The organism is Xanthomonas sp. D-36-1 (genome assembly GCF_017746155.1).
GTDB classification, from domain to species: domain Bacteria; phylum Pseudomonadota; class Gammaproteobacteria; order Xanthomonadales; family Xanthomonadaceae; genus Xanthomonas; species Xanthomonas cissicola.
Window position 1 is genome coordinate 58,178 of record NZ_JAGHWR010000030.1, and the last position, 115,343, is coordinate 173,520.

The window sequence follows — 115,343 nt, forward strand, 5'->3', positions numbered from 1 at the left end:
CCCCCGCCGGCGGGGGAAGGTGCCCGAAGGGCGGATGGGGGCAAGTTCGGACATCCACTGGTATCGGCCGAACAGAGCAACAGCTCGCGGTAGTCGCCGACAAGCCGCTGTTCAAGCGCGCAGGCGCGGGCTGCGGGCTGCGGGCTGCGGGCTGCGGGCTGCGGCGCAATCGTGCACTCCGCTCAGTCCGCACACATGCCGGCTACTGACAAAGAACTAGCCGCCGTCCACCCCGGTGGCGCGTGGCTGCGGCAATAATGCCCGGGCTCCCTGCCTTGTAGAGACTGTGGCCACTCCCTCCTTCGAGACCCGCCTCAGCCGTTTGTGGGCCCATGAAAAGGCCAGCTATGGCCTGCGTGTGTTCATCGCGCTGGCGGTGGCGATGGGCGTGTGCTGGCACTGGCAACAGCTCACTGCGGTGCCGGCGCTGTTTCTGGGCGCCATTGCCAGCGCCATTGCCGAAACCGACGACAACTGGCTGGGTCGCATCAAATCGGTGCTGCTCTCGCTGTTGTGTTTCGCCGCCGCAGCCGCCGCAGTGGTGGTGCTGTTTCCGTACCCGCTGCCGTTCGTGCTGGGCATGGCGTTGGTCACCTTCTCGCTGACCCTGCTCGGTGCGCTGGGCGAGCGCTATGCCTCCATCGCGCAGGCCACGGTGGCCTTGTCGATCTACGCCATGATCGGCATGGACCAGCATGGCAGCCGCGATCCGCTGATCGCCTGGCACGGCGCGGCGCTGCTGCTGATCGGCGCCACCTGGTACGGCGTGCTGTCGATCCTGTGGACCATCCTGTTCGCCAATCGCCCGGTGCGCGAGCGGCTGTCGCGGCTGTTTTTCGAATTGGGCCGCTACCTCAAGCTCAAGGCCGATCTGTTCGAACCGGTACGCCAGAGCGACCTGCATGCACGCCGGCTGGCCTTGGCCGAACAGAACGCCAAGGTGGTCGGCGCGCTCAATGCGGCCAAGACCGCCATCATGAGCCGCTTCGGCCGTTCGGGGCGGCCGGGCGTGCAATCGGGCCTGTATTTCCGCCTGTATTACATGGCGCAGGACTTCCATGAGCGCGCCAGCTCCTCGCACTATCCCTACGAGGCGCTCACCGAGGCGTTCTTCCACAGCGACGTGCTGTATCGCTGCCAGCGCCTGCTCGCCCTGCAAGGCAAGGCGTGCGCGGCGTTGGGCGAGGCGATTCGCCTGCGCCATCCGTTCGATTATGGCGACAGCAGCCGCCTGGCCACCGAAGACCTGCGCCAATCGCTGGATTATCTGCACGCGCGCGCCGACCCCGCACTGGCCCGCCTGCTCGGCGCGCTGGAACTGCTGGTGACCAACCTGCAAAGCATCGAACGCAGGTTGTCCGAAGCGGCGCAATCCGATTCCACCAGCGACAACCTCGACACCCGGCTGCGCGATTCCTCGCCGCACACCTTGCGCGAAATGGGCGCGCGGCTGGTGCAGCAACTCACGCCCGGCTCGGTGCTGTTCCGCCATGGTCTGCGCATGGCCATCGCGCTGCTGGTGGGCTACGCCATCATGCAATCCATCCATGCCGACAACGGGTACTGGATCCTGCTCACCACTGCATTCGTGTGCCGGCCCAATTACGGCGCCACGCGCTTGCGGCTGGTGCAGCGCATTGCCGGCACCTTGATCGGCCTGGTCGCCACCTGGGCGCTGATGCAGCTGTTCCCCGGCACCGAGGTGCAACTGCTGCTGGCGCTGGCCGCCGCGCTGGTGTTCTTCATCACCCGCACCGATCGCTACATGCTGGCCACCGCCGGCATCACGGTGATGGCGCTGTTCTGCTTCAACCTGCTGGGCGATGGCTTCGTGCTGATCTGGCCGCGCCTGATCGACACCCTGATCGGTTGCGCCATTGCTGCGGCCGCCTCGTTCCTGATCCTGCCGGACTGGCAGGGCCGCCGGCTGAACCAGGTGATGGCCACGGTGCTGGCCAGCTGCGCGCGTTATCTGGCCCAGGTGCTGGAACAGTACGCCAGCGGCAAGCGCGACGACCTGCCCTACCGCATTGCGCGCCGCGACATGCACAACGCCGATGCCGCGTTGTCGGTGGCGTTATCCAACATGCTGCGCGAACCCGGCCGCTATCGGCGCAATCTGGATGCGGGTTTTCGCTTCCTGGCGCTGTCCAACACCTTGCTCGGCTATCTGTCGGCACTGGGCGCGCACCGCGCCGCGCTGGAGGGCGAACACGATGCCACCATCGCGCAGGCCGGCGAGTATCTGCAGCGCGCACTGAGCGAGATCGCCAGCGCCCTTGGCCAGCGCCAACCGCTGCCGGCGCACGACGAAAGCGAAGAACTGGCCACCGCCGAAGCGCTGGAACACCATCCGGTGCAACTACCGCCCAAGCAACGCCTGGTGCGCGACCAGCTGGCATTGACGCTGCGCCTGCTGCCCAAGTTGCGCGCTGCAGCACTGGCGGTGACCACGGCGCCGGCAGAGAACGCGCCGCGTCTGGCGACGACCAAGGCCTAGAGCCTGTTATCGACAGGCCCGGGCGCCGCGCCGCCCATGCAGCCTCCATGCGGTAGGCGATGTCGAACACGGCGATGCCGCGCAATCGCCACTTCCATGCGCTCGCTGCGTCTCGCCCCACCGCCCGCGCTCACTTCCACTGCTTGCGCGCCACGCTCAGCCCCACCCAGCCCAGCGCCGCCGCAGCAAGCACCGCGCCACCGATCACCACACCCCTCCAGCCGGCCTGCGCATATGCCGCCGTGCCCAGGGTCGAGCCCACTGCACCGCCGATGAAATAGCAGGTGATGTAGGCCGAGGTGATGCGATTGCGCGCCGCCGGGTTGCGCTGATAGATCACGCTCTGGTTGGCGATATGCACGCCCTGCACCGCGATATCCAGCAGCAGCACGCCGACGATCAGCGGCACGATCGACTGCGGCGCAAACGCCAGCAACCCCCACGATAGCAGCAACATCGCCAACCCGCCCCAGCTCACGCGGTCGCCATGGCCGTGATCGGACCAATGCCCGGAGCGATTGGCGGCCAGTGCGCCGGCCGCACCGATCAGGCCGAACAAGCCGATCACCGCCGTGCCGTAGCCATAACTGGGCCCGGACAACAGAAACGCCAGCGTGGTCCAGAACATGCTGAAGCCGGCAAAGATCAGCCCGCCCAGCACCGCGCGCGAACGCAGCACCGCATCGTCGCGCAGCAGCGTCAGCACCGAGCCCACCAACTGCGGGTACGCCAGTTGCGCATTGCCGGGATGGCGCGGCAGCCCGCGCCACAACAGCCCGGCGGTGAGCAGCAACGCGACCGAGGCGATCCAGTACACCGTATGCCAGCCGCCGACACCGGCGAGCACGCCGGCCGCGGTGCGCGCCAGCAAGATCCCCAGCAGCAACCCGCTCATCACCGTGCCGATCACCCGGCCACGCTCGTGGGGCGCAGCCAGCGTGGCGGCGAACGGCACCAGGATCTGCGCCGCCACCGAGCTGGCGCCGGTCACGATGGTGCCGGCCAGCAACATCGCAAAACTGTGCGAACTGGCGCTCACCAGCAGCCCAAGCGCGCTCAGTACGAACAGGCCCACGATCAGGCCGCGCCGCTCCAGCCGGTCGCCCAGTGGCACCAGCAACAGCAACCCCGCCGCGTAGGCCAATTGCGCCGCGGTGACCACCGCACCGGCACTGCGCACCTGGATGCCGAATGCCTGCGCCAGCGTTTCCAGCAGCGGCTGGGCGTAGTAATTGCTCGCCACCGCCAACCCGGTGGCGGCGGCCATCAGCAGCACCAAGCGACGGGGCAAGGGCGGGTGGGAGCTGGGCTCGGTCTGCATGGCGGCTGCCTGGTCAAGGAATGCGCACAGTGTGGGCAGCCGTCAGGCATCTTTCCAATGTATTGTTTTCACTATCGTCATCTTGTTTCGAGATTGCATGCTGACCTTGCGCCAACTGGAATTTGCCGTGGCCGTGGCCGAAGAAGGCGGCTTCACCGCCGCTGCGCGCCGCTGCAACACCGTGCAATCGGCGCTCAGCCACCAGGTCGCCAAGATCGAAGAGACCTTCGGTGCACGCCTGTTCGAACGCGGCACCCGCCAGGTGCGGCCCACCGCCGCCGGCGAGGTGTTCCTGCACAACGCCCGCCAGACCCTGCGCGCTGCCGAGCGCCTGCACGAGGAAATGGCGCAGGCGCTGGGCACCGTGCGCGGGCGGCTGGCATTGGGGCAGATTTCCTCGCTCACCACCGTGCAACTGCCGGCCTTGCTGCATCAGTTCCGCAGCGCGCATGCGCGGGTGGACGTGCATCTGCGCACCGCCATGAGCGAGGCGTTGCTGGACGATCTGGGCGAAGGCCGGCTGGATGTCGCCCTGGTCGGCGTCGGCCCGCAGGTCGCGGTGCCGGCGCAGCGCCTGCTGCTGCATGAAGAGGCGCTGGCCTTGATCGTGGCGCCCGGCCATCGCTTTGCCGCGCGCAAGCGGGTGGCGCTGGCCGAGCTGGACGACGAACCGATGGCCGGGCTGGTTCCCGGTGCCGGCGTGCGCGGCATCATCGATGCTGCGTTTGCGCAGGGGGGCCTGCGGCAGCGCCAGCAGTACGAAGTCACCCATGCCGATCTGGTGCGCGAACTGGTCGCTGCCAACCTGGGCGTAGGCATCGTCCCGCAGACCATGGCCGGCGCCATGCGGGGCGTGGTCACGGTGGCCTTGAAGGAGCGCTACCGCTTTCTGACCTATGCGGTGTGGCGGCCCGACCCCAGCCCGGCCGCACGCGCCTTCGTGGCCTTGCTGCGCGCCCAGCTCGCGCAACGCAGGCCACCGGCACGTAGAAGCCGCTGAGCGCAACCGCCACCACACCATGGAAGCCTGCTAGGCTGCGCGCGTTCGCAAAGGAAACTGCATGTCCGGTCACAGTCAGTTCGCCCTGCTCAGGCAGCGCCGCTTCTTGCCGTTCTTCGCCGTCCAGGCGCTGGGCGCGTTCAACGACAACGTCTATCGGCAGGCCATCATCGGCCTGTTGTTCTATCTCGGCATCGATGCCGCCCAGCGCACGCTGTATACGAACCTGGCGCCGGCATTGTTCATCCTGCCGTACTTCCTGTTCTCCGCGCTGGCCGGGCAGATCGCCGAGAAGCTGGAAAAGCAGAAGCTCATCGTGATCACCACCACGATGGAGATTGCGATCATGTCGCTGGCCGCCATCGGCTTCATCACCGAGAACATGGTGATCCTGCTGATTGCGCTGTTCTGCACCGGCCTGCAGTCCACGCTGTTCGGCCCAGTGAAATATTCGATCCTGCCATCGGTGCTGAAGCCGGAAGAACTCACCGGCGGCAATGGCCTGGTCGAAATGGGTACCTCCATTTCGATCCTGTGCGGCATGATCTTCGGCGGGCTGATCTTCCAGATCGCCGGCAGTCATGGGCCGGAGGCTGCCGCCACCGCGGTGATTGCGATTGCGGTGACCGGCAACCTGGTGGCGCGGCTGGTACCGCGCGTGGATGCCGGCGCCCCAGAGCTGAAGATCAACTGGAACCCCATTCCCGAATCGCGCGCCATCATGCGCCTGACCCGACGCACGCTGGCTGTGCGCAACTCGGTGCTGGGCGTGTCGTGGTTCTGGTTCATCGGCACCGTGCTGACCGCGCAGCTGCCCACCTATGCCCAACTCAACCTGGGCGGACAGCAGGATCTGTACGTATTCGCGCTGGCGCTGTTTTCGATCGGCACCGGCGCAGGCTCGCTGCTGTGCGAACGGCTGTCCGGCCGCACCGTGGAAATCGGCCTGGTGCCGCTGGGTGCGTTCGGCATCAGCGCCTTCCTGCTGGACCTGTACTTCGCCCGGCCTGGTGCAGCGCCGGTCACCGGCCTGTCGATCGGCCAGTTCGTGCAGCAGCCCGGCAGCGTGCGGCTGATCATCGATCTGGTCGGCATCGGCCTGTTCACCGGCCTGTTCGTGGTGCCGTTGTTTGCGCTGATCCAGAGCCGCACGCCCAAGGCCGAACTGTCGCGCGTGATCGCCGGGCTCAACATCCAAAACTCGTTATTTATCGTGGCCGCGGCGGTGATCGGTATCGCGCTGCAGTTGCCGCACGTGGTGCTGATCGGGGTACGGATTCCGCTGCCGGGCTTGAGCATTCCGCAGGTGTTCCTGGCACTGGCAATCGCCAACACGCTGGTGGCGCTGTGGATCTTCACCCTGGTGCCCGAATTCCTGATGCGCTTTCTCAGCTGGGTGCTGGTGAGCGTGCTGTACCGCCTGCGCGCGCGCGCTATCGACACGCATGTGCCCGACGAGGGCGCCGCCCTGCTGGTGTGCAACCATGTCAGCTACATGGACGCGCTGATCCTGTCGGCGGTGATTCCGCGCCCGGTGCGCTTTGTCATGTACTACAAGATCTTCCGCATCCCGGTGATGCGCTGGATCTTCCGCACCGCCAAGGCCATCCCGATCGCCGGCGCGCGCGAAGACCCCGCATTGATGCAACAGGCCTTCGACCGCATCGATGCCGCATTGGCCGATGGCGAGCTGGTATGCATCTTCCCCGAGGGCGCATTGACCAAGGATGGCGACATCGCACCCTTCAAGTCCGGCGTGGAGAAGATTCTGCAGCGCCGCAACGTGCCGGTCATTCCGATGGCGCTGCGCGGCATGTGGTCGAGCATGTGGAGCCGGCGCGACACGCGCCTGGGCCGCATGCGGGTGCCGCGGCGGATGCGCGCGCAGATCGAAGTGATGGCAGGGGCGGCAGTCGCCGGCGATCAGGCCAGTGCCGCGCTGCTCGAACAACAGGTGCGCACGCTACGGCAGGATCAGCCCTGAGCCCTGCGGGTGCAGGCTTTGCGTCCATGGCGCGCCGCGAGTAGCCTGTGCGCCATTGCACGCTTTGCCGTCGCAGCCGCCAAGCGGACGCGGCCGGCCGTACCGGGGGACGTCGTTGTGCTCAACATCATCGCGCCTGAGGCGTCTGCCGTGATCGGCGGGTGTCGCGCATTGCAGCGGCTGGCTGTGCCGACAGCGATGGGCATGCCGCTGCGTTCGCTCGCTGCGCAGGCGTGGAGCGCAAGGTCGCTGGCGCGAGCAGATATCCGGCAGCGCGCAGCGCCACTCGCCGCTACCGCTACCGACACGCTGCTCGCCGCTCACGCCCGCGCCAAACCTCGCACGAGGACCATCCGGCCATCGTCAGCGCACACCGGGCGCATCACCGCCGCGCATGGCGCCCGATAATCCACCCCACTCACCCATCAGTTCGCTGTTGTTTACCACCCAAGGAGCTTCACCATGAGTGCCATGCCACCGCCGATCCATCCCTCGTCCAGCGCCGCGCCCGGCCCGGTGCCCAATCACCTGATCTGGGCGATCGTGTCCACCGTGCTGGGCTTTTGCCTGTGCTGCCCGGCCCTGATTTCCGGCATCGTGGCGATCGTGTTTTCCAGCAAGGTCAACGGCCTGCTCAACCAGGGCGACATCGACGGCGCACGTCGTGCCTCCAACACCGCCAAGACCTGGTGCATCGTGACCAGCGTGCTGGCCGCGATCGGCCTGCTGATCAACATCGGCATGGTGGCCACCGGCGGCATGCAGGGCTACATGGACTACATGCAGCAGTTGCAGCACATGCAGTAATGGAACTGCGTCCACGCCATTGGCTTGGACTGGGGGCGGCCACCAGCGTGGCCGCCCTTGGCGTGTCGTTGCTGTATCGCTTCGATCCGAATGCGAGCAACAGCCCGTTCCCGCCCTGCGTGTTCCGTGCCGTGACCGGCTGCTACTGCCCCGGCTGCGGCATGACCCGCGCGCTGTATGCGCTGGTGCACTTCGACCTGCCCGGCGCCTTCGCGATGAATCCGGCAGCGGTGCTCGGCCTGTTCGCGCTGCCCGGCCTGATCGCCTGGAAAGCCGGCTGGCGCGCACGCTGGTTTGCACCCGTCGTTGCGGCGATGTCCGAACCGAAGTTCTGGTTGTGGGCCTTGCCGGCGTATTGGGTTGCAAGAAATCTGCCGTGGTACCCGTTTACCTTGCTGGCGCCGGGTTAGACCGCGAACAATCGCGAGGGGCCGACGTTCCCATAGGGCCGGGCGCTACACATCTTCTCGCCCGACGTCACGCGCGGCGCTACCGCACCCAGCCCGCAATCACCAACAACGCCAGCACCACCAACCACAGCAGCAGCACGCGCCAGACCAGGCTCATCGCATCGCGTACTTCCGGCAGGCGGCGCCAGACCGGCACCAGGCCCGAATCGGTGTAGTCGTGCGCTTCCTCGCGCAGCTCGGCGCTGACGCTGACACGCGCAACGGCGCCGAGAAAATGCGGTTCCAGCGACCAGCGGTTGCCATGCGCTTCGCGCCAGGCGCGAAACACGGTGTCGAAGTTACCCACCAGCGCCATCGACATCGTCATCAACTGCGCCACCGGCCACTCCAGCACCGCCAGCAGCCAGCGCGCGCCAGCCAGATTGCGGGGCGGCAGCAACACGGCCAGCGGGCTTTCCACCGCCAGGGCGGTGAGCCGATACAGCACCGCGCCGAACGGCCCCAGCAGCAGAAACCACCACAGCACCGAAAACCAACGCCGCAACCCATTGACCACCACCGCTTCCACCAGCGACGGCGCGTCTTCGTGCACGCTGCCGCCGGCGGCCTGCAGGTGCGAAATCGCTTCGCGCCGCGTGTGCGGCTCGTCGGCGTCGATGACCGCTTCCACATCGCGATCCAGATCGCGCGGGCCCCAGGTCCAGGCCAGCACCGCCACGCCGAACAGCAAGTCCAGAAAACCGTGCCAGACATCGTCCAGCAGCCACTGCACCAGCAACACCAGCAGCGCCGGTAGCACGGCCAGCAGTACGCCATAGCGCCCTTGCCACGCACCGCGCCCGGCCGCGTAACCATCCAGCCGGCGCAGCCATTGGCCGAACCAGGCGAAATTGCGCAGCCTGGCCACCTGCGCCGGTACCAGATGGCCCAGCGTGAGCGCGACGACGACGGCAACCAGGGTGGTGAACATGGGCAGGCCTCCTCAGCCGAGTCTAGCCGAGCGGACGCGAGCGCCGCTGCAACACCGCAAGAGCCGGCCAGACTCAGCCATGCGCACGATGCCAATGCTCGATCAACGCACGCGCGATGGAAATGCGCGGCGGCAACCCGATATCGCCCTCGCCGGCCAGCGCGGCGCTGACCTGCACATGGCTGACCCAGCGCGCGTCTTCCAGCTCACCGGTGACCTGTGGCACCTCGGTCGCAGCGGCACGCGCGGTGAACCCCAACATCAGCGCCCCCGGAAACGGCCAAGGCTGCGCGCCGAGGTAGCGGCAGTCCTGCACATGCACGCGGGTTTCTTCGTACACCTCGCGCGCTACGGTCTGCTCCAGCGACTCACCCGGTTCGACGAACCCGGCAATCACCGAATAACGTCCTGGCGCCCAACTGGCCTGACGACCGAGCAGCAAACGCGCGCCATCGCTGACCGCAACGATGATGGCCGGGTCCACGCGTGGGTAATGCTCGGTCTGGCATTGCGTGCAGTGCGCGATGAAGCCGGCGCGCCGGAACGCGATCGCACCGCCGCACACGCCGCAAAAGCGCGTGCGCGATTGCCAGTGCAACATCGCCCGTGCATAGGCGAAGGCGGTAGCGCTCTCGGCAGGCCAGTCGGCAGCGGCCTGGCGCAGATCGATCCGCTGCGGCGCCTGCACCGCGACGATGTCGGCCGGCAGGCAGAACCAGCCCACCGCATCGCGCAGACCCAGGAAGATCGCTGCCTCCGGCCCGTCGCCCAGTTCGGCGCCATCCAGCAACAGCGGCTGGCCATCGGCATCGGCCAGCGCCGCGCCCTTGGCGTCGATCAACAGCACACGGCCTTGTGGCCACAGATGCGCCAGGGCGTCGGGATCGTCACGCAGCACATCGCCGCGATCGAGCGGCGCGTGGGTGAAGGCAAAACCGGAAGATGAAAAAAGAGACTCTGACATCGGCGCAAGCCTGCCGATAATCGGCAGCGCCTGCAACCATCGTACGCCCTCTATCGAGCGCGCCTGCGGGGCGTGTTCAGACGCGGACGGCGCTCGCGCTGGCCACTGGCTCGGGATGCGGTTCACGCCAAGTGGCACGCTGCCCCCGTCACTGGACAGCGCGCGGGTGCGGCCCTGTCAGGACACGCACGTGAGCCAGTGGTCATGGCAGTGCATTGCATCGGTTGCAGTGAAGCCATTGCAGGGGCGGGCTTCGAGACGCCCGCCCCTGCAAACCCTTCGGCAGCGTCAAGCAACGACCGCCGCGTCAGCGCTGCTTGTCCAACAGCTGATGCCGCACTGCCACGATGCACGGTTCGTTCGTCAACAGATGGACGAAGGCCGAGTTGTCGCTGGAGTTGCCGGTGCCGATATCCACCACCGCCACCTGGTTGCTGCCACGCCGGTTGAAGCTGGCGATGGCGGTCTGCGCGTTCTTGAGCGGAATGGTGGCATCGTTGGACGAACCACACAGCAATGTCGGGGTGTGCGGCGTCCACGCCAGCAGATCGTTGCGCGCCAGATCCTGGCGGAACGGGTTGGCGGGATTGCTGGCAAAGTCGCGGTAGAAGCCAGGCTGGAAATACGCCTTGAGTTGATCGATGCCTGGCAAGGTGTCGCCGAGAAACAGATCGGTCAGGCTTTGCTTGCCCGGGAACAAGGGCTCCACTTTGGCCGCCCACGGGTCTTGAAACACCTGCCCGGGCTCCAGATAGATATTCTTATACGTGTGCTGCATCGCGACGATGGCATAGCTGCCCAGAATGATGCCAAAGCTGCTTTCGCCCACCGCGTTGCTGCCGCTCCAGCTGTCCAAAAACGTCTGCTGCAGCGCGTAAGGCCCGGAGATCGGCGCGCTGGCCACCAGCTGGAATTCCTTGGACAGATGCGCTTCTATCTCACGCTGGGTGGCCATCGCCGTGTGGCCGCCCTGCGAATAACCCGACAGCATCACCTTGCCGGACAGCGGCGTGTTCAAGCGCTGCAACACGCTGCGCGCCGCGCGCATCGCATCGATGGTCGCACTTGCCTCGGTCGCGCTGTGCAAATACGGGTGATAACCGTAGTTGGACTTACCAAGGCCCAGATAATCGCTGCTGACCACGACATACCCCTGGCTGGCCAGGCGCGTGACCAGTGGGTCGTTGCCCTTGGCATCGCGGATGTCCTTGGCCTGCTCCTCGGCGCGAACCGTTCCGGTCGGACGCCCCCAGCCGAGCAACGGATACGGCCCGGCACACCGCTTGCCATCCGGAATCAGCAGCACGCCAGATGCGGTTGCATAGGTGAATTCGGCAACACGGACATTGCATTTGGGCTGCTCGGCCTGCGGCTCGGAGGCCAGCATCGCACCAATCGCATCACGGGTGTAGCTGGTCAGGAAATTGCTGGTGAGCAAGGTGCCGCGCGGGCGCGGCCTGCGCGCTGGGTGCAAGCACTGCGCTGGCGATGCCCAACATGGCCGCCAGGCCAAACGCCGAACGGGAGTTGATCTGCAACATGAAGTGATGCTCTCTTGGGGAAGGACGGAAGACGCGCAGCAATCACCCAACGCCGGTGCGATCGAGGTGCGGAAGGAGAGGGAGTGGTCACTGCGCAACGGCTTGGAATGGGCACAAGGCATGGCAGGCGTGTCAGCACCGTGTCGCACATGACCGCGGTGGATCAGCGTGAACGAGCGGCAATGCCTGGAGAAAACGCGCATATCGTGGCGTCAGCGGTAAGCACGCACGCAGTATGGCCATCTGGATCCATGCACCATCGCGCACGCACGAAGCTGGCGCGCGCGCCGCGAAACCTGCGGCGCAGAAAGCGTCGTAGCGCGTTACGCGCGCGTGCAGGTCGCCCGCCTTGCGGGCGCAACCCACGCAATCAGATGCGTGCCTGGCTATCGACAGCAACGCGCTGTATTCCTGTGGTCGTGCTGAAGATCGTTGCAACGTCGCGCGTGGCACAGGCACTTTCAACGCGGCGCGTGGATCGCTGTTTACATGTCACGAGGTGGCGCGCAGCGCTGTCATCGTACTGAAGGATTGCCGCAGAATCGCTCAGCGTGGACGCACTCACACGCCTGCCTGATCAGTCGCCGCCATGCGCGCACTGCGCGGTTCGCGTTGGCAGCCTCATCGTGATGGCGGTCGGCAATCGCCCGACGAACTGCAGCGGCGAAGCAAGCGATGCGCCTTCCTCATCACAGCGCGCACCGCAAGGTAAGCGAGGCATGCAGACCAGTCCCGTCACCTGCAATGCGCCCACCTCATCGCCAGCTGGTCAACATCGAGCGAGACCAGCATGCCACTCTGCCGCGACCGATCCCACGTTCGACAGTCACCTTATTCATCAATGCAGATGCACTGCAGAAGCACGCGCTCTGCGCCGCAATCCGCGCTTACCCAGATGCGTCACACAATCCGCATCTACCCAGATGCAATCAGACGCTGAAGCTGCTCCCGCAACCGCAGGTGGTTTTCGCGTTGGGATTGCGGATCACGAACTGCGCGCCGGTCAGGCTCTCGGTGTAATCCACCTCGGCGCCCATCAGGTATTGCAGGCTCAGCGGATCCACCAGCAGCGTGACGCCATCGGTGGCCACGGCCAGGTCGTCCTCGGCACGGTTCTCGTCGAACTCGAAGCCGTACTGGAAACCGGAACACCCTCCGCCCTGGATGTACACGCGCAATGCCAGGTCGGCATTACCTTCTTCCTGGATCAGCTCGCGCACCTTGGCGGCAGCGGCCACGGAAAAGTTCAGTGGCCGGTCGATGGACTGGTAGTCCGGCGCCGGGGCGGCAGTAGGAAGCGAAACGAGCGTACTCATGGCGCCAGCATGGGGGCCGGAGCGCGCCACTTCAAGCCATGCCGCCGCATCGGCTGCTGCGGCATTCACCGCGCATGCCGCGCTCAGGCGTCGGCGGTTTCGGCCTGCAACGCCGTGACCGGTTCGGCACGGCTGGGTTCCGGGGCCGGCAGCGCCGCGGTTGCGCCGGCCGTGGTGGCATGGATCAGCCGCCCGGTAAGCTGCGCGCCCGCGCTCATTTCCACCACCTGGTAGTGCACGTTGCCCTGCACGCGCGCATTGGCGGCCAGTTCGACCCGCTCGGCCGCATGCACATCGCCGGTCAGCTGGCCGTTGATGATCACCACCGGCGCACGCACTTCGCCTTCGATGCTGCCCTGCTCGGCCACCGTCAGGGTGGCGCTGGCGCCGTCTTCGGCAATCACCTTGCCCAGGATGCGGCCTTCCACATACAGCCCGCCGCTGAACGTCAGGTCGCCGCGGATGACCACCTGCGGCCCGATCAAGGTATCGACCACGGTCTGCGCACCACGGTTGGACTTGTTTCCGAACATGAGCTACTCCCCCGCGCCACTGCCGGCGACTTTCCAATCGAATGTCTGACTGACCGGCGCCCCGGCGCCCCATCGCCGCTCAGGGAGATTTTGACACGTTGCGGGGTGAAATCCTTCGGCAGGATCACGCTACCGTCCAGCTGCTGGAAATACCGGAACGAGTACGGTTGCCCGGCGGCATCGGGCTTCTGGTGCAATTCGTTCCAGCTCACCGTCACCAGCTTGCCGGCGCGCACGCCTTCCACCGCAAAGCGCAGCTGGCCCTGACTGATGGCCCCGCGGTTGAGGTTCTGGGTCAGCACCACGCTGTAGTTCCACGTGCCGCCGGCTTCGGCGGTGAACTGCACCGAGTGCGCGTTGAGCCCCTTGCGCTGTGCGGTGGAGCCCACCAACCGCTCGTAGAAGGCCACGTCGGCGCGCAGCGCGGCGATCTGCTCGTCGCGCTCGGCCAGCGAGGCCTGCACTTCGGTATTGGCCGCGCGGCTGATCTTGTCGGACATCGCCAGATTGACCTGGCGCTGCTGCAACTGCTCGATCTGCCGACGTTGCTGGACCTGGCTGCGTTGCGCCTGCTGCAGCGCTGCCTCGGCCTTCACCAGCCGCGGGGCGGCCGTGCGGGTGGCCATCCACCACGCCCCGCCCAGCGAAGCCAGCCATACGATGGCAACCAGCAGCCACAACCAGCGGCCACCGGAACGGCCACCGCCGGAGGCACGTTGGACGATCTGCACGCGTGCGGCTGGTCTCATGGGCATCGGGTCCGGACGGGCCGGCGCAATCATGGGCGGCGTAGTGTGCCAGAGCCCAGACAATCGTCGCGCTGGCGCTGGACCGGCGGTTATCCCAAAGTTCTGCGATAGTTCTGCAATTGTTTGCAGGGAACCACGCCATGAGCGAAGCGCATCTGTTCGTGATCGGCATCCTGCTGGCCTGGCTGGCCGGCATCCGGGTCTATCTCACCGTGTTCGGCGTCGGCCTGGCCGGCCTGCTGGGCTGGATCGACTTGCCGTCGGCGCTGCATCCGGCGCAGTCGTGGTGGGTCCTGGGCACCTCCGGCGCGCTGGCAGTGGCCGAATTCTTCGCCGACAAGATTCCGGGCGTGGATTCGGGCTGGGACCTGCTGCAGACGCTGGCCCGCGTGCCAGCCGGCGCCTTCCTCGCAGCGGCGACGCTCTCGCCCGATGGCGACCTGGGCGCAGGCGCCCTGGCGGCCGGTGCCGGCGTGGCGCTGACCAGCCACACGCTCAAGGCCGGCACCCGCGCACTGCTCAACACCTCGCCCGAACCGGCCAGCAACTGGATCGCCTCGCTGGCCGAAGACACCATCGCCACCACCGCCTTGGCACTGGCACTGGCGCACCCCTGGCTGGCACTGGGTCTTGCGGTGGGCTCCAGCCTGATGGCGGGGCTGGTGGTGTGGTGGGTCTGGCGATTGCTGTGGCGGGGCATGCGTCGGCTGGTTGCGCCGATGCGCCCTGCCGCCACGCCAACTGCACGCAGCTCCCCGCTACCGTGAAGTTCATCGCATAATCACAGCGACTGTAGGGAGTATCGATGGCCGCCCGAGATCCGGTTTCTTCCACCACACGTGACGACACCGCCACGCGTAATCGCCCACTTCGCGCCGAGACCCCACCGGCCGACCACTGGCGTCGCTGGGCCGATGAGGTTGCGTCGCCGGCCGACGCCGCTGTGCCGGTGAGCGCGGCGATCATTCCTGCGCCTGCCGCTGCAGCGGCGGCCAGCCCGGCCGTGGCCGTGGTGGTGCCGCGCGCGGTGGCGGCCAGCGGCAGCGCACGTGTTGCCGCAGCATCGGCGCCCACGGTGTCACCCACATCGGCAGCGCCCACCGCGCCGCACGATGGCGAGGACAATGTCGCCGCCGATGCGCCGTACCGCGTCCTCATCGTCGAAGACGACCGCTCGCAGGCCTTGTTTGCGCAGAGCGTGCTGCACGGCGCCGGGATGCATGCGCAGGTCGAGATGACCGCCGCCAGCGTGCCGCAGGCGATCCAGGACTATCACCCGGATCTGATCCTGATGGATCTGCACATGCCCGAGCTGGACGGCATCCGCCTGACCACGCTGATCCGCCAGCAGCCCGGTCAGCAGTTGCTGCCGATCGTGTTCCTGACCGGCGACCCCGACCCGGAGCGCCAGTTCGAAGTGCTCGACAGCGGCGCCGACGACTTCCTCACCAAGCCGATCCGCCCGCGCCATCTGATCGCTGCGGTGTCCAACCGCATCCGCCGCGCACGCCAACAGGCACTGCAGCAAGCCGGCGAACAGGTCAGCGTGCGCAGCAATCCGGAAACCGGCCTGCCCACCCGCGGCCACGTGATGGACCTGCTCGCCGACGCGCTGGAGCGCAAGCAGTCCGGCGGCCTGTTCTTCATCGAGATCGCCAGCGCGCTCGGCCTGCGCGAGCGTTACGGCTATGCCGCCTACGAGCGCCTGATGACCCAGGCCGGGCACCGCCTGGCCAGCGCCGCCCAGCCCTACCCGCTGGCGCGCTTGAACGACAACAGCTTCCTGCTGCTGGCCGTCGACATGCCCGAAGCCAGCCTGGAACAGCAGGCGCTGGAGATCCGCCATCGGCTGTCAGCCAACGCCTTTCCGGTGCGCGAAGAAGAATCCGTGCATGTGCGCTGCGCCATCGGCGTCGCACCGCTGGGCCTGGGCTTCGACGACACCGGCAGCGCGCTGGAAGCGGTCGAACGCACCGCGCTGCAGGCACGCCTGCGCAGCGACGGCGTGCAGACCTATCTGGCGCCCAGCCAGGCCGAACAGCAGGAACAACTGCGGCTGGTCGAAGGCCAACTGGAACTGGCCTATCAGCCGATCGTGGCGGTGGCCGGCGGCGACACCGCGCAGTACCAGGTGCTGCTGCGGCTGCGCCAGGCCGATGGCATCTTGCTCTCGGCAGGCCAGGTCATTCCTGCCGCAGAAGCCGCCGGGCGCATCGCCGATCTGGACCAGCAGGTCATGGACCACGCGCTGGGCCTGCTGCACCTGTACCAGCACGCCAGCCCGCCGCTGCGCCTGTTCGTCTCGCAATCGCCGCGCACGCTGGCCCGCGATGCCTTCGCCGACTGGCTGCTCAAGGCACTAGTCGAACGTGGCGTGGCCGGCCAGTCGCTGATCGTGGATCTGCGCCTGGACGATGCACTGATCCATGCCGTCACCGTGCAGCAGTTCTGCGCCAAGTTGATGCCGGCCGGCGTGCAGTTTTGCCTTAGCCAGTTCGAACCCGGCGACGAAGCCAACGCACTGCTGGGCCAGTTGCCGCTGAGCTTCGTACGCATGGCCAACCGCTTCGCCGATGCGCACGGCAACGCGGCGGTGCGCGACGAACTGCGCGGCGTGATCGACATCGCCCACCAGCGCGGCCTGCTGATCATCGGCCAACGCATCGAAGATCCGCAGGCAGCGGCTGCGATGTGGATGAGCGGTGTGGATTTCATCCAGGGCAACCTGGTGCAGACCGTCGGCAAGGAACTGGACTTCGACTTCACAAGCGCGGTGCTCTGAGTGAGAGAGCGGGCAGCAGGTCTTCGCGCCTGGAGCACCTTGGCAGTCCTGGCCGCGCTGGCAGCCGCACTCGGCGCAGGCCTGCAGTGGTCTTCGCTACAGGGCCCGTGGCGCGCCGTCAGCGCGGTGTCGGCAGTGCTGGCGGTGGTCTGCGGACTGTGTGCCGCGTTTGCCGCTCACCGTGCCGCCCATGCGCAGCACGCGTTGGCGCAGCGCCTTGAGGAAGCCGACCTGGCCCGCGAACGCTTGCAGCAGGAACTGCGGCGCCACGGCGAACTCGAACAGGAACTGCTGCGCGCCAAGCAGGCCGCCGAGGCCGCGACCCTGGCCAAGGGCGAATTCCTGGCCACCATGAGCCACGAGATCCGCACCCCGCTCAACGGCATCATTCCGATGCTGGAGCTGATCTCCAGCGGCCAGCTCAGCCTTGATCAGCGCGACATGCTGCAGACCGCCACCGGCAGCTCGCTGCAACTGCTGCGCATCGTCGACGACATCCTCGATTACTCCAAGCTCGAGGCCAACAAGCTCGAACTGGAAATCACCACCTTCAATCTGCGCGAACTGCTCGACGGCGTCATGCAGTTGCTGCAGCGCACCGCCGAAGGCCGCCAGCTGCGCCTGAGCCTGGATATCGAACCGTCGGTACGGCTGCTGGTGCGCGGCGATCCGATCCGCCTGCGCCAGGTGCTGGGCAATCTGATCGGCAACGCCATCAAGTTCACCGAACGCGGCAGCGTCGACATCCAGCTGCGCCGCCTGGGCGAAACGCGCGCCCAGCATCTGCTGCGTTTCCAGGTACGCGATACCGGGATCGGCATCGCCCCGGACCAGCAGGCACGCCTGTTCCGCTCCTTCGCACAAGCCGACGCCTCCACCACGCGGCTGTACGGCGGCACCGGCTTGGGGCTGGCGATCTGCAAACGCATCATCGACCTGATGGGCGGCCGCATCGGGGTGGAATCCGAACCCGGGCGCGGCTCCACGTTCTGGTTCGAAATCCCGCTGCTCAAGGTCATCGGCGACCTCCAGCAGGCCACCGGCGCCGACGCCGCACGCGTGATGGTGATCAGCTCCGATGCGCGCCTGTCGCAACGCCTCAAGCGCCTGCTCGACAGCTGGGGCGTGTCCCACGTGCTCATGGAAACCACCCAGGAAGCGCTCGAACGCGTGCGCCGGCACAGCGACAGCCAAGGCTTCCGCTGCGTCATCGCCGACCACGACACGCTGCGCTACAGCGCACGCGCAGTGCACCGCGCACTTGCGCGCCCGGAAAATGCCAACAGCGCGCGGCTGATCTGGCTGTACGGCGAAGAACCGGTACCGGGCGAACTGCAGGATCACGCCACCCTGGTGCCACGCCTGAGCCCGGACGAAACCCTGCGCGCCCTGGTGCTGCCGCCCGAACCCAAGCCCGCCCACGCCACCACGCTGGCCTCGGCGATGATCCCCGAGCCGTTGCCGCCGCCGATGGCCAATGCCCGCGAGGTGCGCATCCTGCTGGTCGAAGACAACCCGGTGAACCTGCTGGTCGCGCAGAAGCTGCTGGCGGTGCTTGGCTTCGAGGCCGACACCGCCACCGACGGGGAAGCCGCACTGGCCCGCATGGAATCCACCCGCTACGACATGGTCTTCATGGATTGCCAGATGCCGGTGCTGGATGGCTATGCCGCCACTCGCCGCTGGCGCGCCATGGAAACCGAAAGCGGCGGCCGCCCGGTGCCGATCGTGGCCATGACCGCCAACGCCATGGCCGGCGACCGCGAACGCTGCCTGGCCGCCGGCATGGACGACTATCTGTCCAAGCCGGTCGCACGCGAACAGCTGGACGCCTGCCTGCAACGCTGGCTACCGCGTCAGGCGCTGCTGCCCGGCCCAAGCAACGCCGGCCAGGCGCCCCACGATCCCGAAAGCGCCAGCGCCGCTGCGCAGGCACGCGCCCTGCCGATCCTGGACAACAGCGTGATCGACGAGCTGTACGACGTGGCCGGCGCGGATACCATCACCATTCTGCAGCTGTTCCTGGAAGACGCACCGCTGATCATCGAACAACTGGAAGCGGCCGCCGCCAACCGCGACAGCATGCAGCTGCGCGACCTCGCCCACACCCTCAAGTCCTCCAGCGCCAACGTCGGTGCGCAGGCGGTGTCCAACGCGGCACGGCGGATCGAACTGGCCGCCCGCACCGGCACCATCGAACGCCCCTCGGTCATGGTCGCCCTGGTCATCGCCGAATACGCCCGCGCCCGCCTCGCCCTGCTGGGCCAGGTCGCCCGCCTGCAAGCCGACGCCAGCACGACAAATCAGTAATCACATCAGTGCTGTCGAAGCAGCGGCAGACGCCTGGTGACCGTCACCTGCATCCGTTATCGCGAGGCTCAAATCGCTCTGATGCTCAACGCCTTCGCACACGAAAGGACGCTCAAGCCTCCCTGCTCCCGGAAGGACACCAGAGCCCCTCTCCTGCCGGAGAGGGATTGGGGTGAGGGTATGGCGAAGCCACGCACTCTCACCCGGCAACAGAATCTGTAGAAGCAGGTCATCAGCAAACAATCGCCGAAAACACCGACCAGCAGAAGTGCCGCGCACCCGTAAATTCAGCGCCAAATAAAGACAACCCCGACCAGACGCGCGTTAGTCGTCCAGCTTGGTCAGCAGGTAATTCGGCTCGCCGATGCGCGCCACCAGGTCCAGCTGGGTTTCCAGCCAGTCGATGTGCTCTTCTTCGGACTCCAGGATGTCCACCAGCAACTGGCGGCTCACGTAGTCCTTGACGGTCTCCGCATACGCCACCGCCTCGCGCAGCACGACAACCGCCTCGCGCTCCAGGGTCAGATCGCAGCGGAACATCTCGGTCGGGTTCTCGCCGATGCGCAGCTTGCCCAAGGCCTGGAAATTGGGCAGCCCTTCGAGAAACAGAATGCGGTCGGACAGCTTGTCCGCATGCTTCATCTCGTCGATGGATTCCTTGTACTCATGCTCGGCCAGTTCTTTCAGGCCCCAGTTCTTCAGCATCTTGGCGTGCAGGAAGTACTGGTTGATCGCAGTGAGTTCGTTGTAGAGCACCTTGTTGAGGTACTCGATGACCTTGGTATCGCCCTTCATGCGATGTCTCCGAGAGAGTGAGCCGGCCGCACTCTAGCGCGTTGGCGCGGCGCATGAAGGAACGCGAATCGTGATCAGTTGCGGGACACGCCGTGCGCCGCAGGAGCTGCCAGGCGCTGGCAGCTGCAATGGCGGATCAGGCTGGTAACCGGCTGACGTCCTGTGCCGGTCATTACCGAGCAACCACTTCGCTGCAGGTAGCCCCAGCGGCGCAGGGATGCCACGGGCATTCGCGGCGCGGGACGGCAGATACCTCTGGCATCAGGTACCGCGTGGAAATCTCCAAGGCCATCGTCGGAACCCTCGGCCCCTAAACGTGCTGCCTCAGGCAGCGCTCGCGAGCCCCAGGAGCGGCAACGGCAATGCGCGGGTGGCATGTGCCTGGCTCAACAGGTCGCCCGCCATCTCCAGGCACGAGCCGCAATTGGACCCACATCCGGTGCGCATGGTCAGTTCGGCAAGGCTGGCGCAGCCATTCTCGGCCGCTTCGCGGATCTGGTGGTCGGTGACCCCATTACAGATGCAGACGTACACAGTATCGGTCGGGTGTTGGCGATCCGGAAAGGACCGGCACTGATTGCACCGCAAACGAGAATAGGTGTCAATTCCATCCGTTAATCATTATTAATCCGCATCGCACGAGCCCCGTTGCGCTTGCGTGGCCGCTTGCGTGGGCTGTCGTGCCCTGCCGCGCTGCTGCCCGGCAACCACGCCTCCAGCGCATGCTCGGGCATCGCACCGACTGCCGCCGGACCGGCCAGGCTCTGCGCAAGCGGCGCCAGATGACGCAGCGCGCGGGCATAGACGCCGCGCTTGAACATCACCACGTGCTCGACCGGATACCAGAAGTCCACCCAGCGCCAGTGGTCGAACTCCGGGGTGTCGGTATGGTCGAGCTTGAGATGGGATTCGTCGCCGGTGAACTGCAGCAGGAACCAGACCTGCTTCTGCCCGATACACACCTGCCGCTCATTGCGGCGCACCGCCCGGCTGGGAAGCCGATAGCGTAGCCATCCAGGCGTGGCGCCGAGCAATTCCACATGCTCAGGCAACAACCCGGTTTCTTCGCGCAACTCGCGGTACATGGCTTCAACGGGCGTCTCATCGGTGTTCATGCCACCTTGCGGGAACTGCCAGCCGTCCCTGCGCACACGTCGCGCCCAGAACACCTGACCGTCCTGCCGCATCAGCACAATGCCGACGTTTGGCCGGAAACCGTCCGGATCGATCACGATGCGGACTCCTGAAAATCTACTGCCACCGACTCTGCCACGGCGACGCCCGGCTCACAAGCTGAAAACGAAATGCTTGACAACAGCACGGCGCATCGTGAGAATTGCCGGCTCCCTAGGCTATGTAGCTCAGCCGGTTAGAGCACAGCACTCATAATGCTGGGGTCGGTGGTTCGAGTCCACCCATAGCCACCAAGGTATTCACGCCCTCACGGGCATGCAATAATCTTGGACCAACACGTTTATTGCCCCGTCGCCAAGCGGTAAGGCACCTGACTCTGACTCAGGCATTCGGTGGTTCGAATCCATCCGGGGCAGCCAAACACAAAAGGTCCGATCGAAAGATCGGGCCTTTTTTGTTGCCCGGCGTCCGGCGGCGACGTCGCGCACCTGCGTTCAGGCTGATTGCGTTCAGTCTCCAAGACGATTTTCGCTACGCGCTCGCAGGGCCACACACCGGAATTCCAAAACGACAAAAGCCCGGCATGGCCGGGCTTTTGAAGCAGGCATCCCGGCGAACCAGGACGCGCCAAACGCGATGGATCAGCGCTTGGAGAACTGGGTGGCGCGACGGGCCTTGTGCAGACCGACCTTCTTACGCTCGACTTCGCGAGCGTCGCGGGTCATGAAGCCAGCCTTGCGCAGCTCGGACTTCAGGGTTTCGTCGTACTCGACCAACGCACGGGCGATGCCCAGACGGATCGCACCGGCCTGGCCGGTGGTGCCGCCGCCGGAGGCGGTGACCATGATGTCGAAGCTTTCGGTGTTCTTGGTCAGTTCCAGCGGCTGGCGCACGATCATGCGCGCAGTCTCACGACCAAAGAATTCGTCCAGCGGACGGTCGTTGACGGTGATGTTGCCGGTGCCCTTGCGCAGGAACACGCGAGCGGTGGAGGACTTGCGGCGGCCAGTGCCGTAGTTTTGCGTGATAGCCATGATTAGATATCCAGAACTTGCGGCTGCTGGGCGGCGTGCGGATGCTCGGCACCCGAATAGACCTTGAGCTTGCGGTACATGGTGCGGCCCAGTGGGCCCTTCGGCAGCATGCCCTTGACGGCGATTTCGATCACGCGCTCCGGGTGGCGCTGCAGCGCCTGCTCCAGGCTCTCGGTCTTCAGGTTACCGATGTAGCCGGTGAAGCGGTGATACTTCTTGTCCTTCAGCTTGTTGCCCGTGACGACGATCTTCTCGGCGTTGATCACCACGAGGTAATCGCCAGTATCGACGTGAGGGGTGTAAACCGGCTTGTGCTTGCCGCGCAGGCGGCGGGCCAGTTCGGTGGACAGACGGCCGAGCGTCTTGCCGGCGGCGTCAACGAGATACCAGTCGCGCTGAACGGTCTCGGACTTGGCGGTGAACGTAGTCATGAGAAAACTCTTGAGTGGTCGGGCGGATTGCAGCGGCCGATGACCACTGGAACTTTGCCACGCGTTGTGAAGGCGAAACAGAAGAGGCGGGATTGTACGGGACGCTCGGCGGCGACGCAAGTTGCAGCGACACCTGCGCCATGGCGGTTGGCAGCACGGCGGAGCGGGGCCAGAATCGCCGTATGACCCAGATCTCCCCCACCCGCCTGCACAGCCCGCTCGACCGGCTGCTGGTCGAAGCCCAGCGCGCGCTGGACACCGTCTTCGGTAATCCGCCGGCCGAACGCCCCAATCCCGCCGCCGACACACCCGACGTCGTCCTGGACCCGGAGCAGCGTCGCCATGCCGCCGGCCTGATGCGCATCAACCATGTTGGCGAGGTGTGCGCGCAAGGCCTGTATTTCGGCCAGGCCGCGGTCGCCCGCGACGCGCACACCCAGCACCACCTGCTGGAAGCTGCCCAGGAAGAGACAGACCACCTGGCCTGGTGCGCCGACCGCCTGCACGAGCTGGACAGCCGCCCCAGCCTGTTCAACCCCGTGTGGTACGCCGGCAGCTACGCGCTCGGCGCGCTGGCCGGGCTGCGCGGCGACGACTGGAGCCTGGGATTCGTGGTCGAGACCGAACGTCAGGTCGAAGCCCACCTGGATGAGCACCTGGAAACCCTGCCCCAGAGCGACCAACGCAGCCGCGCCATCCTGCGTGTGATGAAGATCGACGAGGCCCGCCACGCCGATCAGGCCGAGCAGGCCGGCGCCCGCCCGCTCCCGGCTCCGATCCCCAGCGCAATGGCCCTGGCCTCCAAGCTGATGAAGACGGTTGCCTACCGCCTCTAGCCGGGAATCGGAAATCGGAAATCGGAAATCGGGGACCGGCGACCGGCGACCGGCGACCAAAATCTAGCCTGCACCCGAGTACACCCGACACAGCGATCAACTGCTTCCCCGGTACGCCACTGAAGCGCCCCCCCCTTTGTTGAGGGGGCGTGCCAAAGGCGTGGCGATAGGCAGACTCCGAGTCGGAGTCCGGGGTTTGCGCCGCAAACGCTGGGGGACTGACTACCCGACCAGCTTCAGCCCGATCACGCCAGCCACGATCAGACCGATGCACGCCAAGCGCGACCAAGAGGCGCTATCGCCGAAGAGCGCGATACCGGCAATGGTCACGCCCAGGGCGCCGATGCCGGTCCAGATCGCATAGCCGGTGCCAACCGGAATGGTCTTCAGCGCCTGCGTCAGAAACCACAGGCTGGTGCCAGCAAGGCCGATGGTCAGCACGGTCGGCCACAGGCGAGTGAAGCCGTCGCTGTATTTCAGTCCCATGGCAAAGCCGATCTCGAACAGGCCGGCCAGCAACAGATGGATCCAGGGCATTGCAGTACTCCTCACAGAAAAAAACAGACAAAAAAAAAGCGGCCCAGTGTTTGCACACTGGGCCGCCGTCGGCTGTGGAACGCGAGGTCGTCGCGTGGCGGGCCGTCCCGCCTTGTGGCGTTTGCGCACTTGCAAGCAAGCACGCAACAGGAGGCTCCTGCGCTTATTCGCTCAGGTTGCGTCCGTGAAACAGTTCTTCGATTTCGCGCTTGAGCAGGGTTTCGATCTTCATGCGCTCCTTGAACGAGAGGTTCTTGGCGCGCTCTTCGAACAGGTACTGATCCAGGTCGAAGTCCTTCAGGTGCATCTTCGTGTGGAAGATATTTTCCTGGTAGACGTTGACGTCGAACATCTCGTAGCGCGACTTCACGTTCTTGGCGAGAAATTGCTGGATCGAGTTGATCTTGTGATCGATGTAATGCTTCTTGCCCTTCACATCGCGCGTGAAGCCGCGCACGCGGTAATCCATGATCACGATGTCTGATTCCAGACTCTCGATCAGGTAGTTGAGCGCCTTCAACGGCGAAATCACGCCGCAGGTCGCGACGTCGATGTCGGCGCGGAACGTGGCGATGCCTTCCTGCGGATGCGTTTCCGGATATGTATGGACAGTGATATGACTCTTATCCATATGAGCAACCACGGCATCGGAAATCAACTCCTTGCCGGCCTGCTTCTTGTCGATCACCGGCTCTTCGGAGATCAGGATCGTCACCGATGCCCCCTGCGGATCGTAGTCCTGACGTGCTATATTGAGGATGTTGGCGCCAATGATCTCGGCCACATCGGTCAGGATCTGCGTCAGACGATCGGCGTCGTATTGCTCATCGATATACTCGATGTAGCGCTGACGCTCCTCTTCGGTACGCGCATAACAGACGTCGTAGATGTTGAAGCTCAACGCCTTGGTGAGGTTGTTGAACCCCTGTAGCCTCAGACGAGGCAACGGCTTGACCACGTCGGTCTGTCCTTATGGAAAGCGGGAAAGGAGTCAATTATGAGCCAAAGATCCCAGCAACGAAATGCCGATGTTAAGAGTGGTTTACCTTGCATGACTCATGCCGTTAAGCTTCAGGAATCACACGCGGAACTACCATGAGCCCAGGAAATACGACGGTTGTCACTACGACGGTACGTAACGCTACCCCTTCCCTGGCGCTGGACGCGGGCACCATCGAGCGTTTCCTGGCGCACAGCCACCGACGGCGCTATCCAACCCGGACCGATGTGTTCCGGCCAGGAGACCCGGCCGGCACCCTCTACTACGTGATCAGCGGCTCGGTCAGCATCATCGCCGAGGAAGATGACGACCGTGAGTTGGTGCTGGGCTACTTCGGTAGCGGGGAATTCGTCGGTGAAATGGGGCTATTCATCGAATCCGACACCCGCGAGGTGATCCTGCGTACCCGCACCCAGTGCGAGTTGGCCGAGATCAGCTACGAGCGGCTGCAGCAGCTGTTCCAGACCAGCCTGTCGCCTGATGCGCCGAAGATTCTGTATGCGATCGGTGTTCAGCTTTCAAAACGGCTGCTCGATACCACAAGGAAAGCCAGCCGCCTGGCCTTCCTCGACGTGACCGACCGCATCGTGCGCACGCTGCACGACCTGGCCAAAGAGCCCGAAGCGATGAGCCATCCGCAGGGCACCCAGCTGCGTGTTTCGCGCCAGGAGCTGGCACGCCTGGTCGGGTGCTCACGCGAAATGGCTGGCCGCGTGCTCAAGAAGTTGCAGGCCGACGGCCTGCTGCACGCACGCGGCAAGACCGTCGTGCTGTACGGCACCCGCTGACGGCGCTGTGCAGCCAGTGCCTTGTGCACTGGCTGCATGCCGGGTTGGGCACCGATTGATTCGATTGCGACGGTGCCGACATCGTCACTTTCATGACCCCTGCAGCGGCACTTTTGCGCGATACCTCTTATAAGAGCGTCTTCGAGCCGTCGAACCGCACGATCTGCATCGCGACTGCGTCACGATCCTGAAAATTGGTTGCGCTACAGGTCGCATCGGTTTGCCTGCGCACATCGACGCCCAGATTCGAAATCGCAAGCTGGACTGCGCACTGGTTTCGCTCCGCGCGAAACGACCTGTCTGCCCGGATGGTGCGCTCGCCTACAGCGCCTTGCCGCCGCGGTCGCGGCAACCCCAGTTGAGGATGGGCGTGCCTGTCGGCAGTACCTGGCGGAACAGCGCTTCGCGATTGGCCTTGGGATTGACCACCACCGGTGCGCGCGCGGCCTTCAAAAGCGGCAGATCTGCGGTGCTGTCCGAGTAGGCGATGGCGATATCGGCGTAGCCGCGCTCGCGCAGCATGCGCATCTTTTCTTCGTTATGGCAGTGACGTCGCGCGGTGACGGCGCCCAGGCGCGGGCCGACCAGGCTGCCGATCACCGGCACGTCCTGATGGGCCACGAAACCCAGAATGGCGCGCGCCAACTCCGGCGGTGCGCCGGTGGCGACCACCACACGGTCGCCGGCAGCGCGGTGCTGGGTGAAGACCTGCAAGGCATGCGGGAGCAGGCGCTGGCGGATCTGCGCTTCATGCTTGAGCACGTATGCGTCGATGAAACGGTTGAACTCGCGTGCGCGGTGCAGGCCGAACGTGGCGATCCACACATAGCCGGATACGCCGCGCCGCCGGGTTGGCAGCATCGCCACCATTGGGCCGAGAATAGGCGAGGCCAACAGCGCAACCAGCAAGCGCAACGGGTTGCGCTTGATCAGCCAGGCAAACAGATGACTGCCGGAATCGCCGTCGTACAAGGTGTGGTCGAAGTCGAACACCACCAGCGGTGCGTCTTCGCGCGGTACGGGATACGACTCAGTCATGCGCGAAGAATAGCTGACGCAGCGACTCGCCGGGTTCGGCCGCGCGCATGAAGGTCTCGCCGACCAGAAACGCGTTCACATCGTGACTGCGCATCAGGTGCACATCGGCCTGGGTGACGATGCCACTCTCGGTGACCAGCACGCGATCGCGCGGCACCGCGGCACGCATGTCCAACGTGGTCTGCAGCGTCACTTCGAAGGTACGCAGGTTGCGGTTGTTGATGCCGATCAATGGCACCGGCACCTGCACCGCACGCTCGAGCTCGTCGATATCGTGCACTTCCACCAGCACGTCCAGGCCCAGCTGCATGGCCAGGCCCGATAGATCGGCCAGTTGGGCGTCTTCCAGCGCGGAGACGATCAGCAGGATGCAGTCGGCGCCGAGCACGCGGGCTTCGTAGACCTGATACGGGTCGACGGTGAAATCCTTGCGCAGCACCGGCAGCGTGCAGGCATCGCGCGCCTGGCGCAGATAGGCATCCGATCCCTGGAAAAAATCCACATCGGTGAGCACCGACAGGCAGGTGGCGCCACCGAATTCGTAGCTGACCGCGATATCGGCCGGCTGGAAATCCGGCCGGATGACACCCTTGGACGGGCTGGCCTTCTTCACTTCGGCAATGACGGCCGGGTCGCCGGCGGCGATGCTGGCCTGCATGGCAGCTGCAAATCCGCGCGTGAGCGGCAGGTCGGCGCTGCGCGCGATCAGCTCGGCCAGCGGCACGCGCGCACTGCGCTCGGCGACTTCGTCGGCCTTGCGGGCAAGAATGGTGTTGAGGATGTCGCTCATCGTATCGGGTCCTGGCGGGCGGGCATTATCGGTCAAGACGGCCGCACCGGCGTGCGGCTGCGCGCCAGCACGCAGCATGCCAGCGCGACTGTGAGGATGCTGGCGGGTGATGGCCGTTGCGTGGCGGTTGCCGGCATGGCTCAGGATTGCACGGCGAGCTGGCGGGTGTAGGCGACATAGGCGTCCACCCGCGCGCGCGCGGAGCCGTCGGCGATGACCGCGCGTGCGCGCAGCACGCCGTCGGCAATACTGTGGGCAACGCCGGCCACGTACAACGCAGCACCGGCGTTGAGCGCCACGATATCCAGCGCGGGGCCGGGCACGTTGTCCAAGACCTGCAGCAGCATCGCGCGCGATTGCGCAGCGTCGGCCACCTTGAGGTTACGGCTGGCCGACATGGCAATGCCGAAATCTTCCGGGTGCACTTCGTATTCGCGCACCTGGCCATCGCGTAATTCGCCAACCAGCGTGCCGGCGCCCAGCGAGAGCTCGTCCATGCCGTCACGCCCCCACACCACCAATGCGCGTTCGGCGCCGAGCTCGTGCAAGACGCGCGCCTGGATACCGACAAGGTCGGGGTGGAACACGCCCATCAGGATGTTCGGCGAGCCGGCCGGATTGGTCAGCGGCCCGAGGATGTTGAAGATAGTGCGCACGCCCATTTCGCGCCGCACCGGCGCCACCACCTTCATGGCCGGGTGATGCACTGGCGCATACATGAAGCCGATGCCGGTATGCGCCAATGCGCTGGCAACCTGCTCGGGCTGCAGCTCGATCACCGCACCCAATGCTTCCAGTGCGTCGGCACTGCCGGATTTGGACGAGACGCTGCGATTGCCATGCTTGGCGACCTTGGCACCGCCGGCAGCGGCGACGAACATGGCGCAGGTGGAGATGTTGAAGGTATGCGAACCGTCGCCGCCGGTACCGACAATGTCGACCATGTGCCTGCGATCACTCACCTCCACGCGGCGCGAGAACTCGCGCATCACCGTGGCCGCACCGGCGATTTCGCCGATGGTCTCCTTCTTGACCCGCAACCCGGTGAGGATGGCCGCGACCATCATGTCGGAGACCTCGCCGCGCATGATCTGCCGCATCAACTCGACCATTTCGTCGTGGAAGATTTCGCGGTGTTCGATGGTGCGTTGCAGGGCTTCTTGCGGCGTGATGGGCATGGAAACAACCGTGGCAGAACGTGATGGATGGAGACGCAGGCGGCTTGCGACGCGCGCGATCAGTGCAGGAAAGCGCAAGCGCCAGGCGACGCGCCTGCCGTTGCAGCGGCGACGATCATTGGCCTGGACGTGTCATGCGAAAACGCGCCTGCGGCTGCACTTCGTAGTAATCGGCCGGCCCGCCTGCGCGCAGAATCGTCTGCACTGCACCCGGGTCATATATGCCCTCGTGCAGCGCCGACCTGGCCAGGTGCACGCCGACCACTTCGCCCAGCACCAACCAGGTCTGGATGGCGTGACCGGCAGCGGTTTGCAGCGGCAGCAGCTGGCTGAGCCGGCATTCGAAACTGACTGGACTGGCAGCGACCCGTGGTGCAGCGATCAGGCGCGATGGCGCCACCTGCAGGCCTGCCAGATCGAATTCATCGACCTCCGCAGGCACCATCGCCGCGCTGGCGTTCATTGCTTCTGCCAACGGCCGGGTAGCCAGATTCCAGGTGAATTCGCCGGTGGCTTCGATATTACGCAGGCTGTCCTTGCGACCGATGCTGGCAAAGCCGACGATCGGCGGAACGTAGTTGAACGCATTGAAAAAGCTGTACGGCGCCAGATTGGCAATGCCCTCGGCGCTGCGCGAGCCGATCCAGCCGATGGGACGCGGGCCGACAATGGCGTTGAACGGATCGTGCGGCAGCCCGTGACCCTGCGTCGGCTCGTAGAAATGGATGCTGTCGTCGGGTGTGCTCATCGTGATCCGGATGCTGTGGAAGGTGGCGCGGTGTTCAAACACGGTGCGCGGCACGGCGCGCGTCGGGCGACATTGCGATTTCGCATGTCGTTGCACCGATGCCGCAGTGCGCTACGTCACGGTGGCAAAGACGCATCGCAATCAACGCTGCAAAAAGTTTTTCAGCAAGGCATGTCCGTGCTGGGTCAGGATCGATTCGGGATGGAACTGCACGCCTTCGACCGGAAACTGGCGATGGCGCAGGCCCATGATCTCTTCCATCGAACCATCCGGATTTTCGGTCCAGGCGGTGACTTCCAGTGCGTCCGGCAAGGTGGTCTTGTCCACAACAAGCGAGTGATAGCGCGTGGCCTCGTAGCTGTCCGGCAGTCCGGCAAACACGCCCTTGCCTTCATGGCGAATCGGCGAAGTCTTGCCGTGCATGATGTTGCCGGCACGGATCACATCGCCACCGTAGACCTGGCCGATGCTTTGATGGCCCAGGCACACGCCCAGGATTGGTGTGGTCTGACCCAGCTGCTCGATCAATTGCAGCGAAATCCCGGCCTCGTTGGGCGTGCAGGGACCGGGCGAGATGACGATGCGCTCGGGCTTGAGCGCGGCGACCTGGTCGACGCTCATGGCGTCGTTGCGCACCACCGTGACCTCGGCGCCCAGCGCCTGCAGGTACTGCACGAGGTTGTAGGTAAAGCTGTCGTAGTTGTCGAGCATCAGCAGCATGGCAAAGGACTCATTGCGCGATCAGGAAGACCGCATAGATGTTTTCGGTAAGGGTGATGCTGCTGGCTTCGAGTGACTCGACCACTGCACTTCGATCAGCAACAGGCGCTGGCGGCGCCGGCGATCCGGAGACATTGACGACCTGCATCGGCCAACTGCCTGCCTGAATGCCGTAGGCGAAGTTCGGAGCGACCTCGGAAATCGTGTAAAGCCCCTGAATCCTGACGTCATACGCCTTGGCAAGTTCGGCGGCCGATTTGCGCGATTGGTCAGCGGCGTCGCGCTTGAGTTGCGCACGTATCTCGGCCTCCTTGCTGTAGGACGTCTTGATACCCGATAGCTGAATCTCGCTGCTCGTTTTCATTTCACCGAGAAACTGCCGTGCATCTTCCAGCGACTGGAATGCCGCACCGATTCCACGCTTGACTTCAGTGCCTTCAAACTTTTGCCTGCCATCCGGCACATAGGAATAGAACGGTTGTATCTGCAGCGACGAAGCTTCGATACTGTCCTTGAGGGCATGATGCGTCTTCAAGGCGGCGAGGATCTGTTCGGCAGCCGTCTGGATGCGCTGCGTGCAAGTTCTGGCTGCATGTCCACTGCGCGAAAGTTGATCGTTACGAAAAAGCGGTCGGGCATGACCGTTCTTTCCGCCTGCCCCTTCACCAGCAAATGCGGCTGCGATGGCAGGCTGTTGACCTGCGCCACAGCAAGCAGCGGCAATGCGCATAACGCCACCAGCATCCAACGCGTCAGTTGCTTCATGTGTCCTCTCCTTGGGTGAATGGCGTGCATGCTCAGTACACGCTGCGATGCAGTGTTGCGAAATCCGCACACAGGCGATCCACCGCCTCGGGCGTGGTCGCCCACGAGGTCACGAAGCGGATCACCTGACTGCCATCGGTGCGCACTTCCCAGCGCTCGAAGTCGTAGCGTTGTGCCAGCTGCGTAGCGTGTTGCGCGCTGACGGCGATGAACTGTTGATTGGTCGGCGAATCGCTGGTGAACTGCGCGCCAGCGGCCAGCAGTCCCGCGCGCAGGTGTTGCGCCATGGCGTTGGCGTGCGCGGCCAGTTCGAAGAACAGGCCGTCTTCGAATAACGCTGCGAATTGCGAACCGAGCACCATACCCTTGGCCAGCAATGCGCCACGCTGTTTGATCAGGTAACGCAGATCGGCCTGCAATGCGGGATTGACGATGATCAGCGCTTCGCCGAGCAGCGCGCCGTTCTTGGTGCCACCGATGTAGAACGCATCGGCGAGCGCGGCAATGGTGGGCAGATCCAGATCGTTGCCATCGGCGGTCAGCGCCGCCCCCAGGCGCGCGCCATCCAGGTACAGCAGCAGATCGTTTGCGCGGCAGAAGCCAGACAATTCTTCGAGTTCGGCGCGAGTATAGATCGTGCCGCTTTCGGTGCTGTTGGAAATGTAGACCAGGTGCGGCTGCACCATGTGTTCGTTGCTGTGCACCGCAAGCACCGGCGCGATCAATGCAGGCGTCAGCTTGTCGTGCAGCGCCGGCACGGTGAGCACCTTGTGCCCGGTCGCTTCGATGGCGCCGGTTTCGTGCGTGGCGATATGCGCCGCGTCCACGGCGATGACTGCCTGATGCGGGCGCAGGAACGCGCTGATCGCAATCAGATTGGTCTGCGTGCCGCCGACCAGCAGATGCACGTCGGCCTGCGGCTGCGCGACTGCATTGCGGATCAACGCAACCGCACGCGCGGTGTGCCGATCGGTGCCGTAGCCGGCGTGCTGCTCGGCGCTGGCCTGCGCCAAGGCCTGCAGCAGACGCGGATGCGCGCCTTCGCTGTAGTCGTTGCGAAAGCTGATGCGGGTCGCGCTACCCTGCCCGTCCATCACAGGCCCTTGGCCGCCTGGGCCACCGCGCGAAACAGCGCGCGCCCCTTGTTCATGGTTTCCTGCCATTCCAGGTCGGGATCGGAGTCGTAGACCACGCCGCCGCCGGCCTGCACATACAGATGACCGTCCTGGATGACGGCCGTGCGGATGGCGATGGCGGTATCCGCATCGCCATGCCAGCCGATGTAGCCGACCGCACCGGAATACACATTGCGTTTGACCGGCTCCAGTTCGCGGATGATTTCCAGCGCGCGGATCTTCGGCGCGCCGCTGACGGTGCCGGCCGGGAAGGTGGCGCGCAGCACGTCGCTGTAATTCAGGCCGGCCTTCAAGGTGCCGGTCACTTCGCTGACGATGTGCATGACATGGCTATAGCGTTCGATCACGAACTGCTCGCCCACCTTGACCGTGCCCGGTTCGGCCACGCGCCCGACATCGTTGCGGCCCAGATCGATCAGCATCACGTGCTCGGCGCGCTCCTTCGGATCGGCCAGCAATTCTTCTTCCAGCGCCTTGTCCAGTTCGGGCGTTGCGCCGCGTGGGCGGGTGCCGGCGATCGGGCGCACAGTGACCACGCCATCGCGCAGGCGCGCCAGAATTTCCGGCGACGAACCCACCACCTGGGTACCGCCGACATCGAGAAAATACATGTACGGCGACGGGTTCAACGCACGCAGCGCGCGATACACATCCACCGGGCGCGCGCGGAACGGCACGCGCAGGCGCTGCGACGGCACCACCTGGAAGATATCGCCGGCGCGCACGTATTCCTGCGCCTTGCGCACCACGGCGTGGTACTGCTCGCGGGTGAACGAGGAATGGAAGTCCGCTTCGTCGATGGCGTCGGAAATCTGCGCCTGCGGATACCCGGCGCCGCCCTGGCGCAGGCGATGCGCCAGCTCGTCCAGGCGCCGGTTGGCGCGCACATAGGCCTGCGGCTGGCGCGGGTCGGCATGCACGATCAGGTACAGACGGCCCTTGAGATTGTCGAACACCGCCAGCTCTTCGGAGAGCATCAGCAGGATGTCGGGCGTGCCGAGTTCGTCGGGCTTGTCGCCGCTGCCCAGGCGCGGCTCGATGTACTGGATGCATTCGAAACCGAACCAGCCGACCAGCCCGCCGGTGAAACCGGGCAGCCCATCCAGCTGTGGCACCGAATGTTCGGCGCGCAGCGCATCGACTTCGGCCAGCGGATCGGCGACCTGCCGGGTGTCGACGACTTCACCGTGTTCGCTGACCTCCAGCGTGTGGCCCCGAAAGCTGTACACGCGCCGCGCCGGCAGGCCGATGATGGAGTAGCGCCCGAAGCGCTCCCCGCCTTCGACCGATTCGAACAGATAGGTGTAGGCGCCGTCGGCGAGCTTCAGATAGACCGACAGCGGCGTGTCCAGGTCGGACAGCACTTCGCGGACAACGGGGATACGGGTGTGACCTTCAGCGGCCTGGCGCTGGAACTGCTCTGCAGTGATCAAGACGACTTTCCTTCCGGGACTCTGTGGCGGGGCGGACGACGGCAACGGGCCACCATCGCCACCAGCGGCGAGCGGAAGAGAAGGAGCGTGGAGTCGTCAGGCGGGACACGCGAGTACTGTAGCGCAAGTGTCGGCCGAGGGCAGCAGGCCGCGGCCAACGCGCTTCGGAATGCGAAGCACGGAAGGGGGTTGGCGGACGTAGCCTTGCGCACCGGCTGATATCTGGCACGAATAACCTGCGGTTGGCGACAGGCGTCGGGTGTTGCGCGCTGCACGGGTTGATTTCCCGTGCGGCCTGGGTCGTGGCAGCGGCACCAGTGTCGGCGCAGGGACCCTCACCCCAACCCCTCTCCCGGCGGGAGAGGGGCTTAGGGCCGCGTGCTTGTCATTGCTCCGTTTCTGCCGCCCTACTTCGTCTGAGCTGCAGCCAACCCGTTGCGCCAATCGTCGCTCCGTTTCAGCCGCAGCGCTGCTCCGCTTTAGCCGGAGCGTTGCGCCGATCGTTGCTCCGCTGAGCCGCAGCGCCCCCTTTAGCCGTCGTTGAGCCGGCGCCGCTTGGGTTGGCATGCGATTGTCCGGGGCTACCGGACTCGTTCATGGTGGAGGCATGGCACTGCATGGGCTCGCGCGCATGCATCAACCGGACGACCGCACATCAGCGCGGGCCGATCACGCTCTTCCGATTCCCGATTCCCGATTCCCGATTCCCGATTCCCCGCACTCACCCACCGACCAACGGACAGTCGGCAGGCAAATGCATCCGCAGCCGCGCCGGGACGCATTCGATGCGGAAGTGCCGCGAGGTTTCCGGTTCGCCGTCCAGGTTCAAGGTCAGCGGTTGCTGGGACACGATTTCCAGCCACGGCACGCGGGCGCGCACGGCCACGCGTTCGAGCGCGGCCTGTTTGCCGCCGGTGACCAGGGTGCCCAGGGTGGCAGCCACCTCGCCGTCGAGGTCCGGGACGATGGTGACATCGAGCAGGCCGTCGTCGATCAGGGCCTCCGGGCACAGCGCCTGGCCGCCACCGGCCTGGCGCCCGTTCCCCAGCCCGAGTGCGATGAATTCGCCTTCCCAGCTGAACTCCGGGCCGCTGAAACGGGCGCTGATCGGGTCGATGCGGCCCAGCCGCGACATGCCGGTGATGAGATAGGCCAGACCACCGAGCATTTTCTTCAGGCCTTCGTCGGTTTCCACCGTGACCTGGGTACCGAAGCCGCCGCTGGCCACATTGGCGCACCAGTGCGGGCCATGGTCGGCGTCGATCCGCAGCAGGTCGACCGGCTGCGCGACGCGCTCGGCGATCAGGTTCAACGCTTCCAGCGGGACGATCGGGACGTTGGCGGCGGTGGCAAAATCGTTGGCAGTGCCCAGCGGCACCAAGCCCAGCGACGGCAGCGTGGCCGCATCGCCTTCGTGGTGCGCCAGCGCGGCGGCCACTTCGCTCAGGGTGCCGTCGCCACCAGCGGCCACCACCGTGTGCACGCCATCGGCCACCGCCTCGCCCACGTAGCGCTCGGCATCGCCGTCTTCCCAGGTGACCCGCACATCGAGCTGGATGCCGCGCTCGCGCAGCGTTCCCACTGCCTCACGCAGGTCCAGATTATCGGTGGACTTGCCGTTGAGGATCAGACGCCAGTGGGACGGGGCCATGCGCGCTGCCGATGCCGTGAGGGGAATGTCCGCAGGCTAGCAGCGGGCCAATGGGCAGATCGTGAATGGGCGCCGCCGGCACACTGTCATTGCGGTGTCATCGATAACCAGGAGAGTAGAAGGCCATAGCAGGGACGACGGGCGGAGGCAGGATCAGCCTCCAGTTTTCTTGAAGGCCGCTTCCTCGGGAGCGGCCTTCCTTTTACGGGATGCTGACCTCCCGACGCAGCCGGCTCAGCCGCCCGCCGCAAACGCGGCCAGCCGCTCGCCGTCGAGCCGGTACACGGTCCAGCCCTCCATCGGGTGCGCACCGACTGCCTTGTAGAAGTCGATGGCCGGCTGGTTCCAGTCCAGCACCGACCATTCGAACCGCCCGCAACCACGCTGCACGGCCAGCTGCGCCAAGTGCCGCAACAGCGCAAGGCCCGCGCCGTTGCCGCGCGCTTCCGGCCGCACGAACAGGTCTTCCAGATACAAGCCGTTACGGCCCAGCCAAGTGGAGTAGTTGAAGAAATACACCGCAAATCCAAGCGCTTGGCCGTCGCGCTCGCAGATCAACGCATGCGCGGTGGCCCCTTCGCCGAACAGACTGGCGCGCAACTCCTCCTGGCTGGCCTTGACCGCATCCGGCTCGCGCTCGTACACCGCCAGCGCGGTGATGAGTTCATGCAGCAGCGGCACATCCGCAGGCGTGGCGCTGCGGATCTGCGGCGCAGGCCGGCTCATCGCACGGCATCCACCGCCGCGCGCATCTGCGCAATCACCTGCGCATAGTCGGGCGCATTGAAAATGGCCGAGCCGGCGACGAAGGTGTCGGCGCCGGCGGCGGCAATCGCACCGATGTTGTCGGCCTTGACCCCGCCATCGATCTCCAGCCGGATCGGCTTGCCCGTCGCGTCGATCTTGCGGCGGATCGCGCGCAGCTTGTCCAGCGCAGACGGGATGAAGGCCTGCCCGCCGAAGCCCGGGTTGACCGACATCACCAAGACCAAGTCCAGCTCCGGCAGCACCCAATCCAGGATGTCCACCGGCGTGGCCGGGTTGAGCACCAGCCCGGCCTGGCAGCCATGCGACTTGATCAGCTGGATCGTGCGGTGCACGTGGCGGCTGGCTTCGGGGTGGAAGCTGATGGTGGTGGCACCGGCGTCGGCGAAATCCGGCACGATACGGTCCACCGGCTCGACCATCAGATGCACGTCGATCGGCGCGGTGATGCCGTGCTTGCGCAGCGCCTGGCACACCATCGGGCCGATGGTGAGGTTGGGCACATAGTGGTTGTCCATCACGTCGAAGTGCACCCAATCGGCACCAGCCTTGAGCACGTTATTCACTTCCTCGCCCAGACGGGCGAAATCGGCGGACAGGATGGACGGGGCGATCGCCGTCGGTTGCATGGGCAGCTCGGAAAAAAATGCAGGAGCGCCATTGTCGCAACCGTGGCCCGGCGAGGAAAGCCGAACGCCGCTGGGCGCTTGGGGCGCACGCCGCGGGCAGGCCGCCGCTACCACCGCAGGCTAGGGCCGGCAGCTCGCAGTCATTGCGCGATCGCGCACCTGCCGCGGCGCCGGCGGCTCTACCGCTGTGCAATGCCGCCCCCAACGTCAGCCCACGTGCATCCGGAGCGAACGCGAGCGCGTACGTACCTGACCGGCGCGCCGCGCCAGATGCAAGGAGATCGCATGAAACCCACCCCGCTCGCTTCCGCCACTCTGGCCCTTCTCGTCCTGGCGCCCTCGGCCTGGGCGCAATCCGGCCCCGCTGACTGGTCCGGTTTTTCCATCGGTGCCAACGTCGGTGGTGCCGATCCGGCCGGCGTCTCCGGTGGCCGCTTCGGCTTCGATACCAATCTGGATGGCCGCGACGGCGACCAGGTCAGCACCGCGACCGGTGCCGATGCGTTTTCGCCCGGTTTCTGCGGTGGCGCAGCGGCGGGGCGCACCCCGGCCAGCGGCTGCAGCAAGGACAAGGGCGGTGCCGAATACGGCGCACGGCTGGGCTACGACTGGCAGGCCGGCAACTGGGTCTATGGCGTGCTCGCCGAATACACCCGCAACGATGTCCGCGACAGCGTCAGCGCCTTCAGCACGACGCCCGCGTTTTACACCTTCACCCGCCAGCTCAACCGCACCGCGGCGTTGCGCGGCCGCATCGGCTACGCCTTCGGCACCCAGGGCGATTACCTGGCCTACATCACCGCCGGTCTGGCGCGTGGCGAATTCGACCACCGCTTTGCCAGCAGCAATACCGCCAACAGCTTCACCGGCAGTGGCGGCGACAGTGCCGATGGCTACCAGGCCGGCATCGGCCTGCAGCGGCGCTTGAGCGACAAGGTCTCGGTCGGCGTGGAATACCTGTTCACCCGCCTGCAGGACGACGACACCCGCGTGCGCGTCGGGCCCGGCTCCGCACCACCCACCAACCCCTTCCTGCGCGTCAATCCGGCCGGTACCGATCTGCGCCGTACCGATACCGATCTTTCGACCAATGCGCTACGCCTGACCGTGACCTACAGGTTCTGAGAGCCGGATATCTGCGTCAGCACAGCGCCTGATCGTCATGATCAGGCGTTTTTTTGTGGGCCGATGCCAGTTCCGATTGAGGAGCAGCATGCGGCGCGTGCCCTCGGCAATTCTCTGCGCAGCGGCTTTGGGTTCCGCACGCAGCCTTCGCTCAGCGCTTGCGCAGCCGTTGAATCCGGTCGTAGGCGGCGTTGATCTGGCTGGCCTTCTTTTCGGCCTGGCGGCGAGCTTCCGGGTCGGCGTTGGCGACCTTGTCCGGGTGGTAGCGCGACATCAGCCGGCGATAGGCCAGGTCGATCTCGGCGGCGGTGGCGTCCGGCTCCAGGCCCAGCGCTTCGTACGGATTTTCCGCGCGCCGTCTGAACCAGCCGGCGTCGACCGCGTGGCCGATCGCCAGCCCGATCATCAGCCCCACCACCGGCGCCCCGCGAAACAGCAAGGCGCCGGCCAATGCGCCGAGCAGTTTTCCGTACCAGGACATGGGGGCGATCGGGGGCGGGAGGCGGGCTGGCGATCTTACCCGAACGCCCGCCCGGCCTGGCTGACGTCTCCTGCACAGGCCCTACCGCGCGGGCTCCAATAAATTCTGCGGGAGGCGGCGAAGCGCCGTACACTACGCGGCCCGCTGCCTACCCGCGGGCCCGCCGGGTCCCGGGGACAGCGTCATAGCGACGTCCTTAGGAGTGCCTGTGTCGACCACGCTGTTGCAATCCGATCTGCCCGGCCTGCCGTTGCGTCACCGTGGCAAGGTCCGCGATGTCTTCGATATTCCCCGCGACCGCCTGCCCGCCGATGCGCCCCCGGGCGATTATCTGTTGATGGTGGCCACCGACCGCCTGTCCGCGTTCGACGTGGTGCTGCCCGACCCGATTCCTGGCAAGGGCGAGATGCTGTGCCAGGTGTCCAACTTCTGGTTCCACAAGACCGAACACCTGATGCCCAACCACCTGGTGGACATCCGCGTGGAGCAGGTGTTGCCCGAGGGCGTAGATCCGGCCTTGTACGCCAAGCGCGCCGTGGTCACGCGCAAGCTCAAGCCGGTGCCGGTGGAAGCCATCGCACGCGGCTATGTGATCGGCAGCGGCTGGAAGGATTATCAGCGCACCGGCAAGATCAGCGGGATCGAATTGCCCGACGGCCTGCGTCAGGCCGAGAAACTGCCCGAGCCGATATTCACTCCTTCGACCAAGGCAGCGGTTGGCGACCACGACGAAAACATCGACTTCGATGCAATGGTCAAGACGGTCGGCGCCGAGCTGGCCGAACGCGTGCGCGATGCCACCTTGCGCATCTATCGTTTCGCAGCCGATTTTGCTGCCGAACGCGGCATTTTGCTGGCCGATACCAAGTTCGAATTCGGCACCGATGCCGATGGCCGCCTGTACATCATGGACGAGATGCTGACCCCGGATTCTTCGCGTTATTGGCCGGCCGACCAATACGAACCGGGCAACAGCCCGCCGAGCTACGACAAACAGTTCGTGCGCGATTATCTGGAAACCCTGGACTGGGGCAAGACCGCGCCCGGCCCGCGCCTGCCGGCCGAAGTCATCGATCGCACGCGTGCGAAATATGCCGAAGCGCTGCAGCGGCTGGCGGATATTTCGGTGGATTGACTGCGCGCCCGGTTGAAAGGGGCGAGGCGGCGCAGTACGCAGACGCCGCTATGACTCGAAGCGCCGACATTCTCGGCGCGTGGATTTCTCGACTACCAACTGAAGGCCAGGTTGGTGATCAAGCGTGAAGCTTCATGACGGCTATCGCACACACTCGGCCGCAAGTATCCCACCGCGCTCATTGCGACGGTGTGTTCTCTTGCCCAGTCAGGTCTTAATGACCCGGTTGAGCCACTTGTCTCGCGTGCTGCCTGCCTTGCGCAGCGCAATCATTCCCGGTCTAGCGCTCGCAATGAGCGCCTGCACTGCCGGCGAATCTGCACCCCACGCCGTTCCCTCATCAGCACCGGTAGCACCTGCGAAAAACGACGCGCCCACAGCAGCATCCAACCGTGCATTCGCCCGTCGCCGGAACGGTGACCTTTGCCGGCGGAAGCTACGGCACTGTCAAGATTCGCGATGCACAAGGCAATTCGCACGAAATCCTGCATCTGGATGGCGTCAAGGTCAAAGAAGGGCAAACGCTGTCGGCAGGCGATGCCATCGGCACGATGGGGGGACGTGGACCCAATGGCGCAAGCCAATATGCGCAGCATGTGCATTACCAGTTGCGCGATGCCAACGGCAAATTGACCAGCCCCGAGAACTTCTGGAATCAGGGTCACCAACACCAAGCGGTTGCGCAGCACGCCCAGGAAGCACCGGCAAGCGGCGCAGGTGCCCTGCGGCATGGCGACGACAGTCAGGATGTGGGTAAGCTGCAGCAGAACCTCAACCGTCTGGGCGTGCGCGATGCGCAGGGCAACCGACTGGCCGAGGATGGCCGGTTCGGCGACAACACGCGTGAGGCGGTGATGGCGTTCCAGAAGCAGCGTGGGCTGCAGCAGGACGGCGTTGTTGGCCGCGACACGCGGGCAGCGCTGTCTGCGCAACCGGTGCAGATCCGCGAGGCGCAGGTTGCTGCGCCGAAAGGGCCTTCTCTCAACGATGCATCGCTTCCTGACCACGCGCTACATAACGCAATCCGCGGCAAGCTGCCGAGCATGATCTCCAACGAGACCGCGGCACATGTCACGCTGCAGGCGAAGCAGAATGGGATCGACAGTGCGGACAAGTTGCAGAACGTGACAGTGCAGGACGGCAAGGCGTTCGTCATGGGTACCACGCCGGGCTTCCGTGCGGCGGTGGACCTGAACCAACCTGCCCCGACACTCGATCAAATCAGCGCACAGTTGCTGGCTGTTCAGTCGCAGCAGCAACAGGCCCAGCAAGAACAGCAGAAGGTTGCGATGGGCGGTCGCTGATCTTTCAGCAATAGATCAAAAGACGCCGGCCAGGCCATTGGCCGGCGTTTTTGTTTCCACATGCGCTGTGGCCGGAACGGCATCATTGCGCCATCTGATCGTCTTTCAACGGCAAGCGCGTGCGGCGATGTGCACCGCCGCTCCTCCCAAACGCGCTGGCGCAGCGGTGCGGCGCAACGCCGTCTAAAATCGATGCATTGCGCGCATGCTTGGCCGCAGCGGCCAATAACACCATGCATCCGCTGCGCCTCTGCGATGCGCGCCACAGCGGAAAGTGGCCGGGCGCACAGAAAGCAACACATCCGTAATTTTTACTACTGTCCAGTTCGTGACTGTGCAAGCGTAGCTGCCGGCACCCGAGGTGCCATCGGCGACCGGCTGTCGGGGGGCTGTCGGTCTTTGCATTGCACGTTTTCTGGAGAGAGTCGTCATGCAATTCCATGTCCTGGGCGCGGCAATCTGCTGCGCGCTCTCGTTTTCTGCTGCCGCGAACGCTGCGGATGTGTCGGCAAATGCCGTTGTGTCGCGCGCGCAATCGTTATTGGGGAACAACGCATCGGCATTGGCCAATCGCGCGCCGGCCGACGCCTTCATCGCACGCGACAGCATCGTCGATGCCGACGGCACCGAACATGTGCGTTTCGATCGCACCTATCAGGGACTGCCGGTGATCGGCGGCGACGTGGTCGTGCACTCGCGTCGCGGTGTGATGCGTGAATTGAGCCAGACCATGGACACTACGGTGCGTCCGAGTCTGGTGCCGGGCATTGATGCGGCAACCGCATTACGTGTGGCCGGTTCGCATTTCGATGTGGCGCAGGATGCCGCGCCGCATGCGAGCCTGGCGCTGTATGCACGTCAAGGCGCGCCGCGGCTGGTGTACGAGGTGATTTACAGCGGCGTCAAACCCGACCAGACACCGACCGAGATGCATTACATCGTCGATGCGGTCACCCAGCGCATCCTCGAATCCTGGGATACCGTGCATACCGCCTGTAGCGGCGGCACCAGCGCCGCTGGCACAGGACGTTCGTTGTATGCGGGCAACGTGACGGTGAACACCACGCGCTGCAGCAGCACCAGCTATGAAATGACCGATCTCAGTCGCGGCAGCGGTGCGACCTACAACATGCGCAACAGCACCTCCGGCAATGGCACGCTGGTCACCGATGCCGATAATGCCTGGGGTAGCGGCACCACCGGCGATACGGTCACCGCAGCGGTCGATGCGCATTACGGGGTGGCGTTGACCTGGGACTATTACCGCACCACGCATTCGCGCACAGGCATTGCAAACGACGGCGCCGGTGCACGAAGCCGGGTGCATTACGGTAGCCGCTACAACAACGCCTTCTGGCAGGATAGCTGTTTCTGCATGACCTTCGGCGATGGCGACGGCAGCACGTTCACGCCGCTGGTGTCGGTGGATGTGGCCGGCCACGAGATGACCCACGGTGTGACCAGCCGGACCGCCGCTCTGACCTACTCGGGCGAATCGGGCGGCTTGAATGAGGCCACGTCCGACATAATGGGCACCATGGTGGAATACTCCGCTGCCAACAGTGCCGAGCCCGGCAATTATCTGATCGGCGAGAAGATCATTCCCAACAACAGCACCGGCACATTGGCGTTGCGCTACATGTTCAAGCCAAGCCTGGATGGCAAATCGCCCGATTGCTACAGCAGCAGCCTGGGTTCGCTCAATGTGCACTACAGCTCGGGTGTGGCCAATCATTTCTACTATCTGCTGGCCGAAGGGGCGGTGGTGCCGAGCGGGTTCGGCTCGGGCACCAGCTACAATCTGAGCACGACCAGTCTGGTCTGCAGCGGCTCCACCGCGCTCACCGCGATCGGCCGCGCCGCGGCCAGCCGTATCTGGTATCGCGCACTGACGGTGTACATGACCTCGTCCACCAACTACGCGGCGGCCCGTCGGGCCACGCTGAGCGCGGCCACCGATCTGTACGGCAGCACGTCCACGCAATACCGCGCGGTAGCGGCGGCGTGGAGCGCGGTCTCGGTGAACTGACCGGCGCGTCCCTCGTCATGCCACCGAGGCGTGGCGGGGGCACATCTGCCACGGCGCCATCCGCGCGCGTATGCTTGGGTCATTCCTGGGAGGGAACATGACCCAAAGCACTACGACCGCGCGACCGATCGAGCGCTATTTCGCCAGCTATTCCGACGATCACCAAAACGCGACCAATCAGCAGATCCACGTGCTGGCGGTGCCTGCAATCCTGTGGTCAGTGGTGGCGCTGTTGTGGTGCGTCCCGGTCGGCGGCAGCTGGTTCAGCAGCGGCGTGTGGGCCGCGCTGTCGATGTTTGCGGCGTGGTCGTACTACAACCGGCTGTCGCGTCCGCTGGGGCTGGGCATGCTGGGAATCTTTTTCTTCTTCGGCTGTCTGTGCCGGTTGATCGAAGGCCGCATCGGGCTTGGCGGCCTGTTCACCAGCGCGCTGACGGTGTTCGTGCTGGCGTGGATTGCGCAGTTCGTCGGCCACAAGATCGAGGGCCGCAAACCGAGCTTTCTGACCGATCTGACCTATCTGCTGATCGGGCCGATCTGGGTGCTGGCCAAGGCATATCGCCAGCTGGGCTGGCGCTACTGAGGGCCGCCGGCAGACCCGCCAGGCATCACTCGCCGATCCCGAGCTCTTCCGGCAATGGGCGAAACGCACGCGGTGCGTAGCCGAAATCGCGGCGCGCCGGCTCCAGATCGAACACCAGGTCCTCGCGCATGCGCTGTAGCGCGGCGGCATTCAAGCCCCGTAGGCGGCCCAGGCGTTGCGCGGCGGTGAGTGCAAGACCGAACAGGTTCGGCGGCACCTGGTACAGACGTGCAGCCCGTGGCAGCGCTTCCAGCACGCGCTCCACCATCTGCGTGTACGCCAGCACTTCGCCGCCGCCCACCGCATAACTGCGCTGCTGGGTGGCCGGCTGGCCAACCACCGCCAGGGCCGCGCTGGCCAGATCGTCCACATGCACTGGCTGGCGCAGGCCAGTCGCGTTGGCCGGCAGTACGAACGCACCGGTGCGCTGCGCCAGCCCGGCGATCTGGGTCAGCGTTTTGTCGCGTCCGGCGCCATAGACCAGGGTCGGGCGCAGCACGGTGGCACTGGCCCCACGCGCGAGCGCGGCGGAAAACAGCGCCTGTTCGGCATTGGCCAGACGCTGGGCCACGTCGCGCTCGGCCGCATCGATGGAGTGTTCCTTGACCTCAACGCTGGTGGAACCGAACGCGACGATGCGCGGCGCTGCAACCGCGTTCTCGGCATACCAGCGTGCGAAGTGGTCGAGCGGACCGCAGCTGAAGATCACCTCGAACGCCTCGCCGGCAGCTGCCGGTACGGTCAGATCGCCCTGCCGCCAGACCAGCCCGGAACGCGCTGCGCGCGGCTGCCGCGACCATGCCGTCACCTGCCAGCCGCGGCTCAACAACCGGATCAGCAGACGTTCGCCGATCTGCCCGCTGCCACCGAAGACCAGGGCGCGTGGCGCAGATGCAGCGGTGGACGGAGCGGGATTGGCGGCAGTCACGGGCAGCTACGCAGGCATGAATACCTGCAGCATACCGAGTGCGGCGCGGCGATGTGCAGTCAGTCCGGCCCTGCTTTCGGGCTGCACGCCGCGGCGGCGTTGACGCGGGCGTCAGTCAACGGTTTGTTAAGCTCTCTGGCCTGCTCGCGAATCTTGTGTTCCCTGCATGCCTTTTTCGTTGGAAATTCTGCTGGCGCTGCCATTTGTCATGGCCGCTGCCGCTGCGCTGCGCTGGCGCGCGTCCCGTTCGATCACTGCGTGGTTGGCTGCGGCCGCGCCGTTGGGCGGGTTGCTGGTGCTGGCGCTGTTGACGCCAGCGGTGCTGCGCGGCGAGGTGATTGCCAGCGAACACGCGTGGCTGCCGCAGATCGGCCTGATGTTTTCGCTGCGGCTCGATGGCCTGGCCTGGATGTTCGCGCTGCTGGTGCTGGGCATCGGTGCGCTGGTGGTGCTGTACGCGCATTACTATTTGAGCGTACGCGACAGCGCGTCGCGCTTTTTCGCTTATTTATTGCTGTTCATGGGTGCGATGCTCGGCATGGTGCTGTCCGGCAACCTGCTGTTGCTGATGGTGTTCTGGGAACTCACCAGTATCAGCTCGTTCCTGTTGATCGGGTTCTGGTCGCACCGCAAGGACGCGCGCGAAGGCGCACGCATGGCATTCGTGCTGACTGCCGGCGGCGGCTTGGCGTTATTGGGCGGCGTGTTGATGATCGGCCGCATCGTCGGCAGTTTTCAGCTGGAGGCGGTGTTGGCCGCCGGCGGCGTGATCCGCGCCAGCCCGCTGTATCCGTATGCGCTGGGCTTGGTGTTGCTGGGCATCTTCACCAAGAGCGCGCAGTTCCCGTTCCACTTCTGGTTGCCGCACGCAATGGCGGCGCCCACGCCGGTGTCGGCGTATCTGCATTCGGCCACGATGGTGAAGGCCGGCGTATTTTTGCTGGCGCGCTTGCATCCGGCGCTGGCCGGCACGGATCTGTTTTTCTATACGGTGACCAGCATCGGCGCGATCACGGTGTTGTTGGGCGCCTGGCACGCCATCTTTCAGCACGATCTCAAGGGCGTGCTGGCGTACTCGACCATTTCGCACCTGGGACTGATCACGATGCTGTTCGGTCTGTCCACGCCGATGGCGGTGGTGGCCGGCGTGTTCCACCTCATCAACCACGCGGTATTCAAAGCGTCGTTATTCATGGCCGCGGGCATCATCGACCATGAGACCGGCACGCGCGACATGCGCAAGCTGGGCAATCTGCGCCGGTTGATGCCGGTGACCAGCGCACTGGCCATCATCGCCTCGCTGGCCATGGCCGGTATTCCGCTGCTCAACGGCTTCTTGTCGAAGGAAATGTTCTTCGCCGTTGCCCTGGATACCGAAGCGCCGCAACTGATGCGCATCCTGGCCAGCACGGCTGCGTTGCTGGCCGGCCTGCTGGGCGTGGCGTACAGCCTGCGCTTCGTGCACGACACCTTCTGCGGCGATGGTCCGCGCGAGCTGGACACCACGCCGCACGAGCCACCGCGCTGGATGCGGATTCCGGTGGAGGTGCTGGTGCTCATCTGTGTGGCGGTGGGCATCGTGCCAGCGTGGACAGTGGCGCCTGTACTGCGCGCCGGTGCCACCGCGATCCTGGGCGACGGGCTGCCCGACTACAGCCTGGCGCTGTGGCATGGGGTCAATTTGCCGTTGGCGATGAGCGTTGCCGGCATCGTCGGCGGTGCGTTGTTGTACATCGCGCTGCGTCGCGCGCTGAATCTGTACGCAATCCAGAACCGTTCGCCGGGCAAGGCGCTGTTCCAGTGGAATTTGCGTGCGCTGTTCGCTGCCACCGCACGCATGACCGATGCGGTCACCAACGGCAACCTGCAGCGCATGTTGATGCTGCTGGTGCTAAGCGCCGTCGTGGTGGCGCTGGTGCCATTCCTGCAAGGCGGTACATTGCCGCAATGGCCTGCACCCGTGCCGATGCCGGCGCTGGGTTGGATGGTGTGGTTGCTGATGATCGCATGCGCCCTGGGCAGCCTGTTCCTGTACAGGCAGCGCCTGCTGGCGGTGCTGGTGCTCGGTGGCACCGGACTGGCGGTCAGCCTGACGTTCGTGTTCTTGTCGGCGCCGGATCTGGCACTGACGCAGTTGCTGGTGGAAATGGTCACGCTGGTGCTGATGCTGCTGGCGATGAACTATCTGCCGGAGCGCTCGTTGCCCGAACGTGCGCGGCTGCGCAAGATTCGCGATGCGGCAATCGCCATCGTTGGCGGCGCGGGTCTGGCGGCATTGGCGTATACCTTGATGACGCAACCCAGCCATTCGGTCGCCGGCGAACTGCTGCAGCGCGCCCTGCCCGAAGCGTATGGGCGCAATGTGGTCAACGTGATCCTGGTGGATTTTCGCGGCTTCGATACCTTTGGCGAGATCACCGTTTTCGCCATTGCCGGGCTGGTGGTGCACGCCTTGTTGCGCCGCGCGCGCATGGCACCGGAGCGCACCATGCCGGGGCCGCCGATCAAGTTGCCGGTGCCGGCCGATCTGGCGCAGATCATGTTCCCGCTCACGCTCACGGTGTCGCTGTTCCTGTTCCTGCGCGGGCACAACGCGCCGGGCGGTGGCTTCATTGCCGGGCTGGTGCTGGCGGTACCATTGTTGATGCAGTACGTGATTCAGGGTGCGGCCTCGGTGGAGTCGCGCTTTGGTTTCGACTACATCCGCCTGATCGGCATCGGCTTGTTGTGCGCGCTGGTCAGCGGCGCAGGCTCGCTGGTCTTCGGGCTGCCGTTCCTGAGCAGCGGACATCTGGAAATTCCGCTGCCGCTGTTGGGCGAGCTGGAACTGGCCAGTGCGCTGGGCTTCGATACCGGCGTGTACCTGGTGGTGTTCGGTGCGGCGATGTTGATGCTGTCGATGATGGGCACGATCAAACCCTCGCGTACGCGCAGTTCGCAGCGCGGCGAGATCGACCCCACCCAACGTTCGACACGCACCGCGGAGCAGCATTGATGGAATTGGCAGTGGCAAGCGCGATCGGCGTCCTCACCGCATTGGCGATCTATCTGCTGCTGCGCGCGCGCAGCTTCGATGTGATCCTGGGCATGACCTTCCTGTCGTACGCGACCAACCTGCTGATCTTTGCCGGTGGGCGCTTGCGCAGCGGCCAGGCGCCGGTTTTGCGCGACGGCGTGCCGGCCGAGCTGATGCATCACAGCGATCCGCTCCCGCAGGCCTTGGTGCTGACCGCCATCGTGATTGCGTTTGCGATGACCGCGGTGAGCCTGGTGCTGGCGATCCGCAGCCGTAGCGACAATGGCAGCGACCATGTCGATGCGCACGAAGATGCCGCGACCGGCACGGATACGCGGCAGGCCCGGCGATGAACCATCTGCTGATCCTGCCCATCCTGATCCCGATGCTGGGCGCATCGGCCTCGTTATTTGTCGAACACCGCCGCTATGGGCCACGCGTGCAGCGCAGCGTGGCCTGGGTCAGCATGGCCTTGTTGGCCACGGCGGTCATCGCCTTGTTCGCACGCGCTGCCGACGGCGAGATCCTGGTCTATCTGCTCGGCGACTGGCCGGCGCGCATCGGCATCGTGCTGATAGGCGACCGCTTGTCGGCGTGGATGCTGTTGACGACCTTGATCCTGGGTTCGGCGTGCCTGCTGCATGCATGCGCAGGCTGGGACCGGCGCGCACCGCATTTTCATGCGTTGTTCCAGTTCCAGCTGATGGGCTTGAACGGTGCGTTCCTGACCGGCGACATCTTCAACCTGTTCGTGTTCTTCGAGGTGATGCTCATCGCCTCCTACGGCCTGCTGCTCAGCGGTGGACGCGGATTGCAGATGCGGGTGGGCCTGCATTACGTGGTGTTCAACGTCTGTGCGTCGACGTTGTTCCTGATTGCGCTGGGCCTGCTGTTCGGTGTGTTCGGCACGCTCAACATGGCCGAGCTGGCGCAGCGCATTGCCGATCTGCAGGCGCAGGATGTGCCGCTGGCCAAGGCCGCGCTGGGCCTGTTGCTGCTGGTGTTCTGCAGCAAGGCCGCGTTGCTGCCGCTGTATCTGTGGCTGCCGGAAACCTATTCGCGCGCACCGGCGGCGGTGGCCGCATTGTTCGCCATCATGACCAAGGTGGGGTTGTATGCAACGCTGCGGGTGTCCTCGTTGTGGTTTGGCGCCGGTGCCGGCGCGCTGCACGGCTTCGGTCGCCATGCGCTGTTGTGGCTGGGCATCGCGACGCTGCTGATGGCCGCGTTCGGGGTGATGGCTGCATCGCGGCTGCGGGTGATGGTGTCGTACCTGGTGATGTTTTCGGCGGCGACCTTGTTCATCGCGTTCTCGCTGGATGATGCCGGCGCACTGGGCGCAGGGCTGTATTACCTGCCGCACAGCAGCTTTGTGGCCGCTGCGTTGTTCATGGTCTCTGACCTGATCCGTCGCCGCCGCGGCAGTGCCAGCGACCGCAAGGAAGTGGTGGCGCCACTGCCGGGGCGGGCCGTTCCAGGCACGATGTTCATGATTGCCGCGGTGGCGGTGGCCGGGTTGCCGCCGCTATCCGGCTTTCTGGCCAAGGCGGCGTTGCTGCAGCACGTGCCCCAGGGCCTGGTCGGGCCGGTGTGGGGCGCGGTGCTCGGCAGTAGCCTGCTGGTCGTGATCGGCCTCACCCGCGCCGGTGTGCGGCTGTTCTGGCGGGTGCCGGCCGCGGCGGAAAATGCACCGGAACTGCAGCCGCCGCGACGTGGCCGCATGCGTCCGGTGGAGACCGCCGCCACGGTGCTGTTGCTAAGCGGGCTGGTTGCGATGACCGGCGCCGCAGGTCCCTTGATGCATTACACCGATACGGCCGCCGCGCAGTTGCGCGACCCCGGCGCGTATGTGGACCAGATACGCGCCACCACGCCGCAGCGGAGGCAGCCATGAACACGCGTCTGCCACTGCGTCGCCGCGTGTTCCCATCGCCGCCGCTGAGCGTGACGGTCTTCGTCTTCTGGCTGCTGCTCAGCGATAGCTTCGGCCCGCAGCAATGGGTCTTGGGCATGCTGCTGGGCGTGGTGGTGCCGATCTTCGCGGCGCGACTGGACCGCGAGTTCGCGCAGATCGGCTCGTTGCGCTCGGTGCCGCGCATGCTGCTGGTGGCCGCGGGCGACATCGTGCGCTCCAACATCAAGGTGGCTGCGCAGGTGCTCGGGCCAGAATCGCGTATCCATCCCGGTTTCATCTGGGTGCCGCTGGATATCGCCAACATTCACGGCATCGCCGCGCTGACCAGCATGATCACGCTGACGCCGGGGACCGTCTCGGCCGCGCTGTCGGACGACCGCAAATATCTGCTGGTGCACGTGCTGCATCTGGACGATCCGGAGGCCTTGATTGCCGAGATCAAGACCCGCTACGAAAAGCCCCTGATGGAGATCTTTCCATGACCGGCCACATGTTCATCGAATCGACCATCGTGATCTGCATGCATGCGGTGGGCCTGGCCATTCTGATGGCCTTGTGGCGACTGCTGCGCGGGCCGACCGTGCCAGACCGCATCCTGGCGCTGGATACGCTCTCGGTCACCGCCATCGCCGAATTGATGCTGCTGGGCATGTATCTGGATTCACCGATCTATTTCGAGGCTGCCCTGGTCATTGCGATGCTGGGCTTCGGCAGCACCGTGGTGCTGAGCAAATACGTGCTGCGGCGGAGCATCGTCGAATGATCGCCTTCACCGAATACCTGCTCAGCGCCTTGCTGCTGGCGGGCACGTTCTTCATCCTGATCGGCGCCTTTGGCCTGGTGAAGCTGTCGGATTTTTTCAAGCGCCTGCATGCACCGACCAAGGCCAGCACGCTGGGCGTGGGCTGCGTGCTGCTGGCCTCGGTGGGCTACCACCTGTTTCTGGGTGTGGACCCGCAACCGCGCGAATTGCTGATCACCGTGTTCCTGTTCATCACCGCACCGATCAGCGCGCACTTGATGGCCAAGGCGGCGCTGTCGCTGATGATGGAAAACCGCCCGGAAGTGCCGAATCATGGCGACGCGCAGCAGGAAGGCTTGCCGCAGGTCAAAGGCGATGTTGGCGAGAACGAAGACACCGAGAAGCAGCATCCGGGACCGGCGTCTGAGAGCGGCTGAGGCGTTGTTGCTCGGCGTGGATTGTTTGCGATCAGCCCCCGTTTGTTGCTCAGGACCTTCTCAACGGCGCAACCGGCTAAGCCGGTAGCCAGCACATGGGGCATCGACTCACGAGCGCTCACTTCGTGCGTTCGCCAACCGCATATCGGCATGCAAGTGCAGTGTGGCGGGACTCAACAACCACGCGCAGCGCTGTGCCACCGTTGCGAAGAGCAATGTTGCGACCGCCCACCATCGCTAACCGGCGCGCCCCATGGACCGATCAGGTGACGTCCATGCTGGTGCACGTTGCCGCAGCGTGCGCCCGAGCCATCGCGCGGCCGATTGAGGTGGAAGCGAGCTGTCGTATCGCAGCGGGAATTTCCCGCCCTCCCCGAGCGCAGGATACAAACGCCTGCGCAGGACGGCGCCACCATTGCACCTCGCATTTCAGCCGCAGCCTTCGACGTAATCCACCTGCGGCGGTCTGCCTACGCGCCAGCTGGCGACCTTGCCGTCTGCATCGGTCTCCAACACCAGCGCGGTCTGCGTGGCTGCGCCGGGCAGACGCAGCGTCAGCGCGCCTGGGATGTACTTATGCGGCTGCTCGGTCAGGCCGTCGGGGTACAACGCACGCAGCTGCGCCAGGTTCATGCCGACCTTGCCGCCGCCCGGCGCCGTCTCCTTCGGTTCGCTGGTCTGGAAGCGCACTAATTGCCCGCCTTCGAACATGAAGCCGAAGCGACGCGCATCGCTGGCCCACTGTGGGCGCAGCAGGTAACAGCCATCGTCGGTTGCCGCTTCGCCTCGCAAATCCCCACCCCAGGCAGCCCGCGCCTGGCTGGCATCCATCCCGAAGCGCAGATCGCCATAGCCATCCATGCGCGCAAGCGCAGCGGGGTCCGGCTGTGTGTGCGGTGGAAATGTGCCAGCTGGCGCCGTAGCCGGTGGGACAGTGGCGGCCGGTTGGTCGTCGGCGGCCGCAACCGGTGCGTGGTCTGCGCTGGCGTGCGCGGGCGATTGGTCGGCGCGGTTGCAGCCGGTCAGTACGAGCAATGCGCTCATCAGGCCCAACAATCTGGATGTCATCTGTGCATTCCCTAGACGTGCGCTACAGCGTACACAGCCGCCATCGCGACCATGTGGAGAGCGGGGCGACATGCCGTCGCAGTCATGTCATCGGCGCTTCATTGGCGGGCGTCACGCTGTTGGCTTCGCAGGACCGCCGCCATGATCCCACGCAAGACCGAGCTCGCCCTGACCACGCTGCAATCGCACCGCAGCCCGCTGACGCTGCTGCAACGGCGCGCGTTGATCCTGGCCGACGGCCAGCGCGATCTGGCGACGCTCGCCATGCTGCTGGGCGGCGACGGCACTGCCTTGCTGCACAGCCTGTGCGCGATGGGGTATCTGGATCTTGGTGCCGCTGCGGGCGGCGCTGCGAGCCAGGTGCGCAGCACGGCAGCCACCGCCGCGCTGCCCGATGTGGACCAAGCAGGGATGCCCCGGCCGGACGCAGGGCCCACCGAAGAGGAGCTGCAGCGCCTGCGCCGCCGAGCAGCGACCAATGCACGCCTGTACCTGCTCGATATCCTGCAGTTGCAACGCAATGCGCTCGCCGCTGCGCTGCATCGGCAGCTGCACGCCGCGCGCGACGAAGATCAGATCAGCACGACCATCGCCGAGGCGTTGCAGGCGCTGCCGCAGATCACGTCGGCGAGCTATGCCGAACGCGTCCGCACACGGATCGGCGAGCTGCTGCCGCAGACATTGCAAGCCGCGTGATCTGGCAGTCTCGGCCAGCGCGCGCCGACTGGCTCTTGCCGAGTCGCTCAACACGCAGCGAGGGCTGGAGCTGATCGGCGCATCACCGCAACGACAGCAGCCCGCGCACCGGCAGCACCGCTCGCAATCACAGCGCCGACGCGCCGACAGCGCAGCTGCAGCACCGCAGCTGCGGTGTGGCTTGAGCGCAGCTGACAACCCTGCTGCTCGGCCGCCAGGCACAGGCGGCTGGTACTCGGGACCGGTCTCTAGCCGCCATCCACGCCACGCACTCTGTACCTGAGCAACGTCCGCACCACCCGACAATCGCTTACGAGATTTTGGTTGCGCGCTACTTCGCGTCTTCCGTCGTGGACGGTTGAAATGCAGCGCGCAGTCCGGACCAGCACTGTTGGTAATCGGCTTGCCGATGGGTGGCATTCAATGCCTGCTGCGTAGGGCGCAACACCGCACGCGTTTCGAACATGAAGGCCATGGTGTCGGCGATCACGTCCGGGCGCGTGAGATCTGCCTGTGAAGCCTTGTCGAAAGTGGCCGCATCCGGGCCGTGCCCGCTCATGCAGTTATGCAACGAGGCGCCACCGGGCGCGAAGCCTTCGGCCTTGGCATCGTAGACGCCATGCACCAGGCCCATGAATTCGCTGGCGACGTTGCGATGGAACCACGGCGGGCGGAAGGTGTGCTGTGCCACCAGCCAACGCGGCGGGAAAATCGCAAAATCCATGTTCGCAGTCCCGTGCGTGTCGCTGGGCGAGGTCAGCACGGTGAAGATGCTGGGATCGGGATGATCGAAACTGATCGAGCCGATGGTGTTGAAGCGACGCAGGTCATAACGGTAGGGCGCGTAATTGCCGTGCCAGGCGACGACATCCAGCGGCGAGTGACCGATGTCGGCACGCCATAGATGGCCCTGGAATTTGGCCACCAGTTCGAACGTGCCTTCGCGTCGTTCGAAGGCGGCGTGCGGCGTTTCGAAATCGCGCGGATTGGCCAGGCCATTGGCGCCGATCGGCCCCAGATCGGGCAGGCGCAGCAGCCCGCCAAAGTTTTCGCACACATAGCCGCACGCGGTGTCGTCCAGCAACTCGACGCGAAAGCGCATGCCGCGTGGAATCACACCAATCTGCTGCGGTTCCAGCGCCAGCACGCCCAGCTCGGTATGCACGCGCAGCCGGCCCTGCTGCGGCACCAGCAGCAGCTCGCCGTCGGCGTCGTAGAAGAAGCGATCCTGCATGGAGGCGTTGGCCGCATAAACATGCACGCCAACGCCGGACATCGCTTCGGGCCCGCCATTGCCGGCCATGGTGTAGAGGCCGTCGACAAAATCGGTGGGCACCGACGGCAGTGGCAATGGGCTCCAGCGCAACTGATCCGGCGGCACCGGGCCCGCGCCGAAATCGTTGTGGAAGTGCGACTGCTCGAGCAGCGAGAAGCTGCCATGCACCGCGGCAGGGCGAATGCGATACAGCCAGCTGCGCCGATTCTCGCCGCGTGGCGCGGTGAACGCAGTGCCGGAAAACTGCTCGGCGTACAGGCCATGCGCCACGCGCTGCGGTGAGTTCTGCCCGACCGGTAGACTGCCGGCCACCGCCTCGGTTGCGAACTCATTGCCGAAGCCGGTCATGTAGGAAGTCTGGTCATGCATGGGCGTGGGCTCTTCGGTTGTGGCACCACCGTGACGGAAGGTGCGATATAGAGAAGCGCAATGTTCAAGTCCCTCTCCCACCGGGAGAGGGGCTTTGACTGCATGAGTTCATCTTGGCATGCGGTGTCAGACAACTCGGTCCCGATGATGTGGCGCTTGGACGTATTGCCTTCAGCAAATCCCGAATCCCGAATCACCAATTCCCGCCCTCAAAGCACCCCACGCTTCATCTGATCGCGCTCGATGCTTTCGAACAGCGCCTGGAAATTGCCTTCGCCAAAGCCTTCGTTTCCCTTGCGCTGGATGATCTCGAAGAAGATCGGGCCGATGCAGTTGGTGGTGAAGATCTGCAGCAGCTTGCGCTGTTTGGTATCGGGGTCTGCGTCGATCAGGATCTTGTTGCGGCGCAGGCGTTCGACATCTTCGCCATGCGCGGGGATGCGCAGGTCCACTACATCGAAATACGTGTCCAGCGTATCCAGGAAACTCATGCCGGCGGCGCGCATCTTTTCCACGCTGGTGTAGATGTCGTCGGTAAAACAGGCGATGTGCTGGATACCTTCGCCCTGGTACGCATCAAGATACTCGTTGATCTGGCTCTTGGGGTCGGAGGATTCGTTGAGCGGGATGCGCACGATGCCGTCCGGCGCGGTCATCGCCTTGGACACCAGGCCGGTCTTGGCGCCCTTGATGTCGAAATAGCGGATCTCGCGGAAGTTGAACAGGCGCTCGTAATAGTCCGACCAGCGCTGCATGTTGCCGAAATACAGGTTGTGGGTCAGGTGGTCGATGAAGGTCAGTCCGAAGCCGGCCGGGTGCTGGTCGGCACCGTCGATCGGCTCGAAATCGGCGTCGTAGATGCTGCCGGCCCCGCCGTAACGGTCCACCAGGTACAGCATGCAATCGCCGATCCCCTTGACCACCGGCGCCGGGACCGCGCGGGTGTCGGGCTTGTTCTGCACGGCTTCGCCGCCGTTGCCCAGCACCGTCTGCAGCACGGTCTCGGACGGGGTGCGGAAGCGGATGGCAAAGCCGCAGGCGCAGGGGCCGTGCGCGGCGGCGAAATCGGCAGCGAACGAATCGGGATCTTCGTTGAGCAGGAAGTTGACCCCGCCCTGGCGATAGACGGTAATGGGGCGGCTGCGGTGACGCAGCACCGCGCTGAAGCCCATCTTGCGGAAATAATCGTGCAGTTGCTCGCCCTGGCCGGCCGGTGCGGCAAATTCGACGAATTCGAAGCCGTCGATGCCCATCGGATTGTCGAAGGTGGTGACCTGCATGCCCGGATCCGGGCGGGCTGCAGTGGTGTTCGGTTGTGCGCTCATCTTCGTTTCTCCACGCTTGGGGGCCGCAGGGCTATGCGGAGTAGCAGAAGACCCGCGAGAATGCGCAGGCCACCCTCGGTTTGTAGTTGCAAATGAAACCAAAATCAAGACACAGTGCAACATGAGCGATCTCGACAGCCCCCACCCGCCGCAACATCCCGTGCTGCTCAACCTCGAGCAGTTCCTGCCGTATCGCCTGAGCGTGCTGTCCAACCGTATCAGCGGCAACATTGCCAAGGTATACGGTGATCGTTACGGCATGGCGATTCCCGAGTGGCGGGTGATCACGATCCTGGCGCTATACCCGGGTTCGTCGGCCAGTGAGGTCTCCGACCGCACGGCGATGGACAAGGTCGCGGTCAGCCGCGCCGTGGCGCGCCTGCTGGAGCGCGGCTTCATCCGCCGCGAGACCCACGGCGACGATCGCCGCCGCTCGATGCTGGCGTTGTCGCCGGCCGGGCGACAGGTCTACGAGACCGTTGCGCCGCTGGTCAACGAGATGGAACAACGGTTGATGTCGGTGTTCAGCGCCGAAGAACAGCAGGTCCTGGAAAAGCTGATCGACCGGCTGGCCAAGGACGGGCTGCCGCGCATGGCCAGCAAGGACTGAGCAGCGCACGCTGGGAGCGAACGCGTGGTGCCTTGGTGCTGCGCAGGATCTGATCCAGTTGCAATGCGGCAGGACGTTACGCGCCGGTGTGCGCTGCCGTCGCCAGCAAGACCTCAATACGTCAGGCCAAGGCAGCGCTCGTCAAAGAGAAGACTGGCCGCGTGCGCGCCAGGCGATCACCATCGGCACGATGCAAAACAAAAACCCCCGCAGCAGTGCGGGGGTTTTTGCTTGACGCGTTCGCGCAGCATCAGGCCTGCGGTGGCGCCCACTGCTTGAGGAAGTCGAACAGCTTCTTGCGGTCGAAGCCCTCGCCCTTGCGCAACTCCGGGCCGGACTGCGTGGTCAGCAGCTTGCCGTCGCTATCCAGTACCAGCAGCGACGGGGCGTCGTTGAGCTGGGCGAACGCCGACAGGAAGGCAGCGTTCTCGTTGGCCGCATCGCGGTTGACCTTGACCACCACGAAGTGCGCGTCGCGGAAGCTGCGCAGCTCGGCATCGCCGCCCATCAACTCGTCCAGCGCCTTGCAGGGCTCACAGGCGGCATTGCCGACGTTGAGCACGATACGCTTGCCGCCGCGCTTGGCCTCGACCTTGGCCGTCTCCAGATCGGCCGCCGGATCGCGCGAGGGGTCGTATTGCGCGTTGAGCGCGGCAGCCGCAGCGATGTCGGCCGCGGTCGGCGTATTGCCCGAGGACACCGGCTGACTGGGATCGGCGCTGGGCGGCTTCTGCATCGAGGTATCCAACGGCTTCGGCGCGTCCTGCGGGCTGCTGGTCTGCCCGCAGGCGCTCAACAGACCGGTCAGCAGCAGGCCACAGACAAGGGGCTTGATCGGCATCGCTGTTCTCCTCACTTCACACCATGCATCAATTTATTGATCAGCGGCGCGATCAGGAACAGCAACGCGCCGGCGCCCACCAGCGCCCAGAACCCGAACGTATACCCACCCAGCGCCGAGGACACGCTCATGCCTTCGTTTCCGCTGACATGGCCGGCGAAAATGCCCGACAGGTTGTTGCCGATGCCGGTGGACAAAAACCAGCCACCCATGCCGAAACCGACCAGGCGTACCGGGGCCAGCTTGGTCACCATCGACAGGCCGATCGGCGACAGGCACAGTTCGCCGACCGACTGGATGACGTAGACCATGAACAAGGTCCAGAACGGGATCTTGCCGGCGTCGTTGACCAAGCTGGACAGCGCAAACATCAGCAGCAGGAAGGCCAGGCCGTTGAACAGCAGGCCCAGGCCGAACTTGCGCGGAATCGAGGGATTGAAGCGGCCGGACTTGACCCAGATCCAGGCGATGACCGGTGCCAGCGCAATGATGGCGATGGAGTTCACCGACTGGAACCACGCGGTGGGGAAGGTCCAGCTGCCGAAGTTGCGGTTGACGATATTGTCGGCCAGGAAGGTGAACGAGCTGCCGGCCTGTTCGAAGAACATCCAGAACAACACGTTGAAGGCGAAGATGATCAGCATCGCGATCACCTTGTCGCGCTGCACCTTGCCTTCGCGGATGCCTTCCACCAGCAGCATCACCGACAGGCCGATGAACAGCACCGTCAGCACGATCTGCAACACATCCGCACCGACCGCGAGCAGGAAGTACACGCCCGGAATCGCCAGCAGGCAGCCCACCAGCACCATCAGCACACGGCCCATGCCCTGCGCGTTCGGCGCCGGGGCGCCGATGCCCTTGAGCTGGACGCGGCCGAACCAGAACCACACCAGGCTGATCAGCATGCCCACGCCGGAGGCCATGAACACCATCTTGTAGGACGGCATGACTTCAGTGCCGAACACCTTTTCGGCCAGCAACTGGGTCAACACCGGCGAGATCATCGCGCCCAGGTTGATGCCCATGTAGAAGATGGTGAAGCCGCTGTCGCGGCGCGGATCGGCCACCGAATACAGCTTGCCGACCATGGTGGAAATGTTCGGTTTGAACAAGCCGTTGCCGACCACCACGGTGGCCAGGCCGATCTCGAACATGGTGGGGTCGGGAATGGCGATCAGGAACAGGCCGGTCGCCATGACCGCGGCCCCGACCAGGATCGAGCGCTGGTAACCGAGCACGCGGTCGGCCACGTAACCGCCGAAGATCGCCGCCGCATACACCAGCGCCAGGTAGGCGCCATAGGTCCGCCCTGCCGGCGCCTGGCCGGTGGCATCGCCATTGAAGAACTGCGCCACGATGTACAGCACCAGCGCCCAGCGAATGCCGTAGAACGCGAAGCGTTCCCAGAATTCGGTCATGAACAGCAACCACAACGGCCGCGGGTGGCCGAGCAACGTGAGGAACTCGGGGGGCGCCGGTGGCTGGGGCGGTGTGGAGGCGGATGTCGGCGCGGTCGCGTCAACGCTCATAGAGGTCCCTTGCGTATTCAGTGATGGCTGGGTGCACCGAGGCGAGCCCGGGCGACGCGCGAGGATCACTTAGACGTCATGTACGCGTCAAATTCGCCGGAGTCAGCTGCCTGATGACCGTGGGTGGAGTTGGCGGGATTTGACCGCGTGCTGGGGCACCCACGGACCGGCACGAGATCGCTCCAGCCCTCTTCCGAAAGGAGAAGCGCTTGAGTGCGCTTGTCTTGCCCTCGCGCACTCTTCGTCTTGCTCAGCCCTGCGCGGCATCCGGCGCGCCTTGCGGGGGGCGGCCGTCCACGCCCACCGAGGTGCGCACGTCGAACAGTTCCGGGAAAAACGTCAGTGCCAGCGCCTGCTGCAGGAAGCCGACGCCGCTGGAGCCGCCGGTGCCGCGCTTGAAGCCGATCACCCGCATCACCGTGCGCATGTGGCGGAAGCGCCACAGCTGGAACTGGGTTTCCACATCCACCAGGTCCTCGCACAGCGCGTACTCGCGCCAGTAACGGTCGGTGTTTTCGTAGATGCGCTCGAAGACCGGCCGCAGGTTGTCGTCGGCCACGTGTGCGGCGGTCCAGTCGCGGGCCTGGTAGTGCGCCGGAATTGCGTGTTCGAAGCGCGCCAGATAGCGCAGGAACTCCTCGTACAGGCTGGGTGCTTCCAGCGCCTCGCGCAGCCGCGCCTGGCCGTGCGGGTCGTAGGCGAACACCTGCAGCATCTGCGGGTTCTTGTTGCCGAGCAGGAACTCGATGTAGCGGTATTGCAGCGACTGGAAGCCCGACGAAGGCCCCAGCACATCGCGAAACCCCATGTATTCGCTCGGGGTGAGCGTTTCCAGCACCGACCACTGCTCGGTCAGTTGCCGCAGTACCTGCTTGCTGCGCGCCAGCACCTTGCGGCATTGCCAGACCTCGTCGCGCTGCAGGTGCGCGATGGCCGCGCGCAACTCGTGCGCCAGCAGCTTCAGCCACAGCTCGGAGGTCTGATGCTGGATGATGAACAGCATTTCATCGTGATGCGCCGGCTCGGACAGCGGCTGCTGCGCAGACAGCAGTTGGTCCAGCCGCAGATAGCCACCGTAGGTCAGCCGCCCCTCCAGGTCGGTGTGGATGCCAGGTTCCAGGTCACGCAGGTTCTTGTCGACGGGCATGGCATCGCGCTGAAGATCGGGCCACGCAGGGTAGCGCAGCGGCGGGGATTCGGGATTCGGGATTCGGGATTCGGGATTGGCGGATGGCGGATGGCGGATGGCGGATGGCGGATGGCGGATGGCGAAGCGTATTCGGCCACGCCATCGCCGGCCCTGCCTGGCTGCTTGCAGCCCCGGCGGGATTGCCTGAGGGGATCGGGGCCCGCGAGATACCTGCGCAGGTGCCTCGTAGAAAATCCGCATGCACCAGCGGCCCACCCAGGTCCCAGCGTCGGGCCCGCTTCTTTCACCTCTGAACCACTCAGCAGGCGCGCGCTGCGGTCTCAACCACTGCGCAGCTGTCACCATATCGTCAACCTAGGTCTGCAAATTCATGCAGAATCGAACGGCGCTGCCGGCCAGGGACGTGGCCGGACCAGGGGAGCGTTTCACGTCTCAAGGATCAGGGGACTCTCATCTCATGCATGTGTTGCAGCGTCGTGCAGCCGTATTTTTGTGTGCGCTGGCCATGGCCGGCCACGCCAATGCCCAGGTCGTCATCAGCCAGGTCTACGGCGGTGGCGGCAATAGTGGCGCCACCCTCCGCAGCGATTTCATCGAGCTGCACAACATTGGCAGCACCCCGGTCAGCCTGGATGGCTGGTCGGTGCAATACGCCTCGGCCGCCGGCAGCAGCTGGCAGGTCACTGCGTTGGCGGGCACTGTGCCGGCCGGCGGCTATTACCTGATCAAGCAGGCCGATGGCAGCGGCGGCAGCGTGGCGCTGCCCACACCCGATGCCACCGGCACGCTGGCCATGAGCGGCACCGCCGGCAAGGTGGCGCTGAGCAATAGCACCTCCGCGCTGAGCGGCACCTGCCCCACCGGCAATGCCGACCTGGTCGGCTACGGCAGCACCGCCAGCTGCGCCGAAGGCAATGCGCCCACGCCCGCCCCCAGCAACACGCTGGCGGTGCTGCGCGGCAACGACGGGTGCACCGATACCGACAACAACGCGGCCGATTTCGCCACCGGCGCGCCGGCCCCGCGCAATGCCGCCAGCCCCGCGCGCCTGTGCAGCGGCGGCAGCCAGCCGGTCGCCACGCTGGCCGATGTCAGCCAGGCCGAAGGCAATACCGGCACCCGTAGCTTCGTGTTCACGCTGAGCCTGAGCCAGCCGGCCGGTGCGGACGGGGTGAGCTTCACCGCCGCCACTGTCGATGGCACCGCCACCGCCGGCAGCGACTACATCGCCCTGCCCGCCACCACCCTGCGCATCGCCGCTGGCGAACGCAGCGCCACCATCTCCGTCGATGTCCTGGGCGACACCACGCCCGAGCCGGATGAAAGCTTCAGCCTGCAGATCAGCGGGGTCACCGGCGCACTGCCGGCCACGCTGAGTGCGACCGGCACCATCCTCAACGACGACTTCAGCCTGCTGCCGATCCACGCCATCCAGGGCAAGGGCGCACGTTCGCCGCTGGAGGGCCAGGTGGTCGCCACGTCGGGCATCGTGACCGCTCGCCGCAGCGCCGGGTTCTTCCTGCAGGCGCCCGATAGCGAAGCCGACGCCGACCCGTCCACCTCCGAAGGCGTGTACGTCTACACCGGCAGCGCACCGCCGGAGGCGGCCGCCATCGGCAACCGGGTGCGCGTGCAGGGCACGGTCATCGAATACGTGCCCACCGCCGACCCGACCCAGCCACCGCTGACCGAGATCGGCGGCAGCGTCAGCGTGCTGGCCGATTCCACCGGCAACCCGTTGCCGATGCCGGTGGCGTTGAGCGCGAACTTCCCCAACCCCAACGGTGCCTACGACCAACTCGAAGCGCTGGAAGGCATGCGCGTGGCCGCCGCCAGCCTCACCGTCAATACCCCCACCGGCGGCAGCGTCAACGAGACCAATGCCACGGCGACCAGCAATAGCGTGTTCCATGCCGTGGTCACCGGCGTGCCACGCGCCTTCCGCGAGCCGGGCGTGCAATTGCCCGACCCGCTGCCGGCCGGCTCGCCTGCCGGGGTACCGCGCTGGAATACCAACCCCGAAGTGATCGCGGTCGGCAGCGCCGGCGTCGGCGCCGAGCGGCTGGACCTGGCCTCCGGCTGCCAGGTCCTCAACGTGGTCGGCCCACTGGATTACAGCTTCCGCCGCTACACGCTTTACCCGGAACGTACCCCGCAGGTGAGCTGCAACGGTGCCGACCAACCACGCCCCGCACCGATGCCGCAGGCCGACGATGTGGCCGTGGCGACCTACAACATGGAGCGCTTCTTCGACGACCAGAACGACCCGGCCATCGGCGAACCGGTGCTGACGCCGGCCGCCTTCCAGGCCCGCCTCAACAAGGCCTCGCTGGCGATCCGCAACTACCTGCACACGCCCGACATCCTGGGCACGGTGGAGGTGGAAAACCTCAGCGTGCTGCAGACCCTGGCCGCGCGCGTCAACGCCGATGCGGTGGCCGCCGGCCAGCAGGATCCCAGGTACGTGGCGTACCTGCAGGAAGGCAATGACGTTGGCGGTATCGACGTAGGCTTCCTGGTCAAGACCGCAGACATCGCTGGCGGCGTGCCGCGGGTGGAAGTGCTCTCGATCGCCCAGGAAGGCAAGACCGCGACCTGGACCGAGCCGGCCGGCGGCGTGAGTCTGCTCAACGACCGCCCGCCGCTGGTGCTCACCGCCAACGTGCATCAGGCCGATGGCCGCACGCTGCCGCTGACCGCCATCGTGGTGCACCAGCGTTCGCTCAACGGCGCCGAGACCGACGATGCCGCCGGCACCCGCATCCGCGCCAAACGTCAGGCGCAGGCCGAGTATCTGGCGCGTCTGCTGCAGACCCGTCAGCAACTGAATCCTGACGAAAAAGTGCTGGTGATGGGCGACTTCAACGCCTTCGAATTCAACGACGGCTATGTGGATGCAATGGGCACGGTCACCGGCAAACCGGCGCCGGATGCGCAGACCGTGGTGAGCGGCGATGGCGCCGATCTGGTCAACCCGGATTACACCGACCTGACCTGGTTCAACACGCCCGATCAGAGCTACTCGTACGCGTTCGACGGCAACGTGCAGTCGCTGGATCACATCCTGGCCAACGAGGCACTGATGCGCGCGCCGCAGATCGCCTCGTTGTCGGTGGGCCATGCGCGCATCAATGCCGACTTCCCCGGCACCGCGCGCAACGATGCCAATACACCGACGCGGTTGTCCGACCACGATCCCACCGTGGTGCTGTTGCGCATGCGCAAGCAGGTCAATGCGGACCTGGGTGTGGCAGTGACTGCTGCGCGTGATCAGGTCGTCGAAGGCGAGCGCATCGACTTCAGTGTGGACGTCGAAAACCGCGGCCCCGACAGTGCGGCGTTCGCTGCGGTTGCCTTGGCGTTCGATGCCGCCGTGAGCCCACGCGTCACCGCAGCACCTGGCTGGGTCTGCCAACCGCCGCAGACCGGCACCCAGACGGTGGTCACCTGCACCATTGCATCGTTGGCAGCCGGTAACGCGCAGAATTTCTCAGCGCAGGTGGAGGCTGGTGCGGCGTTGGCCGGACGGACGTTGACCCTGGCCGCATCGGTGGCTTCGCAAACGCCCGATCCGCAGTCGAGCAACGACACCGATGCGGCCAGCGTGGCCGTACAGGCGCAACCCCGCAGCGACCTGGCGGTACGTTTGGACGGCCCAAGCAGCCTGCCGACCACCGCCTTCAACGCCACCTACCGCGTGCTGGTGGGCAATGTCGGCGCCGCACCGGCGCAGCGTCCCAGCCTGGTGATCGAAGGCAACACGGTGTCGGCGTTGTCGCTGCTGGTGCCACCGCCGGGCTGGCGCTGCGACAAGCAGGTGCAGTCGCTGCGTCGTGCCCGCTTCGTGTGCAGCACGGCTGCGGTGGTACTGCCCGGCGCGCAGGCTGCCTTCCAGCTGACCGTCGCTGCCAAGCCGATCCCGGCCGAAGGCGCGGTGCGGGTACAGGCCACGGCGACGTCCAGTTCGCCCGATGCCAATCCGGCCGACAACACTGCGCTGATCGTGACGCCGATCGGCGGAGGTGATGGGCGCCGCTAATCGCAGTGCAACACGTCGCAGTTCTCTACTGCGACAAAGGGCGCGGCTCGGTCCGCGCCTTTTTTTTGTGCAAGCCAGCATGATCGTCTGCTGCGGTGCAGGACAGCGTTTTGCTTCGCCGTCCTTAACATGGCAACTCATATCATTTGAAACTTCTTGATGAAGGTGTCGTCGCAATGAGCGTAGCCGCGCAGTTCCAGATCGACTATCTGCACTACATGGACGCGGACGGCCAATGGGTCCGCGACGACCTTCCGGCCGACGCCGCCAACCCGCAACAGCTGCTCGCCCTGTTCAAGCGCATGTTGTTCGTGCGCACCTTCGACAGCAAATCGGTGGCCCTGCAGCGCACCGGCAAGCTGGGCACCTACGCGGCCTGCATCGGCCACGAGGCCACGCATGTGGGGATCGGCGCTTCGATGCGCAGCGGCGATGTGTTCGCACCCAGCTATCGCGAATACGGCACCATGTTCGAACGCGGCGTGCGCCCGCGCGATGTGCTGCTGTACTGGGGCGGCGACGAGCGCGGCAGCGACTATCCGCGCGATGCCGATGCGGCGATCGACTTCCCGATCTGCGTCCCGATTTCCACCCAATGCCTGCACGCAGCCGGCTCGGCGCTGTCGTTCAAGCTGCAGGGCAAGCAGCACGTTGCGGTGGCCTGCTGCGGCGACGGTGGCAGCTCCAAGACCGACTTCTATGCCGCGCTCAATTCGGCCGGCGCCTACAAGCTGCCGCTGATCCTGTGCGTGATCAACAATGGCTGGGCGATCTCGGTGCCGCGCTCGGCGCAGACCGGCGCGCAGACGCTTGCGCAGAAGGGCCTGGCCGGCGGCCTGCATTGCCTGCAGGTGGACGGCAACGACCTGGTTGCCGTGCTCGAAGCCATGCGTCAGGCACGCGTGCGTGCGCTGGCCGGCGAGGGCGGCACGGTGATCGAGTTTTTGACCTATCGCCTGTCCGACCACACCACCGCCGACGATGCGCGGCGCTACCGCGGCGAAGAAGAGGTCAAGCAGGGCTGGGCGCGCGAACCGCTGCTGCGCCTGCGCCGCTATCTCACCGCGCAGGGCCTGTGGGACGAGGCGCAGGAAGACGCCTGGAAGGCCGAATGCAGCGCGCGCGTGGACGAGGAGGTCAACGCCTATCTCAACACGCCGGTGCAGCCGGTCGAAGCGATGTTCGATTATCTCTACGGCGACCCGCCGGCCGAGTTGCTGGCACAGCGCGCCGAAGTGATGGCACTGGAGTCGCGCCATGGATGAGCTCAAGCATGTGTCCGCAGACACCTCGCAGCACGCCAGTGCCCCTTACAACGCTGCGGCAACGCGCGGAGAGATCGCCATGAGTTCGCCCATCACCCTGATCGAAGCCATCACCCAGGCCTTGGCCTGGGAGCTGGAACACGACCCTGCGGTACTGGTGCTGGGCGAGGATGTCGGCGTAAACGGCGGGGTGTTCCGCGCCACCGCCGGCCTGCAGCAACGCTTCGGCAGCGACCGCGTGCTGGATACGCCGCTGGACGAAACCACCATCGCCGGGCTGAGCGTCGGGCTGGCCGCGCAAGGCATGAAGCCGGTCGCCGAAGCGCAGTTCGACGGCTTCGTGTATCCGATGGTCGACCATCTGATCTGCCACGCCGCCCGCCTGCGCAACCGCACCCGCGGCCGCCTGCATTGCCCGATGGTGCTGCGCGTGCCGTGGGGCGGCGGCATCCGCGCGCCGGAACATCACAGCGAAGCCAACGAAGCCATCTTCACCAACGTGCCGGGCCTGCGCGTGGTGTTGCCGTCCTCGCCGCAGCGCGCCTACGGCCTGCTGCTGGCCGCGATCCGCGACCCGGATCCGGTGATCTACATGGAGCCCAAGCGCATCTACCGCCAGTACAAGGAAGTGGTGGCCAACGATGGGCAAGCGCTGCCGCTGGATGTGTGCTTCGTGTTGCGCGATGGCACCGATGTCACCCTGGTGACCTGGGGCGCGCAGGTGAAAGAAGCGCTGGAAGCGGCCGACAAACTCGCCGGCGAAGGCATCAGTGCCGAAGTCATCGACGTGGCCACGTTGCGCCCGCTGGACTTCGACAGCATCGCCGAATCGGTCGCAAAGACCGGCCGCTGCGTGATCGTGCAGGAAGCTCCGCGCACCGCCGGTTTCGGCGCGGAAATCGCCGCGCGCCTGGCCGAGCAGTCGATGTACGACCTGGTGGCGCCGGTCGAACGCGTTACCGGTTACGACACGCATATCCCGCTGTTCCGGCTGGAAATGAAGTTCCTGCCGAGCGTGGAGCGCATCGTCAGCGCGGCACGTCGCGCGGTGGCTGCCGGCTGATATGCGCGCCCGTCTGCTTTGCGACCATCGCGCCGCCTACGCCAACCCGGTCCGCTTCCAGGCAGGCCAGCAGGTCGGCTTAGGGGTGCGCGACGAAGAATGGCCGGCGTTTGCCTGGGTCACGACCGATAGCGGCCGCGCCGGTTGGGCACCGTTGGCATGGTTGCGCCCGTTGGGGGACGGCCGCGCCGAAGCCCTGCGCGACTACGACGCACGCGAACTCGATGCCCAGACAGGCGAGGACGTGTTGCTGCATCACGAACACGGTGGCTGGTGGTGGTCCGAGCGTGCCGACGGCACGCAGGGCTGGCTGCCGGCCGCCGACCTTGAACTCCTCGACGACACCACGCCGCAGCTGCCTGCCGCGCAAGAGAATCTGCCATGAGCGACAACAAGAATTTCCACCTGCCCGACCTGGGCGAAGGCCTGCCCGACGCCACCATCGTTGAATGGTTCGTCAAGGAGGGCGACACCGTGCGCCTGGACGACCCGCTGGTGTCGATGGAAACCGCCAAGGCGGTGGTCGAAGTGCCCTCGCCGTTTTCCGGCACCGTGGTCAAGCTCGCCGGCGCTGCCGGGGATGTGATCGTGACCGGCTCGGTGCTGGCGCAGTTCGCGCTGGATGCCTCGCAGCCGCAGCGTGCCGATGGCCAGGACACCGGTCACGCACACGGTCCGGCGCCGACGCACTCCCCCACACCCAGCACCGGCGACAGTGCGGCCGGCCCCACTGCGCGCGTGGTCGCCTCCGACAACGGCGGCGAGATTGCCGATGCCGATGCTGGCGACAGCCAAGGCAATGGCGATCGCGACGATGCCGGCACCGTGGTCGGCGCAATGCAGAGCTCCAACGCCGTGCAGAGCGAGCAGGCCATCGCCGTCGGCGGCGTGCGCGCCATGCCGGTGGTGCGCGCGCTGGCGCGCAAGTTGCGCGTGGAGCTGGCACAGGTGCGCGCCACCGGGCCGGACGGCACGGTCACGCTGGCAGACGTCAAGCAGGCAGCGGCCGCCGGCACCGCGCAGCCCTCACCCGGCGTGCAGGGCGCGCCGACCTCTCCCGCCAGCGGGAGAGGTGGTCCGATCGGTGACGGTGCGAGAGCCGCGGGGATCACTGCCGACGGCAGGGATCGCCACGCAACAGCGGCCCTTCTCCCGCCGGCGGGAGAAGGTGCCCGCAAGGCGGATGATGGCGCCACTGCCCGCTCGCCGCTCTCGGCCAGCGGCAAGCCGATGCGCACCCAGTCGCCCGGCATCACCGCCAAAGGCCAACCCGAACAGCTCAGGGGCGTGCGTCGCAACATGGCACGCGTGATGGCCGATGCACACACCAAGGTGGTGCCGACCACGCTCAACGACGATGCCGATCTGCACGCCTGGCAGCCCGGCAACGATGTCACCGTGCGTCTGGTGCGTGGCATCGTGCGCGCTTGCCAGGCGGTGCCCGCACTCAATGCCTGGTTCGACGGCGATGCCCTCAGCCGCACCCTGCACCACCAGGTCGACATCGGCATTGCCGTGGATACCGAGGAAGGCTTGTTCGTGCCGGCGTTGCGCAACGCCGACATGCTGGACGCGCATGGCATCCGCGAAGGCGTCAACCGGCTGCGCCAGCAGGTGGAAAGCCGCAGCATCGCCGCGTCCGAACTGAGCGGCTACACCATCTCATTGTCCAACTTCGGCATGTTTGCCGGCCGCTACGCCACCCCGGTGGTGGTGCCGCCCTGCGTGGCGATCGTGGCCGCCGGCCGCGCGCGCTACCAGCTCACCCCGGTGATGGGCGGGGTGGAAACCCACAAGGTGATGCCGCTGTCGCTGACCTTCGATCATCGCGCCGCCACCGGCGGTGAAGCAGCGCGCTTCCTGCGCGCCTTGCTGGACGATCTGGCGTTGGCGAATTAAGCGGCGCGGCTCACGAACGACTGCGCTCACCGCCAGGTGGGCGCAGCCGGCCTTGTATTTCCATCGCCACACGAACACCTTGGCGGGTGCGGTGCCCTCGCCGATGATGTGGTCGTAGGGCGGCATGGATACGCCATCGAGCCCCATGGACGGGTTCATGGCATGTCCCGCGGGCGGTGAGAGCATCGCCCCCTCGACCAGCTCAGCGTAGGTGCGCAAGGGCCTGTCGAGATGGTCGGTACTTGTTTATGGGCAGTACACGACGCCCTGGCGCCCAATGACGCACTGATTCGCTCTTTTCGATTTACCCGCCCATCGATCAATGTCGCCGTGCTTCCCGACATGGCGGCGGGTGCCACCGTGCCGCCGCGGATGATCAACGCGATGCTGGGCAGCAGCCTCGCGTGACGTACCACCGATCATTGCAGTACGAATGCCTGGATAATCGGTGCATGTCATTTTCCGATCTCTCGCTGTCGCCGCAGCTGCAGCCGTTCTTCGATACCGCGCTGGCCAAGGCCGGTCTGCGCACACCCACACCCATCCAGCAGCAGGCGATCCCGCCGATGCTGGCTGGGCGCGATCTGATTGCGATGGCGCAGACCGGCTCGGGCAAGACCCTGGCCTATGCGCTGCCGCTGCTGCAGCAGCGCTGCCTGGCGCCCGACACCGCCCCGCGCGTACTCGGCACGCTGGTGCTGGTGCCCACGCGCGAACTCGCCGCGCAGGTGGAGGACACGCTGCGCCAGCTGGCCGCGCATCTGCCGCGTCGCCTGAAGAGCGTGGTCGTCACCGGCGGCAGTTCGATCAATCCACAGCTGCTGGCGCTACGCGGTGGCGCCGACATCGTGGTGGCCACGCCCGGCCGGCTGCTGGATCTGGTCGAGCACAACGCGCTGCGCCTGAGCGAGGTGACCACGCTGGTGCTGGACGAAGCCGACCGCCTGCTCGAGCTGGGCTTCGGTGCCGAACTCGATCGCATCCTGGCCTTGCTGCCCGCGCAGCGGCAGACCGTGCTGTTTTCAGCCACCTTTCCGCCCGCCATCGCGTCGCTGGCCAAGCGTCGCCTGCGCGACCCGTTGCGCATCACCATCGACGCCACGCCCGAACAGGCACCGGCGATCGCGCAACGCGCCATCGCAGTGGATGCCGGCCAGCGCACGCAGCTGCTACGTCACCTGCTACTGGAACACGCGTGGCCGCAACTGCTGGTCTTCGTCGCCAGCCGCCACAGCGCCGAGAAGGTTGCCGAGAAATTGAGCAAGACCGGCATCGCCGCCTTGCCGCTGCACGGCGAATTGAGCCAGGGCCGCCGCGAACGCACGCTACGCGCCTTCAAACAGGCGGACGTGCAGGTGCTGGTCGCCACCGACCTGGCCGGACGCGGCATCGATATCGACGCCTTGCCGGCGGTGCTCAATTACGATCTGCCCCGTTCCACTGTCGACTACACCCACCGCATCGGCCGCACCGCACGCGCCGGTGCCAGCGGCGTGGCGATCAGCTTCGTCACGGCAGACAGCGCCCAGCAGTGGCGGTTGATCGAGAAACGCCAGGGTCTGCGCGTGCCGACCAGTGTGATCGAAGGTTTCGAGCCGATCCCGGTCGAGGCGCCTGCCTCCGACACTGCGCCCGGCGCAGCGATGCGTGCACCGAATGACAACGGCGGCATCAAGGGCTAGCGACCGAGCAAGAAGGACAAACTGCGCGCCGCGGCGCAGGCGCAGGCTGACAGACCGCACTGAGCACGGCCACAACACGGCACAAGCACACCATCAACCGGTTGTGCACGGCTCACCCGGGCCGATGCGTGCTCGCGGCACTGGCCGCCATCTCGCGCAAGCAGGCGGGCGGCTGCGCACGCGATCGCCAGCGGCCCGAGCGCATGCCCAAGATCGCGACACTGCAGCCGACGTGCGCGCCGTACCATAACCGGCACAGCAAGCGCTTCATCCGTCCGATACAGCGCAGATCACGCGCTACGCGTCGTCGGCCGGTAACGGTCTGGACGGTGGTGGAGGGTCAGGTGGCTGCGGCAACGGCTCGCAGCCACGAGATGAAACGCGTCGCCATCGGGCGGTATGCCGCGCGGTGGCGACGAAAGCCTCAATCCTGCTCGAAATCCAGCTCGCCATCACCGAGCGCATGATCGCTCTCTGCGCGTGGCGTGCGCTTGCCCGGCTTGCGCAGGATTTCGACGAAGAACTGCTCGCCACCGTCGGCAACAAGCGCGTTGATCGAGCGGATCAGCTCGGCCGGCGGCAGTGCCACGGCATTGGCCTCATCCACACCGAAGCGCATGTCGAAGTCCCAATAGTCCGCGCCGGCCGGCAGCTCCTTGCGGCGCTCGCGGCGGATGTACTTGCGGATATCGTGCTTGCTGGATTCCAGCAGACGATCGCGGTTCTTGCCTTCGAGGTTGAGCTGGTAGGTCTTGCGCATGGCGACATCGGTGGTGGGGACTGGCCGCCTATTGTGAGGCCAAGGCGGCAGCCTCGGTGAATCCAGCATCGAGTGGCGCTGCAGAACAGCCAAATGGCGGCATGCGCGCCTGCACTGACGCAATCACGCGGCACAGCCCAATCGCCGCGTTCTCGGCCGCATCGGCGCCCTACCCGTCCCGCCGCATCTCACCGCAGCCGAGCTGCTTGCGCAGGCTGCCGTCCACCGCGCTGGCGGGCAGGAACCGGCGCAGCTTGCTCAGCAGCGAAGCCTGCCCGGCGGGTGTGCGGCGCATGCGCCACCTGCCCAGCGCCGCCTCCACCACGGTGGCGGCCACACCATGCGGTTCCGGCGCGGTGTCGATGCTGTGGGTGACTGCCCGCGCCACCACGCCGCGCTCGCGGTCGTAATCGGCAATGGTGGCCTGCGCCGCCGGCGAATTGCTGCCCAGGCTGGTTTTCGTATACGCAGGCTCCACCAGCGTCACGCGAATGCCGAATTGACGCAGCTCGTGATCCAGCGTTTCCGACAGCCCTTCCACCGCATGTTTGGAGGCGGCATACACGCCCATGTACGGCGCCGGCAGGAACCCCAGCACCGAGCTGAGATTGACGATGCGGCCCTGGCCGCGTGCACGCATGTGCGGCAGCACGGCCTGCACGGTGCGCAGGATGCCGAGTACGTTGACGTCGAATAATGCGGCCGCTTCGTCGACGCTGGTTTCTTCGATGGCACCGACAAGATTGGCGCCTGCGTTGTTGACCAGCACATCGATGCGGCCCGCGCGGGCGATGATGCCATCGACCGCACGCTGTACCGATGTGGCATCGCGGATATCCATTTCCACCAGCTCCACAGCCGTCAACGGTGTGGCGCCGGCCAGGCAACGCACGCTGCCGTAAACGATGCAGCCGGTTCGGGCGAAATGTTCTGCGGCGGCACGGCCAATGCAGGACGACACGCCAGTGATCAGCACAACGGTCTGCTGTTGCATTGCGGTTCCTTCAATCAAGACAAAGACATCGGCGATACGCGTGCGGCTGCAGGGCATGCGTCTGGAAGGCGGTGACGATGGAGCGCGACATTGCGCTGCGACGGCACCGTGGCCACCGTCACAGAAGTGCTTCATGCCAGCCGGGCAATTGCCGGCGCGTTATTCCCTTTGCCGGGATCGGGCCGGATCTTGAACCAGATCGAATACATCGCCGGCAGGAACACCAGGGTCAACACGGTGCCGGCCAACGTGCCGCCGATCAGCGTGTAGGCCAAGGTGCCCCAGAACACGGAATGGGTGAGTGGAATGAATGCCAGGATCGCCGCCAGTGCCGTCAGAATCACCGGACGCGCACGCTGCACGGTGGCTTCCACCAACGCATGGAAGGGATCCAGACCCTCGGCTTCGTTGTGATGGATCTGTCCGATCAGGATCAGCGTGTTGCGCATCAGGATGCCCGACAGTGCAATCAATCCCACCAGCGCATTGATGCCGAACGGCTGCTGGAACAGGATCAAGGTCGGCACCACACCGATCAGGCCGAGCGGGCTGGTGAGAAACACCATCACCATCGCCGAGATCGAACGCACCTGCAGGATGATGATGAGCAACGTGGCCGCCAGCATGATCGGGAACAGCGGCAGCATCGCAGTGGTGGCCTTGCCGGATTCCTCGATGGCACCTGCTTGGGTAATTTGATAACCGCTGGGCAGTGTGGCGATAAGCGGCTGCAGCTGTTTGCTGATCGCCGCCGATACGTCCGGCGGCTGCAGTTGGTCGTCGACATCGCCGCCCACCGTGATGGTCGGCACGCGGTCGCGGCGCCGCATGATCGGCTCTTCCATGCGGATATCCACCTTGCCCACCTGCGCCAATGGCACGCGTTGGCCATTGGCGCCGGCCAGGGTGAAATCGGCGATGCGTGCCGGATCCAGGCGGGTATCGCCGGCCGAGCGTGCCACCACCTGCACGCTGCGGATATCCTCGCGCACCAGCGTGATCGGCACGCCGCTGAGCAGGAACTGCAACTGCTGGGCGACCGCGGTCGAACTCAGCCCCACCGCCTGCAGGCGGTCTTGATCCAGGCTGAAATGCAGCGTTGGCGTGCGGACACCCCAATCGGTGTTGACGGTGCGCAGCATCGGGCTGCCGCGCATGACCTGTTCCACCTTGCCGGCGATGCCACGCACGACCTGCGGCTCGGGGCCGCTGACGCGGTACGCCACCGGAAAGCGCGAGTACGGACCGAAGGTGAGCTGGGTCACGCGCACGCGCGCTTCGGAGGCCAGGCCTTCGGCGACGGCCTGACGCAGCCGCAACTTCAAGATGTCGCGTTGGTGCTGGTCGTCGGTACGCACCACGATCTTGGCGAACGACGGGTCCGGCAACTCCGGCCCCATCGCCAGGAAGAAGCGCGGCGCACCCTGCCCGATGTAGGCGGTGACGATCCTGGCTTCGTCCTGCTTGGCCAGCCACGCTTCCACCTTGGCCGTGGCCGCGCTGGTCTGGTTGATCGAGGTGCCGTACGGCAATTGCACTTCGACCAGCACTTCGGGGCGGTCGGAGATCGGGAAGAACTGCTTCTTGACGATGCCCATGCCAAGGATCGCCAGCACGAACAGGCCCACCACCGAGCCTGCCACCAGCCACTTGCGCGCAATGACCCGCGCCAGCGCATCGCGGAAGCGGTTGTAGCGCGGGGTGTCGTACATCGCGGCGTGGCCGCCTTCGATCTTCTTCATCTCCGGCAGCATCTTCACGCCCAGGTACGGCGTGAACACGACCGCCACCACCCAGGACACGATCAACGCAATGCCCACGATCCAGAACATGTTGCTGGTGTATTCGCCGGCAGTGGAAGCGGCAAAGCCGTTCGGCATGAAGCCCACCGCAGTGACCAGCGTGCCGGACAACATCGGTGCGGCGGTATGGCTCCACGCATACGCCGAGGCGGCAACCCGGCTATAGCCTTCTTCCATCTTCACCACCATCATCTCGATGGCGATGATGGCGTCGTCCACCAACAGGCCCAGCGCCAGGATCAAGGAGCCAAGCGTGATGCGGTCGAAGTTCTTTCCCGTCGCCAGCATCACCACGAATACCGCGGCCAACGTCAGCGGCACCGCGGCGGCCACCACGATGCCCACGCGCCAGCCCATGCTGACGAAGCACACCAGCATCACCACCAGCAACGCGACGAAGAACTTGGTCATGAATTCGCCGACCGATGCATCGATGTTGACGGCCTGGTCGGTGACCTTGCTCAGGCTCATGCCCAGCGGCAGCTCGGCATTGATCGCGCCCACTTCGGCGTCGAACGATTTGCCCAGGTCCAGGCCATTCCAGCCATCGCGCATGATGATGCCCAGCAACAACGCCGGTTCGCCGCCGCTGCGGATCATGAAGGTGGACGGATCTTCGTAGCCGCGTTCGACGGTGGCGATATCGGACAATTTCATCGTGCGGCCCTGCACCACCAACGGGGTGTCGCGGATCTTCTGCAGGCTGTCGAGCGCGCCATCCAGGCGAATGAACACCTGTGGCCCGCGCGTTTCCACCGAGCCGGCCGCATTCAACGCGTTTTGCGCGTTGAGGGCGGCAAACACGTCCTGCGGGCTGACGCCCAGCGTGGCCAGACGCTCGTGCGAGAACTCGACAAAGATGCGCTCGGGCTGCTCGCCGATGATGTTGACCTTCTTGACGCCTGGCACGTGCAGGATGCGCTGGCGCAGGGTCTCGGCATCGCGTGCCAGCAAGCGCTGCGGCTCGCCCTTGGCCTTGAGCGCGAACAGCGCGAAGGTGACGTCGGCATATTCGTCGTTGATCAGCGGCCCGATCACGCCTGCCGGCAGGTTGGCCACTTCATCGCCAGCCTTCTTGCGCGCTTGGTAGAACTGCTCCTGCACCTTACCAGGCGGGGTGCTGTCCATCAAGGTCAGCGTCGTGAACGCAAGACCCGGGCGCGTGTAGGTTTCGGTACGGTCGTACCAGCGCAGCTCCTGCATGCGCTTTTCGAGTTTCTCGGCCACCTGGTCCTGCATTTCCTGCGGCGTGGCGCCCGGCCAGGCGGTCACGATCGTCATCACCTTGATGGTGAATGCCGGATCTTCGGCGCGACCGAGCTTGAGAAACGCGACCAGGCCGGCCAGCGAAATCAGGAAGATCAGAAACAGCGTGATGGAGCGCTCGCGCACGGCAAGCGCCGACAGATTGAATCGGCCCTCGCTCACGGTTGCGCTCCTGTCGCCTTGACGGTGCTGCCAGCACTGGCCGTGCTGCGACCGGCCGCGCTTTCGCCGGCAATGCGGACCTGCTCGCCTTCGCGCAACAGATGCGCCCCCAACGCCACGATGCGCTCGCCGCGTGCCAGCTTGCCGGTAACGTTGGCGTGGTCATCGTCCAGGCCCAGCACCGTGACCGGCCGCCAGCTCACCTTGGTCGGGTTGCCGGCAATCACCCACACGCCCGGCCCCTTGCCGGCGCCGAACAGCGCGGCCAGCGGTACCTGCAGGCCGGCCTGGTTCGCCGAGGCGGTGCCGCCGGGTACGCGCACGCTGACCGTGGTGCCGAGCGGCGCCTGCGCCAGCGCGCAGTCCAGCACGTAGCGTGCCTCGAAGGTGCGCGTGAGCCGGTCGGCACTCTCGGACAGCTGGCGCAAGGTGGCCGGCACGCTGACGGCGGCGTTGCCGAACAGCGTGGCCTGGGCCACCGAGCCGACCTGCGGGCGCAGGGTTTCCGGCAGCTGGATCACCGCCTCGCGCGGGCCGGCGTGCGCCAGCCGCACCACGGTCTGCCCGGCCGCGACCACCTGGCCCGGCTCGACCAGCGTTTCCATCACCACGCCATCGGCATCGGCCAGCAGGTCGGTGTAGCGGTTGGCGTTGCGCGCCACGTCGGCCTGAGCCTGGGCGGCGCTCAGCTGCGCCTTGGCCGCATCGGCGGCGGCCTTGATCTGGTCGTAGGCCGAGGCCGAGATGGCGCCGGTGCCGCGCAGGTCGCGGTAGCGGGCCTCATCTTCGGCGGTCTGCTGCGCGCGGGCGCGCGCGGCGGCCACCGCGTCCTGCTGCGCACGGGCAGCCAGCTGCAGATCCACCGGGTCGATGCGCATCAGCGCTTGCCCGCGCTTGACGCGCTGCCCGGCATCGACCAGCCGCTCGGACACCTTGCCGGCCACACGGAAGCCCAGATCGCTCTGGACCCGCGCCGCGACCGTGCCGGAGAAGCTGCGCGCCGCACTGCTGGCGTCGCCCACCGTGGCCGCCCGTACCAGCGGTGCGGCGGTGCGTGGATCGGTCTGCGCCTTGCCACCGCAGGCGCTCAGCGCCAGCGGCAGGACACAAAGGAGGGTAGAGGCGACAAGGCGGCGGCGACGCATGGCAATCCCGGAGCGATCGGATGAAGGCTCGCATCCTGAGACTTGTGACTAAATCAGTCAATAGTCACAAGCGGTTTTTATGGCGACAGGCTCCGCAATACCAGGCTGGACAACAGCAGCGGCACGTCGCCGGCATGATCCAGGCTGTGCTGCAGCAGCACCGGGTTGATGTAAGGACGCATCACCAGATAGGTGGCCTGGGTCAGTTCGTCCAGCGGCGTCTTGCGCTCGAAATCACCGTTCTGGCGCCCTTGCACCAGGATCTCCTGCAGCAGTGCCTGGATGTGGCCCTCGTACGCGATGACTGGCGGCCAGCGCTCGGTCGCGGCCGAGGTGGCGATCTCGTACAACTTGCGCTCGCGCGAGTACAGTCGCAGGCTCGCCTCGATAATGGTCTTGAAAAGGCTACGCAATTTCTCTGGCGGCGACGCCGCAGCAGACACCGCGGCCAGTACTTCGGCCTCGATCTCCCCCAGGCAGTGCGAGCAGATCATCTCGCCGATGGCCTGCTTGGACTCGAAGAACTTGTAGATGTAGGCCTTGGAAAAACCGATCTCCCTTGCCAGGTCGGACACGGCCGTCTTTTCGTAGCCATAGCGGCTGAAATGCTCGGTGGCGGCCACGACGATCTGGTCGCGGACATCATGGTCGGCCGGGCCGCGGCCCGACACGGGATAGTTGGATGCTTTGCTCATCGCGACAGCTTAGCGCCGTCGTGTGCGACTTACAAAAGTGACTATTTCGTACTATAGTCACTCACCATCCGTCACTCGGCCCCGCCATGTCGTCACTCCGCACCCTCGCAGCGCTCGTTGCCGCCAGCCTCGTCACAGGCTGCGCGGTTGGTCCCGACTACGCCCGGCCGGAAGCGCCACTGCCGGACCGCTATATCGGCCAGGCAGACATCACACAGCGCCAGGCCGCAGTGCCCACCAACCTGCCGACCTGGTGGGACGGCTTCAACGATCCGGACCTGAGCCGCTACGTCAACGCGGCGCTGGCGCAAAACCTGGACCTGGCCCAAGCCGGGGCGCGCGTTGCCCAGGCGCGCGCCGGGCTGAGTGCCGCCACCGCCGCGCTGCTGCCGGCCGGCAACATCAGCGGCAGCGCCACGCGCGCCTACCAGTCGCTGGAAACACCGCTGGGCCAGGTGCTCGACAGCACCCCCAGCTTCGATCGCTACGCCAGCATCTACGAAGCCAACCTGGGTGCCAGCTGGGAGCTGGACCTGTTCGGGGGGCTGCGCCGCGGCCGCCAGGCGGCCTTGGCCGACTACCAGGCCACCGAAGCAGGTGCTGCCGCCACCCGTCTGGCAGTTGCCGCGCAGACCGCCGATATCTACATCAGCGTCCGCGGCTTGCAGGCGCGACTGGACGTGGCCCGGCGCCAGGTGACCACCCAGCAGGGCCTGCTCTCGATGGTGACGCTGCTGCACGGCAAGGGCCTGGCCGCCGAACTGCAACTGCAGCAGGCCCAGGGCGCGCTCGCGCAGGCGCAAGCCGGCGTGCCGCCTCTGGAAGCAGGCCTGGCTGCGGCAATGAACGCGCTGGACGTGATGCTTGGCGTGCCGCCCGGCACGCACCGCACCGAGCTGTCGGCGACCAGACCCATTCCGCCGGCCCCGCAGATCGCCGACAGCGGTACCCCCGGCGACTTGTTACGGCACCGGCCCGACCTGATCGTGGCCGAGCGCCGGCTGGCCGCCTCCAACGCGCGCATCGGCGTGGCGATGGCCGAGTACTACCCCAAATTTTCGCTCAGCGGCCTGCTTGGCAGCGCCACGGCCATCTCCGGTGCGAACCTGTTTACCAGCGACGCCGCGCAATCGACCGGCGTGCTCGGCCTGCGCTGGCGGCTGTTCGACTTCGGCCGCATCAATGCGCAGATCGCGCAGGCCAAGGGCCAGCAAGCCGAACAACTGGCGGCCTACCGCCTGGCGGTGCTGCGCGCCACCGAAGACGTCGAAAATGCGTTCACCGCACTGATCAAACGCGAGCAGCAAGCAGCGGTGCTGACGCAGGGCGTGGATGCACTCGGCAATGCGCGCAGCGCCTCTGCGCTGGCCTACGAAAAAGGGACCGTCAGCCTGATCGAAGTGCTCAATGCCGATGACAGCCTGCTACGCGCCTCCGACGCGCAGGCGCAGGCGCGCACCGAGGCTGCGCGCAGTGCGGTTGCGACCTTCAAGGCGCTGGGCGGCGGTTGGCAGGTCGGCCGTGCGGGTGAGGGTGAAGGTCCAATTGCTGTCGCCGTGGACAGCAACCGGCGCCACGACGACACGACAGCACCCGAGTGAATGACGCGCCACGCCGACGTTGATGGCGTCTGCGCAGGTCGCACCCACTGCTGCCGATGTTGCCGGGTGCACGCAACCGCAAGCGCTGGCCAACCGCCTCAGCGGATGGCTTGCCAGCCGTGCTCAATCGGCATGGAAGCGCACACCTGCATTGATCTTGCACTGATATGCCAACACCGGCCCGCGTTGCTGCAGTCCCGGCAAGTCGTACATGTAGGTGGTGAAGCGCAGCGTGTCATCCGGGCGCAATTGGTAGCGCATGAATTGCTGGATCGGCTTGCCGTCGTTGGCCACGGTGAAATGCGCATCGGAAAAGGCCAGGGTGCCGTCTGCGGTGATGCGATAGGCATCGATGTGGCGGCCGCCGCGGGTCTGGGTGGCCGGCGTGCCTTCTTCGGGCGTGCACCGTGCAAGGTCGGTGCTCACACTGACGTCGTAGCCGGCGTCCAGGGCAGCGACAACTTCGGCACGGTTATTCAGCGATTCGGTGGCCAGCGCAGGCAATGCACACGCGCACAGCGTGGCGAACAGCGCGGCAGGAACAAGACGTGGCATGGTGGACTCCAGGCAGAGAGGGATGCGATGGCTCGGGCGTGCATGCGCCCAGGACCGCCAACATGCCCCAGTTCGGCCTACGTGCGCGCGCGACACTACGCATCGCGCGGCATGAGTGCGCTTGCCGGCGGACGCCGCGCACAGATCCAGATGTCGGCCATCACGGCGCACGCGCAGGCGGCGCGATACGCGGTCGAGATCGTCAAGGATCTCGTCAATTGCCACACCTACAAACGCGCATTGACCTCGCGCGGCACGTGCTCGGGCGTGGGCTGTAATGCTGGCGTTGCGCCCAGCAACAAGCGGTCGGCCAATGCGCGCGTGGCCGCGCGCAGCTCGGGCACGGCGGTGATTTCCCAGTAACGCCCCCGCAAAAGTGGCCCGACGCAATACAGTCCCGGCACGATCTGACCGGCGCTATCGCGCACACGCAGTTGCGCATCGGTGTCCACGCCCAGGCCCAAGGGATCGGCACGCAACAGACCGGCTTCGCGCATGCCGGCGATCAAGGGATCGCTGGTGCGATCGATGTCGGTATCCAGTCCGGTGGCGCGAATCACTGCATCGTAATGACCGGTCTGCGCGTCGGCAGCACCACGCGGGCGGATCACCGCCTCCACGCCATCTGGCACCCAGCGCGCCCGCAGCAAGCGCGCAGAGACGATCTGCAACTGGCCCGATGCCTGCAGTTGCGCCAGCTGTTCGGCCGCACCGGGCGCCACGCGATGGCGCGCCACTTCCCAGTACGGGCGCAGATGGCGCAAAAAGCGTGCACGCTGGGGAAGTTCCAGGCGCTGCCACAGCGGCTGCAAATGCGGGCGCAGCGCATCCACCACGCGACGCCAATCGTCGACCACCGCACTGAGCTGACGCACCCCGCGCAGCAGGCCGCGCAGGTCGGCGTCCTTGAGCGCACGCTGCAGATGCGGCGGCAATTCCAATGCAGCGCCGGGCTGGCGCAGATGCGCCTGCGGTGCCAGCCCGCGCCGCGAAATCGCCAGCAGGCGGCCGCGATGACCGCGCGTGTGCAAGGTCAGCGCCACGTCCACCATGGTCAACCCGGTACCGACGATCAACACATCGTCGTCTGGCGACAACCGCGCCAACGCATCGCCCTGCCACGGCCACCCGATGTAACGTGGATGCACGCTCAAGCGCGGGCCGATACCCGCCAGCGCCTGCGGTTGCAGTGCGCCCACCGCCAGCACCACGCGATCGCTCTGGAAGGCATCGCCATTGGCCAGAAACACGCGGAACCCCTTGCGCACGCGCTCCACCGCTACCGCTTCCTGCGACAGCCGCATGATCGAGGCCTGCGCGCCGCTCACCGCCGCATCCAGCTCGCTACGCAGATAGTCGCCATAGGCCAGCCGTGGCAGGAACTCCAACCGGCCGCTCTCGCCCAGATGCAGGGTGTCGGCGAAGGCACCGGGCGCCTGCGCGTCGATACCCAGATCCTTGGCACGCACGTTGAGCAGATGCTCCGGCCGCGCTGCGCCGTAGGCGATCCCGCTACCGAAGGTCTCGGCCACGCCGACCAGCGTGATGCGTACCTGCGCATCGGCCGTCTGCGCCAGTGCACGGACCAGCGCGGTGCCGCAGAAGCCGGCGCCGATCACGGTGATATGGGTTTCCATGTGCAAATTCCGCTTGATGACTCGCACGTTGTGCCCGCAGCGCGCCGCCGGTGTGTAAACGTTTGGTTAGCGCCAAGCAATCAAAAACGCATGAGCTGATCGCCGGCAGTGATGAGGCAGGCGGGGCAGGCAACGCCGATCGCACGTGGCAGCGATATGACAGCGGTCGCCACCGTACGCGGTGTTGCTGCGTGCGTTTGTGCATGCCTGTTTTCTGCGGCGCTGCGCAATGTGGCAATGCGGCAATGCAAACCGCTGCAGCCAATGCCGATACAGCGCAAGCGTGCAGAGCGATCGTCGTCCGTGCCGCACTGGCGATACGCGTGGCGACCCCGTGGCGCGCGGCTATCGGATAATGCGGCTTTCCAAACCGAGCAGCCGCCATGTCCAACACCGCACTTCGTCCGCAACGCGTGTTGATTGCTGGCGGCAGCCGTGGCATCGGCCTGGCGATCGCCGAGGCGTTCGTGCGTAATGGCGCACAGGTTTCGATCTGCGCGCGCAATGCCGCCGGTCTTGCACAAGCTGCAGACGCACTGGCGGCGCAGGGCGACGCGGTGCATACACTGCCTTGCGACCTGGCAGACGCCACGCAGATCGATGCCTATGTGCACGCCGCAGCACAAGCGCTGGATGGGCTGGACGTGGTCATCAACAACGCTTCCGGCTTCGGACATGGCAACGACGATGCAAGCTGGCAGGCCGGCCTGGAGATCGACCTGATGGCCGCGGTGCGCTGCAACCGCGCCGCGCTGCCGTATTTGCGCCGCAGCGCGGCTGCGGTGATCCTCAACATCAGCTCGATCAATGCGCAACGCCCTACCCCACGCGCGATTGGCTATTCCACCGCCAAGGCGGCACTCAACTACTACACCACCACCCTGGCTGCAGAACTGGCGCGCGAGCGCATCCGCGTCAATGCAATCTCGCCTGGATCGATCGAATTTCCCGATGGACTATGGGACACGCGCAGCCGCGAGGAGCCGGAACTATATGCGCGCATCCGCGACAGCATCCCGTTCGGTGGCTTCGGACAGGTGCAGCATGTTGCCGATGCGGCCTTCTTTCTGGCATCGCCGCAGGCGAGTTGGATCACCGGGCAAGTGCTTGCAGTGGATGGCGGGCAATCCCTGGGGGTGTAAGCACGATCTGCTGGCGGAGATACCAATCGGCTGTACGCCGATTCGTAGGAGCGTGCCTGCGCGCGATAAAGCGTCATCGGTAACCCCTCGTCGCGCAGGCACGTTCCTACATACAGCAGGCAATCAGTTCTTCCATGCGCAACGTCCTTGCGACGAACGCAGGTGCTGATGGATAGTGGCTAGTCGTTGGGAAAGCGAGCACGTATTAGGGCTGGCGCGACGATGCCCGTCGACTGCACGCGGATCCGTAGGAGCGTGCCTGCGCGTGGTCAGGCTCCCTCGGCAACCCGTCGTCGCGCATAAGTACGCTCCACGACACGGCGGCTTGTCGCCTGGATCCGACGCCCTTGCGATAAAGGGGCGAGACAGCCTTAGCCAGCCAACTCCGCCGCCTCGACGTTGTGCTCACCCCGCGCCGGTGCCAGCGCAGCAGACACCATCGCCGCCGCAATCCGCTCGGCCGGATTGATGCGGAACCGGCGCGGCAGGACCGGGCCGAGTGCGCCAAGGACGAGACTGCCGATGTGCTCGCCGGTGCGAGGTTCTTCGCGTTCGCCGCCAATCAGCCCGGGCCGCACGAAGGTGAGCGAGGGGAAGCCGATCTCGCGCAGATCGCGTTCCAACTCGCCCTTGACGCGGCTGTAGAAGATGCGCGACTGCGCGTTGGCGCCTGCGGCCGAGTTCAGCACGAAGACCGAGGTGCCTTGCGCGCAGGCGGCGCGTGCGATGGCGAGCGGGTAATCGTGGTCGATACGATAGAACGCATCGCGCGAGCCGGCCTGTTTCATCGTGCTGCCCAACGCACAGATGGCCGCTTCCATGCGCGGTGCCGTCCAGTGATCGAGCCGTTCGAAATCGACCACCTGGTTGCGCAACTTGGCGTGGATCTGCGCCAACGGCCGCCGCGTGATCGCAACCACGCCGGTGCAACGCGTATCGCCCAGCAATTGCTGCAGCACGTGCTTGCCGACCAAGCCGGTCGCCCCTGCCAACAGGACATCCATCAGGCCATCCTCGCCATCAGCGCGCTCCTTCGGAGACGATCCGCGCACTGCTGACGATGCGGTCGCGCTCCACGGCCAGCAGCGTCAGCGAATGCGCCGGGGCCTTCCATTCGCTGCCACCGGCCACCACGCGGCCGCCGTGGCGTGCGGTGTCCACCAGCACGCGCCAATGTTCGTCGTGCATGGCCGGCAGCGTAAACGACACGGCAGTGGAGGCGGCATTGATCAGCATCAACAGCGTCACGTTGGCGGCAATCTCGCGCAGGCCGGTAGTCGGCGAGCGGCCATCCAGACGTAGCATCAGCGCGCGCGCTTCCGGGTCGTGCCAGCCGGCTTCATCCATCTCGGTGCCGTTGGGCGCGAGCCAGGTCAGATCCTTCAGGCCCAGCGCTTCATCGAACTTGCCGTCGAAGAAACGCGCGCGATGCAGCAGCGGGTAGCGCTGCCGAATACGAATCAATCGGCGCACGAGTGCGGCCTGGTCGGCGGCGGCCGCCTTGGTGGCGGCGGTCCAGTCGATCCAGGTCAGCTCGTTGTCCTGGCAATAGGCGTTGTTGTTGCCGTTCTGGCTATGGCCGAACTCATCGCCGGCCAGCAGCATCGGCGTGCCCTGCGACAACAGCAAGGTGGCGAGCAGGTTGCGCATCTGCTGGCGCCGCAGCTGCTTGATCGCCGGGTCGTTGGTCTCGCCTTCCACGCCATAGTTGGACGAAATGTTGTGGTCGCTGCCGTCCCTGCCGTCTTCGCCATTGGCGAGATTGTGCTTGCCTTCGTAGCTAACCAGATCGCGCAGGGTGAAGCCGTCATGCGCGGTAACGAAATTGACCGATGCGGTTGGGCGGCGGCCGCTGTGATCGAACAGGTCCGCAGAACCGGTGAGGCGCGTGGCCAACTCGGCCAGCTGGCCGCCGTCGCCGCGCCAGAACGCGCGCACGTTGTCACGGAACTTGTCGTTCCATTCCACCCAGCCCGGCGGAAAGTTGCCCACCTGATAACCGCCGGGTCCGATATCCCACGGCTCGGCGATCAACTTGGTCTGGCTGAGCACCGGGTCCTGGCGCACCGCATCCAGGAAACTGCCGGACGGATCGAAGCCATAGCGTTCGCGGCCCAGGATGCTGGCCAGATCGAAACGGAAGCCGTCCACGTGCATTTCCTGCACCCAGTAACGCAGCGAATCCATCACCATGCGCAGCGCGCCGACGTTGGTGAGGTCGAAGGTGTTACCGGTGCCGGTGTCGTTGATGTAGAAGCGGCGATCGTCGGCCAGGCGGTAATAGCTGGCGTTGTCGATCCCCTTGAACGAGAGCGTGGGCCCGAGCTCGTTGCCTTCGGCAGTGTGGTTGTAGACCACGTCCAGCAGCACTTCCAGGCCGGCGTGATGCAGGCGCGCCACCATCTGCTTGAACTCGGCCACGGTGCGCGTGGACATGTAACGCGCCTGCGGCGCAAAAAAGCCCAGCGTGTTGTAGCCCCAGTAATTGCGCAGGCCTTTTTCCAGCAGATATTGATCGTCGACGAATGCATGTACCGGCAGCAATTCCACTGCGGTGACGCCGAGCGAACTGATGTGGTCGATCAATTCGTCGGTTTTCAGTGCCGAGAAGGTGCCGCGCTCTTCCGGCGGCACCGCCGGGTGCAACATGCTCAGGCCGCGTACATGCGCTTCGTAGATCACCGTGCGGTTCCACGGGGTCTGCGGCGGGCGGTCCTGGCCCCAGGTGAAGGCCGGGTCGATCACCGCAGACTTGGGCATGAACGCGGCGCTGTCGCGGCGGTCGAAGCTCAGATCCTTGTCGCGATGACCGATGGTGTAGCCGAACAGGTGTGGCGCCCATTTGAGTTCGCCAACGATCTGCTTGGCATACGGGTCCAACAGCAACTTATTGTGATTGAAGCGGTGCCCGGCATCGGGCGCATATGGGCCGTGTACGCGGTAGCCGTACAACTGGCCAGGGCGTGCATCGGGCAGGTAGCCGTGCCAGACCTCGTCGGTGTATTCGGGGAGCGCGATGCGCTCCTGTTCGCGGCCACGTTCGTCGAACAGACACAGCTCCACCCGGGTGGCATTGCGCGAATACAGCGCGAAGTTGACGCCCAACCCATCCCAGGTGGCGCCGAGCGGGTTGGGACGGCCTTCGCGAATGCGCGAGCGCTGGGTGAACTTGCGAGTGGCCATCGGTGACTCCTTAGAACGGTGAACGCAAACGGTGCGCGATTTTGCACTGGCGGAGCGATCCGCCGCACATGGGCCGGCCCGCAACCGGCAGGCCCATGCACGCTGCCAGACACGCCGTTACTGGCGTGCAGCGATCGGTGTGGCCGCGTATTCGGCGGCCTGTTCGGCGGCGCGCTCTTCGGCCTCCACCAGCCGCTCGGCCATGGCCCAATGGCGGTCCGCGTGCCCGTCCGGGCGGCCCTCCGCCTCCCAAATTTCCCGTGCCAACTGGGCAAGCCGCGCCTGCCGTTCCATGTCATTCATTGCGTACGTTTCTCTCGGGGGTCAATTGTCTTGGGACAGCAACACTGCCACCGGCGCACGTGCAAACAGCGTAGATAGCGCCACGCGGCCGCGCTGCGACTGCAGCGTGCTGCCATCGAGCACATTACGGTATGTGCCCTCGCCCAATGCCAACGACGCCTGACCCCAGGTGGCAGGCGCCACCAGCAATGGCAGATCGCCCTCGCCCTCAACGCCAGCGCCCAGCCGCGTGACGGCCACCACCAGCGACTGACCGCGATACTGGCGACGGAATGCCAGCACCTGTGCATCGCCGCTGATCGCGATGTTCAAGGGCTGGTAGTCGCCCTTCGCAAACAGCGCTGGAAATTCGCCGCGCAACTGCAGCAACAGCGCCGTCAGGCGGGCCTTGACCGCGCCATCGCGCCAGCTGCGCAGCAACCCGGTGAAGTCGCGCGCCTGCTGCAGCCATTGCTGGCGCTGGGCGTAATCCACCGGACGGCGGTTGTCCGGATCCACCAGCGACAGATCCCAGCCTTCGGTACCCTGGTACAGGTCGGGCACACCGGGCACGGTCAGGCGCAAGGTGGTTTGCACCAGGCTGTTGCGTGCCCCAGCGGCAGCGATGTGGTTGCTGGCGCGCAGCATCGCACGCCGCAGCGGCAGCCCGGCACGGCTGCACAGCACCTGCTCCACGGTGGCCTGCACGGCTTGCTCATAGGCCGGCGAGCCGTCGGTCCAGCTGGTGTGCAGCTTGGCTTCGCGCACCGCCTTGAGCAGCCATTGCGCAATGCGCTCGGCGTAGTCGGCAAGCGGTTCGGTCTGATCGGCGCCCAGGCCGATCGGCCACGCCGCCACCAGGGTCTGCCATAGCATCTGCTGGTCGCCGCCAGCCAGGGCCGGCGATTGGAGCGCGTCGGCCAGCGCATCGAACTGGGCGCTCTGCTCGATCCACCAGCGCGGTTGCTCGGACAATACCGCCAACCGCATGCGCAGGTCTTCGCCACGCTTGTGGTCGTGGGTGGCGGTGGCCAGCAACGCGCGTGGGTAGTGCTTGGCACGCTCGAGATTCTGCGCGTGGAACTCGGCCGCGTCGTTGGCGAAATGGGTGGGATGGCTGCCGACCTCGTTGCGCGACAGCAGCACGCCATGCCGGTAGAACGCGGTGTCTTCCACCGACTTGGCATTGAGCGGTGCGGACAGCTGCTCCACGCGACGGCGCAGGATGCGCCGCAAGGCGATCTGCGCACGGTCTGCGCCGGCATCGTCGAGCAACCACCGCTCGATCGCATCCACGGCCGCCACGATCGACTCCGGCATCCCCTCGCGCGCCTTTGCCGCGGTGGCGCGCAAACGCTCCGCCTCGCTGCCGGTGATGCCCTTGGCACCGGCATAGGTGCGGTACACCGGGAACCAGCGCAGCAACACGCACAAGCCGCGCGCCAGCATCTGCGGGCTGAACTCGCGCGTGGGCGGATCCAGCCGCGCCAACGCCGACAATGCACCCACGGCGCGATTGAATTCGCTCTGCAGCGGGCCACGCAGGATTTCATCGCGGGCGGTGCGTTCTTCCTGCGCGAAATCGCCACTGCGTCCGCTCACCTTCTGCCATGCACGCGCCAATGGCTTGAAGCCGGCGGCGCCGTGCAGCAGCCCGCCCACCTGGTCCATGAAGTCGTAACCGGTGGTGCCATCGCACGGCCAGTCGGCCGGCAGATGCTCGCCCGGTGCGAGGATCTTTTCCAGGTACAGGCCCAATGTGCCGGGCTTGAGCCCACGCGTGCGGCCGGCCGCATCCAGCCGGCTGCGCAGCTTGCGCACGTAGCCGGTGGGGTCGGTGAGCCCATCCACGTGGTCGATGCGCAAGCCGTCCAGATGGCCTTCGGCCACCAGCCGCAGCGGCAACGCGTGCACCGCGTCGAACACCGCCGGCAATTCCACCCGCAAGGCCACCAGCGAGGTGATATCGAAGAAGCGGCGGTAGTTGAGCATGTCGTTGCCCACGCGCCACCAGTTCAGGCGATACGGCTGGCGTTCGATCAACTTGTGCAGGCGGCCGTCTCCGCGTTTGGCGCCGTCGTTGTAGTCGCGCAGCCACTGCGCACGTGCGGCTCTTTCGGGGATGTCCAGCGTCTGCGGACGAATCGGGTAACGCTGGTCGTAATGCGCCAACGCCGCGCTGCCGTCGTCTTCGATCACCAGCGTGATCAGGCCTTCGGCCAGCGCCGTCGCATAGGGGCGGTCCAGGACTGCCAGCCACAGTTTGCCGTCGCGCCCAGGCGCGCGCCAATCGATGTCGAACCAGTCGGCGTGCTTGGCGCTGCGGCCATTGCGCAGCACATCCCACCACCACGCATTCTGCGCATGCGTGGCCATGTGGTTGGGCACGATGTCGGCGATCAGGCCCATGCCGTGTTCGCGCGCGGCCTGCGAGAGCGCCACCAAGGCGTCTTCGCCGCCGAGTTCGGGATTGACCACGGTCGGGTCGATGTTGTCGTAGCCGTGCGTGGAGCCCGGCACGGCCGTGCCGATCGGCGACAGGTACAGGTGACTGATGCCCAGGCCTGCGTAGTACGGCACCTGCGCGAGCGCATCTTGCAGGGTGAAGCCGGCATGCAGCTGCAGGCGGGCGGTAGCGCGGAGGTCGATCATGGATGCGGTTCCGAAACGGCCGCGACGCGACGCGCCTCGGCAAAGCCCTGCAGCGCCGAACTCAGGCGCGCATGCGGCAAGGGATCGGGCAGGCGTCGACGCCAGTTGGGATGCACTTCGACGGTGCCCGGCAGGTTGGGTTGTTCGTCCAGGGCCAGTGCGTCTTCCACCGGCAACAAGGCCAGCGGCGAGACACTGGTGGCGGTGAAGCGCAACGCGCCCAGCAGCGGGTCGCGCGTACTGCTCAGGCCGGCGTGTTCGACAGCGGCATCCAGCCGTGCCACATCCTTGTCGCGCGCGGCGGCATCGTCGCTGGCCTGTGCAGGCTGGATCAATTCCAGCTTGCGCCGCCATTCGATATCGCGGCCGGTGCGCCAGCCGGTGAGCGTGGGCAGATCGTGCGTGGTGGTGGTGGCGATGGCGTCCGGCCGCCACAGCGCCGGCGAGACGAATGCGCCATCGTCGTTGCGGGTGAACATCAACACATCGATGCCCATCACCCCCCGCTGCGAGAGTTCTTCGCGGATGCCCGGCGGCACCACGCCCAGATCCTCGCCGATGACGATCGCCCGGTGCCGCCACGATTCCAGCGCGAGCAGGTTGAGCAGATCATGCAACGGGTAGGCCAGATACGCACCTTCGTTGGAGCTGGCGCCATCGGGCACCACCCATAGCCGCATCAGGCCCAGGATGTGATCGATGCGGATGCCGCCGCGGTCGCGCAGCACCGCGCGCAACAACGCGATATACGGCGCGTAGCCGCTGCGCCGCAGCGCAGTGGGCGAATACGCACCGATGCCCCAATGCTGACCATCGGCATTGAAGGCATCCGGCGGCGCGCCCAGCACCAGACCGCGCAATACGGTATCGGCGGCCGCGGCGGCTTCGGCGCCGTTGGGGTCGAAGCCCACCGCCAGATCGGCGATCAACCCGATCTTCATGCCGCGCTCGTGGGCCTCGCGTTGCGCATCGGACCAGCTGCGCGCTGCCAGCCACTGCGTGAACACATGCAGCTGCGGATCGTTGTCGCCGAAGTCCTGCGCAGCAAAGCGTGCAAAGCCCTGCAGCGCTGCGCCGCCTGCGTTGCGGAAGGCGACCAGATCGGCATGATCGGGCGAAACGCGTGTGTACAACTGGCGCAGCAATTCCCACTTGGCGTGCGCCGAGGCCTGCCAGTCGATCAATGCAGCGTTGTGCAAGCCATCGAAACGTTCGCGCAGGCCGGGCACCGCATTGATTGCATCCAGCGCCAGTTCGCCAAGGATGCGCACCGGTGCGGCATGCAAGGGATCGAGAAAGCGCCGATCGCTGGGCGAATACGGGCTGTAACCGCCCGTCACCGGGCGCGAGGCGTGCACCGGACTCAATGCCAGGGCGTCGGCGCCGGCCAAGGCCGCGTGCCGCAACCATTCCACCGTGCCGGCGGCATCGCCGATACCGCCGTCGTCCAGGCTGCGTGCCGAATACACCTGCAGCGCCATGCCCCAGGCACGCGGCGATGGCTGGCCACAGGCATCGGCCACGCTGAAGCAGCGTGGCGGCGCCACGGCCACCTGCTGGGTGATCGCGCCGATCTGCAGCGTCCAGTAACCGAAACGCTGCGGCGCGCGCACGTGCCCTTGCGCATCGGCGCGTGCGTCGTCGCTGGCACCGCTGTCGTCGGTCCAGCGGCCGCTGGCATGCGCCTCCACGCGCAACGGCAGCGGCTCGCCCACCTGCACCGTCAACAGCGGTGCGGCTTCAGCAGCCTGTGCCTGGCAGCGGCGCAAGCTATCGGCGCGTTGCGCCGCGGTGGCGGCGGGCAATTCCAACGCGCTGAGTACCGCATGCACCGATTGCTCGCAGACCTGCCGCGGCTGGTCGCTGGCATCCACCCAATCCACCATGACCCCAGCCGCGGCGGCCAGGGTGCCGAGATCGTCCCCGCCGGGGTCGCGCGCACTCATGCCTGCGCCTCGTGCCAGGCGACGAAGCCATCGACCGGCAAGTGCTGCGCATCGGCAGCCACGTTTTCGACATGCGCCACGCGTCCGCGCACCGGCGGCAACGGCACCGACTGGTTGCCCACGTTGAAGGCGATATGCCACAGCCCGCCCGGCAGCTCCCACGTGGCCGTCACCGCGCCATCGGCCAGCACGCTGGCCCGCACCGCACGCGCTTGCGCCAGGCCCGGCACCAGCCACTGACGACGCACGTCCAGCAGCGCCTTGAACCAGCTTGCCCACTGCGCGCCGTCGCCATGCGCGGCATCGGCAATCGGCGAACGCGAGGCCGCGAACGTGGAATGGCTGTTCGGGTCCGGAATGGTGGCGCGCTGGGCTTCATCGGCGAACGCGGCAAAGTGCGCGAACTCGCGCCGGCGCCCTTCGCGCACCGCCTCGTCCAGCGGCGGGCCGAAGTCGGTGAAGAACAGGAACGGTTGCTTGGCGCCCCACGGTTCGCCCATGAAAAACAGCGGAATCATCGGCGTCAATGCCGTCAGCGCCAAGGCCGCGCGCAAACGTTGTGGCGACACCAGCACGGTCAGCCGCTCGCCGCGGGCGCGGTTGCCGATCTGGTCGTGATTCTGCGCAAACACCACGAACTTGTGCGGCGGCAAGGCGCCACTGGGTTCGCCCCGCACATGGCCGCGCGGGTCCGGCTCGCCCTGATAGGCAAACCCTTCGCCCAGCACGCGTGCCAGGTGTTCAGTCGGCTTGTCGGCGAACGCAGCGTAATAGCCTTCCTCTTCGCCGGTGAGCAGCACATGCAGGGCGTTATGGAAGTCGTCGTCCCACTGCGCGGTATAGCCACGCTGCAGTTGCGAGGCCTGGTTGGCCTCGTTTTCCAGCACCAGATGCACATGCCGCCCGGCCGGCAGGCTGGCCTCGATGGTCTCGCGCAAGGTATCCAGGAACGCGTTCGGCGATATCGCGTGCACCGCATCCAGGCGCAGGCCGTCGAAGCCGTATTCGTGCAGCCACATCAATGCGTTGTCGAGAAAATACCGCTGCACCGGCGGCTTGCGGAAATCGATCGCCGCACCCCACGGGGTGGGCTTGTCTTCGTTGAAGAACGGCGCGGCGTAGCTATGCAGGTAATTGCCGTCCGGGCCGAAGTGGTTGTAGACCACATCCAGCAACACCATCAGGCCGTGCCCGTGCGCGGCATCGATCAGCGCCTTCAGTTCGTCCGGTGTGCCATAGGCTTCCACCGGTGCATACGGCAGTACGCCGTCGTAGCCCCAGTTGTGCGCGCCGGGAAACGCGCTCAACGGCATCAGTTCGATGGCGGTGATGCCCATTGCCGCCAGCTGCGGCAATTGCGCCTGCACACCGGCATAGCCGCCGCACGTGCCGACATGCACTTCGTAGATCACCGCCTCGTCCCACGGCCGCCCCTGCCACTGGGTGTTTTGCCAGGCATAGCCGTCGGTTGGCTGTACCGCGCTGGGGCCGTGCACGCCTTCGGGCTGCCAGCGCGAGGCTGGGTCCGGGACCGGCTCGCCGCCGTCGACGCTGTAGCGGTAACGCGCATCGGCGGCGCAGTCGATGAGGGCGCTGAAGAAACCGTCCTGTCCCGCCTGCAGCGCGCTGCGCGCGCCGTTGGCGAAGACCACATCCACGTTCTTGGCCTCTGGAGCCCAGAGCGCAAAGCGCACCTGTCCCTCACCCGCCGGCCAGGCGCCCCAGGCCGGTGTGATCGCATTGCGCTGGTTCATCGTTATTTCTCCGCTTGCAGATAGATCGTGGCCAGCGGCGGCAGGGTCAGGCGCAGACGTTGCGCATGCCCATGCATGCCCACCGGCTCGGTCGCCAAGCGACCGCTGTTGCCGAGGTTGCTGCCGCCGTAATGGGCACTGTCGGTGTTGAGGATCTCGCGCCAGAGGCCGGCACGCGGCACCCCCACGTGATAGTCGTGATGCGGTTGCGGGGTGAGGTTGCTCACTGCCAGCAACGGTGCGCCACCGTCAGGATCGTGGCGGACGAACGCCAGCACGCTGTTGCGCGCATCGTCGGCCACACTCCAGTCGAAGCCTTCAGCGCGATGGGTGCCGCGATACAGCGCCGGCGTACGACGCAGTGCGGCGTTGAGATCGCCCACCAGTTGCTGCATGCCGCGATGCCGCGCGCCGTCCAGCAGGTGCCAATCCAGCGACTGGTCGTGATTCCAGTCGGCCCACTGGCCGAACTCGGCGCCCATGAACAGCAGCTTGTCGCCCGGGTGCGCCCACATCAGCGCCAGATACGCGCGCAGGTTGGCGAAGCGGCGCCAGTCATCGCCCGGCATCTGCCCGAGCAGGCCACCGGTGCCGTGCACGACTTCATCGTGCGAGAGCGGCAACACGAAGCGTTCGTCGAAGGCGTACACCAGCCCGAAGGTGAGCTGGCTATGGTGCTGCGCACGTTCGGCCGGGTCGCGCTGCATGTAGCCCAGCGTGTCGTGCATCCAGCCCATGTTCCATTTGTGCGTGAAGCCCAGGCCGCCATCGCTGATCGCGGCAGTCACGCCCGGCCAGGCGGTCGATTCTTCGGCAATGGTGAGCACGCCGGGGAACTGCGCGGCGATTTCGCGGTTGAGCTGGCGCAGGAACGCCACCGCCTCCAGATTCTCGCGGCCGCCATGCGCGTTGGGCACCCACTCGCCTTCGGCACGGCCGTAGTCGCGATACAGCATCGAGGCCACCGCATCCACGCGCAGGCCGTCGAGGTGGTAATGCTCGATCCATTCCAGCGCGCTGCCCAGCAGGTAAGCGATCACTTCCGGCCGGCCGTAGTTGTAGATCAGCGTATTCCAGTCGCGATGCATGCCTTCGCGCGGGTCGGCATGCTCATACAGCGCGGCGCCGTCGAACTGGGCCAGCCCATGCGCGTCATCGGGAAAGTGCGCGCTGACCCAATCCAGGATTACGCCGATACCGGCGCGGTGGCAGGCATCGACGAACTGCGCAAAGCCGTCCGGGCTGCCATGGCGCGCGGTGGGCGCATACAGGCCCAGCGGCTGATAGCCCCAGGAACCGCCAAACGGGTGTTCGGTGATCGGCAGCAATTCGATATGGGTGAAGCCGAGCTGCTGCACGTAGGGAATCAACTGCTCGGCCAGGGTTGGCCAGTCCAGCGGTTGGTTGTGTCCGTCGCGACGCCAGGACGCGGCATGCACCTCGTAGATCGACAGCGGCGCCGGCACGGCGCCGGGGTCGCGGCTGGCCATCCAGGCCGCATCGGTCCAGGCGAATGTGGCGGCGCTGGGCACCACCGATGCGGTTGCCGGCGGCAATTCGGTCTGCCGCGCCACTGGGTCGGCCTTGAGCAGCACCCGCCCATCGGCCGCGGTGACGGCATATTTGTACCGGGCGCCGGCGTCCACGCGCGGCAGGAAGAGTTCCCAGAAGCCACCGATGCGCTGCCGCATCGGATGCCGCCGCACGTCCCAGCTGTTGAAGTCGCCGACCACCGCCACGCGTTGGGCATGGGGTGCCCACAGCGCGAAGCGCACGCCCGGCACGTCGCCACAGTGGACATGCTGCGCGCCCAGCGCACGGCGCAACGCCTGGCCGTCGCCGGCAGCGATCTGCAGCAACAGCGATTCGTCCAGCGTGGCCGCGAACGCGTACGGGTCTTCGACCTCCTGCACCCGGTCTGGCCACACGATGCGCAGCCGGTACGGCCCATCGACCGCCAGAGTGCCTTCGAAGACGCCATCGATGGCGCTGGCCTGCATGCGCGCGAGTAGCTTGCCGCGTGGGTCGATCAAGCCCATCGCCTCGGCGCCCGGGGCCAAGACGCGCACCTGACGGCGGCCATCGGCGAGCGGCTTCGGTCCAAGGACCGCAAAGGCATCGGCCGGCAAGCCATCGGCCAGGGCTTGCAGGGTCTGCGACATTTCCGAGATCCCTTCCGTGGTCATGCCCGCCCTGCCGTTCGCTCATGGCACCGTCGCGAGCGCGAGCGCGGGCGCGGTGGCAGCGGTGTGTTCGTAGAGCGAGAGGTATTTCTTGCCTGCCACGTCCCAACCGCTGGGGCGCAGCATGGCTGCGCGCCGCATCGCAGACAGCAGGCTGGGCAGGCGGAAGGTGCGGAAGGCGCGTTCCAGGCAGCGGCGCAGGGCTTCGACGCTGGCGTGCTGGAACAGGAAACCGGTCACGCCGTCGTCCACGGTGTCGATCAGCCCGCCGGTCGCGTGGGCGATCGGCAGGCAGCCAAAGCGCTGTGCATACATCTGGCTCAGGCCGCAGGGCTCGAAGCGCGAGGGCATCAGCAGGAAGTCGGCACCGGCGAACATCCGCCGGGCCAGGCCTTCCTCGAAGCCGATGAAGGCGCCCACCTGGCCGGGATAGCGCCTGGTCAGCTCGGCCACCTGCTGTTCGATCTCCGGCTCGCCGCCGCCGATCACCGCGATCTGGCCGCCAGCGGCCACGATTTGCGGGGCCACCTCGCAGATCAGGTCAAGGCCTTTCTGATGCACCAACCGCGACACCACCGCAAACAGCGGGCCGGTGCTCTCGCGCAGCCCGAATGCCTTGCGTACCTGCGCTGCGTTGGCCTGGCGGCCCTGCCATTGGTTCACGCTGAAGTGCGAATCCAGGTATTGGTCGGTGCGCGGGTCCCAGCTGGCGTCGATGCCGTTGACGATGCCGGTGAGCGCGCCCTTGGCGGCGCGCCCGGCCAGCAGCCGGTCCAGGCCGCAGCCCTGTGCCGGGCCGGTGATCTGCTTGGCGTAGCTGACGCTGACCGTGTTGACGTGGTCGGCATTGACGATGCCGCCGCGCAGGAACGACATCTGTCCGTAGAACTCCAACTCGGCCACCCGCTCGGCGGGGATGCCCAGCGCGGCGGCCATCGAATACGGCACCAGGCCCTGGTAGGCCAGGTTATGGATGGTCAGCAGGCACTGCGTGGTGCCGCCGGACCAGCGCACATAGCCAGCCGCCAGCGCGCAGGGCCAGTCGTTCAGATGCAGCAGGCGCGGCTTCCAGCCCAGGCCGGCATGGCCGGCCGCGATCTGCGCGGCGGCATGCGACAAGGTGGCAAAGCGAATCGCGTTGTCTTCGAACTCCGAACCGCTGGTGCTCACATAGGGCGAGCCGTCGCGCTCGAACAGTTCCTTGGACAACAGGATGTAGATCGGCAGCCCGTCCGATTGCACGATGCGGCCGATATCGCAGGCCGGCAGCGCGGCATGCGCCAACACGCGCCCCACGATCTCCACCTTGCCTGCGCGCTCGAGCACGGCACGGTAGCCGGGAATCAGCACGCGTACGTCGTAGCGGTGGCGCAGCGCGCGCGGCAGCGCGGCCGCCACGTCGCCCAACCCGCCAGCCTTGATGAAGTCCGCCATTTCCGACACCACGAACAAGGCGCCGCGCGTGTCTGCCAACGAAACCGGCAAGCGCTCGTGGTGGCGGATGAAGCGGCCACGCGCATCGCGCGGCCGCCCGCTCTTTTTCAGAGTCGGGAGCAGCGTACTGCGCTCTAAGCGTGCGGTGGTAGCGTGAAGCGGCATCATGGCAACCATCTAAACGTCCGTCGTAATGTGGGTGGAGACGGAAAAACGGCGAAGCGAAAACCGCCGTCTGCCGATTCAGCCAGACGACTTGCTACGAGTGAGGAGCGTGGGCAACGCGCGGACTCCACGTCGCCCTTGCAGAGGAATCTACACCCCGACCAAATAAAATATGCGTGAACACGTGCTGACTTTTCTGCGACAGCCCACATTCCTTTACGCACAGTTGCGCATGCCGCAAGGCATAAGCGCCACATTGCAGTGCAATGACATCCCCGTATCGGTGCGTGTGCCGTGACATGCACCGAATACGGGAACGTTCGGCCGCGCTCGCCCTCATCTGGGTAACCGGTTCATCGACGCCTCACTCCGTTGATCGCGACCGCGCTTCGCGTTTGGCCTGCAGGCCGTCGGTGCGCGCTACGGCCCGGCTTGCTCAAGCGCCCCTGCCGCGCGCCGATATCGAGCGTTAGCACAAGACCTCTCGAGACCCTGGCGCATGGCAGACCAGCCCGAACACCCAAGCCGCCCCCGTGGCGGGCTGCGCCGCCTGTTGCCCTGGGGCGGCACGGACACCGCGCGCCCTGCCGCTGCCCTGCCGACGGTGATCAATGGCGAGCGCAGCGGTCACGGCCTGGCCGCGCACCAGCTGGTGCCGGCCAAGGCGAAGTCCGGCGCACACGATCCGGCCGCTGCCACTGCATTGCTGATACGGCTGTTCTCGCATGCCGCGCATCCCGAAGCGCTGCTGCTCGCGTTCGCCGAAGGCATCGCCAGCCTGCATGGCGAGCTCGGCGACATGGGCGTGCGCCTGAGCGCGGCGTATGCGGCCGGCGATTGGCCCAGCTATGGCCGTGCCTTGCGCCAGCTCATCGACAAATACATCCGCACCATCGACATCGGCGATTCGCTGGCCGAAGGCCGCACGGAGGCCGAGCAACTGCGCGACCTGCTGCGCCACGCGCTGGGCAATGCCCTGGCCACGCTGCTGCAACGCAGCCCCGAGCTTGCCGAAGAGGCACAAACGCTGGCATCTGCACTGCGCCACTGGCGCCCGGGACACGAGCTGATCACGCTGGAACAGCGCCTGCGCGAACTCAGCCACCAGATCGGCCTGCGCGCCGAAGATGCCAGCGAACAACAGAACCTGTTATTGGGCTTGTTCGACCTATTGCTGGAGAACGTCGGCGAACTCCTCGACGATCGCAGCTGGTTGCAGGGACAGATCTCGGTGGTGCGGCAGCTGATTTCCGGGCCGCTGGACGTCAGTTCCATCGAACAGGCACGCGGCACCTTGCGCGAGGTGACCTACAAGCAGGGTCTGCTCAAGCAGGGCATCGCCGAGTCCAAGACCGCCATGCGCGAAATGATGGTGTCCTTTGTCGACCGGCTGGACGGCATGGCCACGAGCACTGGCGAATACCACGACCGCGTTGCCGGGTATTCGCAGGCGATCGGCGAGGCGCGCGGCATTCCCGACCTCAACCGGCTGCTGCAGGATCTGCTGCAGGACACCGCCGGCGTGCAGGCGCAGGCCCTGGCGGCGCGCGACGAACTGCTCGCGGCACGCCGGCAGGTGGAAGATTCCGAACAGCGCATCGCCTCGCTCGAACAGGAGCTCAAGGACGTCGCCGGCCTAGTGCGCGAAGACCAACTCACCGGCGCGCTCAACCGGCGCGGCTTCGAAGAACTGTTCCAGCGTGAGGCCGTGCGCACCCAGCGCAGTGGCCAGCCCTTGTGCGTGGCGATGCTGGACCTGGACGACTTCCGCCGCCTCAATGAGACCCATGGCCATGCCGGCGGCGACGCCGCGCTGCGCCACACCGTGGAGGTCGCCAAGGCCGTGCTGCGCACCACCGACGCCATCGCCCGCTTCGGTGGCGAGGAATTTGTCCTGCTGCTGCCGGACTCGACCATCTTCGAAGCCAGTGCGGCAGTGATCCGCCTGCAACGCGCCCTGTCGCAGCGCTCGCTGCTGCATGACGACGTGCGCGTGTTCATCAGCTTCAGCGCCGGCGTGGCGCTCCGCGGGATCGACGAGACCCAGGACGAGGTCATCCGCCGCGCCGACCGCGCCATGTACGACGCCAAGGCGGCCGGCAAGAACCGGGTGATCAACGCCGATTAGATCGGCGGCGAACCCCGGGGCGCCCGAGCAATCGCCGCGCGGCGTTTACCGTGCGGGCTTGTCTGGCGACTCGCTGCGCATCAATGCGCGGGCTTGGTCCCGCGCAGCTTCTGAAACAGCATCACCGCGCCCAGCACGACGGCACCGGCGACCACGCCAACCAGCATGTTGCCCAGCGCTTCGACCAGCCAGCCCATGCCGCCGGCCGACTTGGCCAGATCCACCACCAGATGATGCAGCGCCGGGATGTTGTGCACCAGGATGCCGCCGCCGACCAGGAACATCGCCAGCGTGCCGGCCACCGACAGGAACTTCATCAACCACGGTGCCGCCACCAGGATGCCGCGACCCAGGGCCGCCAGCGCGGCGCCCTTCTTGGTCAGGTACAGGCCCAGGTCGTCCAGCTTCACGATCGCGGCGACCACGCCGTAGACGCCGATGGTCATCGCCAGCGCAATGGCCACCAGCACCGCCACCTGCTGCCCGAAGGACACCTCCGAGACCACGCCCAGCGAGAGCACGATGATCTCGGCCGAGAGGATGAAATCGGTGCGGATCGCGCCCTTCACCTTGTCCTTTTCCAACGCCACCACGTCCACGTTCTGGTCGGCCAGCGCGCGGGTGCGTTCGGCATGCCGCTGCGCTTCCTGCTCATCGTTGTGCAGAAACTTGTGCGCCAGCTTTTCCACGCCCTCGAAGCACAGGTAGGCGCCACCGATCATCATCAGCGGCATCACCAACGGGACGTTGTAGCCGCGCCCGCGCAGCCACGCTTCCAGCGCGCTGATCGCCAACGCCGCCGGCACCAGGATCATCTTGTTGACCAGCGAGCCCTTGGCCACCGCCCACACCACCGGCAATTCGCGGTCGGCCGTGACGCCGGTGACCTGCTGCGCATTGAGCGCCAGATCGTCGCCCAACACGCCTGCGGTCTTCTTGGCCGCAACCTTGGTCAGGATGGAAACGTCGTCCAGCAGCGTGGCGATGTCGTCGAGCAGGGTGAACAGGCTGGCACCGGCCATGCGGAGGTCCTTCTAGGGTGGTCGCAAATTCTCGCCGATCCCGCACCCGCGTGGGGTGATGAGCGGCCATTGCGCGGTCGTTGCACGCTGTTGGCGGAGCGATGCAGGCACCGCAGCGCCTGCGCTTGCGGCCGTTCGTACTCGCCTTGGGCAGGTTTGCCTGCGGTGCGCGGGAGCGCGCGGATTCACTACGCGACGACCCGTCGCTGGCCACACTCGCCGCCTGCATGACGCCCTCGGAGATGGCCTTGAGTCAGAACGACCCGTACCGCGCCCCGGCCACAAGCCCGGCAGATCATGCCGTGGTTGGCGGCATGAGCCGGCGCACGCAGATCCTGCGCTTGTTGTTGCGCTATCGCGGCTCGGGCGTGTTCGCTGGCATGAACCTGGACCCGGCGGCCATCAACGAATACGAAGTGCCCGCAGAAGGCACCCCGGACCAGTTCGTCTCAGACCTGGAATCGCTCGGGCCCACCTTCGTCAAACTGGGCCAGATGCTGTCGACCCGGCCGGACATCGTGCCGCCGGAATTTGCCACCGCGCTGGAGCGCATGCAGGAGAACACCAGCTCGGTGCCGGTGGAGCGCATCCGCCAGATCATCGAAGAAGAGCTCGGGGTCTCGGTCAACAAGGCGTTCTCGTTCTTCGACCCGGTCCCGTTGGGCTGCGCCTCGCTGGCGCAGGTGCACCGCGCTGCGCTGCGCGATGGCACGCCAGTGGCGATCAAGGTGCAGAAACCCGAAGTGGCCGCGCAGGTGCGTTCGGATCTGGACGTGCTCAAGAGCTTCGCCACCGCCGCCGACCGCCTGACCGGCATCGGCCGGCGCGTGCGCTTTGCCGACTGGCTGGGCGAATTCGGCAAGACCCTGCGCGCCGAGCTCAACTACGAAGACGAAGCCGAAACCCTGGCGCGCTTCGGCAAGCACCTCAAGCCGTTCCCCTTGCTGTGGGTGCCGCAGCCGGTGTGGGACCTGAGCAGCCGCAAGGTGCTGACGATGCAGCTGGCCGAAGGCGTGCGCGTGGACAAGATCTCCGGCCTGCGTCGCACCGAACAGCCGATGGACGACCTGGCCGCGGAACTGGTCAAAGGGTATCTGGACCAGATGTTCGTGCATGGCGAAATCCATGCCGACCCGCATCCGGGTAATTTGCGCGTACTGCAGGACGGGCGCCTGGCCATCTTCGACCTGGGCATGGTGGCGCATGTGCCGCCGCGCCTGCGCGAGCGCCTGCTCAAGTTGCTGTTTGCCGCAGTCGATGGGCGCGGCGAGGAAGTGGCCGAAGAGACCATTGCGCTGAGCACGCGGCTGGAGGATTACGACGAGGAGCGCTACCAGCGCGAAACCGGGCAGATGATCGCGCGCTACGCAGCGCACGATGCCACCTCCGAAGGCCGGGTGGTGCTGGATCTGGTGCGCATCGCCACCTCGACCGGCCTGCGGACGCCGCCGGAATTGAGCCTGCTCGGCAAGACCTTGCTGAATCTGGAAGGCGTGTGCCGCGCGTTGTCGCCCACCCTGGATACGCGTCGCATCGTCGAGCGCCATCTGCAGCACGTCATGCGCGCGCGCCTGAAGAAGTCCCTGTCCGCCGCCAACCTGGCCAGCGAGGCGATGGAACTGCAGCACCTGGTGCGCGAAGGACCGCGCCGCATGTCCGAGATCCTGTCGCTGGCTGCGGAAAACCGCCTGCAGATGCGCGTCACCGGGCTGGAAGAATCGCACCTGATGGAAAGCCTGCAGAAGATCGCCAACCGCGTTGCGGCGGGCATCGTCACCGCCGCGCTGATCATGGCGTCGGCGCAGATGATGCGCATCGAAACCGGCCTGAAGCTGTGGGGGTATCCGGCCATTGCGATGGTGCTGTTCCTGCTCGGGGTGGTACTGGGCCTGGGCATTGTGGTCAGTGCGCTGCTGTTCGACCGCCGCGTGCGCGCGCGCGAAGAGCGCGGGCACCGCTAGTCGTCAGCACGGGCTGCAGCAAGTGGGCGCCTTGGTGCCCCGCAGTCAGGTGCTTGTGACCATCGCGCGTTGCATCGTGCTCGGTGTAACTGACTGCAAGCGTCCTGCGCGCACCATGGCTTGCGCACATCTTCTCGCTGAGAGTGGCAACGCCGCAGCGAGCACAACCACTATCGCGCATGGGCGCACTGCATCTCGGCGCCACCTGCGTTTCAGCAGCGCCGTGCGGCTTGGTGCGCGGAGATGCGTAACCGCTGTCCGGCGATGCGGGGTCAGAGGTCGCCGGGTCTTGGCCACAACAAACATTTCAGTCAGCTTGGGCGCGGCATAGTCCGTCATCCGGGTGTCACATGGCAGGTGGCGCACAGGACATGGCGAGCAAGGCGTCCGGTACGCGCTCGCATCATTCCCCCACGGACGCTGCGCATGCATTGGATGTTGTTGGTTTCGTTGTTGCTCTTGCTGTGGCTGTTGGTCGCCTCTCCGCGTCTGGCATGGCTCAAGGCTGGCCTGTTGTCGCTCTTTCTGCTGCTGCTGCTCAGCGCCTGGGGATTGGTCGACAGGCTCAGTGGCGACGGCATCAATGCAGCCACGCTGTATCACCTGCGCGCCGACATGGACGGCGCTGGCGTCAGCGATTTTTCCGGCTATATCGCGGTTTTCGTCGGCATGCTGTTGCTCTCGCTGAGCCCGCTGTTGCTGGTGCGGGTACGACGCTTCCAGCATCCGCGTGGTGGCGGCGCCGTGTTCGCAGGCTTCGTGGGCATGTTGCTGGTCGGCATCGCCGCAAGCCCGCTGTATCGCGATGGCAAGCGCCTGTACTACCAGCTGCGCCCGGTCGATTACGCCACCGTGGTGCCGGAATACCAGGTGCCGCAGCAACCGTTGCAGAAGCGCAAGAACATCGTCTGGATCTATGGCGAAAGCCTGGAGCGCACCTACTTCGACGAACAGGTGTTTCCGGGCCTGATGCCCAACTTGCGCGCGCTTGCGACCGAAGCGGTGGACGTGCGCAATCTCGCCTCCACCGAAGGCAGCGGCTGGACCATCGCCGGCATGGTCGCCTCGATGTGCGGCGTGCCGCTCACCACCGCGCCGGGCGATGAAAACAGCATGGACCGCATGGGCATGTTCCTGCCCGAAGCGCGCTGCCTGGGCGATTACCTCAAGGACCAGGGCTACCGCAACCATTACGTGGGCGGCGCCGATGCCAGCTTCGCGGGCAAGGGGCGTTTCCTGTCCAGCCACGGCTTCGACGTGGTGCATGACGTGCACCATTTCCACGACAAGGGCGTCGCGCAGAAGCACTTTTCCGCATGGGGCGTGCACGACGACGTGTTGCTGGACGATGCGTGGGACAGCTTCCAGACGCTGTCGCGCGCCGGCCAACCCTTCATGCTGACTACGCTGACCATGGACACGCACCACCCGGCCGGCCACCTGCCGTTGGCATGCAAGGGTCAGCACTACGACAGCGCACTGGGCGATATCGGCCTGCTGCACGCCATCAAGTGCAGCGACCGTTTGATCGGCGAGCTGGTCGCACGCATCCGCAACAGCCGCTATGGCAAGAACACCATCATCGTCATCGCCTCGGATCATCTGGCGATGCCCAACGATTTGAGCGACGTATTGGCCAAGCACAAGCGCGAGAACCTGCTGCTATTCCTGGGCAAGGACATCGCGCCACAACAGGTCGTCACGCGCGCGGACAGCACGCTCGATTCGGGCGCAACGCTGCTGCAGTTGCTGGAACCGGGCATGCGCACGCTGGGCTTTGGCCGCTCGCTGCTGGCCAGCGATGCCCCGCCCAGCGCCAGCGTTGCCGCCAGCCGCGACAGCGGCAAGGACTATCCGCGCTATCTGGCCTACGCGCGCACGCTGTGGACCGGGCGCAGTACGCGCATGCTGCGCATCAATGGCAATGGCGATGTGGTGGTCGGCGTGCAACAGGTGCGCCCACCGGTACTGCTGGAATACGACAAGGACACCAACCTGAAAACGGTGTACCTGGAAAACACCTCGCGTCAGTTCGACCGCACGCATTCCAAGGGCACGCTGGCCTATGTGGATCGCTGCACGGCGTTCGAAGACGGCTCGGCCGATGGCGACTGGTGCGCACTGGTGGTGGACCGCCACCAGAGCATGAAGCTGTATCGCGACCCGGACCTCACCCGCGGCATCGCCGTCGACGCGCCGCTGGAGGCCACCCAGCAGGGCCCGCGTCCACGCGTACGCCAGCCCATCATGCTCACCCAGGAAGCGCGCAAGACCGATGCAGGCCGCTACATGCTCGAGCTCTACGCCAAGCGCCGGCCCACGCGCGCGTTATGGGTGGAAGCGGTGTCCTCCGAACGTAAGGTCGTGCTGGCACAGCAATGGGTGGTGCCCGACGCCGCCGGGCGCATCCGCATGCCGGTGGGCCTGGAACATGCGGTGGAAGACCTGGAAATCCGCGCCTGGCTGGACTACACCGAAGACGTCAGCGTAGACGATCTGGCCTTGGTCAAGGACATCCCGGTGGCGGATCGCTCCTGATGCGCCGAGATGCATCCAGCGATAGTCAGGCATGGCTGCGCAATCAGCGCAAGCCGACCGACTCACCGCTGCGCAGCCCTCGCAGCCCTCGCCAGCTCAGTCATCCGACGCAGCCGCACCGTCTCCCGTCTCGCGCGCCACGGCTGCACCTGCACGACTGAAGCGGATCTCCTGCGGCGACTGCAATGCAATGCCCACCGTCGCCATGCGCTGCAGCAGCGCGAAGAACAACTGGCTGCGCACGCCATAGGAATCGCGCGGGCTGCTCACGTAGGCGAACGAATTGAAATTGACGTGCCCGCCGGCCAGCGAATCGATGAACACCGATGGCGCCGGTTCGGCCAGCACCTTCTCGTGCTCGGCAAACAAGGCCAGCAACATGTCGCGCACCTTGGCCACGTCGGTTTCCAGCGGCACCGAGAACTGCAACTGCACACGGCCCATCGGATTGGACAGCGTCATGTTGCGCACGCTCTTGGTGATCAACTCCGAATTGGGCACGATCAACGTGGAGCGGTCGCCCACCTGGATTTCGGTCGCACGCACGCTGATCTTGCGCACGTCGCCTTCCTGATCGCCGATACGCACCCAGTCGCCGATCTTCACCGGCCGCTCGGCCAGCAAGATCAATCCCGACACGAAGTTCTGCGTAATCGCCTGCAGACCAAAACCGATACCCACCGACAGTGCGCTCAATACCAGCGCCAATCGCTTCAAATCCAGACCCAGCGCCGTGAGCCCCCACACCGCCACGATCAACCAACCCAGATAACGCGCCACCGTGCTGATCGAATTTCGCGCTCCCGCATCCAGTTCGGTCTTGGGCAGATACGTGTTGAGCAGCCACTTCTGCACGATATGGACTAGGCCCATGCCGAGCAGGAACACGCATAGCGCCCTGGCCACGTCGCCGGGCGTGATGACAAGTTCCTTGCCAATCGCAATCCCGTGCGAAACGTTTTCCAACCAGCCGGTCACTGCGGCGAGGTTGGCGCCGTACGGTGTCACCAGCGCGGCAATACCCAGCAGCACCAGCAGCACGCGTACTGCCGCAGAGATCAATAATCCCACCTGCACCAACCGCCCGCTACCGACATTCAGTGCATGCGACAGCGCACGGCTGAAACGGCTCTCCGGCTTGAACACCCAGGTCGTCAGGTCGTCGGCAAACATCACCAGTAGCGCGAGCACGCTGCACACCAGGGTGATCCAGATGATCTGCTGCTCGACGAACAGTGCCAGATTGATGTAGCCGAACAGGGCCGCCACCAACGCGAAGATCACTGCCAGATGGCCCAGCAGACGGATCAGCACGATGTAACCGCCGCCACGCGACACCACCGGCGGCGGTGCGCTGCTGTCCGCATCGGCCGCACCCACGTTTGCGGCATGCGCGCGCAACGACAGGGTCAGGCCAGCCAGTGCCGACAGAATCAATCCCGCATACAACAGCGCCGCAACCGCATCGGTAGCGATCGTCAATGCGCCGCTGCTGCGCGCCACGTCGTTGATTCTGATCGCCATACCGCTGAACCAGCTCACCGCGGCCGTGGCAAGACAATGCACGCGCAAACGATCGACGGTTGCATCGTCCAACGGGAACAGACGCCAGGTGGGCTGGTGCTTCATCAACAGGCTGGCGCTGAGCGAACCGACGAAGGCCGACACGCAACTGATCACTACAAATGCACTCAGCAGCTGCTCCAGATCCGTCGGCAGCTCACTCAGTGCGCGGACGCTCTCGGCCAATGCCCATGCCGCCATGCCCAGCGTCAGGGTGCCGACCAACAAAAACCACAGTGCAAGGCCGGAGCGCCGCAAGCGGCCACCGGGCGCACGCGAGGCCGCATACCGCCGCCCCAGATGACGCAGGAAGATGCGCAACGGAAATGCCAGCATCAATACCGCCAGCGTCCCGATCACCAGACCGGCGATACCGTTGGTCGCCGTGCCGGTGCGCACCGCCTGTACGGCCTTGTCGGAAAGCGCCTGCAGGCGCGTGCGGTCGTCGGGCCATTCCTGCGCGATCTCATTCCACAACGCGGGCGACAGCGGCGAGGCAGCGCGCGCGGAGAGTTTCTCGCTGAAGCGCTGGGCGCGCTCGCCTTCGAGCCGGTCGGCGAGATCCTTGGCATCCAGTGCCAGCAGGTTCGCCCGCTTGAGCTCGGCATCCAGCCCGTTGCGCTCGCGCGTGAGCGCGCGGCGTTGGTCGCGTAGATCTGGTGGGTCGGTCTTCTGCTCTTCGCCAAGGCCGGCCAGCCGGACGGACAGCTCCTTCAACGGAGGCTCCAGCGAGCGCGCCAGATCCTGGGCCTGGCGCTGCGTGCCGGTGACATCGTCAGCCAGCTTGCGCAACTGGTCGGTGTCGGATTTTTCCATCCCCGCTTCGGCTTGGGTCAGCACTTTTTGCATGCTGTCCAGTTGGGTCTGCGCGGTCTCCAGCACCGTGTCCTCGTCCTGGGCCACAGCCGCGCCAATACAAACCATCCACAGCGCGGCCAGGAACAATAGACGCCGCAACAAGCCCTGGCGGGCACCACAGGTAAATCGGAATTCGGACACAGGCAGGCATCGAACAGGCGCGGGCAACCGCGGGTGCCGGCATCTTAAGGCACCGCCCTCGATCGAGCCGATCGCTGGCGCCGGTGGTTCAGCCGCGGCAGGTCCGCGACCGCGAACCGATCGGACGATCTCCCCGCACCGCGACGATGGCGGCAAAGGACCCTGCTAGCGCATGAATGGGCATGCCGCGTTGTCACTTTGCGACAACACGCCGCTGACGCAGAATCAAGCCACCGCTGCGGCAGACGCAGCGGATGACCGCGAAGGAGATCCTCTATGCAGATTCAGATCCAGACCGACAAGCACGTGCCGCACGATCCGTCTGTTGTGGCGCATGTCGAAAAGACCTGCACCGCCCAGCTGGCGCATTTCGCCAGCGACATCACCCGTGTGGAAGTGCATTTGCGTGATGAGAACGGCCAGCGCGGCGGCGCGGGGGATCGAACCTGCAGCATCGAAGCACACGTCGCCGGCCTGCCGCCGATTGCGGCCACCAACAGCGCCGAAACGACGGCCTCTGCCGTGACCGGAGCTGCGCGCAAGCTGCGCACTGCCATCGAACATGCACGCGGCAAGCAGCACTCCAAGGCCACCGCCGCGCCGCCGGACATGCTCTGATCTGGAGGTTGGCTTATTACCTGAGCTGCTGCCAACCGTTGCAGCATTGGCATCGCGGCACGCCACCTAGCGATGCGCGAAGCGCTCCTCAAAACGCTGTGACCCTTGAACGGCATTCGGCCCGTCGCACTCACCCTGCGGCGGGCCGACTGCTTTGAATCTACTGGCGCTTGCGAAACGTCAGCCCCTCGGATGCGGGTCACCTCAAGGTGCGTCAACCGCATTTGCAACTTTCCAAAAAAAGCCAACTGCTGCCCCTTTATTCCGTGATCCCAGCAAGGCATCGCTCGACAGCAGCCTAGCCACGGACCGACGCATTCACTCGATTCACCGCACTCAATCAGGCTCGACCCGGTCCGCAGGATTAGGCAGGAGGTACCTTGCTTGCGAGTAAGGATATGGGCAGCAAGCAGATAGATCGCAGCGGTGGTAGGAAAACGCGGCCAAGGCAGCTGCCTGGCACCTTGGTGCGGTTGCACCTTGTTGGCTTCGCGGACTTGGTGCTCGGAGATGCTGTCGCCTGCTCTACGGCCACACCACGCGCCCTGGGCGATCGCTCACGCAATCTACCCCCACCGTTGCGGCATCGCTCTGTACGTGCACCAATGTCTACTACAACCCATGTCGCAGCGCTGCCGGTACGCGCGCACCCGTCTTTGCCCGCGCAAAGACCGCCGCAGCAGAAAACATAATTGACCCGCACGTACGAATTGATTGTTCGGATCCGGAATGATCGCTTCGCCAAGCACGCGTCGAGATTCCGTGGATTTATGCGAATTTTAAGTTAGCCGGAAACGATGACACATACCGCGCAGGGTTGCCGTGGATAGCAGGAACGCCTTGGCGCTGCGAGTGCGAGCGAAGAAGTCACGCTCCAGTTGCACGGGCAGCTGAGCGCAGCATATGCACCATGCCGGGTCGGCGTGCCACACATCACGCTTGATTCTCCGGTCGACGCGTCCGACTGCCAAGGGCGATCCCGACGCTGCAATCACGACGCTCGCCACCACGCCCGTCTTGCTGCGGGACCCATCGTCCGGCGCCATCGATCAATCACCCTGCACGCCTGGACGAAGCGTGCCGATACCCCATCAATGCGAGGACATGCCGTGATGAAGATCCCTTCAGCCAGTACCTCCCAGCAATCGCAAGCGACAAGTGGCGACGTCGTGATCGAGATGCCGGCACAACGAGGCAGCGATACATCGACGCACGAGATCGGGTCTCCTCTCTCCGGCCTGCCGTCCAGACCTTCGGCACGACGCAATAGCACGGGAAGCGACAGCGGGTATGAAACCGCCAGCGACGCAGACCTACCGTCCCAAGGCAGTCCGCAGCTGCATGCTTCGCTGCGTAGGGAACAGAGCGGTAGCGAGCGATTCTATGACGCTGAAGACTCTTTCGAACCATCAGCCCCGCCGTCGCTTGGCACCGAATACGCTGCACAACACGGTTCCCAAGCGCAGGCATCCACCTCGGCGACGGCCGCTGCGCGCTTGGGCACGCTGGCTGCGTCAGTCGGGGCAGGTGCAACACATGGAGTCACGACCCTCCTTGGACCCACCGCGACAGCGGTCGCCGCTGCGGCGCGCGGTGTCCTGCCGATCAGCTTCGACAAACAATACCTGGGCGCTGCGCTGGGACATCTCGTGCACCAGACCACCTCCGTGGGCCCGACCACGTTCGTGCGCGAGTTGATCGGCGAAGCGCTGTTTGCCGCGTTTCGCCAGCTCCCACCCGAAGCGGTCGTCGCCATGCAGGCAGTGTCGGGCACGCTGCATCTGGCGCTGCATACGCTGCGGCGCAACCGCGAGAACCGCAACCCCGACGCCGCCGCCCGAGGCTTTCACAACCTTAATCTTGAACAGTGGGAAGCGCTGTCCGAAGACGAACGTCATCACAAGAGAAGCGAGCAGCAACATTATTCGGATCTGGTCACCCGGCTCGCGCTGGCCGGCATCTTGAGCAATATCGCCATCGGCGCTGCGGGCAAGGCTTCTGGCCGACCTGAGATGGCGGCCAGACTGCTGGCCAGTGGGCTCAAGGTCGCCCCTTATGCGGCGGCCCGTGACGCCATCCAGGCGACATTCCGCATGGTGGGAATGCGGGCACCAACCAACGGTGGCGTCAGCGATCCCCACGTCACCAGTGCAGGCAGGTTTTACGGCATGGCCAACGTCCTGACCAACCTGGCATCCAATGAGCTGGAGGCACCAGACTTTGCATCGGCCAGGCAGCGCTGGGCAGGACTGATGTCGCCCTTCAACATGGGAAAGGCGACCAGGGTCGTCTTTCAGCAAGCGGCGGTGAACGCGGCCTTGAATGTCGGTCTGGAGACAGCCGACTGGCTCAATGTCACCCAACACGAAGCAGACGAAGCCGGGACGCAGCAGATCTGGGAACCAAGCTGGAAGGCCAAGCGCGAAGACTATGAGCGGGTCATGGATCATTCTGTGGCGCGCACGGCCGCCATCAATTCCAACATCGCATTTGGTACAGCAGTCAACATGATTGGCCACTGGCTCGGTTTGTCGCCGGCACGCAGCGCATTGCTCTCCAATACGTTGGCGGGCATGGCCGCCGGCATGCAGTACAAGGTCATTGCCGGCACCTGGCAGGCTGCAGCGGCAGTTCGCGAAGCCGAGGCCGCTCGCATGCGAACTGAGTGAGCGCGACCGTGCGTCGCGCCGGCTATCGCGCAGCCATCGGCGAGTGCAAGCACATGGTGGTCGCACACGCACTGACGGCTTACCCGCAGTGCGTGTGCGACAGCTGTTGGCGGCTCCATGCGCAGCCTCCAGCAAGTGCTAAAAACCGACCGGCAGCGGCGTACAGCGGGAATCGATCGAGAGCTAGGCTGCGCATGCCAATTCTCAGCTCAGGTCTCGGCTAGCTGGTCTTTGCACAGCGGGTATCCAGCCGCGCTACGCACATTGTCGACACATGATGACGGATGCTGCTATGGCGATGATCATTTCAGTCACCGTATGCGCAGTAACTAAAACATACGCGCTATTGTCCGCAGATAATTCCGTCGCGGCGCTCCGTCGCTTTGTACAGTCCTACGCCATCCCACCAGGGAATTCCTGCGCAAATCCGGCTACACCTACGCCCTCCTGCAGTGGCGCACGCGCTATTCATCAATCACGCCGCGACTTAGCAGAATCGAATGGATGGCATGCGCATACTTATCGCGCTCACCTGGGGTTTCGGAATGGTAGGCCCCTACCGCGGCCCAGGTGTTTCCGTACTTGTTGGTCATTTCGCGCAAGCGCCATGCCGCGACATACACACTGATGCACGGATGCATCAACGCATCCCTGGAGATTCCATAGCTGGATAATCGCCGCAGGTGGATGGAGTTGATCTGCATCTTTCCATAATCCACCGTGCCGTTGTTGTTGCGATGGATCGCGTCGGCACGACCGCGCGATTCCTGCCAGGCAATGGCACGCAGCACCCAAGGGTTCACGTGCTGATATCCGGCAGCCTCTTCAAAGCAATCCGCGCGTGCGAACGGCGATGCGCACGCCAATACCGCTGCAAATAGAACGCGCTGTGGCCCGGCGCCTGCTCGACGACCACATCCGGACCTTCTCGCGCGCATGTGTCGCTTTGGTAAAGGCCCGGACGCGGACTCAAACTGGAAATTGGATACTTTATCGACATGCCGGTAGACGATCGTTGAACCGATCATTTGTCGTTACCTCGATTTCGGTTGAATACAGGTCTCCAGGTGAGTAGAGCGCCGGCATACAACGACCCACGGCGCTCGACGGCGGCAACATAACGCCACCTGTACATGATTTACTCGAAACCGACGAAACACTTAACATGCAAGCGAAAAAACGCCAACTGACGACGACTTCTGGATTTGCGCTCGCTGCGAAATCATTTTGTCGTTTATTTCCTTCGCACGCACAAGCGCAATTTCGCAAACTCTCTGGCGACGATCGATTGCCGCTTCTACTGTTCCGTCGGGGCGTAAAACACGCCCGGCAACGGCCGTTGCGCAAGCATGGCCGTTGAGCGAAACCAAACCCCAGTTAATCAGAGAGGAATCGTCATGGTTAATTCTTTGAACCCAGCGGCGCAGACCGGCTTCAACTCGTCCTTCTTCCAGGTTGGCTCGAACCAGGGCCCGCAATCTTATTGGAGCCGGGGCAACCAAACCAATCAGTGCAACCAGGGCATCTCGGAAAAGCAGCTCGACCAGTTGCTGACACAGCTCATTATTGCCCTGCTGCAGCAGAGCAATAATGCCCAGCAAGCTGGGCAGTCCAATGGCTCCCCGTCGCAGTACACGCAGATGCTGATGAATATCGTCGGAGACATTCTGCAGGCACGGAATGGTGGTGGCTTCGGCGGCGGGGCCGGCGGTGACTTTGGTGGCGGCCTCGGCGTCAGCCTTGCGAGCGACACCGGATCGATGCAGTAACGAACTGTTGGTCGCCCCTACCGGCCACGACCTGCAGGCTGCCGCCTCATGCGTCAGCCTGCAGGCACCAATCTTGCTGTAACCGCGAGCCTTCGCCACCCACATCGGCACGCGCTTGTCTCTTTTGCGCCGCAAGTGCCTGACATACGGCCATCGGCATGCGAGCAGGGCCGTTCCGGCTTCAACGCGGCACGCGATCACCAGATTCTTGTTCCAGACACGCCTTCTCCAGTGGGCTTTCGCTGCTGGCGTGACGTTGGTTGAACGTTCAATCGCACGCCATCGTCGCTCGACTAGAGCCTCCATACCTTCGCACCGGCCATGCACACTGCTGCCGGCCCAGGCATGTCGCTGCAATCGGGCGCAATCGCTGCCAGTCAAGAGCGTAGACGCCGCTCTGCCCTCGTGCCGTCTAGCGCAGATGCCGAGCTGACTGGCAGGATCTTGTCTTGCGCAGGCGAGAAGCCTGCCAGGTGATCGCCCAGGCAGGCTTGGGCATCGCATCAGAACCAACATGTGCGAGTGACACATGCTGATTCCAGGCAACACCGATGCCCATCCAGGTGGCGGTCTCAGGCGCCCTGGGTCGATACCCATCCGCACCAATCACTTGGCCCGCCTGATGATCCCTCAAACAATTCCTGCAGGATTCGGCCGATGGCATGCGCCCAATGTCAGGCCATCACAGCGAACCTCTGATCGCCCACCGATGGTTGTTCGCGAACCATCAGGGCGACACCACGTGCGGGGTCAGCAGAAACAGCCGTTGCATGCGGGACCCGCTTTTTTGCCGGTGTTTGAACAGGTTACCGAGCAACGGAATCTTCGACAGACCCGGCACCGCATTCAGATCGGTCTCGTCGGCATCGTAGGCGTAGCCTGCAATCAGCAGGCTTTGGCCTTCATTGACGAAAGCCTGGGTCGTGATCTCGCTGGAGGTAATGACCGGAATGCCGTCCACGGTGTTGGATCCAAGCTGGCCATCCTCGATACGCACATCCAGACGCATCTGACCGTTCGGCGAGCCTGGCACCACGCTGGGCAATACCCGCAACGACACCCCGGCGGAGAGGTTGTAGAGATCTGCCGATGCGTATCCGCTGACCCGGACGAATGCCTGTTGCTTGTGGTCCATGACCGCCTCGACGTTGTCCAGCGTCGCCACCTGGGGCGAAGACACGATCTTGGCCTTGTTGGTCGTCTCCAACGCCGACACGCGCGTCATCAGGTAGCGTCCGGCGTCTCCCAGCACGGCCGTCAAAGTGCCCCCAGCCGGGGTGGTCGCGCCATCGGTGGCAGCGCCGCTCAATGCGCCGTTGAAGCCCAACTGGCTGCCACTGCCGTTGCCGGTCTGTATGTCCGTGTGCTGGCTGTGGAAGCGCCAGTCGACACCGAGATCCTGCATGGCGCCATCGCGGATCTCGATGATGGTGGCATCGATCTGCAGCAACTTGGGCCGATTGTCCAACTGTTGGATCAGGGTGCCATAGCTCTGCATCCGCTCGGGTCGATCGCGGATCAGGATGGCATTGGTACGCGGGTCGGCTTCGATCACCGGCGCATCGGAGGCCAGCTCTGCTCCACCACCGACGTCGATGGGAGTGGATTCATCGCGCCGTCCCTTACTGAGTTCCGGCCAGACGCTGGCGGGCGACCCCGCAGCCGCAGCAGCTCCGCTACCGGGTAGCGGCGGGCTGACCGGCACGCGATCGGACGACGAGGCGCCGCCGAACCAGGACGAAGGCAGCCCGAGGATGCCGCTGGCTCCGCCGCCTTGACCCTGTGCCGCATTGCCGAATGTATTGGAGGACCCACCGCCGATCGGCTGTACCCGGCCAAAGTTGGCGCTAGGCCCCGCTATCGCCGCGACCGGCGCGCCGCGTGCGCCGTACATGCTGCGCAACAGGCTGGCCATGCCTGGAATCTGCACATCCTGACCGCCGATGCGCGTCGTGTGGTCGGCCGCTTGCGCGTAATGCAGCTGAAACACCTGCACTTCGGTGGCATCGCGCTGACGCGCGCCCTGCTCGACCTGCTTGGCAATGGCCGAAACGGTATCCACATACCCTGGCGGTCCGGAGACCACCGCCACATGCGCGGCCTCGTCGTAACGCACCGGAAAGCGCGGATCGTCCAGGCGCATGCGCGCAAGTGCGTCGCGCAGCGACTTCGTCGATGCAGTCCCCAGGCTCAAGGTCGCGCTCTTGGATTCGTTCGCACCCCAGATCCTGAGCACCGCGCCATCGTAGTACCAGACAAAGCCGTAGGTGGCCGCCAGGTCGTCGAGGAATTTCTGTGGAGATGTTTCAAATTTCCCGCTCAGCGTGCCGGTCACCTCCGGCGAGATCCAGGTGGCGATGGACTGGCTGGCGGATAAATCGCGCAGCACCTCCTTGAGATCCTTGTTGTCGGCGACGTATTTGAACGTGCGCGAATGCCACGGGACCTGGGCGGCGTCGGCATGTGGCGACAGCAGCGGCAGCAGGCTGAGCATCAGGACGGCGGCCATTGGAGCACGTCGGCGGTGGGCGGTGGTACAGGCAGGAGCCATGGCGTTCCCTCTGCTAGGCAAGTGAAAAAGTCGGTAACGACCAGTGTAGGAAGTGCAAAGCCGGGAATGTCTCAATAAAGATCAGTGCCTCGCGCCTCCCTTACCACCGACGTTGGCGGCATCGTGCAATTGCTGCTGGAAATGCAGGAACCCAAGTGCTTCGCCAAATTGCGCGACGAAGACGCTGGTCAGCAAGGCGAGCAGCAATAACGCTAGCACCCCGCGGATTGGCTGACTCAGGTTCGACGGTTCGAGTTTGTCGGCCGCTCGCGCCACCAGGCCGATCGCAAGATCCACCAGCACAAGCACCAGCATCACCGGTGCGGACAGCTTGACGACGGCGGTCATCATGCTGTCCGATTGCTGGATCACGAACGATTCGGCAACCGACCCCATGTTCGGCCCAAGCTGGGTCAGCGGCCACCAGCGAAACGATTCGAATAACGCTCCCAGCAATAGCAACATGCCGCCCAATGCGTAGAACGACACGATGGCCAGTTGCAGCAGCACCGTAGACACCGGCGTGCTTTGCTGGCCGCTGAGCGGATTGGTCATCTGCACATTGTTGTAGCCGGCAAGGTCGTCGATCAGCAGGCCAACGCTCTCGGCGATCCAGAACACCGTCGATGCTGCGAACCCGATCAGCAGACCGATGAAGGCCTCCTTGAACACCACCCCGACCAGGCCGACCGTCTGGATCTTCGCCAGCGCATCGGCCGGTTGCCCATAGGCGATGAACGAGCTCAGGACGTAGATCACGCCGTTGCGTGCAATCCCGGGAAGACTGTCCTGCGCCGTTGCCGGTAGCACGATGAACATCACGAACACACGCACCCCGCACAGTGCCAGCAGGGCCAATAGCGACACGCCCTGCGAGGAAATGGCCAGCAAGGCATCGGTGGCGTCGTTCATCGCGCGCCCCTCTGCGTGGCGCGGTGCGAACGCAGCGCGACCAGTGCCTCGACTGCGTCTTCCTCTTCTGCTGCGTCGCGTTGCGCCTGTCGGGCGCGGCGCGCACTGGCGGCTTTGTCTGCGTATACCTGCGCCTGTGCCTGCAGCTTGCTCAGTGCCTGCTGCACGGACGCCAGTTCGTCGCGGGCGCTCTGCAACGACTGATCCGCCGCTGCCTGCGCCTGCTCCGCAGCGCGACAGGCCTCGACCAGCACGGTGCGAAAGCGTTCATGCTGGAGGATCGTATCAACGTCGATCGACGCCCCCACACCTGCCTTGTCCATCAGTGCGGCATCGCAATCGGCCAAGCGTGTGGTGCAAGCCTCTGCTTCCTGTCTGCACCTGGCAAGTTCGCGGTCGCAGTGTTCCAACGCACGCCTGCACTCGCTCAGGCGTTCCTGCATGCGCTCGCTGCGGCGCACCTTGAGCTGATGCAGCACCGACCAGGTGTGGGCAGGCTCACGCATCGTCGGTCACGCTGGCCAGCTGTTCCAGCGTACTTTCGTACGCACTGAGCTGGTCGGTCGGTTGGCTGAGAAAGTCGCGGATCGCATCGATCCTATCGATCGCCTCGTCGGCAACGGCGTCGCTCCCCTCGCGGTATTCGCCCACCTGCACCAGCGTTTCCACTTCGTTGTACTTGGCGAGCAGGCGCCGCAACCGGCCGGCGGCCTGGGAGTGGTCTGATGGGACGATCTGGCTCATCACCCGGCTCAGGCTGGCCAACACGTCGATCGCCGGATACTGGTTCTTGGCCGCGATCTCGCGAGAGAGGATCAGGTGCCCATCGAGGATGCCGCGCACTTCCTCGGCGATCGGATCGCTGCCGGTCTCGTCCTCGGCCAGCACGGTGTAGAACGCGGTGATCGAGCCGCTCTCGCCCATGCCCGCACGTTCGAGCAGGCGCGGCAACTCGGCGAACACCGATGGCGGAAAGCCCCGGCGTGTGGGCGGCTCGCCGGCGGCCAGACCGATCTCGCGTTGCGCGCGGGCAAAGCGCGTCAGCGAGTCCATCATCAGCAGAACGCGCAGGCCCCGATCCCGGAAATACTCGGCGATGGCGGTGCCGACATAGGCGGCCTTCGCGCGCTCGATCGACGAGCGATCGGAGGTTGCGCAAACCACGACGCTACGCGCCAGACCATCGGCGCCAAGAATGAGCTCGATGAACTCCCGCACCTCGCGTCCGCGCTCGCCGATCAGCACGATCACGTTGACATCGCACTGCGTACCGCGCGCGAACATTCCCATCAAGGTGCTCTTGCCGACGCCGGCTGCGGCGAAGATGCCCATGCGCTGGCCCTCGCCCAGCGTCATCAGGCCATCCACGATCCGCACGCCGGTCGGCATGGGGTGTTCAATCAGCCGCCGACGCATCGGGTCCGGTGCCTGCGCCTGGATCGGTACCCAGGTGTCGCAGGCGATGGCTCCTTGCCCGTCCGACGGCTCGCCCAGGCCGTCGAGCACGCGCCCCAGCAAGGCCGGTCCGACCGGCACCGCCAACGGGCGGCCCAATCCGATCACGCGCGTCTCGCGCGATAGCCCGATCAGCTCGCCGAACGGCGCCAGCAACGCCAGATCGCGACTGAAGCCCACCACCTCGGCCCGCTGCAACACGCTGCCATCGCGCTGGCGCAACTCGCACACCTCGCCCAGGCTGACCTGCACGCCGGCCACCTTGAGCATGGTGCCGACGACTTCGACCACCTTGCCATAGCGACGACCGAACGCGAGCGTGGCCAACTCGCGCTCGAGCGTTGTCTCCAGCAGGGGCGTCTCAGCCAGCATCCGCAAGCTCCTCCGGTGCAGCCAATACACGACGAATGACGCGCCGCAGACTGCGCAGCTGATCGCGCAGATCGGTCTCGAACACGCCCGTGTCCCATTCGCACACGCAGGCGCCCACGGCCAGGTCGGCATCGCCGCACAGCTCTATTTGCAGGGTCCAGCCCGCCTCGGTGGCGGCCGCGTCGAAGGCGCGCCGCGCAGCGTCCACCGCGTCGGGGTGCACGCTGACGCGCAGGGCCTTGGCCTCGTCCAGGGCACCTTCCAGGGCCTGCGCCGCCCGCGCATACAGCGCCGCAGGATCGTGTCCGAGGATGATGTGCTCG

88 protein-coding genes, 2 tRNA genes and 6 pseudogenes (1 of these 96 cut by a window edge) are annotated in these 115,343 nt (G+C 65.6%); 40 read left to right on the forward strand and 56 right to left on the reverse strand.

The features are described from left to right. The first annotated feature begins 286 nt into the window (after window positions 1-286). Complete coding sequence (yccS, locus tag J7367_RS09635; RefSeq protein WP_057658706.1) at window positions 287-2,500, forward strand: YccS family putative transporter; 2,214 nt, start codon at window positions 287-289, stop codon at window positions 2,498-2,500. A 130-nt stretch (window positions 2,501-2,630) separates the two neighbouring features. On the opposite strand, the gene J7367_RS09640 is transcribed toward yccS, so the two are convergent. Then, entirely contained in the window at window positions 2,631-3,821 is a 1,191-nt protein-coding gene (locus J7367_RS09640; RefSeq protein ID WP_057658709.1) for an MFS transporter, read from the reverse strand. A 97-nt stretch (window positions 3,822-3,918) separates the two neighbouring features. On the opposite strand from J7367_RS09640, the gene J7367_RS09645 reads away from it, so the two are divergent. The 4 genes from J7367_RS09645 to J7367_RS09660 all read left to right on the forward strand — a co-directional run bounded on the left by J7367_RS09645 (window position 3,919) and on the right by J7367_RS09660 (window position 8,022). Further along, a complete protein-coding gene (locus J7367_RS09645) occupies window positions 3,919-4,821 on the forward strand; it encodes a LysR family transcriptional regulator (protein ID WP_042676153.1) in 903 nt (300 codons plus the stop codon). A gap of 61 nt (window positions 4,822-4,882) precedes the next feature. Then, complete coding sequence (locus J7367_RS09650) at window positions 4,883-6,805, forward strand: MFS transporter (RefSeq protein WP_057658711.1); 1,923 nt, start codon at window positions 4,883-4,885, stop codon at window positions 6,803-6,805. A gap of 462 nt (window positions 6,806-7,267) precedes the next feature. Beyond that, window positions 7,268-7,612 carry a CD225/dispanin family protein gene (locus tag J7367_RS09655; RefSeq protein ID WP_005920117.1) on the forward strand — a complete coding sequence of 115 codons (345 nt, stop codon included), beginning with the start codon at window positions 7,268-7,270 and terminating at the stop codon, window positions 7,610-7,612. Continuing rightward, the gene (locus J7367_RS09660) at window positions 7,612-8,022 is read left to right on the forward strand and encodes a DUF2752 domain-containing protein (RefSeq protein ID WP_022558107.1); all 411 of its coding nucleotides are present in this window, start codon (window positions 7,612-7,614) and stop codon (window positions 8,020-8,022) included. The genes J7367_RS09655 and J7367_RS09660 overlap by 1 nt, the downstream gene beginning before the upstream one ends. Window positions 8,023-8,101: 79 nt before the next feature. On the opposite strand, the gene J7367_RS09665 is transcribed toward J7367_RS09660, so the two are convergent. The 6 genes and pseudogenes from J7367_RS09665 to J7367_RS09690 all read right to left on the reverse strand — a co-directional run bounded on the left by J7367_RS09665 (window position 8,102) and on the right by J7367_RS09690 (window position 14,095). Further along, complete coding sequence (locus J7367_RS09665; RefSeq protein WP_057658712.1) at window positions 8,102-8,992, reverse strand: cobalamin biosynthesis protein; 891 nt, start codon at window positions 8,990-8,992, stop codon at window positions 8,102-8,104. 73 nt (window positions 8,993-9,065) lie between these two features. Beyond that, window positions 9,066-9,956 carry an NAD(+) diphosphatase gene (gene nudC / locus J7367_RS09670; protein WP_057658717.1) on the reverse strand — a complete coding sequence of 297 codons (891 nt, stop codon included), beginning with the start codon at window positions 9,954-9,956 and terminating at the stop codon, window positions 9,066-9,068. Window positions 9,957-10,263: 307 nt separating this feature from the next. Continuing rightward, a pseudogene (locus J7367_RS09675) lies at window positions 10,264-11,497 on the reverse strand (lipase family protein). A gap of 929 nt (window positions 11,498-12,426) precedes the next feature. Then, window positions 12,427-12,813, reverse strand: coding sequence for an iron-sulfur cluster insertion protein ErpA (gene erpA / locus J7367_RS09680; RefSeq protein ID WP_002808218.1), 387 nt, complete (start codon window positions 12,811-12,813; stop codon window positions 12,427-12,429). 83 nt (window positions 12,814-12,896) lie between these two features. Beyond that, on the reverse strand, window positions 12,897-13,346 hold the full coding sequence (locus J7367_RS09685; protein ID WP_005914186.1) for a polymer-forming cytoskeletal protein: 450 nt from the start codon (window positions 13,344-13,346) through the stop codon (window positions 12,897-12,899). 3 nt (window positions 13,347-13,349) lie between these two features. Beyond that, a pseudogene (locus J7367_RS09690) lies at window positions 13,350-14,095 on the reverse strand (DUF6776 family protein). A gap of 140 nt (window positions 14,096-14,235) precedes the next feature. On the opposite strand from J7367_RS09690, the gene J7367_RS09695 reads away from it, so the two are divergent. Genes J7367_RS09695 through J7367_RS09705 form a run of 3 tightly spaced genes read left to right on the forward strand, consistent with a single transcriptional unit; the run spans window position 14,236 to window position 19,187 of the window. Further along, the gene (locus J7367_RS09695) at window positions 14,236-14,862 is read left to right on the forward strand and encodes a DUF4126 domain-containing protein (RefSeq protein WP_057658719.1); all 627 of its coding nucleotides are present in this window, start codon (window positions 14,236-14,238) and stop codon (window positions 14,860-14,862) included. A gap of 38 nt (window positions 14,863-14,900) precedes the next feature. Next, window positions 14,901-16,877: an EAL domain-containing response regulator gene (locus tag J7367_RS09700; protein WP_057658721.1), complete on the forward strand. Its 1,977-nt coding sequence runs from the start codon at window positions 14,901-14,903 to the stop codon at window positions 16,875-16,877. A gap of 39 nt (window positions 16,878-16,916) precedes the next feature. Continuing rightward, complete coding sequence (locus J7367_RS09705; protein ID WP_057658723.1) at window positions 16,917-19,187, forward strand: ATP-binding protein; 2,271 nt, start codon at window positions 16,917-16,919, stop codon at window positions 19,185-19,187. Window positions 19,188-19,511: 324 nt separating this feature from the next. Here the strand turns inward: J7367_RS09705 and bfr are convergent, their stop codons facing one another. The 3 genes from bfr to J7367_RS09720 form a co-directional block, all read right to left on the reverse strand. Then, entirely contained in the window at window positions 19,512-19,982 is a 471-nt protein-coding gene (gene bfr / locus J7367_RS09710) for a bacterioferritin (RefSeq protein WP_003483093.1), read from the reverse strand. Between the two features lie 324 nt (window positions 19,983-20,306). After that, a complete protein-coding gene (locus J7367_RS09715; RefSeq protein ID WP_029818492.1) occupies window positions 20,307-20,516 on the reverse strand; it encodes a (2Fe-2S)-binding protein in 210 nt (69 codons plus the stop codon). Window positions 20,517-20,596: 80 nt separating this feature from the next. Beyond that, on the reverse strand, window positions 20,597-21,214 hold the full coding sequence (locus tag J7367_RS09720) for an RNA pyrophosphohydrolase (protein ID WP_057658725.1): 618 nt from the start codon (window positions 21,212-21,214) through the stop codon (window positions 20,597-20,599). A gap of 118 nt (window positions 21,215-21,332) precedes the next feature. Between J7367_RS09720 and J7367_RS09725 the strand changes: the two genes are divergently transcribed. Together J7367_RS09725 and J7367_RS09730 are read left to right on the forward strand one after the other, a co-directional pair. Further along, window positions 21,333-21,409 (forward strand) — tRNA-Met (locus J7367_RS09725). Window positions 21,410-21,460: 51 nt separating this feature from the next. Then, window positions 21,461-21,535, forward strand: a tRNA-Gln gene (locus J7367_RS09730). Window positions 21,536-21,757: 222 nt separating this feature from the next. On the opposite strand, the gene rpsI is transcribed toward J7367_RS09730, so the two are convergent. Both rpsI and rplM read right to left on the reverse strand, forming a co-directional pair. After that, window positions 21,758-22,150, reverse strand: coding sequence for a 30S ribosomal protein S9 (gene rpsI / locus J7367_RS09735; RefSeq protein ID WP_003483085.1), 393 nt, complete (start codon window positions 22,148-22,150; stop codon window positions 21,758-21,760). Window positions 22,151-22,152: 2 nt separating this feature from the next. Then, on the reverse strand, window positions 22,153-22,581 hold the full coding sequence (gene rplM, locus J7367_RS09740; RefSeq protein ID WP_003483082.1) for a 50S ribosomal protein L13: 429 nt from the start codon (window positions 22,579-22,581) through the stop codon (window positions 22,153-22,155). 182 nt (window positions 22,582-22,763) lie between these two features. Here rplM and coq7 point away from each other — a divergent pair, with 182 nt between their 5' ends. After that, the gene (gene coq7 / locus J7367_RS09745) at window positions 22,764-23,417 is read left to right on the forward strand and encodes a 2-polyprenyl-3-methyl-6-methoxy-1,4-benzoquinone monooxygenase (protein ID WP_022558100.1); all 654 of its coding nucleotides are present in this window, start codon (window positions 22,764-22,766) and stop codon (window positions 23,415-23,417) included. Between the two features lie 222 nt (window positions 23,418-23,639). Here coq7 and J7367_RS09750 read toward each other — a convergent pair whose 3' ends face one another. Continuing rightward, on the reverse strand, window positions 23,640-23,954 hold the full coding sequence (locus tag J7367_RS09750) for a multidrug efflux SMR transporter (protein WP_057658727.1): 315 nt from the start codon (window positions 23,952-23,954) through the stop codon (window positions 23,640-23,642). A gap of 163 nt (window positions 23,955-24,117) precedes the next feature. After that, window positions 24,118-24,912 carry an adenosylmethionine decarboxylase gene (gene speD, locus J7367_RS09755; protein WP_007967854.1) on the reverse strand — a complete coding sequence of 265 codons (795 nt, stop codon included), beginning with the start codon at window positions 24,910-24,912 and terminating at the stop codon, window positions 24,118-24,120. Window positions 24,913-25,049: 137 nt separating this feature from the next. Here speD and crp point away from each other — a divergent pair, with 137 nt between their 5' ends. Continuing rightward, window positions 25,050-25,742 carry a cAMP-activated global transcriptional regulator CRP gene (crp, locus tag J7367_RS09760; protein WP_005914205.1) on the forward strand — a complete coding sequence of 231 codons (693 nt, stop codon included), beginning with the start codon at window positions 25,050-25,052 and terminating at the stop codon, window positions 25,740-25,742. A 321-nt stretch (window positions 25,743-26,063) separates the two neighbouring features. On the opposite strand, the gene J7367_RS09765 is transcribed toward crp, so the two are convergent. The 11 genes and pseudogenes from J7367_RS09765 to rpe all read right to left on the reverse strand — a co-directional run bounded on the left by J7367_RS09765 (window position 26,064) and on the right by rpe (window position 36,595). Further along, window positions 26,064-26,780, reverse strand: a complete 717-nt coding sequence (locus J7367_RS09765; RefSeq protein WP_003483057.1) for a haloacid dehalogenase-like hydrolase — start codon at window positions 26,778-26,780, stop codon at window positions 26,064-26,066. Then, window positions 26,773-27,570 (reverse strand): indole-3-glycerol phosphate synthase TrpC, encoded by a 798-nt coding sequence (gene trpC, locus J7367_RS09770; RefSeq protein ID WP_057658899.1) that lies wholly within the window; start codon window positions 27,568-27,570, stop codon window positions 26,773-26,775. Before trpC ends, J7367_RS09765 begins: the two co-directional genes overlap by 8 nt. Before the next feature lie 140 nt (window positions 27,571-27,710). Further along, window positions 27,711-28,748 carry an anthranilate phosphoribosyltransferase gene (gene trpD, locus J7367_RS09775; protein WP_057658730.1) on the reverse strand — a complete coding sequence of 346 codons (1,038 nt, stop codon included), beginning with the start codon at window positions 28,746-28,748 and terminating at the stop codon, window positions 27,711-27,713. A gap of 115 nt (window positions 28,749-28,863) precedes the next feature. Continuing rightward, window positions 28,864-29,496, reverse strand: coding sequence for a flavin reductase family protein (locus J7367_RS09780; RefSeq protein ID WP_057658901.1), 633 nt, complete (start codon window positions 29,494-29,496; stop codon window positions 28,864-28,866). A 141-nt stretch (window positions 29,497-29,637) separates the two neighbouring features. Further along, on the reverse strand, window positions 29,638-30,216 hold the full coding sequence (locus J7367_RS09785; protein ID WP_057658733.1) for an aminodeoxychorismate/anthranilate synthase component II: 579 nt from the start codon (window positions 30,214-30,216) through the stop codon (window positions 29,638-29,640). A 10-nt stretch (window positions 30,217-30,226) separates the two neighbouring features. Then, window positions 30,227-30,981 (reverse strand): annotated as a pseudogene (locus J7367_RS09790) (SIMPL domain-containing protein). A 32-nt stretch (window positions 30,982-31,013) separates the two neighbouring features. After that, window positions 31,014-32,075, reverse strand: a complete 1,062-nt coding sequence (locus tag J7367_RS09795) for a beta-eliminating lyase-related protein (RefSeq protein ID WP_057658736.1) — start codon at window positions 32,073-32,075, stop codon at window positions 31,014-31,016. Then, a complete protein-coding gene (gene trpE, locus J7367_RS09800) occupies window positions 32,075-33,550 on the reverse strand; it encodes an anthranilate synthase component I (RefSeq protein ID WP_057658738.1) in 1,476 nt (491 codons plus the stop codon). Before trpE ends, J7367_RS09795 begins: the two co-directional genes overlap by 1 nt. 721 nt (window positions 33,551-34,271) lie before the next feature. Next, a complete protein-coding gene (gene yegS, locus J7367_RS09805; protein WP_017157934.1) occupies window positions 34,272-35,201 on the reverse strand; it encodes a lipid kinase YegS in 930 nt (309 codons plus the stop codon). A gap of 234 nt (window positions 35,202-35,435) precedes the next feature. Further along, window positions 35,436-35,927 (reverse strand): GNAT family N-acetyltransferase, encoded by a 492-nt coding sequence (locus tag J7367_RS09810; RefSeq protein WP_057658741.1) that lies wholly within the window; start codon window positions 35,925-35,927, stop codon window positions 35,436-35,438. Next, the gene (gene rpe, locus J7367_RS09815; RefSeq protein WP_011346163.1) at window positions 35,924-36,595 is read right to left on the reverse strand and encodes a ribulose-phosphate 3-epimerase; all 672 of its coding nucleotides are present in this window, start codon (window positions 36,593-36,595) and stop codon (window positions 35,924-35,926) included. Before rpe ends, J7367_RS09810 begins: the two co-directional genes overlap by 4 nt. Before the next feature lie 285 nt (window positions 36,596-36,880). Here rpe and J7367_RS09820 point away from each other — a divergent pair, with 285 nt between their 5' ends. Continuing rightward, window positions 36,881-37,720 carry an outer membrane beta-barrel protein gene (locus tag J7367_RS09820; RefSeq protein ID WP_057658745.1) on the forward strand — a complete coding sequence of 280 codons (840 nt, stop codon included), beginning with the start codon at window positions 36,881-36,883 and terminating at the stop codon, window positions 37,718-37,720. 151 nt (window positions 37,721-37,871) lie between these two features. Here J7367_RS09820 and J7367_RS09825 read toward each other — a convergent pair whose 3' ends face one another. Further along, window positions 37,872-38,201, reverse strand: coding sequence for a DnaJ domain-containing protein (locus J7367_RS09825; protein WP_057658746.1), 330 nt, complete (start codon window positions 38,199-38,201; stop codon window positions 37,872-37,874). Between the two features lie 208 nt (window positions 38,202-38,409). Between J7367_RS09825 and J7367_RS09830 the strand changes: the two genes are divergently transcribed. The 4 genes and pseudogenes from J7367_RS09830 to J7367_RS09845 all read left to right on the forward strand — a co-directional run bounded on the left by J7367_RS09830 (window position 38,410) and on the right by J7367_RS09845 (window position 43,252). Then, window positions 38,410-39,336, forward strand: coding sequence for a phosphoribosylaminoimidazolesuccinocarboxamide synthase (locus J7367_RS09830; protein WP_057658749.1), 927 nt, complete (start codon window positions 38,410-38,412; stop codon window positions 39,334-39,336). Window positions 39,337-39,716: 380 nt separating this feature from the next. After that, window positions 39,717-40,640: pseudogene (locus tag J7367_RS09835) on the forward strand (peptidoglycan-binding protein); the annotation flags it as partial. Window positions 40,641-41,070: 430 nt separating this feature from the next. Next, the gene (locus J7367_RS09840) at window positions 41,071-42,669 is read left to right on the forward strand and encodes a M4 family metallopeptidase (protein ID WP_057658752.1); all 1,599 of its coding nucleotides are present in this window, start codon (window positions 41,071-41,073) and stop codon (window positions 42,667-42,669) included. A gap of 97 nt (window positions 42,670-42,766) precedes the next feature. After that, on the forward strand, window positions 42,767-43,252 hold the full coding sequence (locus tag J7367_RS09845; protein WP_057658754.1) for an Mpo1-like protein: 486 nt from the start codon (window positions 42,767-42,769) through the stop codon (window positions 43,250-43,252). Window positions 43,253-43,277: 25 nt separating this feature from the next. Here J7367_RS09845 and J7367_RS09850 read toward each other — a convergent pair whose 3' ends face one another. Beyond that, window positions 43,278-44,180 (reverse strand): NAD-dependent epimerase/dehydratase family protein, encoded by a 903-nt coding sequence (locus J7367_RS09850; RefSeq protein WP_057658756.1) that lies wholly within the window; start codon window positions 44,178-44,180, stop codon window positions 43,278-43,280. A 166-nt stretch (window positions 44,181-44,346) separates the two neighbouring features. Here J7367_RS09850 and J7367_RS09855 point away from each other — a divergent pair, with 166 nt between their 5' ends. From J7367_RS09855 to J7367_RS09880, 6 genes are read left to right on the forward strand one after another with little or no spacing between them, the layout of a single operon-like run. Then, a complete protein-coding gene (locus J7367_RS09855; protein ID WP_057658758.1) occupies window positions 44,347-47,175 on the forward strand; it encodes a monovalent cation/H+ antiporter subunit A in 2,829 nt (942 codons plus the stop codon). Further along, window positions 47,175-47,549, forward strand: a complete 375-nt coding sequence (locus J7367_RS09860; RefSeq protein WP_007967830.1) for a Na+/H+ antiporter subunit C — start codon at window positions 47,175-47,177, stop codon at window positions 47,547-47,549. Before J7367_RS09855 ends, J7367_RS09860 begins: the two co-directional genes overlap by 1 nt. After that, window positions 47,546-49,090 carry a monovalent cation/H+ antiporter subunit D gene (locus J7367_RS09865; protein WP_057658760.1) on the forward strand — a complete coding sequence of 515 codons (1,545 nt, stop codon included), beginning with the start codon at window positions 47,546-47,548 and terminating at the stop codon, window positions 49,088-49,090. The genes J7367_RS09860 and J7367_RS09865 overlap by 4 nt, the downstream gene beginning before the upstream one ends. After that, window positions 49,087-49,593 carry a Na+/H+ antiporter subunit E gene (locus tag J7367_RS09870; protein WP_007967828.1) on the forward strand — a complete coding sequence of 169 codons (507 nt, stop codon included), beginning with the start codon at window positions 49,087-49,089 and terminating at the stop codon, window positions 49,591-49,593. Before J7367_RS09865 ends, J7367_RS09870 begins: the two co-directional genes overlap by 4 nt. Further along, window positions 49,590-49,874 carry a K+/H+ antiporter subunit F gene (locus tag J7367_RS09875; protein WP_003486364.1) on the forward strand — a complete coding sequence of 95 codons (285 nt, stop codon included), beginning with the start codon at window positions 49,590-49,592 and terminating at the stop codon, window positions 49,872-49,874. Before J7367_RS09870 ends, J7367_RS09875 begins: the two co-directional genes overlap by 4 nt. Beyond that, a complete protein-coding gene (locus tag J7367_RS09880) occupies window positions 49,871-50,290 on the forward strand; it encodes a Na+/H+ antiporter subunit G (protein ID WP_007974881.1) in 420 nt (139 codons plus the stop codon). Before J7367_RS09875 ends, J7367_RS09880 begins: the two co-directional genes overlap by 4 nt. 429 nt (window positions 50,291-50,719) lie before the next feature. Here J7367_RS09880 and J7367_RS09885 read toward each other — a convergent pair whose 3' ends face one another. After that, complete coding sequence (locus tag J7367_RS09885) at window positions 50,720-51,334, reverse strand: hypothetical protein (protein ID WP_057658903.1); 615 nt, start codon at window positions 51,332-51,334, stop codon at window positions 50,720-50,722. Between the two features lie 165 nt (window positions 51,335-51,499). On the opposite strand from J7367_RS09885, the gene J7367_RS09890 reads away from it, so the two are divergent. Beyond that, window positions 51,500-52,054 (forward strand): hypothetical protein, encoded by a 555-nt coding sequence (locus J7367_RS09890; RefSeq protein WP_042676150.1) that lies wholly within the window; start codon window positions 51,500-51,502, stop codon window positions 52,052-52,054. A gap of 1 nt (window position 52,055) precedes the next feature. Next, window positions 52,056-52,239: pseudogene (locus J7367_RS22250) on the forward strand (hypothetical protein). A gap of 146 nt (window positions 52,240-52,385) precedes the next feature. Here J7367_RS22250 and hmgA read toward each other — a convergent pair. Beyond that, the gene (gene hmgA / locus J7367_RS09895; RefSeq protein ID WP_057658761.1) at window positions 52,386-53,699 is read right to left on the reverse strand and encodes a homogentisate 1,2-dioxygenase; all 1,314 of its coding nucleotides are present in this window, start codon (window positions 53,697-53,699) and stop codon (window positions 52,386-52,388) included. A 209-nt stretch (window positions 53,700-53,908) separates the two neighbouring features. Beyond that, window positions 53,909-55,024: a 4-hydroxyphenylpyruvate dioxygenase gene (hppD, locus tag J7367_RS09900; protein WP_057658763.1), complete on the reverse strand. Its 1,116-nt coding sequence runs from the start codon at window positions 55,022-55,024 to the stop codon at window positions 53,909-53,911. Between the two features lie 121 nt (window positions 55,025-55,145). Between hppD and J7367_RS09905 the strand changes: the two genes are divergently transcribed. Further along, window positions 55,146-55,634, forward strand: a complete 489-nt coding sequence (locus J7367_RS09905) for a MarR family transcriptional regulator (RefSeq protein WP_057658765.1) — start codon at window positions 55,146-55,148, stop codon at window positions 55,632-55,634. A gap of 250 nt (window positions 55,635-55,884) precedes the next feature. On the opposite strand, the gene J7367_RS09910 is transcribed toward J7367_RS09905, so the two are convergent. The 3 genes from J7367_RS09910 to J7367_RS09920 all read right to left on the reverse strand — a co-directional run bounded on the left by J7367_RS09910 (window position 55,885) and on the right by J7367_RS09920 (window position 59,154). Then, window positions 55,885-56,475, reverse strand: a complete 591-nt coding sequence (locus J7367_RS09910; protein WP_003486379.1) for a thioredoxin family protein — start codon at window positions 56,473-56,475, stop codon at window positions 55,885-55,887. A gap of 11 nt (window positions 56,476-56,486) precedes the next feature. Beyond that, window positions 56,487-58,007 (reverse strand): oligopeptide:H+ symporter, encoded by a 1,521-nt coding sequence (locus tag J7367_RS09915; protein WP_057658767.1) that lies wholly within the window; start codon window positions 58,005-58,007, stop codon window positions 56,487-56,489. A gap of 250 nt (window positions 58,008-58,257) precedes the next feature. Further along, window positions 58,258-59,154 (reverse strand): tryptophan 2,3-dioxygenase family protein, encoded by an 897-nt coding sequence (locus J7367_RS09920; protein ID WP_057658906.1) that lies wholly within the window; start codon window positions 59,152-59,154, stop codon window positions 58,258-58,260. Between the two features lie 460 nt (window positions 59,155-59,614). Between J7367_RS09920 and J7367_RS09925 the strand changes: the two genes are divergently transcribed. The 6 genes and pseudogenes from J7367_RS09925 to J7367_RS09950 all read left to right on the forward strand — a co-directional run. Then, complete coding sequence (locus tag J7367_RS09925; protein ID WP_057658769.1) at window positions 59,615-63,196, forward strand: lamin tail domain-containing protein; 3,582 nt, start codon at window positions 59,615-59,617, stop codon at window positions 63,194-63,196. Between the two features lie 176 nt (window positions 63,197-63,372). Next, window positions 63,373-64,461: a pyruvate dehydrogenase (acetyl-transferring) E1 component subunit alpha gene (pdhA, locus tag J7367_RS09930; protein ID WP_057658771.1), complete on the forward strand. Its 1,089-nt coding sequence runs from the start codon at window positions 63,373-63,375 to the stop codon at window positions 64,459-64,461. Beyond that, the gene (locus J7367_RS09935) at window positions 64,454-65,524 is read left to right on the forward strand and encodes an alpha-ketoacid dehydrogenase subunit beta (RefSeq protein WP_057658773.1); all 1,071 of its coding nucleotides are present in this window, start codon (window positions 64,454-64,456) and stop codon (window positions 65,522-65,524) included. Before pdhA ends, J7367_RS09935 begins: the two co-directional genes overlap by 8 nt. 1 nt (window position 65,525) lies before the next feature. Then, window positions 65,526-65,909, forward strand: a complete 384-nt coding sequence (locus J7367_RS09940) for an SH3 domain-containing protein (RefSeq protein WP_003486396.1) — start codon at window positions 65,526-65,528, stop codon at window positions 65,907-65,909. Continuing rightward, a complete protein-coding gene (locus J7367_RS09945; protein ID WP_057658774.1) occupies window positions 65,906-67,423 on the forward strand; it encodes a dihydrolipoamide acetyltransferase family protein in 1,518 nt (505 codons plus the stop codon). Before J7367_RS09940 ends, J7367_RS09945 begins: the two co-directional genes overlap by 4 nt. A 452-nt stretch (window positions 67,424-67,875) precedes the next feature. Next, window positions 67,876-69,102: pseudogene (locus tag J7367_RS09950) on the forward strand (DEAD/DEAH box helicase); the annotation flags it as partial. Window positions 69,103-69,529: 427 nt separating this feature from the next. On the opposite strand, the gene J7367_RS09955 reads toward J7367_RS09950, so the two are convergent. The 5 genes from J7367_RS09955 to J7367_RS09975 all read right to left on the reverse strand — a co-directional run bounded on the left by J7367_RS09955 (window position 69,530) and on the right by J7367_RS09975 (window position 75,929). Further along, complete coding sequence (locus J7367_RS09955; RefSeq protein ID WP_007967804.1) at window positions 69,530-69,865, reverse strand: DUF6172 family protein; 336 nt, start codon at window positions 69,863-69,865, stop codon at window positions 69,530-69,532. Between the two features lie 169 nt (window positions 69,866-70,034). After that, a complete protein-coding gene (locus J7367_RS09960) occupies window positions 70,035-70,859 on the reverse strand; it encodes an oxidoreductase (protein ID WP_057658908.1) in 825 nt (274 codons plus the stop codon). 131 nt (window positions 70,860-70,990) lie between these two features. Continuing rightward, a complete protein-coding gene (locus tag J7367_RS09965) occupies window positions 70,991-74,089 on the reverse strand; it encodes an efflux RND transporter permease subunit (protein ID WP_057658779.1) in 3,099 nt (1,032 codons plus the stop codon). Next, entirely contained in the window at window positions 74,086-75,234 is a 1,149-nt protein-coding gene (locus J7367_RS09970; protein ID WP_057658781.1) for an efflux RND transporter periplasmic adaptor subunit, read from the reverse strand. The genes J7367_RS09965 and J7367_RS09970 overlap by 4 nt, the downstream gene beginning before the upstream one ends. Window positions 75,235-75,311: 77 nt before the next feature. Further along, window positions 75,312-75,929, reverse strand: coding sequence for a TetR/AcrR family transcriptional regulator (locus J7367_RS09975; protein ID WP_057658784.1), 618 nt, complete (start codon window positions 75,927-75,929; stop codon window positions 75,312-75,314). 86 nt (window positions 75,930-76,015) lie between these two features. Here J7367_RS09975 and J7367_RS09980 point away from each other — a divergent pair, with 86 nt between their 5' ends. After that, the gene (locus J7367_RS09980; protein ID WP_057658786.1) at window positions 76,016-77,530 is read left to right on the forward strand and encodes an efflux transporter outer membrane subunit; all 1,515 of its coding nucleotides are present in this window, start codon (window positions 76,016-76,018) and stop codon (window positions 77,528-77,530) included. Window positions 77,531-77,653: 123 nt separating this feature from the next. Here the strand turns inward: J7367_RS09980 and J7367_RS09985 are convergent, their stop codons facing one another. Both J7367_RS09985 and J7367_RS09990 read right to left on the reverse strand, forming a co-directional pair. After that, window positions 77,654-78,085, reverse strand: coding sequence for a VirK family protein (locus J7367_RS09985; RefSeq protein ID WP_017156537.1), 432 nt, complete (start codon window positions 78,083-78,085; stop codon window positions 77,654-77,656). Window positions 78,086-78,312: 227 nt separating this feature from the next. Further along, on the reverse strand, window positions 78,313-79,722 hold the full coding sequence (locus J7367_RS09990; RefSeq protein WP_057658787.1) for an FAD/NAD(P)-binding protein: 1,410 nt from the start codon (window positions 79,720-79,722) through the stop codon (window positions 78,313-78,315). Between the two features lie 383 nt (window positions 79,723-80,105). Here J7367_RS09990 and J7367_RS09995 point away from each other — a divergent pair, with 383 nt between their 5' ends. Further along, entirely contained in the window at window positions 80,106-80,864 is a 759-nt protein-coding gene (locus J7367_RS09995; RefSeq protein WP_057658789.1) for an SDR family oxidoreductase, read from the forward strand. A gap of 371 nt (window positions 80,865-81,235) precedes the next feature. On the opposite strand, the gene J7367_RS10000 is transcribed toward J7367_RS09995, so the two are convergent. The 8 genes from J7367_RS10000 to glgA all read right to left on the reverse strand — a co-directional run bounded on the left by J7367_RS10000 (window position 81,236) and on the right by glgA (window position 94,475). Continuing rightward, window positions 81,236-81,868: an NAD(P)H-binding protein gene (locus J7367_RS10000; RefSeq protein ID WP_057658910.1), complete on the reverse strand. Its 633-nt coding sequence runs from the start codon at window positions 81,866-81,868 to the stop codon at window positions 81,236-81,238. 16 nt (window positions 81,869-81,884) lie between these two features. Further along, window positions 81,885-84,047, reverse strand: a complete 2,163-nt coding sequence (gene glgX / locus J7367_RS10005; protein WP_057658791.1) for a glycogen debranching protein GlgX — start codon at window positions 84,045-84,047, stop codon at window positions 81,885-81,887. Between the two features lie 117 nt (window positions 84,048-84,164). After that, window positions 84,165-84,350 (reverse strand): DUF2934 domain-containing protein, encoded by a 186-nt coding sequence (locus J7367_RS10010; protein ID WP_008575499.1) that lies wholly within the window; start codon window positions 84,348-84,350, stop codon window positions 84,165-84,167. Between the two features lie 21 nt (window positions 84,351-84,371). Beyond that, window positions 84,372-86,981, reverse strand: coding sequence for a malto-oligosyltrehalose synthase (treY, locus tag J7367_RS10015; protein WP_057658793.1), 2,610 nt, complete (start codon window positions 86,979-86,981; stop codon window positions 84,372-84,374). Next, a complete protein-coding gene (locus tag J7367_RS10020; protein WP_007974851.1) occupies window positions 86,978-88,927 on the reverse strand; it encodes a 4-alpha-glucanotransferase in 1,950 nt (649 codons plus the stop codon). The genes treY and J7367_RS10020 overlap by 4 nt, the downstream gene beginning before the upstream one ends. Beyond that, a complete protein-coding gene (gene treZ / locus J7367_RS10025; protein ID WP_057658795.1) occupies window positions 88,924-90,681 on the reverse strand; it encodes a malto-oligosyltrehalose trehalohydrolase in 1,758 nt (585 codons plus the stop codon). Before treZ ends, J7367_RS10020 begins: the two co-directional genes overlap by 4 nt. Window positions 90,682-90,683: 2 nt before the next feature. Then, window positions 90,684-92,867: a 1,4-alpha-glucan branching enzyme gene (locus J7367_RS10030; RefSeq protein ID WP_057658798.1), complete on the reverse strand. Its 2,184-nt coding sequence runs from the start codon at window positions 92,865-92,867 to the stop codon at window positions 90,684-90,686. A gap of 18 nt (window positions 92,868-92,885) precedes the next feature. Next, window positions 92,886-94,475 (reverse strand): glycogen synthase GlgA, encoded by a 1,590-nt coding sequence (glgA, locus tag J7367_RS10035; protein WP_057658800.1) that lies wholly within the window; start codon window positions 94,473-94,475, stop codon window positions 92,886-92,888. Window positions 94,476-94,962: 487 nt separating this feature from the next. Between glgA and J7367_RS10040 the strand changes: the two genes are divergently transcribed. Further along, a complete protein-coding gene (locus J7367_RS10040; RefSeq protein WP_057658802.1) occupies window positions 94,963-96,591 on the forward strand; it encodes a GGDEF domain-containing protein in 1,629 nt (542 codons plus the stop codon). An 80-nt stretch (window positions 96,592-96,671) separates the two neighbouring features. On the opposite strand, the gene J7367_RS10045 is transcribed toward J7367_RS10040, so the two are convergent. Next, a complete protein-coding gene (locus J7367_RS10045) occupies window positions 96,672-97,613 on the reverse strand; it encodes a DUF808 domain-containing protein (protein ID WP_057658805.1) in 942 nt (313 codons plus the stop codon). A gap of 242 nt (window positions 97,614-97,855) precedes the next feature. Between J7367_RS10045 and J7367_RS10050 the strand changes: the two genes are divergently transcribed. Both J7367_RS10050 and J7367_RS10055 read left to right on the forward strand, forming a co-directional pair. Beyond that, window positions 97,856-99,574 (forward strand): AarF/UbiB family protein, encoded by a 1,719-nt coding sequence (locus J7367_RS10050; RefSeq protein WP_057658913.1) that lies wholly within the window; start codon window positions 97,856-97,858, stop codon window positions 99,572-99,574. A 426-nt stretch (window positions 99,575-100,000) separates the two neighbouring features. Continuing rightward, a complete protein-coding gene (locus J7367_RS10055) occupies window positions 100,001-102,112 on the forward strand; it encodes a phosphoglycerol transferase I (RefSeq protein WP_057658806.1) in 2,112 nt (703 codons plus the stop codon). Window positions 102,113-102,208: 96 nt separating this feature from the next. Here the strand turns inward: J7367_RS10055 and J7367_RS10060 are convergent, their stop codons facing one another. Then, window positions 102,209-104,599, reverse strand: coding sequence for a DUF3772 domain-containing protein (locus J7367_RS10060; protein WP_244672287.1), 2,391 nt, complete (start codon window positions 104,597-104,599; stop codon window positions 102,209-102,211). A gap of 351 nt (window positions 104,600-104,950) precedes the next feature. Here J7367_RS10060 and J7367_RS10065 point away from each other — a divergent pair, with 351 nt between their 5' ends. Continuing rightward, on the forward strand, window positions 104,951-105,292 hold the full coding sequence (locus J7367_RS10065) for an HPF/RaiA family ribosome-associated protein (protein ID WP_057658809.1): 342 nt from the start codon (window positions 104,951-104,953) through the stop codon (window positions 105,290-105,292). Between the two features lie 1,109 nt (window positions 105,293-106,401). Continuing rightward, window positions 106,402-107,961: a hypothetical protein gene (locus J7367_RS10070; protein ID WP_057658814.1), complete on the forward strand. Its 1,560-nt coding sequence runs from the start codon at window positions 106,402-106,404 to the stop codon at window positions 107,959-107,961. Window positions 107,962-108,425: 464 nt separating this feature from the next. Here the strand turns inward: J7367_RS10070 and J7367_RS10075 are convergent, their stop codons facing one another. Next, on the reverse strand, window positions 108,426-108,989 hold the full coding sequence (locus J7367_RS10075) for a lytic transglycosylase domain-containing protein (protein ID WP_057658816.1): 564 nt from the start codon (window positions 108,987-108,989) through the stop codon (window positions 108,426-108,428). A gap of 381 nt (window positions 108,990-109,370) precedes the next feature. On the opposite strand from J7367_RS10075, the gene xopA reads away from it, so the two are divergent. Continuing rightward, complete coding sequence (xopA, locus tag J7367_RS10080) at window positions 109,371-109,730, forward strand: XopA/Hpa1 family type III secretion system protein (RefSeq protein ID WP_057658818.1); 360 nt, start codon at window positions 109,371-109,373, stop codon at window positions 109,728-109,730. 727 nt (window positions 109,731-110,457) lie between these two features. Here xopA and sctC read toward each other — a convergent pair. The 5 genes from sctC to sctL form a co-directional block, all read right to left on the reverse strand. Next, on the reverse strand, window positions 110,458-112,281 hold the full coding sequence (gene sctC / locus J7367_RS10085) for a type III secretion system outer membrane ring subunit SctC (protein WP_057658820.1): 1,824 nt from the start codon (window positions 112,279-112,281) through the stop codon (window positions 110,458-110,460). Between the two features lie 81 nt (window positions 112,282-112,362). Further along, window positions 112,363-113,193, reverse strand: coding sequence for a type III secretion system export apparatus subunit SctT (sctT, locus tag J7367_RS10090; RefSeq protein WP_057658823.1), 831 nt, complete (start codon window positions 113,191-113,193; stop codon window positions 112,363-112,365). Then, window positions 113,190-113,699, reverse strand: a complete 510-nt coding sequence (locus J7367_RS10095) for a type III secretion protein HrpB7 (protein WP_057658825.1) — start codon at window positions 113,697-113,699, stop codon at window positions 113,190-113,192. The genes sctT and J7367_RS10095 overlap by 4 nt, the downstream gene beginning before the upstream one ends. Next, the gene (gene sctN / locus J7367_RS10100) at window positions 113,692-115,020 is read right to left on the reverse strand and encodes a type III secretion system ATPase SctN (protein WP_057658827.1); all 1,329 of its coding nucleotides are present in this window, start codon (window positions 115,018-115,020) and stop codon (window positions 113,692-113,694) included. The genes J7367_RS10095 and sctN overlap by 8 nt, the downstream gene beginning before the upstream one ends. After that, window positions 115,010-115,343 carry the final stretch of a type III secretion system stator protein SctL gene (sctL, locus tag J7367_RS10105; protein WP_057658828.1) on the reverse strand. The gene runs 368 nt beyond the window's last position, so only the last 334 of its 702 coding nucleotides appear in the window; its start codon lies beyond the right edge, outside the window — the gene reads right to left on this strand; the stop codon is at window positions 115,010-115,012. The genes sctN and sctL overlap by 11 nt, the downstream gene beginning before the upstream one ends.

What these genes read in the sequence shown, in the direction of transcription:
- J7367_RS09640 (WP_057658709.1), bottom strand. Translation starts at nt 3,821, where the DNA reads ATGCAGACCGAGCCCAGCTCCCACCCGCCCTTGCCCCGTCGCTTGGTG.
- J7367_RS09645 (WP_042676153.1), top strand. Translation starts at nt 3,919, where the DNA reads ATGCTGACCTTGCGCCAACTGGAATTTGCCGTGGCCGTGGCCGAAGAA.
- J7367_RS09650 (WP_057658711.1), top strand. Translation starts at nt 4,883, where the DNA reads ATGTCCGGTCACAGTCAGTTCGCCCTGCTCAGGCAGCGCCGCTTCTTG.
- J7367_RS09655 (WP_005920117.1), top strand. Translation starts at nt 7,268, where the DNA reads ATGAGTGCCATGCCACCGCCGATCCATCCCTCGTCCAGCGCCGCGCCC.
- J7367_RS09660 (WP_022558107.1), top strand. Translation starts at nt 7,612, where the DNA reads ATGGAACTGCGTCCACGCCATTGGCTTGGACTGGGGGCGGCCACCAGC.
- J7367_RS09665 (WP_057658712.1), bottom strand. Translation starts at nt 8,992, where the DNA reads ATGTTCACCACCCTGGTTGCCGTCGTCGTCGCGCTCACGCTGGGCCAT.
- nudC (WP_057658717.1), bottom strand. Translation starts at nt 9,956, where the DNA reads ATGTCAGAGTCTCTTTTTTCATCTTCCGGTTTTGCCTTCACCCACGCG.
- erpA (WP_002808218.1), bottom strand. Translation starts at nt 12,813, where the DNA reads ATGAGTACGCTCGTTTCGCTTCCTACTGCCGCCCCGGCGCCGGACTAC.
- J7367_RS09685 (WP_005914186.1), bottom strand. Translation starts at nt 13,346, where the DNA reads ATGTTCGGAAACAAGTCCAACCGTGGTGCGCAGACCGTGGTCGATACC.
- J7367_RS09695 (WP_057658719.1), top strand. Translation starts at nt 14,236, where the DNA reads ATGAGCGAAGCGCATCTGTTCGTGATCGGCATCCTGCTGGCCTGGCTG.
- J7367_RS09700 (WP_057658721.1), top strand. Translation starts at nt 14,901, where the DNA reads ATGGCCGCCCGAGATCCGGTTTCTTCCACCACACGTGACGACACCGCC.
- bfr (WP_003483093.1), bottom strand. Translation starts at nt 19,982, where the DNA reads ATGAAGGGCGATACCAAGGTCATCGAGTACCTCAACAAGGTGCTCTAC.
- rpsI (WP_003483085.1), bottom strand. Translation starts at nt 22,150, where the DNA reads ATGGCTATCACGCAAAACTACGGCACTGGCCGCCGCAAGTCCTCCACC.
- rplM (WP_003483082.1), bottom strand. Translation starts at nt 22,581, where the DNA reads ATGACTACGTTCACCGCCAAGTCCGAGACCGTTCAGCGCGACTGGTAT.
- coq7 (WP_022558100.1), top strand. Translation starts at nt 22,764, where the DNA reads ATGACCCAGATCTCCCCCACCCGCCTGCACAGCCCGCTCGACCGGCTG.
- J7367_RS09750 (WP_057658727.1), bottom strand. Translation starts at nt 23,954, where the DNA reads ATGCCCTGGATCCATCTGTTGCTGGCCGGCCTGTTCGAGATCGGCTTT.
- crp (WP_005914205.1), top strand. Translation starts at nt 25,050, where the DNA reads ATGAGCCCAGGAAATACGACGGTTGTCACTACGACGGTACGTAACGCT.
- J7367_RS09765 (WP_003483057.1), bottom strand. Translation starts at nt 26,780, where the DNA reads ATGACTGAGTCGTATCCCGTACCGCGCGAAGACGCACCGCTGGTGGTG.
- trpC (WP_057658899.1), bottom strand. Translation starts at nt 27,570, where the DNA reads ATGAGCGACATCCTCAACACCATTCTTGCCCGCAAGGCCGACGAAGTC.
- trpD (WP_057658730.1), bottom strand. Translation starts at nt 28,748, where the DNA reads ATGCCCATCACGCCGCAAGAAGCCCTGCAACGCACCATCGAACACCGC.
- J7367_RS09780 (WP_057658901.1), bottom strand. Translation starts at nt 29,496, where the DNA reads ATGAGCACACCCGACGACAGCATCCATTTCTACGAGCCGACGCAGGGT.
- J7367_RS09785 (WP_057658733.1), bottom strand. Translation starts at nt 30,216, where the DNA reads ATGCTGCTGATGCTCGACAACTACGACAGCTTTACCTACAACCTCGTG.
- J7367_RS09795 (WP_057658736.1), bottom strand. Translation starts at nt 32,075, where the DNA reads ATGGACGGGCAGGGTAGCGCGACCCGCATCAGCTTTCGCAACGACTAC.
- yegS (WP_017157934.1), bottom strand. Translation starts at nt 35,201, where the DNA reads ATGGCCCCGTCCCACTGGCGTCTGATCCTCAACGGCAAGTCCACCGAT.
- J7367_RS09810 (WP_057658741.1), bottom strand. Translation starts at nt 35,927, where the DNA reads ATGAGCCGGCCTGCGCCGCAGATCCGCAGCGCCACGCCTGCGGATGTG.
- rpe (WP_011346163.1), bottom strand. Translation starts at nt 36,595, where the DNA reads ATGCAACCGACGGCGATCGCCCCGTCCATCCTGTCCGCCGATTTCGCC.
- J7367_RS09820 (WP_057658745.1), top strand. Translation starts at nt 36,881, where the DNA reads ATGAAACCCACCCCGCTCGCTTCCGCCACTCTGGCCCTTCTCGTCCTG.
- J7367_RS09825 (WP_057658746.1), bottom strand. Translation starts at nt 38,201, where the DNA reads ATGTCCTGGTACGGAAAACTGCTCGGCGCATTGGCCGGCGCCTTGCTG.
- J7367_RS09840 (WP_057658752.1), top strand. Translation starts at nt 41,071, where the DNA reads ATGCAATTCCATGTCCTGGGCGCGGCAATCTGCTGCGCGCTCTCGTTT.
- J7367_RS09845 (WP_057658754.1), top strand. Translation starts at nt 42,767, where the DNA reads ATGACCCAAAGCACTACGACCGCGCGACCGATCGAGCGCTATTTCGCC.
- J7367_RS09855 (WP_057658758.1), top strand. Translation starts at nt 44,347, where the DNA reads ATGCCTTTTTCGTTGGAAATTCTGCTGGCGCTGCCATTTGTCATGGCC.
- J7367_RS09860 (WP_007967830.1), top strand. Translation starts at nt 47,175, where the DNA reads ATGGAATTGGCAGTGGCAAGCGCGATCGGCGTCCTCACCGCATTGGCG.
- J7367_RS09865 (WP_057658760.1), top strand. Translation starts at nt 47,546, where the DNA reads ATGAACCATCTGCTGATCCTGCCCATCCTGATCCCGATGCTGGGCGCA.
- J7367_RS09870 (WP_007967828.1), top strand. Translation starts at nt 49,087, where the DNA reads ATGAACACGCGTCTGCCACTGCGTCGCCGCGTGTTCCCATCGCCGCCG.
- J7367_RS09875 (WP_003486364.1), top strand. Translation starts at nt 49,590, where the DNA reads ATGACCGGCCACATGTTCATCGAATCGACCATCGTGATCTGCATGCAT.
- J7367_RS09880 (WP_007974881.1), top strand. Translation starts at nt 49,871, where the DNA reads ATGATCGCCTTCACCGAATACCTGCTCAGCGCCTTGCTGCTGGCGGGC.
- J7367_RS09885 (WP_057658903.1), bottom strand. Translation starts at nt 51,334, where the DNA reads ATGAGCGCATTGCTCGTACTGACCGGCTGCAACCGCGCCGACCAATCG.
- J7367_RS09890 (WP_042676150.1), top strand. Translation starts at nt 51,500, where the DNA reads ATGATCCCACGCAAGACCGAGCTCGCCCTGACCACGCTGCAATCGCAC.
- hmgA (WP_057658761.1), bottom strand. Translation starts at nt 53,699, where the DNA reads ATGCATGACCAGACTTCCTACATGACCGGCTTCGGCAATGAGTTCGCA.
- hppD (WP_057658763.1), bottom strand. Translation starts at nt 55,024, where the DNA reads ATGAGCGCACAACCGAACACCACTGCAGCCCGCCCGGATCCGGGCATG.
- J7367_RS09905 (WP_057658765.1), top strand. Translation starts at nt 55,146, where the DNA reads ATGAGCGATCTCGACAGCCCCCACCCGCCGCAACATCCCGTGCTGCTC.
- J7367_RS09910 (WP_003486379.1), bottom strand. Translation starts at nt 56,475, where the DNA reads ATGCCGATCAAGCCCCTTGTCTGTGGCCTGCTGCTGACCGGTCTGTTG.
- J7367_RS09915 (WP_057658767.1), bottom strand. Translation starts at nt 58,007, where the DNA reads ATGAGCGTTGACGCGACCGCGCCGACATCCGCCTCCACACCGCCCCAG.
- J7367_RS09920 (WP_057658906.1), bottom strand. Translation starts at nt 59,154, where the DNA reads ATGCCCGTCGACAAGAACCTGCGTGACCTGGAACCTGGCATCCACACC.
- J7367_RS09925 (WP_057658769.1), top strand. Translation starts at nt 59,615, where the DNA reads ATGCATGTGTTGCAGCGTCGTGCAGCCGTATTTTTGTGTGCGCTGGCC.
- pdhA (WP_057658771.1), top strand. Translation starts at nt 63,373, where the DNA reads ATGAGCGTAGCCGCGCAGTTCCAGATCGACTATCTGCACTACATGGAC.
- J7367_RS09935 (WP_057658773.1), top strand. Translation starts at nt 64,454, where the DNA reads ATGGATGAGCTCAAGCATGTGTCCGCAGACACCTCGCAGCACGCCAGT.
- J7367_RS09940 (WP_003486396.1), top strand. Translation starts at nt 65,526, where the DNA reads ATGCGCGCCCGTCTGCTTTGCGACCATCGCGCCGCCTACGCCAACCCG.
- J7367_RS09945 (WP_057658774.1), top strand. Translation starts at nt 65,906, where the DNA reads ATGAGCGACAACAAGAATTTCCACCTGCCCGACCTGGGCGAAGGCCTG.
- J7367_RS09955 (WP_007967804.1), bottom strand. Translation starts at nt 69,865, where the DNA reads ATGCGCAAGACCTACCAGCTCAACCTCGAAGGCAAGAACCGCGATCGT.
- J7367_RS09960 (WP_057658908.1), bottom strand. Translation starts at nt 70,859, where the DNA reads ATGCAACAGCAGACCGTTGTGCTGATCACTGGCGTGTCGTCCTGCATT.
- J7367_RS09970 (WP_057658781.1), bottom strand. Translation starts at nt 75,234, where the DNA reads ATGCGTCGCCGCCGCCTTGTCGCCTCTACCCTCCTTTGTGTCCTGCCG.
- J7367_RS09975 (WP_057658784.1), bottom strand. Translation starts at nt 75,929, where the DNA reads ATGAGCAAAGCATCCAACTATCCCGTGTCGGGCCGCGGCCCGGCCGAC.
- J7367_RS09980 (WP_057658786.1), top strand. Translation starts at nt 76,016, where the DNA reads ATGTCGTCACTCCGCACCCTCGCAGCGCTCGTTGCCGCCAGCCTCGTC.
- J7367_RS09985 (WP_017156537.1), bottom strand. Translation starts at nt 78,085, where the DNA reads ATGCCACGTCTTGTTCCTGCCGCGCTGTTCGCCACGCTGTGCGCGTGT.
- J7367_RS09990 (WP_057658787.1), bottom strand. Translation starts at nt 79,722, where the DNA reads ATGGAAACCCATATCACCGTGATCGGCGCCGGCTTCTGCGGCACCGCG.
- J7367_RS09995 (WP_057658789.1), top strand. Translation starts at nt 80,106, where the DNA reads ATGTCCAACACCGCACTTCGTCCGCAACGCGTGTTGATTGCTGGCGGC.
- J7367_RS10000 (WP_057658910.1), bottom strand. Translation starts at nt 81,868, where the DNA reads ATGGATGTCCTGTTGGCAGGGGCGACCGGCTTGGTCGGCAAGCACGTG.
- glgX (WP_057658791.1), bottom strand. Translation starts at nt 84,047, where the DNA reads ATGGCCACTCGCAAGTTCACCCAGCGCTCGCGCATTCGCGAAGGCCGT.
- J7367_RS10010 (WP_008575499.1), bottom strand. Translation starts at nt 84,350, where the DNA reads ATGAATGACATGGAACGGCAGGCGCGGCTTGCCCAGTTGGCACGGGAA.
- treY (WP_057658793.1), bottom strand. Translation starts at nt 86,981, where the DNA reads ATGATCGACCTCCGCGCTACCGCCCGCCTGCAGCTGCATGCCGGCTTC.
- J7367_RS10020 (WP_007974851.1), bottom strand. Translation starts at nt 88,927, where the DNA reads ATGAGTGCGCGCGACCCCGGCGGGGACGATCTCGGCACCCTGGCCGCC.
- treZ (WP_057658795.1), bottom strand. Translation starts at nt 90,681, where the DNA reads ATGAACCAGCGCAATGCGATCACACCGGCCTGGGGCGCCTGGCCGGCG.
- J7367_RS10030 (WP_057658798.1), bottom strand. Translation starts at nt 92,867, where the DNA reads ATGACCACGGAAGGGATCTCGGAAATGTCGCAGACCCTGCAAGCCCTG.
- glgA (WP_057658800.1), bottom strand. Translation starts at nt 94,475, where the DNA reads ATGGTTGCCATGATGCCGCTTCACGCTACCACCGCACGCTTAGAGCGC.
- J7367_RS10040 (WP_057658802.1), top strand. Translation starts at nt 94,963, where the DNA reads ATGGCAGACCAGCCCGAACACCCAAGCCGCCCCCGTGGCGGGCTGCGC.
- J7367_RS10045 (WP_057658805.1), bottom strand. Translation starts at nt 97,613, where the DNA reads ATGGCCGGTGCCAGCCTGTTCACCCTGCTCGACGACATCGCCACGCTG.
- J7367_RS10050 (WP_057658913.1), top strand. Translation starts at nt 97,856, where the DNA reads ATGGCCTTGAGTCAGAACGACCCGTACCGCGCCCCGGCCACAAGCCCG.
- J7367_RS10055 (WP_057658806.1), top strand. Translation starts at nt 100,001, where the DNA reads ATGCATTGGATGTTGTTGGTTTCGTTGTTGCTCTTGCTGTGGCTGTTG.
- J7367_RS10060 (WP_244672287.1), bottom strand. Translation starts at nt 104,599, where the DNA reads ATGGTTTGTATTGGCGCGGCTGTGGCCCAGGACGAGGACACGGTGCTG.
- J7367_RS10065 (WP_057658809.1), top strand. Translation starts at nt 104,951, where the DNA reads ATGCAGATTCAGATCCAGACCGACAAGCACGTGCCGCACGATCCGTCT.
- J7367_RS10075 (WP_057658816.1), bottom strand. Translation starts at nt 108,989, where the DNA reads ATGATCGGTTCAACGATCGTCTACCGGCATGTCGATAAAGTATCCAAT.
- sctC (WP_057658820.1), bottom strand. Translation starts at nt 112,281, where the DNA reads ATGGCTCCTGCCTGTACCACCGCCCACCGCCGACGTGCTCCAATGGCC.
- sctT (WP_057658823.1), bottom strand. Translation starts at nt 113,193, where the DNA reads ATGAACGACGCCACCGATGCCTTGCTGGCCATTTCCTCGCAGGGCGTG.
- J7367_RS10095 (WP_057658825.1), bottom strand. Translation starts at nt 113,699, where the DNA reads ATGCGTGAGCCTGCCCACACCTGGTCGGTGCTGCATCAGCTCAAGGTG.
- sctN (WP_057658827.1), bottom strand. Translation starts at nt 115,020, where the DNA reads ATGCTGGCTGAGACGCCCCTGCTGGAGACAACGCTCGAGCGCGAGTTG.